This is a genomic window from Marinobacter fuscus, assembly GCF_003007675.1.
GTDB lineage: Bacteria > Pseudomonadota > Gammaproteobacteria > Pseudomonadales > Oleiphilaceae > Marinobacter > Marinobacter fuscus.
Genome location: NZ_PXNP01000110.1, coordinates 1 through 115,343, shown reverse-complemented (window position 1 = coordinate 115,343; position 115,343 = coordinate 1). Strand labels below are relative to the sequence as shown.

Genomic DNA, 115,343 nt, shown 5'->3' with positions numbered 1-115,343 from the left:
CCAGCTGTCGGCCTTCTGGGCGACCCTGTTCATGGTCTTTATTGTGATTACCCAGCGCCCGCTGAAAGGTTTCTTTCGCAAGCATCAGGGGTTGATGGCGGAGTTCACCGGAGGAATAACCGATTTGTTCCACTCTCTGGCCACCGGTGCCAGAAATATGGTGGGCATCGGTGTAGCCACGGCCACCGCCGGTATTGTGGTGGGCACCGTTACCCTGACCGGTATCGGCCTGGTGATGACCCAGTTCGTGGAGTTTCTGTCGGGTGGCAACTTGCTGTTGATGCTGATGTTCACCGCGGTCATCAGCCTGATTCTTGGCATGGGGCTGCCCACTACGGCCAACTACATTGTGGTATCAACCCTGATGGCCCCGGTGATTGTTACCCTGGGCGCCCAGAACGGGTTGTTGGTGCCGCTGATCGCCGTACACCTGTTTGTGTTCTACTTCGGGATACTGGCGGATGATACGCCGCCCGTTGGGTTGGCCGCCTATGCGGCGGCTGCTATCTCGGGGGCAGACCCTATAAGAACCGGTATCCAGGGTTTTACCTACGATATCCGTACTGCCATCCTGCCATTCATGTTCATCTTCAACACCCAGTTGTTGCTGATAGGGCTGACTGGCTGGTTCGACCTGCTGGTTACTGTGTTCAGTGCAGTAACCGCCATGCTGGTGTTCTCGGCCGCCACTCAGGGCTTCTGGTTCACCAAAAGTCGCTACTGGGAGACCGCAGCCTTGCTGCTGATCACCTTCACCATGTTCCGGCCAGGGTTCTGGTGGGACATGATCTACCCTCCCTACGAGGAGCGCCCGGGCGCGGCGGTGGTTGAGTATGTCGAGGATGTGCCAGCCGATGCGCCGGTGGTGCTGCGGGTATCCGGTATGTCCATAGATGGCAGTGATGTGACCACCTACGTGGAGCTCAACATGCCGGAAGGCGAGACCGCAACGGATCGGTTGGCTGCCGCTGGCCTGGAAGTCTCACCCCAGGATGACCAGTTGATGGTGGATTTCGTCAACTTCGGCAGCCCGGCGGAAGATGCGGGTATCCAGTTCGGCTGGGTTATCGAAGCGGTGCAGGTGCAGCTGGACCGGCCACCTCGGGAGCTGATGTTCATCCCTGCACTGATACTTCTTGGGCTGGTCGCTTTCGGTCAACTGAAACGCAAAGCCCGCGAGGACGCTCAGCCACAACTGGCGTGAGCCGTTCCTGCTCCGTAAAAACCCGGCGTTGCTGCCGGGTTTTTTTCTGTTAGACTCGCCTTCGATTCCGGCGCGCGTTTGTGTCGCGCAGTCCGGCAACCACGTGATCTTTGGTATAGATCACCGCTGAGCCAAATAACGAGGAGACCACTATGCCCGTCATTACCCTGCCGGATGGCAGTCATCGCAGTTTTGCAGAATCCGTAACCGTACACGACGTTGCCGCAGACATCGGCGCGGGCCTGGCCAAAGCCGCCCTGGCCGGCAAGGTGAACGGCAAGCTGGTGGATACCAGCCATCTGATCGAAAACGACGTCGAACTGGCGATCATTACGGAGCGTGATGAAGACGGCGTAGACGTCATCCGCCACTCCACCGCACACTTGATGGCCATGGCTGTGCAGGAACTGTTTCCGGAAGCTCAGGTGACCATCGGGCCCGTGATTGAAAACGGGTTCTACTACGACTTCAAATACGAGCGGCCGTTTACCAACGAAGATATGGCGCGCATCGAGAAGCGGATGGAAGAGCTGGCCAAACAGGATCTGCCGGTGTCCCGCTCTCTCATGTCCCGTGATGAAGCGGTCAAGCTGTTCGAGGATATGGGTGAAGAGTACAAGGTTCGCATCATTGAGGACATTCCCGGTGATGAAGACCTGTCGTTCTATCGTCAGGGCGATTTCATCGACCTGTGCCGGGGCCCCCACGTACCCAGTACCGGCAAGCTGAAAGCCTTCAAGCTGACCAAGGTGGCCGGTGCCTACTGGCGTGGCGATACCAGCAACGAGCAGTTGCAGCGCATCTACGGCACCGCCTGGGGCAACAAGAAAGAGCTCAAGGCTTACCTGCACCGCCTGGAAGAAGCGGAAAAGCGCGACCACCGCAAGATTGGCAAGAAACTGAACCTGTTCCACATGCAGGAAGAGGCGCCGGGCATGGTGTTCTGGCATCCGGACGGCTGGTCTCTGTATCAGGAAGTTGAGCAGTACATGCGTGCCCAGCAGCACAAGCATGGTTACAAAGAAATCAAGACGCCGCAGGTGGTGTCCCGTACGCTCTGGGAAAAGTCCGGGCACTGGGACAAATTCAAAGACGACATGTTCACCACCGAGTCTGAAAAGCACGATTACGCCATCAAGCCTATGAACTGCCCGTGCCACGTGCAGGTGTTCAACCAGGGGCTCAAGAGCTACAAGGATCTGCCGTTGCGCCTGGCCGAGTTCGGTTGTTGTCACCGTAACGAGGCCTCTGGTGCTCTGCACGGCCTGATGCGTGTGCGTGGCTTTACCCAGGACGACGCGCATATCTTCTGTGAGGAAGACGCCATCCAGAAGGAAGTGTCGGCGTTTATTGCCATGCTGCATGAAGTCTATGCCGACTTTGGCTTTGACCAGATTCTCTACAAGCTGTCGACACGCCCGGAAAAGCGGGTGGGTTCCGATGAGGTTTGGGACAAGTCCGAGGCCGCTCTGGAAGAAGCATTGAATCGGGAAGGAGTGGATTGGGAACTGTTGCCGGGCGAAGGCGCCTTCTACGGCCCGAAAATCGAGTTCTCCCTGAAGGATTGTCTGGGCCGGGTGTGGCAATGTGGTACTATCCAGGTCGACTTTTCCATGCCCGGGCGCTTGGGTGCCCAGTATGTGGCCGATAATTCCGAGCGCAAGACGCCGGTTATGCTGCACCGGGCCGTGCTCGGGTCGTTTGAGCGCTTCATCGGCATTCTGATTGAAGAATACGAAGGCGCCTTCCCGACCTGGTTGGCACCGACCCAGGTGGCGGTGTTGAATATCACCGATAAGCAGCAGGATTATTGTCAGAATCTGGCGAAAAAACTGGATTCTTTGGGCTATCGGGTAAATGCTGACTTGAGAAACGAGAAGATCGGCTTTAAAATCCGCGAGCATACTCTCAATAAGGTTCCCTATCTGGTCGTTGTTGGCGACAAAGAGGTTGAGAACAACGCCGTTGCCGTGAGGACACGCAAGGGTGAAGATCTGGGAACCATGTCGGTCGACGAATTCGAAAAGCTGTTGGCTGCGGACGTCGAGCGCAAAGGTAGAACCAAAACGGAGATCTAATTATTAAACAGCGAGCGAATCGGGGTGGGCGTTCACCCAAGGCGCCTATCAACGAGAATATTGACGCAACTGAAGTCCGCCTGATCGATGCCGAAGGCAATCAGGTGGGTGTGGTTTCGATTGAGGACGCACTCAAACAGGCAGAAGAAGCGTCTCTTGACCTGGTTCAGGTTACGGATTCCGATCCGATCGTCTGTAAGATAATGGACTACGGCAAGAAAATCTTCGATGAGAAGAAGGCCAAAGCGGCTGCCAAGAAAAAACAGAAGCAGACGCAGGTCAAAGAGCTGAAGTTCCGACCAGGAACGGACGAAGGGGATTATCAGGTAAAACTACGCAACCTGGTACGTTTCCTTGAGAACGGGGATCGCGGCAAGATCACAGTTCGCTTCCGTGGCCGTGAGATGGCACACCAGGAAATTGGTATGAAACTCATGCAGCGGATCGAAGAAGATGTGGCTGAGCTGGCCCAGGTCGAAATGCGGCCGAAAATGGAAGGCCGGCAGATGACCATGATCGTCGCACCCCGAAAGAAGAAGTGATCCTGCTCTTCTGACGGGTCCCCCGCATTGGCGGGGGATTTGTCGTTCAGGAACACAATTGTTTTATTGATAACAGAATGCGGAGTTTTAAAAATGCCGAAGATGAAAACCAAAAGCGGAGCCACCAAGCGGTTCAAGAAAACCGCCAACGGCTTCAAGCACAAGCAGTCCTTCACCAGCCACATCCTGACCAAGAAGAGCCCGAAGCGTAAGCGTCAGCTGCGCGGCACCAAGCTCATCGCCAAATCAGATGTTGCGTCTATCAAGCGCATGACCGCGTGCTGATTCAGCCCCGCGACTCATTCCCTGAAAAGTAAAGGTAGAAGGATTAAAGTATGGCTCGTGTAAAGCGTGGCGTGGTCGCACGTCGTCGTCACAAGAAGATTCTCAAGCAGGCCAAAGGTTACTACGGTGCCCGTAGCCGTGTATTCCGCGTTGCCAAGCAGGCGGTCATCAAGGCTGGCCAGTATGCCTACCGTGACCGTCGCAACCGCAAGCGTGCCTTCCGCGCCCTGTGGATTGCCCGTATCAACGCTGGTGCCCGTGCAAACGGTCTGTCTTACAGCCGTCTGATCGCTGGCCTGAAGAAGGCAAACGTTGAAATCGATCGTAAAGTTCTGGCTGATCTGGCTATGAACGAGCAGCAGGCATTCTCTGCTGTTGTTGAGAAGGCCAAAGCGTCCCTGTGATCGCTTAAGCTCTTTCATCGATTACTGATCGATTCGGGCGCCGCATAGCAGTATGCAGGCGCCCTCTGATAGGGGAAGGGCGCGCTCTTCCCCTATTTTTGTTTTTAACCTACCCAATTTCTGGTTTGGAGCAGGGTCAATGGAAAACCTGAAACAACTGGTTCAGGACGGTTTGAGTGCGGTTGAAGCCGCCGATAACCTGCAGGCGCTTGATCAAATTCGCGTGGAATACCTGGGCAAAAAAGGCGTAATTACCCAGCAGGCGAAAACCCTGGGCAAACTCTCCGCCGAGGAGCGCCCCGCTGCGGGCCAGAAAATCAACGAGGCCAAGGGCCAGGTAGAACAGGCCATCAATGCCCGCCGTAATAGCCTGGAAAAAGCCGCCATTGAGGTAAAGCTGGCAGCAGAATCCATTGACGTTACCTTGCCGGGCCGAGGCCAGGATTTGGGTGGCCTGCACCCGGTTACCCGTACCCTGCAGCGCATTGAAGACATTTTTGCCGGTGCCGGTTACAGCGTTGAGCAAGGCCCGGAAATCGAAGACGACTACCATAACTTCGAAGCCCTGAATATTCCGGGCCACCATCCGGCCCGTGCCATGCACGATACCTTCTATTTCAACCCCGGCACCTTGCTGCGTACCCATACTTCGCCGGTGCAGATTCGCACCATGGAAGCGGGTAAGCCGCCATTCCGCATGATCTGCCCGGGCCGGGTCTATCGTTGTGACTCCGATATGACCCACACCCCCATGTTCCATCAGGTGGAAGGCCTTCTGGTGGAAAAAGACGTCAGCTTTGCCGATCTCAAGAGCACCGTGGAGGAGTTTTTGCGGGTGTTCTTCGAGCGGGACTTGAAAGTGCGTTTCCGCCCCTCCTACTTCCCGTTTACCGAACCCTCGGCGGAAGTGGACATTGAGTGGGGCCGGGAGCCGGATGGCAGCATCAAGTGGCTGGAAGTGATGGGCTGCGGCATGGTGCATCCGAAAGTGTTTGAACATTGTGGCATTGATTCGGAAGAGTATCGCGGATTTGCTTTTGGTCTGGGCGTGGAGCGCCTGGCCATGCTCCGTTACGGGGTAAAGGATCTGCGGATGTTTTTTGAAAACGACCTGCGTTTCCTTCGTCAGTTCCGTTAATCCGGCGATTGGCAGGCTCAGAATCAACCGAATCAGAACAGGGTTATGACAATGAAATTCAGTGAACAGTGGCTGCGTGAATGGGTTAACCCGGACATTGGCTCCCAGGAGCTGATGGACCAGATCACCATGGCGGGGCTGGAAGTAGACGGCTTCGAAGCCGTGGCAGGCGAGTTCTCCGGTGTGGTGGTTGGTGAAGTGGTTTCGGTAGAGCCCCACCCGGACGCCGACAAGTTGCGGGTGTGCCAGGTCAGCAACGGTGCCACAACCGTACAGGTGGTCTGTGGTGCGCCCAACGTGCGCCAAGGCCTGAAAGTGCCTTTTGCCGAACTGGGCGCGGTGCTACCCGGTAATTTCAAGATCAAGAAGGCCAAGCTGCGTGGGCAACCCTCGGAGGGCATGCTGTGTTCCGAATCGGAGCTGGGCTTGTCTGAAGACCATGGCGGCCTGATGGAGTTGCCGGATGATGCACCGGTGGGCCAGCCTGTGGCGGACTACCTGAAGCTGAACGACGTGGCGATTGACGTTGATCTGACGCCAAACCGCAGCGATTGCCTGTCTATTAAAGGGTTGGCCCGGGAAGTGGGTGTGTTGAACAGCCTGGTGACTCAGGCGCCGGTTATCGAGCCTGTTGAAGCGGTGCACTCCGATGTGCCGGATATTCGCGTGGAAGCGCCCGAAGGCTGCCCCCGTTATCTGGGGCGCATTCTGCGCAACGTAAATTTGCAGGCCGAAACCCCACTGTGGATGCGGGAAAAGCTGCGCCGTTCCGGTATTCGCTCGATTGATGCGGCGGTAGACGTAACCAACTACGTATTGCTTGAGCTGGGCCAGCCCATGCACGCCTTCAACCGGGATGAAATTCAGGGCGGCATTGTCGTCCGTATGGCAGCGGCCAACGAAAAGCTGGTGCTGCTGGATGGTCAGGAAGTGGAGTTGACGGCCGACACGCTGGTGATTGCCGATCACGAGAAACCCGTGGCTATCGCCGGGGTGATGGGTGGTGAGCACTCAGGTGTGAGTGAAAAGACCCGCGACCTGGTGCTGGAATCCGCCTACTTTGACCCGATCACGCTAGCAGGCAAGGCCCGCCAGTATGGCCTGCATACCGATGCATCACACCGTTTCGAGCGGGGCGTGGACTACCTGCTGGCTCGCGATGCCATGGAGCGGGCAACCCGCCTGCTGATGGATATTGTCGGCGGTGAGCCGGGCGAGATTGTGGAAGTGGCAAGCCAGAGCCATCTGCCCGAGGCCCGCGAGATTGATCTGCGGGAAGCGCGGCTGGCGGCAGTGCTGGGGCTGCGCATCGATCGCACCAAAGTGGAAGAAATTCTGGTGCGCCTGGGGCTTGGCATCAGCAAATTGCTGAAAGACGGCTGGCGGGTAAAAGTGCCCAGCTTCCGCCCCGATATTTCCATTGAAGAAGATCTGATTGAAGAAGTAGGGCGGATCTTCGGATACAACAATTTGCCGGTGACTGAGCCCACAGCGTCGCTCGGCCTGCGTGCCCGGAAAGAGGCGGTGCGCCCGATGTCGGCCATTCGCAATTTCTTCGTGGCCCGGGGCTACCAGGAAGCGGTCACCTACAGTTTTGTCGACCCCAAGGTTCAGCAGTTGATCGATCCCGAGCGGCAGGGTATTGCATTGGCTAACCCGATCTCTGCCGATCTGTCGGTAATGCGTACCACCCTGTGGAGCGGCTTGCTGAAAACCGTCGCTTATAACCAGAACCGTCAGCAGCCGCGTATTCGCCTGTTCGAAACCGGTTTGCGGTTTGAACAGGGCAGTGAAGGGATTGATCAGCAACCAATGCTTGCGGGCGTGGTCGTTGGCAATCAGAATCCTGAAAATTGGGTAAACGGTCGCAGAACCACGGATTTCTTTGATGTAAAAGGGGATCTGGAAGGTTTGTTTGACGTGCTGGGAATAGACGTGAGCTTTACCGCCAGTGAACATCCGGCGTTGCACCCCGGTCAAACCGCAGAATTGTTGCGTGACGGCGAGCATGTCGGCTGGTTGGGCACCTTGCACCCACAAGTTCAGAAAAACCTTGAACTTAATGGCACGATTCTGATGTTTGAGCTATTCTTGAATTCGATCGTGACCGGATATGTGCCTAATTTCAAAGATGTTTCAAAATTCCCGGTAGTGAAACGGGATCTGGCCATCGTTATCGGAAGCGATGTGGCGTTCGCCCGGGTAGAACAGGTGGCCCGTAAACAGGCAGGCGAACACCTCACAGCGTTGCGTGTGTTCGATGTGTATGAAGGCGAAAGCCTGGGTGAGGGCAATCGTAGCCTGGCCCTGAGCCTGTTCTGGCAGCATCCGGAGCGCACGCTGAACGAAGATGAAGTGCATTCGCTCTTCAACGGGGTAATCGAAGCCTTGAAAGAAGAGTTGGGGGCAACACTGAGGAGTTAACAGATGGCGGCTTTGACGAAAGCGGACATGGCAGAGCGATTGTACGAAGAGCTTGGGCTCAACAAACGCGAAGCCAAAGAAATGGTGGAAGCTTTCTTCGATGAGATCCGGGGGGCGCTGAGCCACAACGAGCAGGTAAAGCTGTCCGGGTTCGGCAACTTCGATCTCAGAGACAAAAAACAGCGGCCGGGGCGTAACCCCAAAACCGGGGAAGAAATCCCCATCAGCGCGAGGCGGGTAGTTACTTTCCGGCCAGGGCAGAAACTCAAGCAGAAAGTAGAGGCTTATGCTGGAACCCAGTCATAACGACGAACTCCCGACCATACCGGGCAAACGCTACTTCACCATCGGTGAAGTAGCCGATCTGTGCGCGGTCAAGGCCCACGTGCTTCGGTATTGGGAGCAGGAGTTTCCGCAGTTATCACCGGTCAAGCGTCGTGGTAACCGGCGTTACTACCAGCGCGCCGATGTGATTACAATTCGACAGATACGCAGCCTGCTGTACGATCAGGGTTATACCATCGGTGGGGCCAAGCAGAAGCTCAGCAGCAGTGAGGCGAAAGACGATACCTCGCAATACAAGCAACTGATTCGCCAAATGATTACCGAGCTGGAAGAAGTGCTGGATGTATTGAACGCCCCGGTGCGTTGAGTGGTTGAGGCTTTATCTGTCTGAACAAAAAAGGCCGGAGGGTTTATCCTCTCCGGCCTTTTTTTGTCTGGGAGAAATGTTGTCTGCTACTTGGTCTTACAGGTCTTGATGCCCAGAATCGAATAGGCGGGGCAGTTACCCATCAGTGCGGTTGCCAGAGGCACAATGCCAATCCAGCCCCAGGCGGTCTTCGGCCCCACGAAAACCAGTGCCAGAAGAACAATGCCTGCAATGGCGCGAATGATGCGATCGGCAGAACCCATGTTAACCTTCATCTCGGAGTCTCCTTGGTGATGTATGGTTTCACTATAGGCCTGTGATTTGGCCGCTTCAGTGATAAAGTCACACAGACTTTGTGGATACAGAAGGTTTCGGTAATGGTTCGGCACGGTATTCTGGATACCCTGGATGACGTTTTGCGCAAGGCGACCCTGAAAGGTGCCGCAACCATGCGGTTCCCGACGGGGCAGGTGGTATTCGGTGCTGGCGAGCCCTGTCGCGGTTTGCCTCTGGTGCTTGAGGGCAGTATCAAGGTTCAGATGACCGGCGTATCCGGCCACAGTATTGTTCTTTACCGAATGGCGGCCGACGACATCTGTACCCTTTCCATCGGCTGCCTGATGACCGGGCGACAATACCGGGCCGAGGCGGTCGTCGAAGAAGAGGCCCAGGCCCTGTTGATCCCCCGTGGTCTGTTTGATCGCCTGATGGATCAGTCTGCGGACTTCCGGCTGGCGATTATGGAATCCTACGGCAAGCGCCTGGACGACCTGATGCTGCTGGTGGAGGAAGTCGCTTTTCATCGCATGGATGAGCGGCTGGAAGAGTGGCTGCAGGCGCGGGCCCTTGGTGGTCAGCGAACACTGGCGATTACCCATCAGGAACTGGCCGTTGAGCTGGGCACCGCCCGGGAGGTGGTCAGCCGCTTGCTCAAAGAGCTGGAGCGCAAAGGCAGGGTGGAGTTGTCCCGGGGCAAAATTGAACTGACCGGCCTGCTTGCTGCTAGTGCTACCGGTGCGACACCGCGCCACTCTGCCGGTTAATGCGCCCCGGCCGCCCCATTACAACCCCCGATCCTTCACGTTTTCCATCACCACAAACGTACTGGTTTGCAGCACATGGGGCAGGTTTGAAATCTGCTCCCCCAGCACCTGACGATATTCCGCCATGTTCCGGGTGCGGATTTTCAGCAAGTAGTCGAAATTGGCCGCCATCATATGGCATTGCTCTACCGCCGAAATCTGGCGTACCGCATTATTGAACGCCGCCAGGGCCTTGCTGCTGGTGTCGCTAAGCGTAACCTGGGCGAAGGCAATGTGCGACAGGCCAAGTTTGGTCTGATTCACCATGGCGCTGTAGCCGGTAATGTAACCCTGATCTTCCAGCCGTTTCATTCGTACCTGACAGGGAGTCTTGGATAAACCGACTTTTGAGGCCAGGTCGGTGACGGTGATACGGCCATTCTTTTGCAGTTCCCGGATGATGGAGTGGTCGATCCTGTCGAGATCGGACATGGCTGCTATCCTTTAAAAAGATCTCCGGTTTGGTGCCGGAAAACAGGGAATTGAGTCGAATCGGCTGATTCTATCCATTTTGAAGGCAAATAAATATTTTTTAATGGTAAAGAAAAGGAAATTTGTAGCGTAGAGTCGAGTTTAACAGGCCAATTGAATGTACCCGCTTCGCTAAAATGCCGTCAGTACGCAAACAATGAGGAGAGTACACCATGAGTCATCAGCAATCCGTCACGTCGGAGCTTACAGATCTTCGCCGTGCCATCCGCCAACAGTACCTCGCCGACGAATACGAGGTGATTCACCGGCTGATTGCTGAGGCCCAGCTCTCGGACGACACCCGCAAAGCCATCTCGGCTCGTGCGGCGGAATTGGTGCGCGATGTCCGCAACAGCGCCAAACCGACCATCATGGAGAAATTCCTGGCAGAGTACGGCCTGACCACCAAAGAAGGGGTGGCTCTGATGTGCCTGGCAGAGGCCTTGTTGCGGGTGCCCGATAACCTCACCATCCACGACCTCATTGAAGACAAGATTACCTCCGGTAACTGGGGCGCCCACGTGGGCAAAGCCAAATCCGGCATGATCAACTCGGCCACGCTGGCCCTGCTGATGACCAGCAACCTGTTGAAAGATTCCGAGCGCCAGAGCGTTGGCGATACCCTGAGAAAGCTGGTCAAGCGCATGGGCGAGCCGGTGGTTCGCACCGTGGCGGGCCAGGCCATGAAGGAAATGGGCCGCCAGTTTGTTCTGGGCCGCACCATTGAGGAAGCTCAGGAGCGGGGCAAGTCCCAGGAAGCCCGGGGCTACACCTATTCCTACGATATGCTGGGTGAGGCAGCCCGTACCGACACCGACGCCGAGCGTTACTACCAGTCTTACAGCGACGCCATCGACAGCATCAGCAAGCGTTGCGCCGGTGATGTCAGAACCAATCCTGGCATCTCCGTGAAATTGTCAGCCCTGCTGGCCCGTTACGAGTACGGCCACAAAGAACGGGTGATGAACGAGCTGGTGCCACGGGCATTGAAGCTCGCCCGCAAAGCCGCGGCCGCGAACATGGGCTTCAACATCGACGCCGAAGAGCAGGATCGACTGGATCTGTCGCTGGATGTGATTGAAGCCATTCTTTCCGATGCCGAACTGAAAAACTGGGACGGCTTTGGCGTTGTGGTTCAGGCCTTTGGCAAGCGCGCCTCGGAAACCCTCGACTGGCTGTATGCGTTGTCCGAAAAGCTGGACCGCCGGATTATGGTGCGCCTGGTGAAGGGTGCCTACTGGGATGCTGAAATCAAGCGCGCCCAGGTAATGGGGCTGGAAGGGTTCCCGGTGTTCACCCGCAAGGCCTGCAGTGACGTGGCCTACCTGGCCGGTGCCCGCAAACTGCTGAGCATGACCGACCGTATTTACCCGCAGTTCGCCACCCACAACGCGCATTCGGTCTCTGCGGTTCTGGAGTTGGCAAAAGATCTGGGCCGCGACAAATTCGAGTTCCAGCGCCTGCACGGCATGGGGGAATCCCTGCACGACCAGGTGCTGGAAGACAGCGGCGTGCCTTGCCGGATTTACGCGCCGGTGGGTGCCCACAAAGATCTGCTGGCCTATCTGGTGCGCCGACTGCTGGAAAACGGGGCCAACAGCTCCTTCGTGAACCAGATTGTCGACACCAGCATCACCCCGGAAGAAATCGCCAAAGACCCGATTGATCTGGTCAATAGCCTGGGTGAGGACCTGTCCAGCAAGGCCATTGTGCACCCGTCGAAGATCTTCGGCGACCAGCGCCGGAACTCCAAAGGCTGGGACATCACCGACCCGGTAACCGTTGCAGCCATCGAGGAGGGCCGCAACCGATACAAAACATTCCAGTGGCAGGGTGGCCCGGTAATGGCGGTGGAAGCCTCTGGTGGCGAGGTGGTGGAAGTGCGCAACCCGGCTAAGCCTGAGGATGTCGTCGGCCAGATCACCTACGCCTCAAGCGCGGACATTTCCGCTGCTCTGGATGCGGCTCAGGATGGCTTCCGGGAATGGTCGACCGTGTCGGCAGAAGACCGGGCCTCGCTGATTCGCAAAGTGGGCGACCTGTACGAAGAAAACGTTCACGAACTCTTTGCATTGACCACCCGCGAGGCGGGCAAGTCTCTGCTGGATGCCGTGGCTGAAATCCGCGAAGCCGTCGACTTCGCCCTGTTCTATGCCAATGAAGGTGTTCGTTACCAGAACGCCGGCGAGGCCCGTGGTGTCATGTGCTGCATTTCCCCGTGGAACTTCCCCTTGGCGATCTTTACCGGCCAGATTCTGGCCAACCTGGCGGCCGGTAACGCCGTGGTCGCCAAACCCGCGGAGCAGACCTCGTTGCTGGCTTACCGTGCGGTGGAGCTGATGCATCAGGCCGGTATTCCCAAAGCGGCTGTTCAGCTGCTGCCGGGTACCGGTGCGACGGTGGGTGAAGGCCTGACGTCTGACTCCCGGGTAGCCGGTGTGTGCTTCACCGGTTCCACCGCTACGGCTCAGCGCATCAACACCGCGATGACCGAGCACATGGCGCCAGACGCGCCGCTGGTGGCGGAAACCGGGGGTATGAACGCGATGATTGTCGACTCCACCGCACTGCCGGAGCAGGTGGTGCGTGATGTGCTGGCATCGTCGTTCCAGAGCGCGGGTCAGCGCTGTTCGGCCTTGCGCATGCTGTATGTGCAGAAGGATATCGCCGATAACCTGCTGGAAATGCTCTATGGCGCCATGGAAGAGCTGGGTATCGGCGACCCCTGGCTGCTGTCGACCGACGTCGGCCCGGTGATCGACGAAACCGCCCGCAAGAAAATCACCGACCACTGCCAGAAGTTCCAGCAGCAGGGCAAACTGCTCAAGAAGCTGGATGTGCCGGAAACCGGCCTGTTTGTGTCTCCGGCGGTGTTGCAGGTTAGTGGTATCGAAGAAATGGAAGAAGAAATCTTCGGCCCGGTACTGCACGTGGCCACCTTTGAGGCCAAAGACATCGACAAGGTGGTTGATGCCGTCAATGCCAAGGGCTACGGCCTGACGTTTGGCATTCATAGCCGGGTGGATCGTCGCATCGAGCACATTGCCAGCCGCATCAAGGTGGGCAACACCTACGTGAACCGTAACCAGATTGGGGCCATTGTGGGTTCCCAGCCGTTTGGTGGCGAGGGGCTCTCCGGTACCGGCCCGAAAGCCGGTGGCCCGCAGTACGTGCGCCGTTTCTTGAGGGGCGAGGTTGTCGAAGTGGCGGCTCCGGCTGATGCCAAGTCCATCGCGGCAGGCAAGGTGCAGAAGCTGATCGACAAGGTGGCGGCTCAGGCAGCCCCGGAGCCGGAAGGGCGCCAACAGGCACTCAAGCCGTTCTTTGGCCAGGTACCGGCACCGCTGGATGCAGGCTATGAGGAAATGCCCGGGCCCACCGGTGAGCAGAACCACTTGTCGTGCCATGCCCGGGGTGTTGTGCTTTGCCTGGGGCCGAACCTGGAATCGGCCTTGGCACAGGCAGGAACCGCTCTGTCTCAGGGCAACCAGGTGGTTGTGGTGGCGCCAGGCGCCGAAAAGGCCCTGGCCGACGCGGCGCGGGCCGGTTTGCCAGTGGTTGCCTGTGACGGGCTGCTGGAACCCGAGGCCCTGCTGGAGCTGAGCGGTTTCTCGGCGGTGGTCAGTGTGGCCGACCAGGCTCTGCTGAAAGCCTATCGGGGGGCTCTGGCCCGTCGTCAGGGAGCGCTGCTGCCGCTGATTACCGAACACACCCTGGATCAGCGTTTTGTCATCGAGCGGCACCTGTGTGTCGACACCACGGCGGCCGGTGGTAACGCCAGCCTGATCGCCTCCGCAGAGTAACAGGCGCCTTTCGGCCCCGCAGCTCTGGCCAAAGCCCTCTCCCGTTCCGGGGGAGGGCATTTCCGCTTGCCTTTTATTCACGCTAACATAGCCCGCCTGAGCCCCACTTACTGACCATCAGGCAGCTTCCTTGAATACGCACCACGCAGGTTCATCCGAACCGGTTTCCGAAAGCGAATCCGCCCGAAATTTCTTCGCCGTTTGTGCAGCCCTTACCCTGTGCTTCGTGGTCTACTCCATGCTGATTGTTGCCGTGCCGGTGTACGGCTTACAACTGGGCGCAACACCGCTGATGCTGGGTACGGTGCTCAGTGCCCAGTATGTACTGCCGCTGTTGCTGGCCATTCCCATGGGGGGAGTGGTCAGTCGTTACGGCGGGCGCGCCACACTCATCGCCGGTGCCGGTTTGATGGTGGCGGGCCTGTTGTTCATGCATTTGTGGTATGGCTACGGCGGCTTGCTGGTGGGGCAGCTGCTGGTGGGCCTGGCACACCTGCAGATGGTGCTGGCGGCACAAACTATTATTTCTAACCTTGGCACCGGGCCCCGGCTGGAGAAGTACTTTGGCTGGTACGCCACCTGGCTGTCTGGCGGGCAGGTATTAGGGCCTCTGATGGCCGGTGCATTGCTGGATCGCACGGAGTTCGAGTACATCTTTCTGGTGATGGCGGTTGTTGCGCTGGCATCGTTGCTGGTGGCCTGGCGCTTAACCGGTTCGGCCCGCGAGCGCATGGCGGTTACCCGGCAGCAGGCCGGGTTCCTGGCCCAGTGGCGGTTGCTGCAAACCAATACCGGGGTGCAGCTGTCGGTACTGGTAACCGTACTGGGGATGTTCGCCCTGGGCGTTTACGGCAGCTACCTGCCCGCGTTTCTGGAGAGCCTGGAAGTCAGCCCGGTGTTGATCGGGGCGCTGGTGAGCCTGCGGGCTGGCGTGTCTATGGTTATTCGCCCCTTTATGGCAAGGATGATTGCCATGGCGGGCGGCCGTGTAGAGGCGGTTAAGCTCTCTCTGGCGGCTCTGGCTATCGGCATTGCCTTGCTGGGAATGTCTGGCCAGATTGTCTTTCTGGGACTGCTCACCGTCCTGGTGGGCATTGGCTCGGGCCTTACCCAGCCCTTGTCCATGGTGATTCTGGCCGAAGCGGTCGACCGGCAAAAGCGGGCAGGGGCATTGGCCATGCGCCTGATGGCAAACCGGGCCATTCACTTTCTGGCGCCATTGCTGTTCGCGTTTGTGCTGCAGTTTGGGGGCTTCGGTTTGGCCTTCGGGGTGTCGGGGGTGCTGATTGCGATCACATTGGTGGTGGCCAGGCGGTTGTTCAGAAATACCTGAGCCCGGAGCGGCAATAAAGCAGCGACTCGCGGTGACTGTTATATCGTTAGAGTCAAATGTGATGTCAGGTTTATTACTGTGAAATAAGTGGTATCCTGCCATGGTTATCCGACAGTGACATGGAAGAAGTCTGCCTGATGCCCCCGCAAACCAAGCCACGCATTCTGCTAATTGATGACCAGCCCGAGGTATTGGTGCCTCTTGTCAGCTTGCTGGAAACCGAGCATTTCCGGGTTTCCCAGGCGATCACGGCCCGGTCGGGCTACCAGCGAGCGCTGGCGGCGCGGCCAGACCTGATCATTCTCGACTTACACATGCCCGATATGAGCGGTTTTTCGGTGTGCCGCTTACTGCGGGAATCGCCTGTTACGAAAGATGTTCCGGTACTGTTTTTGTCTGCCAGCACTTCGGTAGAAGAGCGGTTGGAAGGGTTTGAGCTGGGAGCCGTAGACTTCATTGCCAAGCCGTTCGAGCCTCGAGAGGTGTTGGCCAGAATACGGGTTGGTCTGCACATGGCACGCCTGCTTCAAGCCCGGGAACAGCAGGAGGCAGAAGAGCCGCAGGATCTAAGCCAGGAGGATGTTATTCTCAGGGCTGCCATCAGCCTTATCGAGGCGGATCTTGTATCGCCGCCAGCGTTGCCGGAATTGGCGCAAGCAGTGGGAACTTACGAGAAACGCCTGTCGAAGGTTTTCCGGGCTCGCCTGGGGACTACGGTGTTTGCCTACATTCGCACTGCCCGCATGCAGCAGGCTCGCAGGCTTCTGCGAAACGACCAGATCAGCATTGAAGAGGTAGCTGCACAAACCGGCTTCAGCAGCGCGTCCAATTTTTCCACTGCCTTTCGTGCTGTCGAAGGCATTTCTCCTCGAGAATACCGGCGCATCAATAACGCTTCTTTAAAGGATGCACCCCCCTCCAGTCAGTAATGCTTCTTTTCCCTCGGGCAAAGGTTTTCGCCGCTTTTTCAGAAGTGGCTTACAAGCGTTTGGTTAAAATTCAGTTATGCATATAGCGGCATTTATCAAGTGCCATCCAGGTTGCCTTGCAGTGTGCGCAGCGTTTGCCCGGCAACCTCATTTTTCAACTTTGCTGCAGGCCTGTGAAGGAGAGGCGATATATGTACGGGGTACACGCATGTTTTAAGCGGGGCTTTCTGGCCCGCTCGGTAGCCACGGGTTTGTTACTTCTGGCCGGATCTCAGGTATCTGCAAAAAGCCTGCAAGAGGTAGTCGCTGGTGCGATTGAGGACAACCCGGAAGTCCGTTTTGAAGCTGAGGCCCTGAGCGTGCTGCAGGCAGAAAAGCGGAAGGATGAAGGCGGCTTCCTTCCCAGCCTGGATCTCGACATGTCGCTTGGGCGGGCAAGTCGGGATTACGACAATCGTGGAAGCTACAATCGCAGTTACGCAGAGCTGTCGGTAACACAGCTGTTGTTCGACGGCTTCAGCGTGCGTGGCCGTGTAGACGAAGCCGAGTCGCAGGTTCAGGAGCAGTATTACCGCCTGCGCAGTGAAGCTGAAGACAAGGCGCTGGAAGTGGCCCGGGCGTACCTGGATGTTGTGCGTTATCGCCATCTCGTCGAGCTTGCCCAGGTGAATGTGGATGACCATTTGCTGGTGCGCAAACAGGTTGATGAGCGTTCTGAGCAGGGTGTCGGTAACCGCGCCGATCTGTATCAGGCCGAAGGTCGCCTGGCGCTGGCCCGCTCGAATTTGCGCACGGAAATCAGCAATCTGCAAAGCGTTACTGCCCGTTATCAGCGCCTGGTCGGCAGCGCTCCTCCGGCCAGGATGCAGCCGGTTCATGAGCTGACCATCAGCGTGCCGGGGCAGCTGGAACCGGTTCTGGAAACGGCGTTTGCAAATAACCCGTCCATTCATGCGGCTTTTGCCAATATCGACGCGGCCCGTTCCTCACTGACAGTCGCGAAATCAAACAACTATCCGACACTGGAACTGGGGCTGCGCCACGGCTTCTACCAAAACAACAACGGTTTTGACAAGCGCACAGATCGCGACAGCTTTGGCGACGAAAGCCTGGTTGAACTGCGGCTGCGCTACAACCTCTACAACGGTGGCAGTGATCGCGCGGCCCAGCGAGCCGCCCATCGCCGTATTGGCCAGGCCGAGAGCCTGCGAGATAAAGCCTGTGTCGACCTTCGCCAAACGGCGACCATTGCCTGGGCGGAGCAAGGCAACCTTGAACAGAAGCTCAGCCTGCTGGCAGACCATCGCTCTTCGTCGTTTCAGGTAGTGAAGGCCTATCGTAGCCAGTACAGTATTGGTCGCCGGTCGTTACTGGATGTTCTGGATTCCGAGAACGAAGCCTTCCAGGCCGATCGCAACTACATTCAGGCCGAGTATGACCTCTTGCTGAACCGCTTGCAGGTGCTTAACACCATGGGGCAGCTGCTCGACACCCTGGGCATGGCGCCTGCGCTGGAAGGCCTGACTGATCTCGCTCCCGGGCAGAGCGACCAGGCGTTACCTGCGCAGTACTGTGCGGCAGTATCAGACGCGCTGGTTCAGGTTGAAATGCGCTGAGTATGACAGCCGAAGCCGCTATCCTGCACGACGATCCGTTGAGCCAGTGCCTGTTGTGGCTGGCAGCGGATCACGGGCAGTCACGCACTCGCGATGCCCTGACTGAGGGCCTGCCGTTGCGGCAGGGCCAGCTTACCCCCGGGATGCTGCCACGGGCTGCCGAGCGGGCGGGTATGCGTGCGCGAATGCTGCGCCAACCCCTTGTCCGGATCAACAGCCGGTGGTTGCCGTGCATTCTGATACTCAAGGGAAACCGGGCCTGTGTGTTGACCCATCTGGACAGCGAGGCGGGTCTGGCCCGGGTTCGGGTACCCGAACTGGGCATGGAAGAGCAGTCCCTCACGTTCGCAGATTTGCAGGATGATTACGCAGGTGTGGTGGTTTATTGCAGGCCTTTGCTTCAGCTTGGCGACGTAGCGGCAGAAAACGCCGCCAGTGCTGACAGCGGCCACTGGTTCTGGTCTGTCATTCGTGGTAATCGCCGGATCTATCGGGATGTTCTGGTGGCGTCGCTGTGCATCAACCTGTTTGCACTGGCCATGCCGCTGTTTGTAATGAATGTATACGATCGGGTAGTGCCCAATCAGACGACAGCGACCCTGTGGGTGCTGGCGGCCGGGGTAGGCATTGTGGTTATCGCCGATCTGGTTTTGCGAATGCTGCGCAGCTGGTTTGTTGAACTGGCTGCCGGGCGGGCAGACAATCGCCTGTCGGCCAAAGTGATGGAGCGCGTGCTGGGTATGCGCCTTGAGCATGCGCCAGCTTCAGTTGGCACGCTCGCAGGCAGCATTCAGGGCTTTGAGAGCGTGCGCGCATTTTGCGGCAGCATGGTGGTTACCGCGCTGATCGACCTGCCGTTTTTCCTGTTGTTCCTCGTTATCATTGTGTTGATCGCACCGCTGATGGCGGTACCGGTTGGCCTTGGTGCTTTGTTGTTGCTGCTCTATGCCCTGTCGGTGCAGCAGCAAATGCGCCGACTGGCGGATGTGTCGGGACAGGTCAGTGCCCAGCGCAGCGCGGGCGTTATTGAAAGTCTTACCTGCCTGCCTGTGCTGAAAAGTCTGAACGCCACCGGGAGGATGCAGCGCCAATGGGAGCAGGCCACCCGTTTTCTGTCCGGCTCCAGTAGCCGTCAGCGCCTGTTGGGTGCCTCTGTGAGCACGGGGGCGGCCTGGGTTCAGCAAACCGTTGCGGTAACCATGATCATCATCGGTGTCTATCTGGTAATCGATGGCCAGATGAGCCAGGGAGGCCTGATTGCGGCGTATATGCTGAGCTCCCGGGCAATGGCGCCGGTATCTCAGACAGCTGCGCTGCTGACCCAATACCACCAGGCCGCTTCAGCCCTGAAAATGTTGGACGACGTGATGGCAACACCGCAGGAGCGTAGCGGGCATCAGCAGCCGGTGAGCGGCCAGCAGGTTCGTGGCGATATCGAGTTTTGTAATCTGAGCTTCACCTACCCGGGTGAGGCTCGCGCAGCGCTTAACGGTATTTCAATGCGTATTGCGGCCGGAGAAAAGGTAGGCGTTATCGGCGCAGCAGGATCTGGCAAGAGCACATTGGAAAAGCTGATTCTTGGCCTTTATCAGCCTACTGAAGGCAGTGTGCTGCTTGATGGTGTCAACACGGCCCAGCTGGATCCGGCCGAGCTGCGCCGTGGTATCGGATACCTGCCACAAGACCTTCAGCTGATAAATGGCAGCGTTTACGACAATGTAACCCTTGGCGTTGATAACGTTGATCCCCGGCACCTGCAGCAAGCGGTGCAGGTGTCCGGGCTGAGTACGCTTATTGGGCCGCAGGCGGATGGCTGGTCGCGCCAGGTGGGTGAGTTGGGCCGCTCACTGTCTGGCGGGCAGCAGCAAACCGTCGCACTGGCCCGGGCTTTGCTTTCAGATGCGCCCGTGCTGTTGCTGGATGAACCTGCCAGCGCCATGGACAGCATGATGGAACAGCATATTTGCCGTGAACTCAAAGTTTACGCCCAGGACAAAACCCTGATGCTGATTACCCACCGCACCAGTCTGCTGCAGCTGGTCGATCGACTGATTGTGCTGGATAAAGGGCGCCTGATTGCAGACGGCCCCAAACAGCAGATTCTGGAGGCGCTGGCCCAGGGCAAACTGAAGAGGGCCGCCGCATGAGCGGGGGTGCCGAGCAGATAGAGCAGAAGGGCTTTTCCGGCCTGGAGCGACTCACCTCATCCGGGGAGCGTTCTGGCCGTGTTGCCGGTGTGCTGATGAGCCCCTTGTTAAGTCGCCTGCCCCAGGAGCGGGGTGACTGGGCGCAGGAGGCTGAGTTCAGCATTATTGAATCCCGCGAGCCCGGTGCCCGCGGATTGCTCTATATCATTCTGGTGGTTTTCATCTCGCTGCTGGTTTGGGCATCGCTCGCGACCATCGAAGAGGTGGCCCGGGGTGAAGGCAAGGTGATCCCCGCCAGCCAGTTGCAGGTAGTACAGTCCACCGATGGCGGCGTGGTGCGGGAGCTTTACGTGCGCGAGGGTGACCGGGTATCTGCCGGTGATCTTCTGGTCAAGATCGACCCCACCCGGTTTGTGGCCAGTTTTCAGGAAACCGAGGTGCGTATATTCGCGCTTCAGGCCAAGGTTGATCGGCTGACGGCGTTGCTCACGGATGTTGACTGGCAACCTGGTGAGGCGAGCACACCGGCCCGGCAGGCCGTCATCCGCCGCGAAAAGGCGTTTTTTACCGAAAGCCTTAACGAATACGAGCAGCGCCTTACGGTGGCGCGGGAACAGTTGAGCCAGCAGCAGCGCGGCCTGCAGGAAGCCCAGGCAAAAACACGAGCAGCGAGTCGGGCTGTACAGTTGTCGCGACAGGAACTGAATGTTACCCGGCCATTACTGGCGTCCGGTGCAGTTTCCGAAGTCGAGCTGCTGCGGCTTGAGCGGGATCTGGCAGCGGCGCTGGGCGAATTGCGACGGGCAGAAGCAGAGACCGAGCGCCAACGGGCAGCCGTGGAAGAGGCCGAAGCGAAAATTGGCGAAGTCCGCCACGCGGCCCGTAACCGCTGGCGTACCGAGCTCAGTGATGCCTCGGCCGAGCTTGGCGGCCTGAAAGAGGGCGCAGTAGCCCTTGCAGACAGGGTTAAAGCGGCTGAACTGAGGGCGCCGGTATCAGGCACCGTGCAGCGGGTGCTTTATAACACCACGGGAGGGGTGATTGCCCAGGGTGATGCGGTTATCGAAATTGTTCCTGCAGATGACCGCTTGCTGATTGAGGCGAAAATTGCCCCGCGCGATATCGCGTTTCTGCGCCCGGGTTTACCCGCAATGATCAAGCTGCATGCCTACGATTTCTCGATTTACGGCGGCATTCCGGCTCAGGTGCAGCATATCAGTGCCGATACGATTACCGACCGTAACGAAAATACCTATTACCTGGTTCGGGCGATCACCGATGAAAAAGCATTGTCGGATCACCTGGAAGTGATGCCCGGGATGACCGCGCAACTGGACATTATCACCGGCGAGCGCAGTGTGCTCGCCTACCTGCTCAAACCTGTTTTACGTGCCAAAGCTAACGCTCTGGGTGAGCGCTGACCAAACGGAATCGGCGAAGCCCGTAATAGCGGTGCACCAAAAAGTAAAGAGGCGGATATGAATACTGTAGCGACTGTGATTTCTGTGAGTGGACTGGCATGGGTGCAAGATGCATCCGGTGAACAACGTTTGCTGGCATCAGGGGATCAGATGCAGCCGGGGGAGTCGCTTGTCACCACGGCAACCAGTCGCGTTGTGCTAAATTTTGGCGGACAGCGCACCATCGCCTTTGTGGGTGGCAAGCCGGAGTCGGAGTTGGCAGCAGAGCAGGGCGAAATTCCGGTTGTTCACTTGCCAGCCACTGCCGCTGGTGAAGAAGCCGAGGCGCAAAGCGGTGTTCGCGACAATCGCGCCGGTGGGCCGGTTGCAGAAGGGCACGGGTTTGTTCAGTTGGTAAAGATTGCCGAAATTGTTGAAGCCGACGGCATTACACCGCTGTCGGTCGCTGCTATTCGTGAACTTCTTACGCCATTGTCCATGGAGTGGCCGGATCAGACCGAAGTACTGGAAACAAGGCAAGACAACATTGAACCCGAGCCGAGAGAAAAAGCAGCAGACCTCCCGGGTTTAACACCAGAGCCCGAACCAGAACCAGAACCAGAACCAGAACCGGAGCCTGAGCCTGAGCCTGAGCCTGAGCCAGAACCGGAGCCGGAGCCAGAACCGGAGCCTGAGCCGGAGCCAGAACCGGAGCCAGAGCCAGAGCCCGAGCCCGAGCCAGAGCCCGAGCCAGACCCCGATCCGGTGCCTGGTCCCGGTCCGGGCCCTGTGCCCAAGCCAGGGACACCGCCAGACCAGAAGGATGTTGACAGTGACGATATTACGGTAGCTCTGGACCTTGATGATCTGTTCAGTGACCTGACCGGCACTCACAACTATGGGATTTCGGGCTTGCCACAGGGTCTGATATTTGACCCCAATACCGGAGCAATTACGGGTAAGCTGACTCCGTCCGCCAGTCAGGGGGGCATTAACGGTGTTTACCAGGTAACTGTAACGGCGACCAACGACAGTGGCGATTCCCGTACCAAAAGCTTTACCTGGACTGTGTCCAATCCGCCACCAGATGCCGTAGACGATGAGAACCGCACTGATGAAAACACGCCAATTGATGTTGCCGATACAAGCGGCCTGCTGCCCAATGACAGTGACCCAGACGGTGACAGTCTTCAGGTTTCGACAGTCCAGACGCCCGGCCAGAGCAACGAGAAGCCGGTAGATGCGGGCGGTGTAACGGTTCCCGGCAACAATGGAGGTACGTTTACCGTTTATCCGGATGGCAGCTACCGTTTTGAACCGAGCGGAGAGTTCGCTGGCCTGAATCCTGGAGAAGAGGCGACAACCAGTATCAGTTATACGGTCAGTGACGGCGAAGGTGGCACGGATACGGCTACGTTGACGGTTACGGTAACGGGGTTAAGTGACGGAGCTCCCAGTCTCTCTGTCACAGATCATAACGATGCCGAAGTAGGTCATCACACTATTGCTGAAGATGCCGATGTTCCGGTTACCGGCACGTTCAAGGTGACGACGCCGGACGGGTTGAAAGAGATTTCCGTTGGTGGTGCTGCGATTACAGCCGAGGAGTTGATGAACCTTTCGGGCCAACCCAAAGAAATTGCCGGCAGTGAGGGCAGGCTGACGCTGACAGGATTTGATCCTGCAACGGGCGTTGTAACCTATGACTACCGCCAGGACGGTATGAGGAAAGACCACAGTGGCGGAGATGCCAGTATTACTGATGCCTTTACCGTTACTGCGACTGACAACAACGGGCAGTCTACGGCCCCTCAGGATCTGACCATCCTGATCACAGACACTCAGCCGGAGGCGAAGGCCGACACCAACTCGATTTCCGAAGACAGTAGCCCGGGCACGGCCGTAGGCAACGTCATCAATAAGCAAGCTGATGGTGACGTTACAGATATTGCCAGCGCAGACGGTGATTTGGTGGTAACAGGGCTGCAGTCTGGTCCGGATGCTGCCAGTAACAATACGAACCTGGATGACGGAGCGTCGGTCGGTACAAGTGTTATCGGACAATATGGTACGTTGCTGATGACGGGTGATGGCAACTATACCTATACGCTCGATAATGCTAACGCCGATGTCAATGCCCTGAAGGACTCCGAGAGCCTGGTCGACACCTTCAGCTATACCGTCAAAGATGAAGACGGTGACTGGAGCACCACCACGCTCACGATTACCATCAATGGCAGAACCGACGGTGATCCGGGTCTCACCGTGGTGGACGAGAATGGCAATAGCGGCAGTTTTGAAGTAGACGGCGATATCACCGTCTACGAGTCGGAGTTGGCGCCAGGTGGCCCGGCCGGTGAGAGTAAGACGGCTGATGGGGTGATCCGTTTGGATACCCCGGATGGCCTTGGCAGCGTGACCATCGGTACGCAAACGTTCAGTCTGTCGCAATTGCTGCAGCTTGCCTCCACCGATCAGGTTATCGATACGCCCCAAGGGTCAATTACCCTGACCAATCTGGATGTAACCGAGTGGCTTGGTGGTGATTCCAGCATCGGTATGCCGCTCAAGGCGAATCTGGAATACACGTACGAGCTTCAGAAGCCCCTTGACAACGATACTGGCAGTTATGCGGATACCAACGGCTTCGAGGAAATCGCTGTCAGCGTCACAGACGCCAGCGCCGCCAGTGTCACGGCAAATGGTACCCTGAAGGTCAATATCGTTGATGACGAGCCCAGTGTTGGTAATCCGGCCGATACCGCTGTCTACGAAGCTGGCTTGCCCCTCGGTAGTAATCCGGGTGGTCAGCCCATCAGCGTCGACGGAGCGCTGGATGTCAGGGTGGGCGCGGATGCCGCCGCAACCGGTGGTGATGTGGCTGATGTCCGCTTCTCGAGCGACCAAACAGACCTGGAAAATCTTGGTATCAGCTCAGGCTATGCGCCCGACAGCTCGCCGATTGAGCTGGTGTACGTCGCGACCAATGATAGCCACACATTGACCGCGTACCGGAATGACGGTGCAGACAATCCGACGGGTGACCCGGTATTTACGGTTCAAATCAACAACCCTGGCAGTAGCGCAGCGGATTACACCTTTACGCTCCACCAACCTATCAACCATATTGATGGCAGCAACAATCCGATTGGCTTGGTGGATCTGCCATTTGCTTTCGATGTGGTCGATGGTGATGGCGACACTGCGCAGGGCACTTTCAATGTAGAGGTTCATGATGATGGGGATGCCGCCGGCGGTGAACGCAAGATTACGGTGGATGAAGATAGTTCGCTAACGTTCAACACCAGTGCCGATGCAACCAAAGAAAACACCGAAATACTTGCCGGTGGCCCAAGTTATGGCACGGTTGTTGTTGAGCCCGATGGTCGCATCACCTATACGCCTAATGCCGATTACAGCGGTAACGATTCCTTCACCTACAAAACCACCAATGGCGGTGATATCACCGAAGTAACGGTAACGGTGACGGTAAACCCGATTGCGGATTTGCCCACCATCTCTGCGGCGGATACCGTACTGACGACGCCAGAGGATAACCCGGTGGCGCTTGGGCTGAAGAATCCAGGCCGCAGCGGTGACCAGACCGACCAGAACGTGGCAGGTGCAGCGGATGGTGATAATCCGGAACTGCTGGGCCCTGTCATTCTGTCTGGCCTGACTGATGGCGCCCAGTTGCTGGATGCTTCCGGCGCCGTGTTGTTGACCTCCGATGGCTCAGAAATCTCCATCAACCTCAGCGACAGTGGCAATCAGATCAATGACATGTCCGCAACGGATCTGACCCTGACTGTCGCCGAGTATGAGGCCCTGCAGGTGCTGCCACCACCGGAATCCCATAAGGACATGGAGGTCACCGCCACTGTCAGCAGTTATGAAGTGGATGAAAACGGCAATCGGTTGTTCAAAAAGGACGAAGACGGCAATCCGTTGCCTGATCAATTGCCTGGAAAGGAAGCCTCGGTCACTGTGGCGGTCGAGGTGACGGCGGTGACCGACCCCATCGGGTTGAGCTTTACCGACGACAGCAAGGCATTCAGCCAGGAAATCAGCGAAGATACGCCCTTCAATCTGAGCTCCCTGCTCAAGGTGACCTATCCGCAGGATCACACAGCAGGCAACGAAGAGCAGGCGGCAACCGGCCAGACGGATATCGATGGCAGCGAGGAGCGCTGGTTTGAAATCAGCGGATTGCCGGTGGGTTCGACAATCAATGGCATTGAAGTAACTGCTGGCAGTCAGCCGATCCGGGTGGATGCGCCGGGGTTGAGCACCTCGAATACGGATCTTCCCGCAATCGATTTTGTAGTGCCCAAAGACTTCAGTGGCTCGATGGACAACATCACCATCACCCTGAAAGCGCAGGATCGAGACGACGACAGTTCTGTCACTACCGCAGTTGAAGTGGACAGCGTGATACTGAACCTCACGGCTCAGCCGACCGTGGACGACCTTGCCGTGGACGGCGTCGAAACCCCGGAAGACACGGCCGTGACATTCCTGGCAAATGTGAAGCCCGGAGATGAAGATGGCTCAGAGGCGATTACCGGCATTACGGTGAAGGACATTCCCGAAGGTTGGGGTGTGCAGGATCATGCCGGTAACGACGTCACGGTTACCGGAGGGGTGTTTACCGTACCTCCCGAAGACCTGAGTGGTAGTGCACCCAATTACTTGAACTACACCATCACACCGCCGGGACACAGTAGCCTGGACGCCACTCTTAAATTAGACGTGAGCGTGCAGGACGAGGGCAACGTCAGCGGCCTGACCACTGCCGAGAAGACCTTTAATGATGTTCCCCTGAAGGTGACGGTAACGCCGGTGGCGGAGACAGTGGATACCGACTCCAACGGCGCTGATGGCAACGACGTCACAATTGTCCCGAGCCACAAGTTCAGTGATTCTGGCGAGGAAGACCAGTGGCTGACGCTAGGCGTGGATGGCAGCTTCGAACTTGCCAGCAACTGGTCAAACGAAGATGGCAAGGCGCCGAACACAGCCGGCACAGGAGTCTCTGGAGGCACTGGCGGTGAGGATACTTATGCACTGCTGACGCCTTATCAGGTAAAAGACAACAACCTCGAGCTGAATGAAAACGGGGCAGCGCTGGAAGGCTCAATCTTCAGGTACTCCGATGGCGCCAATACTCACGATGTCGTGTTCAACGGCGAGCCGGTAAACATCCCGGTCGAATACCTGAATTCGGTTGAATTCAAAGGGCCAAAGAACTTTAGTGGCGTGGTGAAAATCAAGGTACAGGCGGGCACAGTCGACTACGACGAGGATACCGGTGAGCCTACTGATATGGCGTTATCTGGTGAATCCTGGCTGACTAACATGATTGTTAACCCGGTGGCTGATCAGGTAACACTCACCGTAAATGCTCGCGTGACAACCAGGGAAGACGAGGCAACGGCGCTGAATATCGTGCCGGTTAGCAGCGATGACAGTGAAACCTTCACGGTAACGATTGGAAGCATTCCGGATGGCGCCAGTATCACTTACACCCACAATGGCACTGAGTATGTGATTGGCAAGGATTTCGATACCTCCGGTATTGAAGGGCTTCAGCTGACCACCGGATCAGACGGTGCCTTTTCGCTGGAAATTGAAGACTTCAAAGTCAGCAACCAGCCCACGCTGACACCGCCGCAAGACAGCAATGAGCCGATCAACCTGAAGGTCAGGGCAGAAGCCGTCGATCAGTTTGAGTACATCGATGAAACGGGCGCTAAAGTTTCCAGCCCGGTCAGCAAGACAGCTTCTCAGGAGCTGGACATCAACATCACGGTACAAGGTGTGCCGGATGCGCCTCTTCTTGATCTTGCTCAGGACTATGATGCCAGTGGCAATGAACTGGCCGACGGCGCTCCGCGCAACTACCAAAACTATGATGAAGATGGTGGGGTTCAGGCAGGCGGTGCTCTTGACGTAAGCCTGAGTGATCTGATCAAAACCTTTGGATCTGGCGAAACAGGTGTTAACAGCGGCGGCTCTGATGGCTCTGAAACCGTTACCCTGCGCATCAACGGCCTGCCGGAAGGCTTTAATCTGGTGGGGGCCGGCAGTGCGCTTGGTGGTAGTGGCGAGGCACGCTTGTGGGTGATCAAGGAGAGCCAGCTGAACAGTGTAAAAATAACATTACCGCCTAACTACAGCGGCACAGTGAACTTTACTGCTCAGCCGGTGGTGACAGAAAACGATAACGACTCGGAAACCTTCTTTGACCCCCAGAATGTCAGTTTCACGGTAACGCCCGCACCAGAGGCAACCCTGAATATCCGTTCCGACCTGGTGGAAGACACTATCGGCAAGCTGGACTTGAGCGCTGTGCATCAAAATGGTGATGCTGACGAGTTTATCAGCGAAGTTAAAATCAAGGCCGTAGAAGGCTTTACTTTCTACAGCGATGCCGGTGGGAGTAACCCGATCACAGCCGACGAGCATGGTTTCTATGTCATCTCCGGTTCCGGTGTGAACAGCGTGTATGTGAAGGCCGGTGCCAACTTCAGCGGAACTCAACAGCTTGATATTGAATACTACAAGGTAACCGACCCGTCCAACGATGGCACTGTGGGTGAGGTAACTGTGCAAAAAGACCCGACAACCCATACTCTGATTGTCAGTGCCGTGACAGATGATATTGGCGCTGCCCTCGGCGACATCACTGGGGTAGTCGGTTCGGGCGACAGCTTCACTTATGAGGGCGACACAGCCACGATCAACGGCACCGGCACGATAACGGCAACAGTGGATATCACTCAGCAGGCTGATGTCAGTGCCAACAACCAGGCCGATACCGACGGCAGTGAGCAGCTGACACACATGGTGATAACGGGGGTACCCCAAGGTGTCAGTGTGGAAGGCGCGATACAAACAGGCCTCGGGCAGTGGCTGATTACCACCGATAACAGCTTCAGTAGCGATACACTGTCCAAGAATGTGATCTTCAATGTCAGCGGTTTTGCTGGCGATGTATCCGGTCAGTCCGTAACAATCACGGCATACAGCAAGGACGATGGCGCCGACAACCAGAAAAAAGCGGAAGTCAGCTTTAATCTTATGATCAATCAAGGGCCTGGAGACGCCATCGAGTTGCCGGATGTGTCGTTGAAAGATAAAGAGACCGGACAAACCGAGGATGTCAGTTTTTCTCTGGCAGATCAGGTGGGGGGTAGCGGCCCGAACGGTGAGATCATCAGCGGTGGCTCGCTTGATACGTATGATGTGACAGTAACTTTGCGTACCAGTCCCGATGATGAAACCGTATTTACCGATGCAGGAGGTAATGCGCTTACTCGCACTGAAGTCATCGAAAACGGGATCCCGGTGGTGCTTTGGACCAAGTCCGTGAGCGTTAACTCAGGTGATGATGCCAATGCCAAGCTGGATGGCCTGCTAAATGACATCAAAGTTCAGGCGCCCGAGCACGCCAACGACAACAATCTGGCCGGTGGCTTACCTCTGGATGTGACCGTGTCTGTGCATACCGATGGCGTAAGCAAACAGGATCAGCTTGACTCCAGCATTAGCCTTGCACCGGTAACCGACCCGACTACTGTAACAGTGGAAGCGGCTCCAGTGGGCGAAGGTGAAGATATCAGCCTGAAGATCAGCCTGAAGAATCAGCCTGATGGCATTTTTTCGAGCGTTGAAGGCGATACGTTATATGTGCAGCTGGGCGATACCGGGCTTGCAGGGGATCTGCTGGATGCCGATGGCAACACGCTCACATCGAATGGCGACGGCGTGTATGAAGTCCCGTTGAATGCCAGTGGCCAGCCGCCGGCCCTGACGTTCCGGCCGGATGCAGGCCAACCACATCAAACCGGCAGCCTGACCGTCAACGCCTGGGTGAATAACACTGAGACGGGTGCCAGCACCACCCTCAAGTCGGAAGGCACCGGCACTCTGACCATTGAGAAGAGCAACAGCGGCTTTGAGGCCACTATTACTGCCTCTGGTAATGAACAGACGCAGGATCTGGCAGCGCCTGAACCCATTGAGCTTGAGCTTAGTGGCAAGGGTCTGGTGGATACCGATGAAGTCATCGATGCTGCCTTTATCAATGGTCTGCCCCCGGGGTTTGTGGTGTATGTGGGTTCTGATGCCGCTACTGCTGGCCTTGCGAATAACGCCGGTAAAGATGCCAGCGGCAACAACATTTGGTCGCTGCCCATTGATTCGGCAGCAAACAGCTTGCCTGGCTATATGGCTGTGGTACCGCCCAAGAATTGGAGTGGCACCCTTGCCGGTTTGAAACTGACAGTCATGAGTGGGGAAAGCGGGCTTGAACCTACTGGTTCGAACATAGCTTTTGATCTGGTGGTCAACCCGGTCGCGGACGGCATCACCCTCAATCCGACTCTGAGCTTTGGGGAGGCGGGGGATGTAATCAAGCTGAACCTGAACGCTGCCATGAAGGATCCGGTCGCCAATGATTTTGGTGTTGCAACGGATGCTCATACCGAACGCACCACGCTGGAACTAAACGGATTTACCGATGGTGAAAAAACGCTGTTTTATGTGGGTGGTACAGAGCTGGATGCTGACCGGGTGACGTTTGCCGATGGCAAGCACATCATCACCGGGCTGACCCAGGCAGAGCTGGATACGTTGGGGGTTATGCACTCGCCCACAAACGGTGATATGAACATTACCGTAAACGCCAGTACCCAGGAGGTGGATGCCAGCGGCAACGCGGTGGGCGTGCCAACCGGTTCGGTGTCCGGCACGGTCAAGGTCAATGTGTCCGGCAAGCTCCCCACGTCTGGCGATGACAACCTGCTCTGGAGCGGAGAGGCGATAGATGGCTTTGGTGGTGAGGACACCATTCAGCTGCGCTTCGGTGAGAGCCTGGATGGTACACAGCTGTCAGACAAGCTTAGCAACATTGAGGTGCTCGATATGAGCAGCAATGGTGCCAGTAGCATCACCTCGCTCAGTGCCGGCGACGTGCTGAGTATGACGGACGCCGATAATATTTTGCGCATTGATGGTAATGCCAATGAAGATAGCCTGACCCTCGATATGGTGACTGATGGAGGATGGGCCAAAGGTGCCAGTGCGGATGGTTACACCACCTACACTGCCACGGTAGACAGCCAATCTATTCAGCTCGAGGTCTCGAACAGCCTGATCGTGGACTAGTCATGTATGGTGCACAAGGGCGTGTGTGAGAACGCGCCCGTGTGCACCAACGCCGCCACCTGCGCACAAGCCTGCAGGGCAGGCTGGTCAGGCTGTTCGCGCTCAGGTGTTTTCTTTTGCTACAGCCCGGACTAAACGTTGAATACAGCCAAGCAGCTGGTCACTGGTTGCCGGCTTTAGTAACTCTGCGCTGAATTTGCTTTCACTGGCAGGTTCAGCGCAGGGCTGCGCAGGCCGGGCGCTGTATAGCAATGCCGGGAGTGGGGCAGGTCGGGCCTGTAGCTCTGCCAGAAGGTCTTCTGCGCTGCCATCGGGCAGGGCCAGCTCGGTGATGATCAGGTCGATGGAGCCCGAGCCCAGTTGCTGCCGCGCGCTGGCAAGTGTGCCACAGCTATAAACATCGGCTCCGTAACCCATCAGCAGCTCGCCAAGGCGGTCTCTGGTGTGCCCGTCGGGATCCAGCAGGAGCAGGCTCAGCCCTTCGGCATCCCAGTCTTGCAGATGGCTCTCAACATAGGGATCGGGCATCAGCTCCGGGTAAGGCAGTTCCAGTTCAAAGCAGAACTCGGCGCCACCTTCCGGCGCACTCTGGTAGTCCAACTGGCTGTCCATCAGGCGCAAAAGATCGGCAACAATCATCAGCCCCAGACCATAGCCGCTGTTCGGATGCCGCCCGCGCTCTTCCGGCACCGGCATCCCGGGGCCAGTATCGCGAACGCAAAAGCGCAGGCGGTGCCGGTTAGCGGTGCAAGCAGGCACCGGTTCCACGCGCAGACATACCGCCCCCTGATGGGTGAATTTAGCGGCGTTACTCAACAGGTTGAGCAGCACCTGTTGCAGTTGCCGAAAGTCGGCCTGTATCACTTCAGGCAAGTCAGCAGTTATTTCTGCAACAAAGCGGTTGTCCCGGGACTCCGCCAGAAACCGGGCCTGGTTGCAAATATCCGACAAGAACCGGTAGGTGTATCCGGGCTCCGGATCACTAGCAAGTTCCCGGTTGTCGCTGGCTGAGTACGCCAGCAACTGATCAATCAGGTTAAGTTGATACCGCACGCTTTGTTCGATGGTATTTGCCGGTGTGACCCTGGCATTGTCGGTTCGGGCAAAATTCCGCACCTCATTGAGCAGATATTGCAGCGGAGCCCGCAGATCGTGACTTACCTGGGCCAGCAGCTTTTGTTGCCTGGCCTGGCGTTCGGTCAGTTGGTTGTTTTTTTTCAGGGCAAGTTTCAGTCGCTGTTTCTGGGTGAAGGACAACAGCAGGCTTTTGTAAATCACGTAAGTGACTGGCAGAGCGGCAGCCATCAACGCCAGCTTCAGTAGCAGAATCCAATTGATGGCTGGCGCAAAGGCCAGCCTCAGAAACCATTCATTGTTGGGCAGTGGTACCCGTACCCGAGCGTAACTCTCTGGCAGAGCGTCTGTATTGCCAATGATGGCCGGAGCTGCGACATCGTTTCTGAGCTGAAACAGCACATCCTCGTCCCGCATATCCTCGGTGGCCATGGCGACAATGAGCTGGGGGAATTCATACACAATGGAAACGAAGCCCCAGAATTGCCCGTTCTGCTGCAGGGGAAGGCGGGCAATCACACCCTGATTACCCTGTATCAGTTGATAGGGGCCGGTAACCGTCAGTTCTCCGCTTTCCTGCGCCAGTCTGGCATCGGCAATTCGAGCCGGATCCAGGAACATGTCGTGCCCCAGCGCTTTCTCGTTGCCCGCCAATGGCTCAATCTGTCGGACAACGCCCTCCGGAAGAATGGCGATATTCAGAATATTGGGGTTACTGGCGCGCATGCGGCTCACCAGCACTGCCAGCTCGGGGATATGACCATTGTGCTGGAGCGCCAGCTCGCCCAGGCCATACAGCAACAGTGTCGAGTTATGAATACTGGCCGACAGCCGGTCGGCAAACGAATGGGCAAGCCGTTGTTGGTGGGCCTGAATATCCTGCTGGCGTATGTGCTCGCTGGTGTACACCCACAGGCCTAGCAGTACGGCTGTTATTGATGTCAGGCATTTCACATAAAACTGTCGTCTCTGGATCATATCCGTATACACCCGAGTCGGAAGCGGTGAAGCACCACAGAGGAGTGCTTCGCCCTGGCGATTGATGACTGGTGTCTCGTCTCGCTGGCATTAACGCATGCAGCATGCAAACAGATCATCACAAAGGGCTGTACCCGGCAAAGTGAGCGTGCGATCCCTTGCCAATAATGGCACCCTGCTAATGCGCTTGCTAATTTTTTTGACGAAGAGTGAGATATTGAAAGGCAAAAAAATCCCATCGCCTTGCGGAGATAGGATTTTATAGGGAATTCTGGTCGGGACGGTAGGATTTGAGCCTACTAAGTCGATTCTGCAAAAGTAAAAACCTGAACAAAGGCAATGCGTTGGCCTGATTTCGGGGTGTAATATCCACCAGAAATCTCCCCGTTTCGCCCAAAAACCGGAAGAAAGCCCATGATCCCACGGGATAAGCGCCAGGCACCACAGCGAGATCTGCTGAAAACCTACCTTGAAGACATCCTCAACTCCCGGCACGAACTGGTGCAGATGGGTAATCGGATCAATTAGACCGCTTGCGAACAACATTTTGGTCAGTTGTACGCAGTGGAAGCCGGGCGTCCGGGGTTACCGATTCGGTTACACGTGGGCTTGCAGTTGCTCAAACACATGTACGCACTGTCGGATCGTGATGTGCTGGATCGCTGGGTAGAGAACCCCTACTGGCAACACTTCTGCGGCGAGGTGATCTTCCAGCACCGCCTGCCCATGGACGAAACGAGCATGATGCGGTTCCGGCATCGCATCGGCGAAAACGGTGCTTGTGAGCTTCTGAAAATGAGTATTGGCTATAGAGAATAATTGAGGTTGTCTTCCATTGATGCCAATTCCGGAATGCCCTCTTAAACAAAAGCGAACATTCGCCTCGCACTCATTCCAAGTCAGTGGTAGTGGTTCACTCCCTTCGGGAGCTAAAGGCCTGCGTTGTCACACAAGCCCCTAGGGAGATGACCTTTCGGAAAGAATTTGAACCTAGGGCATTGCCTCTAGAGGAAAGATAATGGCGCTCCTGAGCTTTTGTTCACCAAAAAGGCTTGTTCATTATTAATGAACAATGCTATTTTGTGAACATGATGCTTGGAGAGGCTATGGAACCATCAATTAAAGAGAGCGAATTTCTAAACCAGGCAATCCGCGCGTTACATCAAGAGACGGGGTTAGAGTTACACCCTACTGTCGCGAATGAAGTGATGCCCTACTCTGATGGCTTCATTCTTGAACTGGGCAATACGGGTATCCAGTACAGCGTCGAGCTGAAGCGCTGGGCTCAACAAGCGAACCTAGGCACTATCGTCGCTCAGCTACGACGAATGCCGCCGCCCGCACTGCTGGTCGCTGATTACGTCAACCCGAATATGGCGGACCGGCTTCGAGAGGCCGGCGCACAGTTCATTGATGCCGCCGGCAATGCCTATCTGAACGAAAAGGCCTTCTTCGTCTTTGTAAAAGGCAATCGCAAAACGTCGGTCCATGCATCACAAAGGAAAACTTCCCGAGCCTTTAACTCATCTGGTTTAAAGCTCGTTTTCAGTTTTCTAACGGACCCTCATCTGGTCGGTGAAACCTACCGAAGAATGGCAGAAGCCAGCGGTGTTTCCCTTGGTGCCATTGGCTGGGTTCTGAATGACCTGAAAGACAAGGGCTATGTCCGCGAACATGGAAAGAAGGGCGCAAGGTCACTTGAGAACGCTATGGGACTGCTTGATCGCTGGGCCGAGTCTTTTCCGGAAAAACTGCTACCCGAGTTGGGCATGGGGCATTTTCAGGCAACCTCTGCGATGCCATGGAAAGAAATTCGGCCGGAGCTTTTTGGTGGATGCTGGGGCGGGGAAGTTGCCGTCTCTCGGCTGGACAACTATCTGTCACCTGCCCAGGGAACTATTTATCTGCCCCGCGAAGAACTGAAAAACTTGGTGATGGAGTATAAGCTTCGCAAAAGCCCGGACAACTCACCCAATGCATCCGAGACATTGCAGATCAACGAGAAATTCTGGCTCGATGAATTAATCAACGTAAACCAAACTCCCGGGATTGCCCCAGATATTCTTGTCTATGCTGACCTCCTGATGACCGGCGACTCTCGTAACCTGGAAGCAGCGGAGCGGCTTTATGCCCAGATTAAAAATCGAATCCAAGAATATTGATCCTATTCAATTGGACACCTACGGAGCCATCAAGCGTATCGCCGTGGATCAGGATGTGCCATTCATCATTGTCGGCGCCTCCGCCCGTGATCTGGTAATGCATCACGCCTATGGAGCGCCAATTCAACGGGCAACCATGGATATTGATCTTGCCGTCCAGGTCCCGGATTGGGCTGATTTTGAACGCATCCGCGACAATTTGATTCGCGAAGGTTACACCAAAACTGATCTCCCCCATCGTTTACACGGTACGTATGGCGCACCCATCGATATTCTTCCTTTTGGCGCTGTTGAAAGTGACGATTCAACGATCAAATGGCCTCCGTCTGGCGATGTGCAGATGAGCGTGGTCGGCTTTCAGGATGCACTGGATAACGCCGACTGGTTGACTATAGCGACAGAGCCGGCACTGGAACTGCCGGTGGCCAGCCCGCAGGGGTTGGCCCTTCTGAAACTGGTTGCCTGGTCAGAGAGAGATGCGCAAACAAGACGTAAAGACGCGGCCGATATCGCCTACCTAGCATCCAACTATGAAAATATTCCGGGACAGATGGGCCGGATTTTCGATCAGCATGAAAGCATCCTTGAGGCCCACGGCTGGGATACGAGACTTGCGGGCGCTCAGTTGCTCGGTAAGGAAACGACACAGATTGCCTGTGAATCAACGATGATAGTCCTGCGGCGCTTGCTCAATCCCGACCTGGTTGCCAACTTGACCAGAGATTCGGGCAACGCATGCGGCGACGCCACCGAAGAAATCTTGTCAGCGTTTATTGGTGGACTTTTTGGCCCAGTGGTAACGAATGTACAGAATTGATTCAGAAGCCAATCGCATAACTCCGCTGGCGCTGCCTTAAATGCGAGAGAGGACTGGCTCCAATCACCGGCGAACTAAAATCCAAAGTCGATAAAATCTGGGACACCATGTGGTCCGGAGGAGGGTGTTCATAATTCTGTGTCAGCCAGGTCACAGGTCGATATGGGCATCCAGCCGTTGAGGAAAGTGGATCGACAACTGCGACAGGGTCAAGTTCCAGTTTTGAACTGGACATGTCTAGCGCTCTGACGCCTTCAACATACCGGCATATAACAGCTTCTGCCAAATATCGCGCGGCTCTAAACGAGTGCATACGAATCGCTCTGCAAATGGCCGCCAGCAAATAAAGGTTTTTGGATATATATTGGATTTGTTTTTGATGGTCCAGAAACGAAAGAAGCCAGACACCGTGTAGTTGTCTGGCTTCCCTAGGGAATTCTGGTCGGGACGGTAGGATTTGAACCTACGACCCCTTGCACCCCATGCAAGTGCGCTACCAAGCTGCGCCACGCCCCGATACGCTAGTCACTGAAAACGTAGGAGTTATCTCAGTGGCTTAGCGGGAGCGAAGTCTACACTAGCCAAATTTAAAAAGAAACACTCAAGCCAGAAATTTGTTCCGGATTATCGCAGTTTGGTCTCTCGCAGTTCCAGAATGAACTCTGGCGGCTCGAAGGTCTCGGCTCTGGCGCCTTCCCAGTACTTGTCAAACACCCGCAAACCGGTTTTGCCTTCCAGCAGGGCGCCCGGCTCCAGGAAGGGGAACAGATCCAGGTAACTGTGGACTTCGGTTTTCGATACCCTGCGCACAATGTGCTCCGGGCCCAGTTCCGATGGATGTTTCAGGCCAGAGGCTTCCAGCAGGTTCTGCAGGGCATCCAGTGTGTTCTTGTGGAAGTTGTATACCCGTTCGCTTTTCAGCGCGACATCCAGTTTGCTGCCCCGTCGCGGGTCCTGGGTGGCGATGCCGCTGGGGCAGCGGCCGGTGTGGCAGTTAAGGGCCTGAATGCAGCCAAGGGAGAACATATAGCCCCGAGCGGAGTTGCAGAAGTCAGCCCCCAGGGCCAGGGTGCGGGCAATGTTGAACGCCGAGGTAATCTTGCCTGCTGCCCCTATGGCGATATCTTCCCGCAGATTGGTGGCCACCAGGGTGTTGTGCACCAGCAACAGAGCCTCGGTCAGTGGCATGCCCAGCCGGTTGATGAATTCCAGCGGTGCGGCGCCGGTGCCGCCTTCGCCGCCATCCACCACAATAAAGTCTGGTGTCTTGCCGGTTTTCAGCATAGCTTTGACGATGGCAAACCATTCCCATACATGGCCGATGGCCAGTTTGATGCCCACCGGTTTGCCGCCGGACAACTCCCGCAACCGGGCCAGAAACTCCAGCATTTCGATGGGGGTGGAGAACGCCGAGTGGCTGGCGGGCGAAACGCAGTCTTCGCCCACCTGAACGCCCCGGGCTTCGGCGATTTCCGGGGTAACTTTGGCGCCGGGCAGAATGCCGCCATGGCCGGGTTTGGCACCCTGGGATAGTTTGACCTCTATCATTTTCACCTGATCCTGTGTGGCGTTCCTTTCGAACATCTCAGGATCAAACGTGCCGTCTCTGTGTCGGCAGCCAAAATAGCCGGAGCCGATTTCCCACACCAGGTCGCCCCCGGGCTGTTTGTGATAGCGGGAGATAGAGCCTTCGCCGGTGTCGTGATAGAACCCGCCTTTTCGGGCGCCTGCATTCAGGCTGAGGATGGCGTTGGCGGAAAGTGCGCCGAAACTCATGGCGGAAATGTTGAATACGCTGGCGCTGTAGGGTTTGTCGCAGTTCTTGCCGATCAGGATGCGGAAATCGCTGGAAGCCAGCCGTGTGGGTGTCAGCGAGTGATTCATCCACTCGAAACCCTCGTCGTACATACCTAACTGGGAGCCAAAGGGGCGCTTGTCGAGCACGTTTTTCGCGCGCTGATAGATGATGGTGCGCTGCTCCCGGGAGAAGGGGCGCTCTTCCGTGTCGGACTGGATAAAGTACTGGCGGATTTCCGGGCCAATGGATTCCAGCATGTAGCGGATGTTGGCCAGAACCGGGTAATTGCGGCTAACAGTGCGTTTTTTCTGCAGCACATCGTGGGTGCCCAGCGCGGCCAAAGCCCCGAAAATCAGGGGAATCCAGTAGCCGTAGCCGAGCCAGAGCGTCACGGGTAGAGAAAGGATGAATCCGGCGATACTCAGGGCGTAGGCTGAATAGCGCAGTGGAAAGGTGGTGCTTTTTTCCATGACATGTCCTTGCGGTCGGGTCGATCAAATAACCGTGCAGTATATCTTACGTGCAGATTCCCGGTAGCAGACCTGTGGGTAAGCTGGCTTTTTCGCAGCCGAAACTCGACTATGCTGAACAGATGCAGGTTGCATTTATCAATTTTTGATGTTTTGAGCTCAAAGTAATAGGATGGCGCGCTCGCGTGATGTCGGGCAAAACCGCGCATCGTTTTACACAGAATATTCAATAATCACACCAGACCAGGAGGCGCCAACGTGGGCGAGGTAGTGAAAGACGAATATCAGACGGATTACGTCGCCGGCCAGGATAATATCAATCCCTTTGGCCTCGATCTTCATAACTGGGTTTTCCCGGTAACCGCAGTGCTTGTGGTTCTGTTTGTGATCGGAACACTGATGTTCCCAACCGAGGCAAAAGAACTGCTGGATGGCGCCAAGCTGGACATCATTGCCAGCTTTGACTGGTTCTTCCTGCTCAGTGCCAACCTGTTTGTGGTGGTGAGCCTGGCGCTGATTTTTATGCCGGTGGGTAAAATCCGGCTGGGTGGACAGGATGCAAAACCGGAGTTTTCGACCATCTCCTGGTTTGCCATGTTGTTCGCCGCGGGCATGGGTATTGGCCTGATGTTCTGGGCGGTTGCCGAGCCGGTAGCCTACTACACCGGTTGGTTTGGCACACCGTTCAACGTGGAGGCCAATACGCCCGAGGCGCGGGGCCTCGCCATGGGGGCCACCATGTATCACTGGGGCCTGCATCCCTGGGCCATCTACGCGATTGTGGCCTTGTCGCTGGCGTTCTTCGCGTTCAACAAGAACATGCCGCTGACCATTCGTTCGGCGTTCTTCCCGTTGCTGAAAGACAAGGTCTGGGGCTGGCCGGGGCATATCATCGATGTGCTGGCAGTGGTTGCCACCATCTTTGGCCTCGCGACTTCGCTTGGTTTTGGCGCTCAGCAGGCGGCTTCGGGGCTTCACTATCTGTTTGATCTGGGCTCGGGCACCAATGTCCAGATGGCCATTATTGTCGGGGTAACCGCGGTGGCTCTGGTGTCGGTGCTGCGCGGCCTGGATGGTGGTGTGAAGGTGCTCAGTAATCTGAACATGATCACTGCAGGCGTGCTGCTGTTTTTTGTCATCTTTGCCGGCCCCACCATGGCGATTCTGGAAACCATTTGGGTAACCTCGTCCAATTACGTGGCGAATGTGGTACCGCTGAGTAATCCGTTCGGCCGTGAAGACGAAACCTGGTTCCAGGGCTGGACGGTGTTCTACTGGGCCTGGTGGATTTCCTGGTCACCGTTCGTTGGTATGTTTATCGCCCGGGTGTCCAAAGGGCGTACGGTTCGGGAGTTCGTGACTGCGGTGCTGATTATCCCAACGGTGATCACCACGGTATGGATGAGCAGCTTCGGTGGTTCGGCCCTGGAGCAAATCCAGCAGGGCATCGGAGTATTGGCTGAAAACGGGCTGACCGAAGTGCCGCTGGCGACGTTCCAGATGCTGGAGCAACTGCCGCTGACGGGCATAGCCTCTTTTATTGGTATCGTGCTGGTGCTGGTGTTCTTCGTTACCTCGTCGGATTCCGGCTCGCTGGTGATTGACAGCATCACCGCCGGTGGTAAAACCGACGCGCCCACCGCTCAGCGGGTGTTCTGGGTGGTCATGGAAGGTGCCATCGCAGCGGCGTTGATTTTCGGTGGCGGCGATGATGCCCTTGGCGCAATTCAGGCGGTAGCCGTGAGTGCCGGTTTACCGTTTACCGTCATCCTGCTGATCATGACCTGGGGGCTGTTGAAAGGCCTGACCCACGAGCGCAAGCTGCTGTTGCAGCGAGGCGAACTGGGATAAGCCCAAGCCATTCAGGTGTGAATGAAAACGGGGCCCTTGTGGCCCCGTTTTGTTTTTGTTTAAGCGCGCTGTTTACAACCTGCCGAAACTCTTCATGGAGTACGCGGCCCGCTCTTTCGGGCTGAAGTGCGGGCGCTTCAGGGCTTCGATATTCTTCAGCCGTGGCAGCAAGCCACAGCCGTTGGCCATTTGGATGGCCAGGCCGGGGCGGGCATTCAATTCCAGCAGCAGCGGCCCTTCCTGGGCATCCACCACCAGGTCTACCCCCATATAGCCCAGCCCGGTGGCTTCGTAGCAGCGGGCTGCCATTTCCAGCATGTCTGGCCAGGCGTCGATCTGGATATTCTCGAGGGGCAGGCCGGTGTCCGGGTGGAGGGTGATGGGCCGGTTGAATTGCACCGCGTTCAGGCTGCGGCCGGTGCCGATGTCCAGGCCCACACCCACCGCGCCCTGGTGAAGGTTGGCCTTGCCATCGGAATCGGTGGTGGCCAGCCGCAGCATGGCCATCACCGGGTAACCCTGAAACACCACAATGCGGATGTCCGGCACACCCTGAAACGAGTATTTGGCCAGGCTGGGTACGGACTGCACCAGATTCTCGATGATGGCCACATCGGGCGTGCCCGCCAGCGAGTACAGCCCCGCCAGAATGTTGGTGAGGTGGCGTTCCAGGTTGGCCACGGGAATGCGTGCGCCAGAGGCCTTGATAAAGTCGTCGCCGTCGCGCCCTGTAATCACGGTAATGCCTTTGCCGCCTGAGCCTTTGGCCGGTTTGATGGCAAAGCCGGTGAGGTCTTCGGCCATGGTGCGAAACCCGGAGATCTCGTGTTGTTGCCGAACCACCTGCAGCAGCCGGGGCGTTTTCACACCGTACTCGCTGACAGCCAGCTTGGTTTTAAGCTTGTTGTCCACCAGTGGGTAAGAGGAGCGTTCGTTGTACCGGGCAATGTAATCCACATTGCGCCGGTTCATGTTCAGCATACCCAGCCGTTTCAGCTGGCGGGGAGAGATCCAGTCCATATCAGTCGTAGACCTTCATTGGCGTGAATCTTCTCAGTTCGCTGAGCTTGTAGCCGGTGTACTGGCCCATTAGCAGAATCAGCCCCAGCACCACCAGGTGCAACTCGGGGAAGTTGAAGGTGAGATGGCCTGCCAGCGGTGTGCTCATGGCAAGGTAGGCACAGATGGCCACAAACAGGCTGCCGGAGCCTTGCACCAGCACTTCGTGGGCCCCTTCCTCCTCCCACAGAATCGACATCCGTTCGATGGTCCAGGCGATGATCACCATGGGGAAGAAGGTGACGGTCATGCCGGTATTGAAGCCCATCTGATAACCAATGATGCTCAGCCCGGCAGTGATAAAGATCACCAGAATAATCAGGGCAGAAATTCGCGACACCAGCAGCAGGTTCAGGCTGGAGAGATAACCCCGCAGCACCAGGCCAATGGCCACCACTGACAAAAATGCCACCAGGCCCGGCACCAAAGTGGTCTGAACGAAGGCAACGGCAATCAGTACCGGCATAAAGGTACCAGAGGTGCGAATGCCGATGACAATGCGCATAAACGCTACAATCAGTGCGCCGATGGGCAGCAACAGCAGCATCCGGAACATGCTCTGTTCTTCGATGGGCAACTGATAGAAGCCCAGCACACTCAGGCCGTTGGAGCTGGCCTGCAGGTTGGCCAGTTGCAGGGCGGGCACGGTTTGCCGGAGCATGGAAAAACTGACTTCGGAATTGTCGCCACCAACCACATCCAGCAGCGAATCCGAGCCCTGGCGCCAGAGCAGCAGGTGCTCGGGAATGCCCTGTTCGGCGGTGCGGGGGTCGAAGGTCAGCCAGCGTTCTCCGTTATAAATTTGCAGAAACGGCAGCAGTTGCTGGCGGCGGCGGGCATCTTCCAGGCGCAGGGCATCGGCGGTGCGGGCAGCAATGCCCGCATGGTTCAGCATTCGTACCAATAACTGCAGATAGTTGTCTTCGGAGACCAGTAGGGTGGTGTTCTGGGTGCGGTTGTCCGGCTGCATCAGCCGGATCAGTTCCCGGGTCATGCTTTCCGGTGTGCTGGAACGCTCCCGGGCCTGGCGCAGCAGTTCCCGCACAGCGGTGGCCTGGGGTTCTTCCCAGAACACCGTCTGGGGCTTGGGTGGTCGCGCCGGGGGTGCCTGGCCGACACTGTCGTCGGGTACAAACTGGCCTTTGAAATAGAGCGTTTGCGGGCCAGAGACTTCCCGCTTAGTCCATTCGGCCCGGCGGCCGGAGCCGCTGGCAAGAATAGAGAAGCCGTATCCGGGGGAGGCGGCCTGTTCACTCAGAATGCGAAATCCGGGCGGTTGTTCCGGAATGCGCAGGCTTACCTCGGCGGCATCGCCCTGGCCCTCAAAATCCACCCGGGCCTCAATCATCCAGACCGGGCGCTGCTCGCCGGTCATCCAGGGAATGCCCAGTTCAATATGGCGCCAGGTGCCAATGGAAATGCCGGCAACGATCAATAGAAACACAAAAACGTAAAACGGAACCCGGGAACGGACACTCATTCAGCGTCTCCCTTACTGGCGGGCTTCAGGTACTCTTGCGGCAGTTCGGTGGCAAATTCCTTGCCGACGTCGATCAGCATCACATCACGCAGTACGTTGCGGCCCACCAGCACCTGATAGGTGAGGTTCTGGCGATCGGCGAGGGTAAATTCGGCCACCTGTTCGTGATCGCCGATGGCAAAAGGCAGCTCCACCACCACCCGGCGCTCGGCTTCTTCGGCGCTGGACTGGATGATTTTTACTCGCCGTGAAATTTCTCGTTCAAGGGTAATCCAGTCTTTTTCTTCGGTGCCGGGTACTGGAACTTCGAAACGAACCCAGTTGCTGCCATCGCGCTCGAAGCGTTTGATGTTGCGGGCATGAATAGACGAGGTTTCCGCACCGCTGTCGATGCGGGCGGTATACACCAGGCCCGGTTCTGCCAGATAGAATTTTTCGACTTCCCCCACCACAACCTTGCCTTTCAGGCGGTCTGCCCGCCCGCTCTGCTTTGTTGGGGCTGGGCAAATGGTTTTTCGGGCGGGTGGCGGGCACTGGGGTTTTGTCACCTGGGTGGCGATGGCGTCCAGAATACTCTGAGTGGCATTCTGGCTTTGCTGAATCACCTGCTGGTGGCGCACGCTGGCGTTGGTTTCCATGGTTACCTGTGTGGCACGCTGAATATGAACCGAAGAGCGCAGATCTTCCATGTTGTCTTTCGGCACCATCAGATACTTGTCTCCGGCACAGCCGGTCAATGTCAGCGCGAGCCCTGCCAGAATAGTGGCGACGAGCGGACGTGTATGCAAAAAACGATACTCCATGAACTGCCCCTGAGCTGGCGGTGCCGGATGCTGGCGGTCATCCCGCAGCCATTGAATGTAGGTTTGATAAGGGTGCAAAGTATACTACAAGGTAACTGTGCAATGACTTTACAGATGGTTAAGGCGCGGGCTTAGCCGCCAAAGAAGGGGCCCTGGCCAAGGGGTGTTTTGGCCTTGAGGTATTCCTGAATAACCGGCGAGCAGTTGAGGTAGAACAACAGCAGTTCCCGCTGTACATCCTGATCCTGAATCCGGGCGGCAAAACCGATAAGCTCAATCAGGGCGCGATCATTCACGGCGACGTCGTCCGGCACGGCAAAAGCCTTGCCGTAGCGGCTGCGAAGCAGCCCGGCCAGGCGCTCGAGATGAAATTCACCGGTGTGGGTGATCTGCGGAACAACCCGGATATCGGCACTGGCCCATGGTCCCGCAGGCGCTGAAGGAATGTCGGCGCGCCCGCTGTCGGACTCCCACAATTCCGATCCGATTTTTTTCCAGAGTTCTTTTAACATGCATTTGCCTGACGGTTAGGGCCGATCTATCCGGGCCGCTGCAGACAAAGGATTTGCAATGGCCTGTTTTTCGTTTTAGATGAATTTACGGTTGTCGTCCATACCCGGTTCTGGCCAATGTTGATAAATGCCAAACAGTCGATACGTGGTTTGTCTATCGGGTTTGAAGCCACAGGAAAACGGCCGGGCGGATAGGGTAGACTGTCCGGTAAACGGTGCACGGCAGAGAGAGGGCGTACCTTGGTTGTTTTCGCAGGTGGTAACAGAAAACAGGGAGAGCGTGGGTGATTGCAGGGTTGGTAGAAGCGATGGCTGACAGCCCCGATAACTTGGCTGGCTGGTTCTTGGGCTTGATGGCCGTTGCGGCAATTCTGGCTTTGGGTATGGCCATGTTTTGGTGGCGCAATCGGACGATGGGCGCCCGGCTAGCCGTGGCGGAAGCAGACCTGGCGGAATTGACGCTGGCACTGAAAGACAGCGAACATCAGCAGGCGCTGTTGCAGCAGGAGAACAACCAACACCGGCAGGCGCTGGCAGACCAGGCGACTCGGGCTGAGGCGTCGGAGCGCAACGCAGAAGTCTGGCGGCAGAAATCGGCCAGCCTTGAAAGCCGCATAGCCGCTCTGGACGCGGAACTGGAGGCCCGCCGGGAGCAGGCCAATGCCCTGAGCCGGGAGCGGGAGCAGCACCGACAGCGCGCCGAGAGCCTGGCAGAGGAGCTAGGCCGGGCCAATGTCAGCCTGCGAGAGCAGCAGGTAACGCTTGATAAGGAGCGGCGTTCAGCGTCGGAAAAGCTGGAGTTACTGGAAAAGAACCGGGAAGCCCTGAAACAGGAATTTGAGAACCTGGCAAACCGCATTTTTGACCAGAAGAACGAGCATTTCAGCCAGCAAACCCGCACCAATCTGGACACCCTGCTGAACCCCTTCCGTGACCAGTTGCAGGACTTCCGCAAGCGGGTGGAAGACGTTTACACCACCGAAACCCGGGATAGGCAGGCGCTGCGCAGTGAGATCAAATCGCTGCAGGAACTGAACAAACAGATCACCGAAGAAGCCGCTAATCTGACCCGGGCCCTGAAAGGCGATAAAAAAATCCAGGGCAATTGGGGCGAGCTGATTCTGGAGCGGGTGTTGGAGCGCTCGGGTTTGCGCAAAGGCGTGGAGTATGAAACCCAGGGCAGCTACCGGGACAGTGACAACCAGTTGTTGCGCCCGGATGTGATTGTGCACCTGCCGGATCAGCGCAACCTGGTGGTGGATTCCAAAGTGTCGCTGGTGGCGTACCAGCAGTGGGTTACGGCGGAGCAGGAAACGGAACGGGCCGAGGCCTTGAAACAGCACGTGGAAGCGGTGCGCGCGCACATCCGTACGCTCAGTGAAAAAGACTACAGCCAGCTGAACGGTTTGCACTCACCGGATTTTGTGCTCTTGTTCATGCCCATTGAGCCCGCATTTGTGGCAGCATTCCAGCAGGATGAAAGCCTGTTCGCCGAAGCCTTCGAGCGCAAGATTATTGTGGTTACTCCCACTACGCTGCTGGCCACGCTGCGAACTATAGAGAACATCTGGCGATACGAGCGCCAGAGCCAGAATGCCCGCCGCATTGCCGACCGGGCGGGAGCCGTGTACGACAAGTTGCGCGTGTTTGTTGAAGCTATGGAGCGCCTGGGCAGTCAGCTCCATACCGCTCAGGGGACTTACGATACCGCAATGAACACGCTCACCCGAGGTCGTGGTAATCTGGTGTCTCAGGCCAACCGGTTTGTGGAGCTGGGGGTTCGGGTGAAAAAGGAGTTGCCCAGGTCGATTCTGGATCAGGCAGAGGTTGATGACCAGGAAGACGATATTCCGGAACTCTCCGGGCAGCAGAGCCAGCCGCCGACACCCCGGGAAACGGCCGGTGCGGACGATCAACAGGAGTAGCAGTATGTTGTTATCAATCAAACACGCCAGTGCCCGGGCACGTTCCGCTGCGGCTGGCACCTTGCTGGCATCTGCTCTGCTGGCTCAGGCGGGCGCAGCCCATGCGCTGGCCCCTGAACATGAAGTCCGCAGGCTGATGCTCGCGACCGAAGAAGCCGTGGTGGCCGGCAACTGGAGCGAGGCCGGCGACTATCTGAACCGGCTTCACGCCATGGAGGGTGAGAAGCCTGCCGACTATTTTTACTATCGCGGGCGCGCCATGTTGCAGGCCAGCCACCTGAATGAGGCGCGGGCAGCCTTTGAGCAGTACATTACCCGGGTGGGTGCCGAGGGTGCCCATTATCAGCAAAGCCTGAAACTGATCACTGACATCGAAAAAACCAGCCGGGCCAAAGTCCGCGCCCTGACCGAGGGCGCCACAGCCGCGGAGGAGCCGGTGGCCATGATCGAGCCTGCCGGTGGTAACGATGTGGCGACCTTGCGCCGCTTGTACCTGGCAGACACCGACCGCGATGCTCTGGTAATACATCTCAATGCGTTGCTTGATACCAGCGGCTGGCGCCGGGACAAAACGGTTGTCCGGCTCGATAAACCGGCGGATATGCAATACCGGGTATCTGTAGACAACCGGGAGCTGCGTATCCAGAACATCAGCCATAACATTGACGGAACCACGGTTCGCACCACCGAATCGCTGGCGGTGTTTGGTGTGAACCCCCAACTACGCTGGGATTGTGAGGCCGTTGTGGCAACGTGCTGGGTGTACGACCCGCGGGACGGCTCCCGGCTGTTCCAGCTGGCCGGTAATCGAGAGCAGGCCGGTGAAATCGCCCGCACCATGGGCAGGCTGATCCGTAACCTGCAGCACGTTGGCAACGGCAGTTAAACCGGGTGGCCGGGTTGTTTGCCCGGTCATTGCAACAGCGTGCGCGTAGTTATCCGCGTAGCTATCCGTGTTGTTTCCGGGTGCCTCACCGACCCTCCAGAACCTGAAACTCTGTTCAGTTTTTCTGAATTTTCATAGTGAGTCTGCTAGCTTAAAGGTGTCACCTCCCGGGTGAACCTCTAACTAATAATGACAAGGAAAACACTATGAAAATCAGGATAAAGCCAAACCTCTGGCGTACCTCCGGGCGCGTATTGGGGATGGCTCTGATAGTGGCTGGCGGTACGGTGTTGACGGGGTGTAACGACAACGACAATGACAGCTCCGATACCGGCAGCACGGAGCTGGACACCACGCTGTTTCCCAAGAACGGCCAGCTGGAAGCGACGATTCGTCGAACCACAGGCGGTGTGCCACACATCACAGCAGACAATCTTGCGTCTGCGGCTTTCGGGCATGGCTATGCCCAGGCGCAGGATAATCTTTGTTTGCTGGCCGAGGCGGTTATTAAGGCCCGCAGCGAACGGGCGAAATTTTTCGGCCCGGGCCCGGACAGCATCAATATTATCAACGACTTCAGCTACAAAGCGCAGCAGATACTCAGTGGTGCCGAGCGTGAGTACGGCGCACTGAGCGATGAAAGCAAGGCCCTGGTAGACGGCTTTACCACCGGTTATAACACCTATCTGGCGGATACCGATCCGGCCGACTATCCGGCAGAGTGCCGGAATCAGCCCTGGGTGCGGGACATATCTCCGGTTGATCTGCTGGCGCACTATCGCATTGTTGGCCAGTATGCCAGCGGTAACCTGTTTGCCACCGGCGCAGTCTTCCTGGCGATTCCGGGAGAAGATCCTGTGGCTGCTCAGCCTGCACCGGTGATGGCCCAGGCCGACGCGCCGGAACTGCAAAGTGTACCCACCCATGCCCGTGCACTGGCATCTGCCCGCACCAACTTTCAGGATACCGGCCTTGCCAGTAATGCCTGGGGCATCGGAAAAGACCTGTCGGCCCAGGGGCGGGGTGCTCTGCTGGCGAACCCGCATTTTCCCTATACCGGGCATCGACGCCTCTACCAGGCCCACATTACGGTACCGGGTTACCTGAACGTGAATGGCGCGGGGCTCCTGGGCACGGCGCTGCCGTTGATCAGCTTTAACGAGCATCTGGCCTGGTCGCATACGGTATCCACCAGCCGCCGCTTTACTCTCTATGAGTTAACGCTCAAAGACGGTGATAACCTCACCTACATCAAGGATGGAGAGGAAAAGCCAATCACCACGGAAACCTATCAGATTGAGGTCGCCACCGGTGCTCCCAATCCGATGGTCGTCGAGCGTACCTTCTATTTTTCCGAGTATGGTCCCATGCTGTCGGCAAACGCCATCACCGGCGGCGGGCTGCCTAAATGGGGGCAGGCCGGAACGGCCTATACCTACCGCGACGCCAATGCCAACACCGGCAACCTGCTGGACACCTGGCTGGGCATGAGCCGGGCCACCAGTCTGGAGGAGTTCCAGGATGTCTTCCGCAACTGCGGTACCACACTCTGGGTTAACTCCACCTATGCCGACGCGCAGGGCAATGCCTTCTATATCGACAGCAGTTCGGCACCAAACCTGTCGGAAAAGAGCATTGCTCTGATCAATTTCAAGCGCTCGGTAAGCCCGGCATACGCCCAGTTGTTTGATAATGGCGTTACCCTGCTTGATGGTTCCAAAGGCTTCGACGACTGGGTAGAAGGCGAGTGCGGTGGCCTGACCACCTACGAGCAGAAGCCCAAGCTGGTGCGTTCAGACTGGGTTCAGAATTCCAACAGCAGCTACTGGTCTGCCAACCCGGCGGAGTTCCTGACCGGCTACTCGCCCATGTACGGTGATGAGAACAGCCAGATTAACCCGCGCACCCGGCTGGGTATCAAAATGCTGCAAAACCCCATGGCCCCCGGTATGCCGGGTGTGATGCCGCCAGCCGGGCAGGACGGCAAGTTCAGCGCACAGGATCTGATCCGGGTGATCTGGAACAACCGCGCTTGGTACGCCGAAGAATTTCTGCCGGAGTTGCGCCAGCGGTGTGATTTGATCGGTTCAACCCCGGTTGAAGGCAAGAACCTGAGTGCGGCCTGTGGTGTTCTGGCCAACTGGGACGGCGTTTATAACCTTGATAGTGTGGGTGCTCACGTATTCAGAGTCTTCATTGCCAACTATGCGGACAGCTTTGAGTCAGACCTGACCATCGCGTTCAATCCCGATGACCCAGTCAATACGCCAGCGGGCCCCTCCACTGAAGGGCGAGGCACATCGGCAGATGCCATGCTGATTGCCCTGGCCAAAGGCGTGAAGGCGCTTGACGCCCAGTCTATCCCGGTGGACGCAACACTTGGCAGTGTTCAGTACATTCGCCCATCCGGTGATGTGCCACCGAACGGAACTCCGGTTTTCCAGAGCCCGGGCATTCCCTGGCATGGGGGAGATGGCACGGTGGATGGTGCCTTTAACGCCATCGGAGTGAAGACGGATGTCTATGCCGAGGACACCCGATTCCCGCGCATTGCGCCCAAGGTTGTGCCCAATACCGGCGGTTTGTCGGATGGAACGGTACCAGGAACCAACGGCTGGCTGATCGCCCGTGGAACCAGCTGGCACTTTGGCCTGGAGTTCACCGACAACGGCCCAGAGGCCTACGGCCTGGTGAGCTATAGCCAGTCGTCAGACAGCAAGTCTGACTTCTTCCTGGATCAGAGCCAAAACTACAGCGACAAGCAGTATCGGCAGTTGTGGTTTACCGAGCAGGATATTCAGCAGAATCTGCTGCCGGTAGGCGGTGAAGTGGTGGTGAAAGCCGGGCTGTGATGCCCTGGCTGCATTAAGCCCGTAAACAAAAAAGCCCCTGTCGGAAGACAGGGGCTTTTTTAATATTCCCGGCAGGGTGTGCCGGGGGGCAGGTTACTCGGCGTCCGGATCAGACAACGCTACATCCAGCGTCGGGCTGCTGCCCAAAGAGGCCTGAATCAGGGCTCCCAGGGTAGCGCCTGCTACCGGCGTGCCGTTATCGGTGCCCGGGATGCCCGCACCACGGATGGCTCCGACGGTTTGGCCGACCATGGAGATAAAGGCGGCTGTCGAGTTACAGGTGCCTTGCTTCTGGCGCGGAGAGACGATGGTGCCGTGGTTGGCGCCATTGCATGGGTCTGAACCGTCGAAGAAGCTGATCAGAGGTGTTGAGGCAGAGTTTGGCGAGCTGGTGTCCATTACGCCCACACCGTTACCGTCGGCAAGGGTGGTAGAGGCACCGGCAACGCCCAGGTCGATCAGCGCTGCCAGGGGCTCGGTGCCCGCCAGCGGTGCCGAGAAGGCCTGGCCCAGGGTGTTCACGTTCGCCTGGTTGGGGACAACACTATCGCCAACGACTTCCGTCAGCAGAATGTTGCTGGTGTTGGCGCCGAGCGATTTCGCAAAGGACACCGGGTCGCCACTGTCCACCACAGACTGGAACACGTAGAAGAAGCTCTCGAACGCTGCCGTGCCCTGGGTAACACCATTGGCTGCAAGGCCGCCCAACACCGGTGTTGAGAACGACGGCGAGTTTTCGATCAGGCGCGTAACCTGGGCACCGGCGTTGTGCAGGGTAACCGACTGCAGTGTCGGGTAGCCCAGTGCCGGGTTTACGGACTTCAACGTGCCATCAAGCGTGGCATTCAGCACCGGGTCATTGTTCAGAGCAGCGTAGGTGCTGCCAACAATACCGCCTAGGGAGTTGCCCACGAAGTGTACCGGCAGGCCCGCAAGATCCGGGGCCAGGTCGCCGTTGATGTCCATGGTCTGCAGGGTGGCGGTTACGTTCACCAGATCCACCACTGCCTGGCGCAGGTTGTCGGTGCTGCCCATCATGTTCAGCGGGTTGATGAACAGGCTGCCGGAAGACACATCGGTGAGTGCCTCGGCGGCCACAGGGTTGAGTGCGGCGTCTGCGGTGTAGTTAAAGTGGCGTTCCCCGGTGTAGCTGGCGTTCTTCATCAGGGTCAGCTGGCTGATCAGAGCCGCTGCGTTGGCATCACCGCCATTGGCGGCGGGCTGCAGAGCGTTGATGGTGCCATCGATTCTGGCACCAAGGGCGCTGGCATCCAGCGGAGACAGCCCGGGAATCTGCCCGACCGCACCGGGTGCGTCTTCATTGCCGCCCAGCCCGTGCAGGGGCAGGTCGATGGTAACCACCGCCTGACAGGCCTGGTTTGCCAGCAGGATCGACGGCAGCATCGCGGCACTGCGGTCTGTGGTGATGCCGTGCTGGAAAATGGTTGCGCCGACCGGAGCGGTGGAAGCGCCGCAGGCGGCAGGTTTATTTGCCGGATCCGGGAAGTAGATGGTGGTCGGAACCGTTACGAAGCCTTGCTGTTGCGGGAAGGGCATATAGCCATTCACGTTCAGCTGACCATCGAGATCCCGCAGCAGTTTGAACACTTCCTGGGAATCGGTGCCGGTGAGGCTCTTGTTGATGCTGGCTTCCATGGTGGTATTGCCGGTCCAGTAACCGTCTACCAGGCCACGGCCACCCTCACCCGGCAGGTGCTGGAAGTAGGGCAGGGTAATGGCGCCCTGCGACACTTTCACCTGCGTTGCAGCCTGGGCAATGGGGTTGGTTTCCAGATCCAGCGTTTGGATGGTTGCCAGCTCAGAGGCACTCTTGGTAGACAGAACGATGTTTGGCCGGGGTGACGGCAGGTGGATGGCGCCGGTTCTTACCGCATTGCCGATGGCCGCTTCAATGGCGTCGGGTTTGATCAGTGCCTGGGTCTGGCCAAGAGCGGTGATGGCTTTCAGTTCCTGGGCGCTGAGATCAGCCGGGTCAACCGTGGTGCCCAGGCCAGCGGCCAGTGCACTAAGCTCGGCCAGCTTGGCTGAGAGCTGAGAGAAGTTGAGTGTCGGGTAGTTGTCCCGAACCGCTTTGAGTGCGGCTGTAAAGCCAATCTTCTGGCCCAGATCTGTACCAAAGGCTGGCGGCGCCATCAGTGCTTTCAGCACGTTGGTATCGCGGTTGGTGGTGAAGGTATAGGCCAGTGCGGATTGCGGGGTTTTTTCCGGAATCAGCTGTGCCAGAGCGCCGTTGGCAAGGGCATTGGAGGTTTGCAGCAATCCTTGTACGCTCGCCAGAGCCGGGTTTGCCAGAACGCCGTTAGCCAGCGCCAAATCATCGGTGGAGCGGGCAATCGGCTTACCATTGGCGCCAACCACGTCGTTGGTGATCACCACCAGATACTTGCGACCTTCAGGCAGAGGCTCCAGAGGCACCACGCGGATTGCGTTGTTCGAGCCGCTGTCTACGCTCTCAACGTCTGCGCGGAACTTCAGCTGGCTGAAGGTAGCCAGATCGAACGGGCTGGCGGCATTGATGTTCGTCGGGTTGGTATTAGGCAGTGCACCGGGCGCGCCTTCAACCTGGTCTTTCACGTTCAGCGGCAGCAGGAAAACCGTTGCGTTGGCAGCCACAGATTGCGGGTTCAGTTCACCATCAAATTTGATAGTGAAGGCACCGGAGGTAGAAAAGCCCGACAGCCGGTTTACGGCATCGTCGGCAGGAGTTGTGCCACTACTCAGGCCGGTAAAGTCGTAGTTCGGGCCCTGGGTGGCACCCAGCAACAGAAGCAGGTCCGAGTTAATGGGGAACTCGGCGTTTTGCGAGATGGGGTTCGGGTTATAAATCGGGCGCACAATGGAGCGATCAACGGTGGTGTCGGTAATCGGATAATCCGGATTCGCATTGGCCCCGGTCGACCCACTGTCAAAACAGCCCGTCAACCCAAGGGAAGAAGCCACGGCAAGACTTATCAGAGTTTTCTTGAACATGGGTGGAACCTTTTCCTGTTGTTGTGTCGTTATATCCGGCGCTGGCGGAACCGGTCAGGCGCCGGCTTCCGCAAATTGCCTGGTCTGAATTATTGGTTGTCTGAAATTGTAGCCAGCACGGAAAGCCAATTTCCATAAATCTGACTATAGCGACAGACTGGCCAGTGTTGATCAGCCAAAAGTGTGATTCTGTCTTTCTGTTATACCCCTCGCAAGGCTGGAACAGCTGGCAGGCTGCACAAGCCCGTGTGCCTGTAAAATAGTTGTAGAAGAAGCATTTGTCGAGCATTGAGCCCCGGCTGTTGGCTGTGGTGAGGCACTCTATACGTCTGGCGTCCTGCCGGTTGACGTGTGGCAGCAAGGTGCGACCCCGAAGGTCGGTGCCTTTTGTCGCATCTCTCGTAGCGCGGATTTTCTGGTAAACTAGCGCCCCTTGAATGAACACCACACCCCATAATCAGAAACCTGATGAGGCGATAATGACCACCGTAATCCGCCAGGAAGACCTGATCGAAAGCGTAGCCGATGCGCTGCAGTTTATTTCCTACTACCACCCGAAGGATTTTATTCAGGCTGTTTACCAGGCCTATCAGCGGGAAGAGTCCCAGGCGGCCAAAGACGCCATGGCGCAGATTTTGATCAACTCGCGCATGTGTGCCCAGGGGCACCGGCCGATCTGTCAGGACACCGGCATTGTTACGGTATTCGTGAACATCGGGATGGATGTGAAGTTCGAATGCGATCAGCCGCTGGACGACGTGATCAACGAAGGTGTGCGCCGGGCCTACACCCATGCAGACAACGTGCTGCGGGCCTCGGTACTGGCCGACCCGGACGGTAAGCGCCAGAACACCAAGGACAACACACCCGCCATTATTCATTACAAGATGGTGCCGGGTAATACCGTGGAAGTTCACGTGGCGGCAAAAGGCGGCGGTTCCGAGGCCAAATCCAAGTTTGCCATGCTGAACCCGTCCGACTCTGTGGTGGACTGGGTGCTGAAGATGGTGCCGCAAATGGGCGCGGGCTGGTGCCCGCCGGGCATGCTGGGCATTGGTATTGGTGGTACCGCGGAGAAAGCGATGGAGCTGGCCAAGGAATCACTGCTCGATCCCATCGACATCCACGATCTGCAGGCCCGTGGTGCCTCTAACCGTGCGGAAGAGCTGCGCCTGGAGCTGTTCGAGAAGGTGAACGAACTGGGGATTGGTGCCCAGGGCCTGGGTGGCCTGACCACAGTGCTGGACGTGAAAGTGAAGGATTACCCCACCCACGCGGCCAACAAGCCGGTGGCGATTATTCCGAACTGCGCGGCTACCCGCCACGCACACTTCACGCTCGACGGCACTGGCCCGTCGCTGCAAACGCCGCCGAGCCTGGAAGACTGGCCGGAAATCACCTGGGAAGTGGGTGAGAACGTGCGCCGGGTAAACCTCGACACGGTCACGCCGGAAGACGTGAAAGACTGGCAGCCGGGCGAGACCGTTCTGCTGTCCGGCAAGATGCTGACCGGCCGTGATGCGGCCCACAAGAAGATGGTGGATATGATCGAGCGCGGCGAAGAGCTGCCGGTGGATCTGAAAGGCCGCTTCATTTATTACGTGGGCCCGGTGGATCCGGTAGGTGAAGAAGTGGTTGGCCCCGCTGGCCCCACTACCGCCACCCGTATGGACAAGTTCACCGACACCATGCTGGAAAAAACCGGTTTGACTGGCATGATCGGCAAAGCCGAGCGGGGCCAGGTGGCCATCGACGCCATCAAGAAGCACGGCGCGGTGTATCTGATGGCCGTGGGTGGCGCTGCTTATCTGGTGTCCAAGGCAATCAAAGGGGCGGAAGTCGTAGCCTTTGAAGAGCTGGGCATGGAAGCCATCTACGAGTTCGAGGTGGAAGACATGCCGGTAACCGTAGCGGTGGATTCCCGCGGCAGTTCCGTACACCAGACCGGCCCGGTTGAGTGGCACGACAAGATTATTGCGGCGAAAGCGGTGTAATCGGTCAGACTTGCAGTCTCAGTGCGGCCCCGGGCTTCCGGCTCAGGGCCGCCACTGAAAGACCTTCATGCTTACCCTTCCTTTATACACTTCCACCCCTTCCAGCCTCAGCTTCTCGGTTTGAAGCTGGCAGGTTTCGGTGCCTTCGGGAAAGGCAATCTGGCCGTTGCTCCGGATCACCCGGTGCCAGGGGATGTTGTGGCCGGATGGCAGCTTGCCCAGGGCCCGGCCAACAAAGCGCGCCTGGCGGCCAAGGCCAGCCATAGCGGCTACCTGGCCGTAGCTGGCCACCTTTCCCTCGGGAATGGCGGCCACTACCTGCCAGATTTTCTGCTCTTTTGTCGGTTCCTGTTCGAACTCGTCCATTCAGAGCTCCGGAATTGGCCGGATTACAGGCGCAGGGCGCCATCCACTTCGATCATGCGGCCAGAGAGGTAGTCGTTCTCGCAGATAAAGGCCACGGCTGAGGCAATTTCTTCCGGCTTGCCCATGCGCTTGAGCGGGATGCCTGCGGTCATCTTTTCCAGGGCTTCCGGTTTCATGGAAGCGGTCATTTCGGTTTCGATAAAGCCCGGGGCAATGCCCATGCAACGAATGCCATGCTTGGCCAGCTCTTTCGCCCACACCGGCACCAGGGCCGAAACGCCCGCTTTGGCTGCTGAGTAGTTGCTCTGGCCCATGTTGCCGGCACGGGAAATCGAGGCGATGTTGATGATCACGCCCTGGTCGCCGTTCTCGATCATGCGGGTGGCGGCTTCACGGCCGCACAGGAACACGCCGGTCAGGTTGACGTCGATCACCGACTGCCACTGGCTCAGCTCCATGCGTTTTTGCAGTTGTCCATCCTTGAACTTCACCATCAGGCCGTCACGCAGAATGCCCGCGTTGTTCACCAGGCCGTTCAGCTGGCCAAAATCCTGAATGATGCTCTTGAAGGTGGCCTCAACGTCTTCTTCTTTGGCCACGTTGCACACGTAAATGCCTGCGTCGCCACCCGCCTTTTTACAGGCTTCAGCGGTTTCCGCGAGCTTGTCTTCCATCAGGTCGATCAGAGCCAGGCGTGCGCCTTTGGCGGCCAGGTACTCGGCCATGGCGCGGCCAAGGCCCTGGCCGCCGCCGGTGATTGCAATCACAGAATCTTGAAGTTTCATGGTTTGCCCTTAATAACAACGTAGTGGCGTGAATGATGATCTGTGTGCCGTTCGCGCCGATGCTCGGTGTTGGCGCGGGGAACTGTCGGCAGTTCTCTCGGTGTTGTATTGAATCGGCGCGAAGTATACCGAGCTTGTTGAACATTCATCCACTTCTACGAGGCGTTCATGCCGGTTTTTTTCTTTCTTTTTATTGTGATGCCCATCGCTGAGCTGGCGGTGCTCATTCAGGTGGGCAGTGTGATCGGTGTGCTCAATACCGTTGCACTGGTGTTTCTGACAGCGGTCGTGGGTGCCTGGTTGTTGCGTCAACAAGGCCTGGCAACGCTGTTGCGGGCCAACGAGCGGCTGAACAGTGGTGAGCTGCCTGCGAAGGAAGTGGCGGAAGGCTTAATTCTGGCGGTAGGTGGTGCCATGTTGCTGACCCCCGGTTTTATCACCGACACCTTCGGTTTTCTGTGCCTGTTGCCGGGTACGCGCCACTGGCTGGCGGCGCAGGCCTTGAAGCGCATGACGGTGGCCGGCCAAAGCCGGAGTTTTTTCTTTCGGGCTGGCGGTTCAGGGCCGTTCGGGCCAGGTAACCCGGGGGCTCGTGGGCCCTTCGGTGCAGGCGGTGACGGTGACATCATCGAGGGTGAATATCAGGATCAGACTCGCCGCGACCGGGGCCAGATAGGTAACGCGAACCCTGATTCCGAAACGCACGAAAAAAAGTGAAAATTTTTCGTGGCTGGGTGTTGAAAAGATTTTCCTCAGCCCCATTAACGAATCACAGATTTGCTTCTGGCTGAAAATCGCTGTCTATCAGATGGTTGGATGCCGGGCAATTTGTCGGGCCCAGAGCGGGTCAGGCATTTTTTAACATGCAATTGTCATTGCCACATTAATCTGACTATTGGAGAAACCGAGCAATGAAAATTCGTCCGCTACACGATCGTGTTGTCGTACGCCGTAAGGAAGAAGAAGAGAAGACCGCTGGCGGTATCGTTCTGCCGGGCAACGCCAAAGAGAAGCCGTCTCAGGGCGAGGTTCTGGCGGTCGGTAACGGTCGCATTCTCGAGAATGGCGAAACCCGTGCGCTGGCCGTCAAGGTTGGTGACACCGTGGTTTTCGGCCAGTACGCCGGTAACACCGTAAAGATCGACGGTGAAGAGCTGCTCATCATGAGCGAAAGCGACATCTACGGCGTGCTCGAGTGATCCCAGGCGGTAAACACGAACGCTCATTAACCCGATGGATTCAATTTTCGGTTTAACGAACAGGAATAAAAGACATGGCAGCAAAAGACGTTAAATTTGGTGACAGCGCCCGCAAGCGCATGGTGACAGGCGTTAACATCCTGGCCGACGCAGTCAAGGTAACCCTGGGCCCGAAAGGTCGTAACGTGGTTCTGGAGAAGTCCTTCGGCGCTCCCACCGTAACCAAAGACGGTGTATCCGTGGCCAAGGAAATCGAGCTGAAAGACAAGTTCGAGAACATGGGCGCGCAGATGGTTAAGGAAGTTGCTTCCCAGGCCAACGAAACCGCCGGTGATGGTACCACCACCGCAACCGTTCTGGCTCAGTCCATCGTAAACGAGGGCATCAAGGCCGTTACTGCTGGCATGAACCCGATGGATCTGAAGCGCGGCATCGACAAGGCAACAGCCGAAGCCGTCAAGGCGATTCGTGAAATGGCCAAGCCCTGCGACGACAGCCGCAACATCGCTCAGGTTGGTACTATTTCTGCCAACGGCGACGAGACCATTGGCAAGCTGATTGCCGACGCCATGGAGCGTGTTGGTCAGGAAGGCGTGATCACCGTAGAGGAAGGTCGTGGCCTGGAAGACGAGCTGGAAGTGGTTGAAGGTATGCAGTTCGACCGCGGCTACCTGAGCCCGTACTTCATCAACAATCAAGACAACATGTCTGCAGAGTTGGACGATCCGTTCATCCTGCTGGTAGACAAGAAGATCTCCAACATCCGCGAACTGCTGCCGGTGCTGGAAGCCGTAGCGAAAGCCGGCAAGCCGCTGCAGATCATCGCTGAAGATATCGAAGGCGAAGCTCTGGCCACGCTGGTTGTGAACAACATGCGCGGCATCGTCAAGGTTAACGCTGTAAAAGCGCCTGGCTTTGGTGATCGTCGTAAGGAAATGCTGCAGGACATCGCCATTCTGACCGGCGGTACTGTGATTTCCGAAGAGGTTGGCCTGACTCTGGAGAACACCACTCTGGACGACCTGGGTACAGCCAAGCGTGTGAACGTAACCAAGGAAAACACCACCATTATTGATGGTGCCGGTGCGCAGGCGGATATCGAAGCCCGTGTTGAGCAGGTTCGCAAGCAGATCGAAGACAGCACGTCTGACTACGATAAAGAGAAGCTGCAGGAGCGTGTGGCCAAGCTGGCTGGCGGCGTTGCCGTTATCAAGGTTGGTGCCGGTTCTGAAGTGGAAATGAAAGAGAAGAAGGCCCGCGTTGAAGATGCGCTGCACTCTACCCGCGCCGCGGTTGAAGAGGGCATTGTACCGGGTGGCGGCGTTACTCTGATCCGCGCTCTAGCGGCCCTGGATAACGTAGATGCCATCAACGACGAGCAGGTAGCCGGTGTGAACATTCTGCGCCGCGCCATGGAAGCTCCGCTGCGTCAGATCGTGGCCAACGCCGGTGGCGAGTCCTCCGTTGTCGTTGCCAAGGTTCGCGAAGGCGAAGGTTCTTTCGGCTTCAACGCAGCCACTGAGCAGTACGGCGATATGCTGGAAATGGGTATCCTGGATCCTGCCAAGGTCACCCGTTCTTCCCTGCAGGCGGCCGCCTCTGTGGCGTCTCTGATCATCACCACCGAGGCGATGGTTGCAGACGAGCCGGACGACGAGAAAGCTGGCGGTATGCCAGACATGGGTGGAATGGGCGGTATGGGAGGCATGGGTGGCATGATGTAATGCCAACCTGATCTCCGCCAGAATCCGGTTGTCGGAATCTGGCCCGATCGACCCTTGAAAACCCCGCGCTGGTTCACACTGGCGCGGGGTTTTCTGTTTTTTTGTCATGAACTTGGCCCAAGGCTTTGTTAGACTCGGCTACCGGTTTTCTCAATGTGCCCTTCATAATGACTGAGTCTCGCAACAAACCTTTTTTCGGCCCAGGCAAAGTGATTTTGCTGTTGCTGCTTGGGCTACTGGTTTATGGCGTGACCCTGCTTGCCCTGGTGCCTGCGGGCTGGCTCTGGCAACAGGCCTCCGGGCATGTGCAGCTGCTACCGCAGGTGCGGATTCAACAGGTTTCTGGTCGGTTGTGGCGTGGTGCAGCGGGCGCCATGGTGGCGGGGTTTCCGGTTCGGCTGCAATGGCAGATGGGCTGGCCTTCGGTGTCGTCGCTGAATCTGCCGATTGAATTTTCGGTCACCTCGGCTGAATCCCGGGTTGATGGCCAGGCCTCGGTGGGCTGGCCGGATCGAGTTCGTCTGCAGGCGAAAGGGCTGGTCACCGTTGCAGAATTCGAGCCGCTGATTCGCCAGAGCGGTGGCGCCATGATCGAAGGCACCGTTGCTATTGATCGCATTGAGGTGGCGGTTGCCGATGGTCAGTTGCAGCAGGCCGATGGTTTTGGCCGCTGGGATGGTGGGCAGGTGAGCTGGCCTATGGGCAATCAGACCGGCCAGGCCCGGTTTCCGCCCATGCAGGCGAACCTTGAAACCACCGGTGGCGGCGTTGCCTTGTCGGTCTCCGAGCAGGGCGGCGATGGCCCCGCAGCCGATGCCAACATTCTGTGGAACGGCATGATGGAACTTCGGGTATACAAACGCATGGTGGATCTGGCCGGGCAACCCTGGTCGGATTCTGCGCAGCCCGGTGATGTTGTATTTCGGGTCCGGCAGCCGTTGCTGCCGGGAGGGCGCTGACTATGGCAGGGCTTTCAGTGGCCGCTCAAAGTCGCCTGTCAAAGGTATTGGCGAACCTCCTGCTGATCGCGCTGGTGCTTTATCTGGCGGCCGAGCTTGCCCGGATAACCTGGCTATTGGCCTGGGACGAGCGCCCGGTGCCCCGTATCTATCAGTCGGCGGCAGCCGATCCGGGCCGATCCGGTGCCGTGTCTGCTGCACCGATTGCCGGCTACGAGTTTTTTGGCAGGCCAGACACTCAGGGTGGTGTTGCCGAGGTGGTTCGCCGTTCAGCGCCGGAAACCGGCCTGCGTTTGAGGCTTGAGGGCGTATTGGTAGGACAGCGGCCGGAAGACTCTGGTGCTATAGTTGCCGGGAGTAACGGTGAAACCGAGTATTACCGGGTGGGAGACAGTCTGCCGGGGGATGCAGAGCTGGCAGAAGTGGAGGCCGGTCGGGTTTTGCTGCGAAGGGGCGGGCGTTACGAATCCCTCACGTTCGAAGAGGCGGCCAGCTTTGAGGGCGTGGTTGCGCAAGAGAGCATACCACCGGCTGGGTCACCGGATGCCTACCTTGAAAATGCCAGGCAACAGCTGGAAAACCAGGGAGCCGCTGCGCTTGCAGCGTATGGGCTAAAGCCGACTGACGATCAGAACGGTTATGTTTACGACGGCTCCAGCCCCATGCTGAACGCGGTGAATCTGCGCCCGGGAGACGTGATCACGGCACTGAACGGCCAGCGTCTGGGGAACCTGGAGCAGGACAAAGGCCTGCTGGACAGTTGGCGCAATCAGCCCCGGCTAGACATAGAAATTGAACGTGACGGAACTCTGCTGACCGTCAGTTATGCCATACCCGAGCAGTGGCGCTGACCGAGAGCTCAATAACAGGACGATATCGCCAGATGTATAATCACAAGATCAATCTTTACCGCGCCCTTCTGCTGGTACTGCTGTTGCCATTAATGTCTGCGGTGCAGGCTCAGGAGGAAACCTGGCGGCTGAACCTGAAGGATGCAGACATCCGGGCCTTTGTTACCCAGGTGGCCGACATTACCGGATACAGCTTTGTGGTGGATCCCAGGGTCAAGGGCAAGGTAACGGTGCTGTCCAGTGCGCCGATGAACAAGCACGAAATCTATGATCTGTTTCTGGCCGTGCTCAACGTGCATGGTTTTACCGCCATTCCCGGTGAAGAAGTCATCAAGATTGTGCAGCAGGTGGATGCCAAACAGTCGGCAGAAAGCCTCGACCGGTTTCCGACCACACCTTCTGAGCAGCTGATTACCCGCGTTATCCAGATCAACAACGCCAATGCTCTGGAGTTGGTGCCTATTCTACGGCCGCTGGTGGCCAAGTATGGCCACCTGGCGGGCGTGGCGGCGGCCAATGCCCTGATTGTCAGTGATCACGCATCCAACGTGGCCCGTATAGAGCAGATTGTCCGCGAACTGGACAGCCCCTCCAAATACGAGGTGGAAGTTATTCAGCTCGACGAGGCTTGGGTTGGCGACATGGTAACCCTGTTGCAGGAGTTGGCGCCGGAAGAGCTTGGTCGTGCAGGTGACAATAACGCGGCCCGCAAATACAGCGTTACCGCTGATGAGCGCAGTAACCGGCTGATTCTCCGGGGTGATCAGAGCTTCCGGGACAAGATGCGGGGCCTTATCCGCAAGCTGGATCAGCCCTCTGCCAGTGGCGGCACTACCAAAGTCATTCGTCTGAAGCATGCCGATGCCAAGTCCCTGTCGGAAATTCTCAAAGGGGTGATGGGCGAAGTTGTGAAGGAGAGCGGTGCAGGGGCCAAGGCTGGGGGCGGCGTTGCCGGTAACCCCAACAGTAATTTTTCAGTGTTTGCCGATGAGGGGCTTAATGCCCTGGTTGTCCGGGGCGATCCCTCGCTGATGCAGGAAGCCGAGCTGATTGTAAGCCAACTGGATGTTCGCCGTGCCCAGGTGATGATCGAGGCGGCCATTGTTGAAATCAGCGATGAGCTTGGTGACCAGCTTGGCGTGCAGGTTGCTGCCGGCGATGAGTCCTCCGGTTCATTCCCCGTGATTGGCACCAACCTGACCAGTGGCCAGGGCATGGTTGGCCTGAACTCGGTTATTTCAGCCCTGGTAGGGGATACCCTGCCGCAGCTGGCGGGCGGCATCACGGCCGGTGTGGGTGAGCGCAATGAGAACGGCGTTACCTGGGGCTTGTTGATTCAGGCGCTGTCGTCTTCGGCCGCGGCCAACCTGTTGTCGACTCCCAGCATTATTACTCTGGATAACCAGGAATCCGAGATTATCGTAGGCCAGAACGTACCGTTCCGCACCGGCCAGGCAACGGTGACCGGTGACGGCACCACCAACCCGTTCACCACCATCGAGCGCCGCGATGTGGGCCTGTCTTTGAAGGTAACGCCGACCATCAGTGCCGACGGACTGGTGCGCCTGGTGGTGGAGCAGACCACCGAAGACATTTCCACCACCGCCGTAGCCAATGCGTCGGACCTGATCACCAACAAGCGTGAGATCAAAACCACGGTTCTGGCCGATGATGGCGAAACCGTGGTACTGGGCGGCCTGATCAAAGACGACTACCAGGTAAGCAAGAGCAAAGTACCGCTGCTGGGCGACATACCCCTGCTCGGGCGCCTGTTTTCTTCAGAGTCTGAAACCCGCGTAAAACGGAACCTGCTGGTATTCCTGCGCCCCACCATCATGCTGGGCAAAGCCGACGCTGCGGTAGCAACCAAAGAGAAATTCAACCGCCTGTGGGAAGTAAACCTCAAAGTTCGTGAAAAGCTCGGCCTGCCAGCCGAAGAAACCAGCCCCAGCGTAGACATGCTATTCGAAGGCCGCCGCCAGTAACCCCCTTTGCAGCCAATGCCTGAGACGGGGTCTGGCGCTCGCTATCGACGGGGTCTGACACTTGCTGTCAGACCCCACAGCCCGACAGCGGCGGCATCGGGCAGTCCAGTTGGTCTGCCACCAGGCGCATCAGTTCGTACTCTTTGGTATCTACCTGGCCATCGTGGCTTACGCAATGGCCACAGGCGTCGATAATGGCGGGCTTGAGTAGCGGTGACAGGCGGCTCAGAAGCTGCAGCGCGCTTTTCAGTTTCTGCATGGAAACCTTGTGCGGCATCGAGGAGAGGTCGGCCTTGTTCGCAAAACCAGACATCGCTTCCTGATAAAGCTTTAATGCCTCCTGCGGGTCCCGGCTACCTGCCCGTGCGAACAAACTCAGCAACAGCTGAATGGCCGGGACAACCTGCCGGTAACTCCGGTATTTCACCGGCACATTCTGCCCGGCACCGGCACCCAGGTGGCGCCAGAGAAAGGTAGTGAGCGCCAGTTCAAACAGGCTGATTCGCCGGTCTGCGGCCGCAAGTTTCTCAACATTGTCGATCAACCCCTGGCGCTCTTCAGGATCCAGCTTCCTGAGCGCAGGCATAGCAAGCTCGAGAACCGGAAATCTTGCCGGCTCCCCCAGTTGCGACAGGGTAGGCAGCAGCTTATCAAGCAGATCGGCCTGGGCGCCAAGTACCGGGTGGCTGGCTACCAGCGCCAGGGTCTTTTCCTGCTCAGCGGCGGTGAGTTGATAGACCAGCAGACCATAGCAAAGCTGAATAGCGCCAGCCCGGGTATACAGTAGCCCCCGGAACGTAGCAGGCAATCGGCCCAGCAGGTCACTGGCAAACTGCTCGCCTTGTGCCGTCACCGTGCCCACGCGGCTGGACAGCGTTTCTGCTGTGACTCTCGGCTCGCTGGCCACAGAGCGGGCGATGGGCGAAGAACGCCCGCCTGCGGTACCTTTGGCAGGTTCTACAAACTGGTTGACCAGGTCTCCAAGGGGCATGGCCTTGTCCCCTGCAGGGGCCTGGCGAATGGTCGATGACGGCTGGGTATCACGAACCCGGCTGCGCAATCGTGCCAGTAGGCCCGGCTGTATCGCATTGATTCTTTCGTTAACCGGTGGGTGAGAGGCCAGCAGCGAACTGAACTTCATTCGCGCCGCCTCGCCAAAACACATATGGTTCATATCGCTGGCGTGGCCGGTGGTATCCAGATAGCCGCCCTTGAGCCCGATCTTGAACAGAGCGCCACCGATGCCCTCGGGGTTCCGGGTAAATTGCACCGATGACGCATCGGCCAGCATCTCCCGCTGCCGCGAAACCGCCGCCTGAATCAACCGCCCGAAAAACACGCCAACATAGCCGATAATCAGCAGCGCCAGCCCAACCAGCCCCAGTGCCACCTGCGCCCGGTCATCTTTGCTGCTGCGGTAGCGGCGACGGGAAAAACCGGACTGAAGTAGAAACTGGCCGACTTGGCCAATCATCAGAATACCCGCCAACAGAGCGATCAGGCGCACGTTAATGCGCATATCGCCATTGAGAATGTGGCTGAACTCATGGCCAACCACACCCTGAAGTTCATCGCGGGTGAGCTGGGTGAGAGCCCCGTGGGTAACAACCATCACCGCCTCGCCCGGTGTGTACCCGGCAACAAAGGCATTGATGCTGGATTCCTGCTCCATCACGTACAGGTCTGGAACAGGCACGCCGCTGGCAATGGCCATTTCCTCGACAATATTGCGCAGCTTGCGTTCCTCGGGGTCCCGGGTATCCGGGTCTATCGGGCGGGCACCCACCATTTTGGCAACCCGGGTGCCGCCTCGGGCAAGGTCTGCCCAGCGGACCAGAGAGCCTGTGCCAACCAGCGCCACAACCGCACCGGCGGTCATCAGCCCGTGGCTGGACAGTAGCCATTCGTGAAAGGGCAGGGCAGAGGTCTGGCTGCGGGTAACCAGGTAGCCCACCAGGCAAACCGCCAGGGTGATCAGCGACACCGCTGTCAGAAACAGAACGATCAGCAGGCCGGTATTGCGCCTGGCACTGGCCTGGCGCTGGAAGAAGCTACCGCTTGCCATGGGTCAGTCCTCAGAAGCTGACTTTCGGTGCCTGGCGGGCTTCCGGTGACTCAAGCTGGAGCTGGGCCGTTTCCTTGAAGGCAAACATACCGGCAATCACATTGTTGGGGAATTTCTCGCGGAAGATGTTGTAGTTCATCACGCCGTCGTTGTAGGCCTGGCGGGCAAAAGCGACGCGGTTTTCTGTGCTGGAGAGTTCTTCCATCACCTGCTGGATGGTCTCGTTCGCTTTCAGTTCCGGATAGTTTTCGGCTACGGCATAGAAGTTTGCGAGGGCTTTGGTCAGAAGATTCTCGGCGCTACCCAGCCGTTGGATTTTGGTGCTGTCACCAGGGTCCCGGGAGGCGTCTTTCTGGGCGCTGACAGCGTTGTTGCGGGCTTCCATTACCTGTGTCAGCGTGGATTTTTCGTGCTCCAGATAGGCTTTGGCAGATTCCACAAGGTTTGGGATCAGGTCGTGCCTGCGCTGCAGTTGCACATCAATCTGGGCAAAGCCGTTCTTGAACTGGTTTCTGAGGGAGACCAGCTGGTTATAGATAAACACCAGATACAGTACGACAACTGCAATGACTGCAAGACCGATGACCGTGGTTGTCATGATGACTCCTCAGGGCTGAACGTTAGCTGTTATTTTCCACGATCTGGGCGTGGAAGGTCTGTACGAATGTCTCAAAATCCCTTGGCAGCAGGGGTTTCGAGAACAGATAGCCCTGGGCTACCTTGCAGCCCCGCTGGCTCAAGTAATATTCCTGTTCAGGTGTCTCTACGCCTTCAGCCACGACGGTCAGGTTGAGGCTGCGGCCAAGATCAATAATGGTGTTGGCAATCCGGGTGTCTTCCTCATTAATCAGCAGGTCCTGGATGAACTGCTTGTCAATCTTGAGGTGCTGCACCGGCATCTTTTTGAGATAGGTCAGCGACGAATAGCCGGTACCAAAATCGTCTACCGCAATGCTGATGCCCGCCCGATGCAGGCGATGCAGCTTGCCAACGGCGTCTGTCAGGTTGGTCATGAAACTGGTTTCTGTTACTTCCAGCTCAAGACGGCCCGCCGGTATCTTGTGGCGTTTCAGCGTGTCGAGGACGTCATCGACAATGGATTCCTGGCGCAGCTGCACAGCTGAAAGGTTTACCGCTACTCGCAGAGGCATGCCTTCCCGTGCCCAAGTGGCGGCTTGCCAGCAGGCTTGCTCCAGTACCCATTGGCCAATGGGAACGATGGCACCACTGGCCTCGGCCACCGGAATGAAAATATCCGGTGGGATCAGCCCGTGTTCGGAATGCTGCCAGCGCAGCAGGGCCTCGGCTCCCACCACCCGCCGTGTCTCCAGGCTGATCTGGGGCTGGTATACCAGATGAAACTCATGCCGGGACAACGCCTGGCTCAGGTCTTTTTCCATTTGCCGGCGCTCACGGATCTGCCGGTCGATGCTCGCCACATAGAACTGGAAATGGTTCTGGCCAGACTGCTTGGCCAGAGCCATGGTTTGCTCGGCGCTCTGCAAAAAGCGGTCGGCCTGGTCGGCGTCGGATGGATAAAGCGCCACGCCCAGGGTAGCTGTCATCGAAACCCGGTGGTTGCCGGCGGAAATGGGCGTGTTCACTGTGGCCAGAATTTTTTCGGCGGTTTCGGCGGCCTGAAAGCCATCACGCACAGATTTTTCCAGAATAACGAACTGATCTCCGGCCAGCCTGGCGATCCGGAACCGGGCAGGCGACAGATTGGATGCAAGCCGGGCGGCTACCGTTTTCAGAAAGGTGTCGCCGGTACGGAAGCCGCATTGCTCGTTGACGGATTTGAAATCGTCGATTCCGCAGACAATCAGGGCCAGGGAGGTTTTTTGGCTCTGCGCCACCAGAATCGCCTCTTGCAACTCCTCCATAAAGGCGTCGCGGCCGGGCAGGCCGGTTAGCTGGTCGTAGCGGGCCAGGTGATGGGCTCTGTCTTCAGCTTCCCTGTGCTTCTGCTGGCTCTCGGCAATGGCTACCAGCAGATTGTTGGTGGCGTTCACCCAAAGCCCCAGTTCATCGTTGTGATGCCCTGCAGGCAGGCTGACCAAGCGGTCGTCCGGATGCTCCGGGTCGACTTTCTTGACCGACCGTACGATTTTTAACAAAGGCCGGGTCAGTAGCAGGTGAAACACGAAAAACAACACCGCGCCAAGAATCATCGCCAGCGCAATTCCCGAGCCAAACGTGACCATGGCGCGGGTCAGCCAGCTGCTGGCCAGCGAGGCGGTATCGTACTGAAGATAGAGGTGGCCGTAGACAATTTCCGGATTCAGACTGCTGTTAAGGCTTGCCTGAAAGCTTCTGGTCTCTTGAAAAATCAGATCGGTAACAGCCCTTAACGGTTGCCGGGTCAGTGGCCGGGATCTGCTGGCGAGTGCTTCGCCATCGGCGTGACTGATAACGGCTTCGTTGATGGGTTCCAGTGCGAACAGGCCATCCACTACCTGCTGGCCGAGAATGCTGTCCAGGCTGAAGACTGCCTGGGTGGCTGAGTCCTGCACCATGGCGATGGCTTGGGCCGCCTCACGCTCAAGATTATTCGATACCCGGCGGGCATCGAGCACAACCTGTACGGTGCTCACCAGTGTGCCGCTGATCAACGCAATCAGCAGTACCCACCGGAGAATCCGGTAACCGAGGCGATTATCTACATTGAAAGCATTAGGCATTCGTTGAAATCGGCTCATCGCGTTGACTGATACTGCGGCCCGCAGCGAAAAGGGCGCGTGCCTGGCATCCCGTAGTATGGGACAGATTGTTTACAGAGTCATTCAGTATGACTCAATCCTACACAGATTCATCGGTCGCTCTGTTTCGGTTTGTTGCAAGAGCCGGTTATTCAGATACAAAAACGCCCACGCGGCGGGCCGGGCGGGCGTTTTTTTTAATCATATGGCCTCAGGCCACATGCTCGGGTGCCGGATCAGGCCAGGTTTTCGTTCACGAAATCCCAGTTGACCAGGTTCCAGAAAGCCTCCAGGTAGTTCGGGCGGCTGTTCCGGTAGTCGATGTAGTAGGCATGCTCCCATACGTCGACGGTCAGAACCGGTTTGTCGGCGCCGGTCAGCGGCGTTTCTGCATTGCTGGTGTTGGCGATGGCAACCGTGCCGTCCGCTTTTTTCACCAGCCAGGTCCAGCCGGAACCGAAGTTGTTGGCGGCCTTGTCGTTGAATTCTTTTTTGAAGGCATCGAAAGAGCCGAAGGCCTTTTCAATGGCTTCTTTGGCTGCGCCGGTCGGCTCGCCACCGCCGTTCGGGCTCAGGCAGTGCCAGTAGAAGGTGTGGTTCCACACCTGGGCGGCGTTGTTGAACAGCGGGCCGCTGGCGCTCTTGATGATGTCTTCCAGAGACTTGCCGGCGTTATCGGTGCCGTCAACCAGGCCGTTCAGCTTGGTTACGTAGGTCTGGTGGTGTTTGCCGTAGTGATATTCCAGGGTTTCCTGGGAAATGTGCGGCTCCAGTGCGTTTTTTTCGTACGGCAGTGCGGGAAGTTCAAATGCCATGAGGTCGTTCTCCCTTTGTTCTCTCTGTTTATGTGGATTGATACTCTCGCAATATAAGGTCGCTTTGAGTTAAATCAACCCCTTGTCGTTAACGAGCTTGTAAACTCAGGGCTGCCGGGCAGGAATTGAACGCAGTTGCGCACCCGCCAGACCAGCTCTTCGTAGCTGTCTGCCAGGATATTGATATGCCCGAGTTTGCGGCCCCGGCGTTCGCCTTTGTTGTAAAGGTGAACATGAGCGTACGGCAGTTCCAGGATACGTTCAATGTCACCATGCTCGCCGATGATGTTAATCATGCAGCTGACGCCCCGGGCTTCCGTGCTGCCAAGCGCATGGCCACTGACCGCCCGGATGTGATTCTCGAACTGGCTGGTCATGGCACCTTCAATGCTCCAGTGCCCCGAATTATGCACCCGGGGCGCCATTTCATTGGCCACCAGGCTACCTTCGGTTTCAAACAGCTCAAGGGTAAGAACGCCGACATAATTCAGTTCGTTGAGCAGCGCCTTGATGTGTGTCTCGGCCTCCTTCTGAACATCGGGTGCAAGCCCTGGTGCAGGTGCAATGGAGTAGCGCAGAATGCCTTCATGATGGGTGTTTTCGGCCATCGGGTAGAAGGCAACATGGCCGTCTTCGCCTCGCACGGCGATAATCGAAACTTCCCGTTTGAAATTTACAAACTTCTCTACAATTAAACGGGGGTGGCCAATAGACGCCCAGGCCTGTTCTGCCTCGGCCGGGTCTTTCAATACCGCCTGGCCCTTGCCGTCGTAACCTTCGGTGTTGGACTTGGCCACAACCGGGCAGCCAAGCTCTTCGGCGGCTGCCTTCAGGCTTTTGGCGCTGTCGGCTATGCGCCACTCGGCGGTGGGAATGCCCAGCTGACCGAACAGGGTTTTTTCCGCTTCCCGGTTCTGGCAAACCTGCAGGGCTCTCGGGCAGGGGTGTACCGGCTTGTGCTGTGCCAGTTTTTCTGCCACTTCCACCGGAAGGTGTTCGAATTCATAAGTAACACGATCAACCCGCGACAGAAAGTCTTCAAGGTAGCTTCCGTCGCGATCCACAATCACTTCGCCCAGGCCCACGCTCGGGCTGCCGGAGAGGTCGTAGAAGACGAATTCTTTGGCGAGGGGGTAACCGGCGAGGGCGAGCATGCGCCCGAGTTGTCCGGCTCCGAGTACACCAATCCGCATTCGGGTTCTCCTGTGTCTGGCTTGGTTGTCCGGAGCAGCACGGCAAACGCTGCTCCCGTGTGGTTTGCGGGTTTACGGAACCCTGGGGTCAGGATTGTCCAGCACTGTCTGGGTCTGGCTTTGTCGGAACTCTTCCACGGCCTTGCGAACCTTGTCATCGAAAGTGCCGACAATCTGCGCCGCCAGCAAACCTGCGTTGGTGGCGCCCGCCTTGCCAATGGCCAGGGTGCCCACGGCGATACCGCCTGGCATCTGTGCGATAGACAGCAGGGAATCCAGGCCGTTCAGCGCTTTCGACTGCACCGGCACGCCTAGAACCGGCAGCGGTGTTTGAGAGGCCACCATTCCCGGCAGATGCGCAGCACCGCCAGCACCGCCGATGATCACCTTCAGGCCACGGTCGGCGGCTGATTTGGCGTAGTCGAAAAGCAAGTCTGGCGTGCGGTGGGCAGAGACAACCCGGGTTTCGTAGGGCACACCGAGTTTATCGAGCATATCGGCGGCGTGTTCCATGGTGGGCCAGTCAGATTTCGAGCCCATGATGAGTCCAACAAGCGGCTGCATAAGCAACAGTCCTGTGTTAATTGGAAAGCGCGCCATTGTAGGGTCTGGGCCGGTACCATGCAATACGGGCGGGCGCTGGCAGGGCTCCCCGCAACCCCGCAGAGCGGGCTTTGTTGAAAAGCGGTCATTTTAACCGTTCATTAACTGCAGGTATTATCCATAATTATCTGCTTGAACGTCCATTTTCAGGAGCTGTAATGGAACCTATCCGCCCGGATAACGATGAATTGAGAGCCGAGAGGCCTACCGGTGCTACCGGAGCAACCGGCCCGAAGCGCAATGCGGAACGGCCGAATACCGGCGGCGCGGCCCGGAAGTCAGCCGGCCAGGCCAGAGAAACCAGGCGCAGCGGCGGTGGCCGGGCGCTGATCTGGCTTGCCTTGATTGCGGTGGGTGGTGCGGCGGGAGCTGGCTGGTACGGGCAAAGCCAGCGCATTGCCGCGCTGGAGAGCCAGCTGGAAGAGGCGGATTACTGGGCCAGGCAAAGTAAGCTGGCGCTGGCGCGTTTTGAGGGCGAGCTTTCTGAAACCGGAGAGTCGCTGCAGGAACGTGGTGCAACGCTTGAGGAAAAAATTGCCGCTAACGCCAAAGAGGTAAGTGTTGCCAACAGTGAAATTCGTAAACTGTGGGTTGTGGCCAACGAACGAAACCGAAAGCAGCTGGAAGAGCAGGCGCAGGCATTGTCGGGCCTGGATGAACGGCTGGCGGCTGCTGGCAAGTCATTGGCGGATCTGACCACAAGTCTGGAACAGCTTCGCTCGTCGCTGTCTGCCGATATAGCGCAGCTTGATGAAAAGCTCGGAGCCTCGGTAGCAGCTCTGGAGCAGGCCAACCGCGAGGCCGTCGGCCAGATAACAACGCTAACCCGGCAAATCGGTGATGTAGATAAAGTGGTTGAAAACCGGATACGCCGTTTTGAGCAGGAGCAAAGGCTGGGGAGCCAGGGTTTGGAGGCGCGTTTGGCGGCGCTGGAAGGCAGCGCCCGGCAGGCGGCCGGAGCGGGCGAACTGGCTTCGTTGCGCAAGCGGGTAGGGGAGCTGGCGCGCACGGTTGAATCGATCGATGCATCCCGCGCTCAGCTGACATCCCGGTTAGTCCGGCTGTCGGAAGAGGTAAACCAGTTGCGATCCCGCAGCGCAGCGCAGTGATGTTTCAGGGGTGAATGTAACGGTTTGTATTCATCCCTTGCGGTAGCTCTCAGTTCTTGAGCAGGGCAATTGTTATGATCTTTGCGACTCGATAAGGGATGAAGAGTGAATAACAATGAAAATCCGCGTGCCTTTCGTTCGTTTTATGCGCTTTCCGGTGATGTTGGCCTGTGTTGCCCTGGTTTCCGGCTGTACGATCTATCAGTCGATAGGGAAGAGTGTTGGAGCCTTCCTGCATCCGGTCTCCGGCCATGATTTTGTTCACATCGGTGCCGATGAGTGGGATCAGCAAAACGCCCTGCTGTATTTTTACCGCACCCACTCACAATGGGCGGCCGACGAGATCGAGGCGCCCAGCGTTTACATCGACGACTCCCACTACTTCAATATCCGCAATAACAGCTTTACCTGGCTGGAAGTGAGCCCGGGCGAGCGCCATATTGCCATGCGGCGCCCGTTACTTGGGCTGGAAGGCCTGAACTCGTTCAGCCTGAGCCTGATTGCCGATGCCACGCTGACGGTGGAGCCCGGAAAAATCTATTACCTGCGGTACAACGAGCTGGCCGGGCCATCCCGTGAAAACCCGGAACTTGATCCCGGGCATCCGCTGGCGTCCGGAGATTTGCAGCTGGTGAGCCGTGCCTACGCGATGCAGGAGGGCGAAATTGTTTCGACCTTGTTCCTGAATAGCGACTTGCTGGCGCCCAACCACGCTGCCACCTCTATTGTGGAGGTGAATCAGGACGATGACTATGAGCGGCGCAGGGCGGCGCTGGAGCAGCAGCGTGAAACTGAGATTCTGGCGTTGAAAGAAGAAGGGCTCTATGAAGAGCCTTCCTGGTACTGGCCATTCGGTGGTGGGCCAACGGTGGCGCTGGAGACAGATCGCAAGCTGGAAGCGCTGGACATCGAGTATGCGCAGTTACAGGACGAACGCGCACGAAAAGAAGCGGCCGAGGGTGGTGGCTGGTGGATTTTCTGACGTTTACAAACCACCGGTTTGGCGGCTAACGTCTGATTTTGGTTATTAAATGTCCGCTTTTAGAGTTTTTGAAAAAAACTTTAAAAAAATCCCTGAAAACAATTGACACCGTGAGTGAAATCCTTAGAATGCGCGTCTCACTTGGTTGAGACAGCAACGCTGAATCAGCAGGCAACATACGCCAACAAGTGACTGCTTTAAGCCTGAAGAACAGTAAGGCGACGAAGTGGGTGGTTAGCTCAGCTGGGAGAGCATCGCCCTTACAAGGCGAGGGTCACTGGTTCGATCCCAGTACCACCCACCATTTTAAAGCAGCGTTAGATTCGGCAATGCCGGATTGATGCGGAGCGGTAGTTCAGTTGGTTAGAATACCGGCCTGTCACGCCGGGGGTCGCGGGTTCGAGTCCCGTCCGCTCCGCCAACTTTTCCCGGGTGGTTAGCTCAGCTGGGAGAGCATCGCCCTTACAAGGCGAGGGTCACTGGTTCGATCCCAGTACCACCCACCAGATCGCGAAAAAAAGCAGACTCACAAGGTCTGCTTTTTTTTCGTCTCCGATAAAGTGCCTGCCCGGCACGACACCATTAGCCCGGTTGCCAAACCATAGCCCGTTTGCCAAACGATAGATGGTGACGCGGAACGCCCTCTTTATTTGCCGAGCAACGACTGGCCACACACCCGAACAATGTTGCCGTTCACTCCGGCGGATGCCGGGTTACAGTACCAGGCAATAGCTTCGGCAACGTCTACAGGCAAGCCTCCCTGAGACAGGCTGTTCATGCGCCTGCCCGCCTCGCGAACGGTAAAGGGCATAGCCGCCGTCATATCGGTTTCAATAAAGCCCGGGGCAACGGCGTTGATGGTAATGCCGTTTTTCAGCTGCCGGGCCATGGCTTCAACATAGCCGATCACACCGCTTTTAGCGCAGGCGTAGTTGGTTTGTCCGAAGTTGCCGGCAATGCCGCTGATGGATGAGATGCAGACAATCCGCCCGTTATCCCGAATCAATTCCCGTTGCTTCAGTTCGTCGTCAATCAATTGCCCGGCCGTAAGATTCACGGCGATGGTCGTGTCCCAGAAATGTTCCGGCATCTTGCCCAGCGTTTTGTCGCGGGTAATGCCGGCGTTGTGAATCACCAGATCTACGCCACCGGATTCTTTCGCAATAAAGTCTGCAATCAGTTGTGGTGCCTTGGTGTCGCTGATGTCGCAGGCCAGCGCCTTGCCTTTGAGCGGGGCGGTCACCGCTTTCAGCTCCTGAAGTGCAGCGGGAAGATCCACGCCAATGATGCTGGCGCCATCTCTTGCCAGAGTTTGTACGATGGCGGCGCCAATGCCCCGGGACGCACCCGTAACCAGAGCGACCTTTCCGGCAAGAGGAGCGACCGGATTGGTGGCCGGGGCGTCGCCAGCCTTGCCAATACGAACGGCCTGCCCGGACACATAGGCCGAACGCGGAGACAGAAAAAACCGCACCGATGATTCCAGCTGGCTTTCGGCATTGGGAGCAATCCAAAGCAGGTTGGCGGTACTTCCTTTCTTGCCGGTTTCCTTGGCGACGGCGCGAACAAAGCCCTCAAGGGCACGCTGCGCCGCGGCCTGTGGTGCCTTTCGGCAGGTGTGCGGATCCTGGCCGATAACCACAACCCGGCCATTGGCCGTCAGTTTTCGGATGCTGGGGTGGAAAAAATCGTACACTGCCCGTAGCTGCTCCGGTTTTTGCAAACCGGAGGCGTCGAAGACCAGGGCGCTGAACCGTGTGTCACTGTTGCCGGCAAGATCAAAAGGGCGGGCTTTGTTGCCGCTGCCCGCCGACTCCGACAGGCTGTCCACACCGGTGGCGTGGTATAGCGCCGCCGGGCTGGCTCCGAGAATCCGCCCCAGCACCGCAGCGGCCCGGGCGTTGGCGCCTGCACCTATTAGCACATTGCCCTCAACAAACGGCTGATCAACCCGCTTCAGGCGCTTCAAAGGCGCGGGTGAGGGCAGGCCCAGAGACTGTGCGGCGGTTTTTCCCACCGGTGTGTTCACGAGCTTGAAGTAGACGTCAGACATGGGAGCTTCCTTGTCGGTGGGTTTGCTTGCAAATAATTCTAAAGGGTAAAGAAAGTTCCAGCCATTGTATTGACTGAACGCAGCCAGGAGTCTGCGTGGCAGAACGCCGCACCACGGTGAGCGCCCCACTTTGGCCTCAAATCATCGCTAAAATGGTTTCAAAATGAAACGCTCTCGCTTGGCAAGATTTCTACCACGCAGACTCCTGGTGTCAGCCCCGCCAGTTCGCTGGAAAGCCGGTCTATGGTCTATGGATGAAAAAGGCCGTCTTGCAGACCGGAATGGTATGCAACCCCGCCACCTGGCCTGAAAAGATTTAGGTAATATCCGAAAACGCCTTTGACAGCGGCCCCCCGGCCCTATAATATGCGCGCCACGTTGATCGAGACAGCCGGTCAACAGACAGTTTGATGCGGGATGGAGCAGTCTGGTAGCTCGTCGGGCTCATAACCCGAAGGTCGTAGGTTCGAATCCTGCTCCCGCTACCAAAAAAGAAAAAGGCAGATCAGGTTACTGATCTGCCTTTTTTCGTTTTAATCCGCTATCGACGGGGTCAGACCCCAGCTACCTACGGGGTCTGACACTCGCTGTCAGACCCCTTTTTGGAATGCTGTCACTGGCACAGCAGCAACAGACTCCTTTATCATGCCGCCTCTAAAACCGATTCAGGAGCCTTTCCATGCCTGCACGGCTACCGGGCCTTTTTCGCCCCTTGCTGCCGTTAAGCCTGATTTCACCGATTGCCACCGGCACAGCCGCAGGTATTCTGTTGGCTTTCACCGCAGCCGCCTGCCGCTCTGCGGAGGCAAGACAGCCATGAAGGGGCACAAAAACCTGGTATTTATCGGTATGCCCGGCAGTGGCAAAAGTACCGTTGGCGTGCTGGTGGCCAAGCGTCTTGGGCTCGGGTTCGTGGATACAGACCTGGAGATCCAGCAACAAACTGGCCGGACTCTGCAGGATATTGTCGATCAGGATGGCTATCTGGCACTTCGCAAAATTGAAGAAGCGGTGTTATGCGCTTTGAACCTGCAGAGCCAGGTGATCAGCACCGGCGGCAGCGCCGTCTACAGCGATGTTGCCATGCAGCACCTTAAGCACGGCGGTCTTGTGGTGTTCCTCGACATTCCCTTATCCGTGGTGCGTCAGCGAATCGGTGACTACAGCCTTAGAGGTATATCACGGCGCCCGGGCCAGTCGCTGGAGGACTTGTTTACAGAGCGCCTGGCACTTTACCGACGCTATGCCGATGTCACGGTGCAGGGGCAGGGCCTTAGCCAGGACGAAGTATGCCAGGCCGTGATTGACGGAGTCAGCCACCTGGTTTAACCGGGGCTTTGGCACTCGCTAACTACAGGGGGCTGACACTCGCTGTCAGACCCCACATCGCCAAGGTTAAACGCTGGTGCCTTGTGGGGTCAGACCGCAAGGGTCAGACCCCTTTGGGCCGCAAGGGTCAGCCACCATTCTCCCCACGCCGCTCCAGGTATGCAGAGCCAGTACCACCTTCACCCTCCATCTGCACACTGATCCTTGGCGCGGCAACATCTATATAGCGCTCTTCCATCTTGCGTTTCAGCAGCAGATTGAAGGCGCGAGAGACATCCCACTGGTATTCGGGCTTGGTGCGCATGCGCATTCTTAGCACCGGGCAACCCTCTTCAAAGGCGTGGATGCCCTGCATTTCCAGAGGCGACCAGATCAGCCAGCGCATATCCGGCTGCGTGCGTAGGTCGTCGGCGGTTTCGTTCATCAGCAGGATGGCATCATCAATCGGCAGTTCCCGGGGGATGCGGATTTTGATCAGGGCGATGCCGAACTGGCGCGACATATTGTGAATGGAACTGATCTTACTGAAGGTGATGTGGTGTACCACGCCTTCAAGGTCTCGCAGGCGCACGGTGCGAAGGTTGAAGCCTTCCACCGTACCCATGAAACCGTTGATTTGCACGAAGTCGCCCACCGACATGGAATCTTCCACCACAATGAACAGCCCGGTGATCAAATCCTGCACCAGGGTCTGGGCACCAAAACCCACCGCCAGGCCAATAATACCGGCACCGGCAAGCAGCGGGGTAACATCTACCCCCAGGGTGGACAAGCTCACCAGAGTGGCGATGATCAGAATGGTGATCAGCAGGGTGTTGCGGGCGATGGGCAGTATGGTCTGGGCCCGGGCGGCGTTGATGCGTTTGTTGCGGTCGCCGCGGCCCATGGCCCGTTCCAGCAGTTCATCCACGAAAATCCAGGTAAGTTTGGCCACCAGCAGAATCACCACCAGCCCCAGCACGCTACCCGCAACCCCTTTACTGACCGAGGGTTTGCCCGCCACACCAAACAGCGACAATCCCCAAACCTGCAGGGTGAGCTCAAAAAACAGCAGCCAGGCAGCTGTCTGGATCAGGTTGTAGCCAAAGCGCACCAGCCGGCGGCTGAAGGTGCTCAACCCCTGGTGTTTGGGCCGGTTTTCCTGAATGCCGATCAGGCCTTGCAGGGCCAGGGTCAAAGCCAGCAGCAGGGCGCAGACCATGGCTTTACCCAGTGCCGCATCGGCCTCGCCGCCATTGATAAACACCGCCACCACCGAGGCACTGATGGCCACCAGCATGGGAATATGCCAGAGCCGGGCCAGCAGGGCGACTACTTCGCGCCACACACCCTGGTCCTGGCGCTGGCTGTAGGGCCGGTTGCGAATCAGGTGGGTAACCGGGCGCCGGTTGCGCACAATCAGATAGAAGCTCAACAGTGCCGCAACCACACTGAATACCAGAGCCAGGGCGCTGGCCAGTTCTCCGCCCAGCTGATCCGTTAGTTCGGTGGTGCCCAGAGAATCTTCCAGGGCGAACAGAACGCCAATAATAAACAGCGGCATCAGCATCCGACGGCGCAGAATCAATACGGCGGTTAACCGGTGGCCGTTGGAAAAAGTGGAAATCATCACATCGAACAACGACGTTAACACCCGCGCACTGAGCCCGGTGTAGGCCAGAATCAGCACGGTGGTTTGCGCACCTTCAGACATCCCGAAGCCCGGCAGTCCCGCCAGCAGGCCAAAAAAGGTGAGCAGCCAGGGCAGGGTGCGGCGCAGAAAGTGCGCTGCCAGCAGCCAGGGGCGCGGGTTTCTGGGCATTTGCAGGGGCCAGTCGCGCCACACAAAATACATCCGTGCCACCCGGGTTAGCCCCCACAGGGCCGCCAGCCAGACCGCCAGCCCGGCAGCGGTTTCCGCCAGCACCCGCAAAGACGCACTGGCCAGCAACTGTTTGGCGGCAATGTAGGCATTCTGAAAATGGGTTTTCCAGATCGCCAGGTGGCCAGGGGGCGAGCCGTCCTGGCTTTCGGTGTCGTCGAAGAAAACCGCAAGGGCGCCCAGCAGCCCTTCGGCTTCTGACACCTGGCTGGTCTTTTCGGTGGCTTCGGCTTCCAGCCCCTGTTGAATTGCCCGAAGTTGTTGAACCAGAGCCTCGCGCTGCTGGTCATTCTCCAGAGCCTCTATAGTAACTTCCAGGGAGGCTTGCAGGTCTTCCGGTGAGGCTTGTTTTTCTTCGGCCTGTTTGTTGAAACCGGGAATGCCCGGGAGTGAAATGGGCTGCGCCAGCGCGGCCTGGCCGGAGAACAGGAAAAACAGGGCGAATAGGAGCGCCGTTAGCCTCAAGTGTTTACCTCATTGAACGGTTTTCGGTGTGTTGGGCCTTAACGTTTCGCCAGCCGACGCTCCACCCAGCTATGGTACATCTTCGCCAGCGCCGGCCGGATAACCGGCAGGCTGATCAGCCAGGCCAGAGGCTTCAGCAGTGGCACCCGGCCCATCAATAGAATATAGGCGTCCATCTCACGGTGGATAATGCCCTGGCTGTCCTTCACGTGCAGCTCCTGCAGAGCCTCCAGCGGATCCACGCCCTGTTGGCGAAGCTCTTCATCCCGGCCGGTAATATCGAGCCATTGCACCGAATCGCCGGTTTTGCCCGCCAGCTTTTCATACCAGCGGCGATCCTTGATACAGGTGGCGCAGTCTCCGTCGTAGAACACAATGAGTTCAGTGTGTGTTGTTGCCATGGCGAACCCTCGGTCTCACGAAAGCGATTTCCGTTACACTAGCATTTTTCTTCTGGTTTATCTTATGGATGGATTCGCTTCCGTAAGTTGGAGCTTACATGGTCAAGGCCTCGTTTAAACATCTGTACAAAAGAGAGTGGTTAGCCGGAAGGCGTTGGGCAGGCGCCTCATTGATGCTTGTTACCCTGGGTGCCAGCCCAGCGCTCGCCCAATGGCAAGCAAGTGCCGGAGCCACAGCGGCCTACTTCCACTATGAAGAGCGCGCCACGGGCGGGCGAACGCTGAATACAGAGCGGGGCACCTTGCCAGGCCTTCAGCTTTCGTTGGGTTATGAGTTGTCACGTGGCATCCGGGTTCGTTTAACAGGAACCCGCTATGCAGAAGACGTGCGCTACCGGGGCATGACTCAGAGCGGGCGGCCCTTGCAAACCCGCACAGATACAGTCTTGAGTTTTGTTGATGCGGAACTGGAGTTGCCCGCGCTCCGGCACAACCACTGGGATTTTACCCCGGTGCTGCAGGCAGGTTACCGGCAGTGGCAGCGCCACATTCTACCGACCGGCAATGTAAGAGGCCTGGAAGAGGTGTACCAGTGGTATCAGGTGGGTGCCGGGGTTTCGGCCTGTCATTCCCTGGGCTTTTGGGTTTTCGAACGCGGATGCGCCAGGGCGTTGGCCGGTTACAGTTTTGAGGGCAACGTTGTGGTTAACCTGAAGGAGCTTTCCGCAGGTGAGCCCTCTCTGCGGCTGGGTTCGAAGCCGGGTGGAGCACTGGAGGTTTCTGTGCAGGCTGCCGCGTTTGAAATATCGCTGTTCAGCCGGTACTGGCAGTTTGGCAGGAGTAATCCGTTAACCGTAAACCGGCCGGCAGGCCAGTTGTCAATCGAAGAACCGGCCAGCCAAAGCTGGCTGACCGGTATAAGTGCCCGATATCGGTTCTGATTCGGGTTAGTAGTTGTAGGTTTCCGATACACCGTTGTAGGTAACGGTGAACGAGTTACAGTCCGCGAAGTCCACCCGCAACACGTTGCCGCCGGAACTGTCTGTTACCACAATGCTGCCAGACTGGAAGCCATAGCCGCCTTCGCACAGCAACAGGTCCGTGGCCTGGTAGTCGATGTAGCCGCGGTCGCCGTCGTAAACCCGTGCGCTTACGTCGTAGCTGCCATCGAAGTTGTCATCAACATCAACGTTAGACGTGCGGTAGGTTCTGCCGTTGGTGCCAACGTAATCGCTGGTGTAGGTGCAGTTCAGGAAATCACCATTACAGCGGTAGGTGCCTTTTGTTGAGGTGGTTTCGCCTCTGTAGGTAACCGTGTAGTCGAAGGTGTAGCCCCACTCACCGCCGGATTCGACGTTGTCATAGCCGAAGAAATCGAACGTGCCATTGATGACAGAGCGGTACTCACCGGAACCCGTACAGTAGTTGTCGTAAACAACACTGTAGTTGTCGAACTGGTTATTGGTGTAGTTCACCCGCGCATTGCCACCACAATCCCCGGCGACATTCATAACAGCACCCGTAGGCGCCAGTGCGGAATCCACCAGTTCCAGCGAATGATTCACCAGCCACTCCTGTGGCTTCACCTGAATCGCCACCCCAAACGGTGAGTCTGGTGTAGCTTCCTCAGCAATCGCCTGCCGGGCCGACTGAGTAGCCGCCTCTGCACCCAGTTTGGCATCTTCATTGGAGCTAATGGTCGCCGCGCCTTCGTTAAAGCCAACGCTGCCACCACCGCCGCCCCCGGTATCGCCGCCGGTGTCACCGCCGCCGCCACCACCGCCGCCACCGCAGCCGGTCAGCCCCAGCAGAAGGGAAAAGGCAATAGCTGTGCCTGCTTTGGCGCACCATGCGCCGGATTGGTTGAATAACATGTTGCTCTCTCCTGTTTCTTCCATAAAAACAGCACCTGCTTCAGTGCTCGCCCGGGCTCTCCTTTTCGAACCCTGACAATATTGTAATGTGTCTTAGGTAAAAAGTCAGATTTGCATCAAGTTTGGGGGGCAGATGCAAGCATCGCCTTTCTGTTTCAGGCAAGCGGGTTCTCTATTCAGCCAGGCAGGTTTTTACCGTTCGCTCGAATGTCAGGGCCATGCGCTCGAACATCCCCTCAATAGTGGCGGTCTGGGCATCCGGTTCCCGGGCGGCATGAATGGCGGCCAAAAGTTCTGCGCTGGCCCTGCGGAACTCCGGGTTCATGATGCCCCGGGCGCTCATCAGGTAGGTATCTGCCAGCACCTGCTGCCAGTGCGCTAGTTTTTCGTTTACCAGCGGTGTGCGGTGATTCTTCAGGCGCTTACGCAGGCGAATGGACATATGGCCAATGTTCAGGCCGGTAAAGCCCAGGTCGGTCATAATCCGGCTGGGGCTGCCGGAGCCCTGATCGTAATTGGCCAGGCGCAGCAGGCGCTCGCCCATGCGGCCGTTTAGCCAGTTTTCCGGGCTGTGGTGTTCATCAATGTCGGTCAGGTCCCGGGCCGTGGCTTTCAGCAAACGCCACTGCAGCAGCTGGCTGTCGGGCGGCGTGATCAGCTTGAACACCCAGTAAAGAATGCTGATGCCCACCAGCAGGCCCAACGCATTGCTGGTGGCCATTTCCACGCTGAAGGTCATCTTGTTGCTGGGCTGCACAATCAGCGTGAAAGGAATGCAGAAGCCCAGGCCATAGGGCAGGGTGGGGCGATCCGCCAGGGCCAGCAGGCCAACGAAATAGGGACCGGCCAGCACCAGAATCAGCATCTCGAAGTCGCCACTGCTGCGGGACAACAGCCCAAGGCCGAAGAACAATGCCACCGGAATGGCCACCACCACACCCAGCAGCAGACGGCGCAGCATTACCGTAAGCACCGCCAGCGAAAACCGGGCAAACATAATCGAGAACACCACCGGCATGATCATCATCATAATCGCCGCCGGGCTGCTGGTGGTCAGCCACACCACGGCGCCGATCACGAACACCACCGCGGTACGAAAGCCGTTCACGGCGCCGATTAAAGGGTCCCGGTGGGTGCGGAATTTCGAGGCTTTCAACAGTGTCTGGTCGCTGTTCTCCAGGGCATTGTAAGCCCTGAGCACCATCACCAGGTCTGCCACCAACTCTGCCGCCGTTTGGGTGAGCCGCACCACAATCGCCGATTCGTTCTCGTAATTGGCGCGATGTTCCAGCAACGAGCGCCGCAGGGCCTGCGCCTGCAGGTAGGACTCCTCGTAATTGTCGGCATCGGCAATCTTACGAAAGTGGATGCGCATATCTGCCAGCAGCTTGCCAAATGCCGGGGAAACCAGATCCGCATGATTGCGGGGAAAGCGGCCCATAATCTGGGTAACCGCCAGCAGCGACATCACCTTGTTGCACAGCAAATGGGCGGCGCGGCTCCGGCCCGGGCCTTCGGGGCCTTCATAGGCCACGGCACTGGAATCGTCGTTCAGCACCACCAGGGTTTCCAGAATCTCATCGGCGTGCTTGTGCCGTTGCTCGTGGGTGCTATTCGGGTCCAGTTCCAGCGAGAGGTATTCCAGCGTGCGGTTGATGGCATCGCGGGCATGGTGGCGCAGGCTGGCCCGCACCGTCACCGGCCAGAACAACTGGCTTACCAGCATGGCGCAAAGCGCACCCACCGAGATTTCGCTGATGCGGGACTGGGCAATATCAAACACCGCCCGGCTGTCCACCGCATTGGGGTTGGCGATCACCAGTACCACCACCAGGCCGGCTGTCATGCCAGACATGGCATAGGCGTACATAAAATTGGTGTTATGAACCATGGAAGAGGCGGCAGAGTTCAGGCCGATCCACAAGGTAAGGCAGCCCAGGGCCACCAGCGGGTAGGGAATGAAAAACGCCAGAATCAGAATGCCCACGCCACCGCCCACCACTGAGCCGAAGATCTGGCACAGAGCCTTTTCGATCACCAGGCCGCTTTCCGGGCGGATTTGCAGAAACACCGCGGAAACCAGCGCCCAGTAGGGGCGATCAAGTTGCAGAACCATCGACACCGCCAGGGCCAGCGCCATGGAAATCACGCCCTTCACCGCAAAAATCACCGCCCGGCGATGGGGCAACAACAGCTGGTTTACAAGCGGATGGAGCGTTATCGACACGGGCCGGGCTCCGTCAGTTCGGGTGGTCGGTGGGTTCCAGATAAATCGACACGGTCATCCCCGCACTCAGGTTCAGGCCTTCGGGCACCGGGTCCAGGGCAATATCCACCGGAATCCGCTGCGCCAGCCGTACCCAGTTAAAGCCCTGTTGCACCTGGGGCAGCATCTGGCTGTTGCTGGCGGTGTTGGCGTCGGCAATGCCCCGGGCAATACTGGTTACCGTGCCAGTGAGTTGCTCCCGACCGGACAGCAGTTTGATGCTGGCACTCTGGCCTTCGTGCACCATCTGCAGCTTGGTTTCCTCAAAATACCCGGTTACGTAGAAGGAATCCTGTTTGATCAGCGACAGCACCGGCTGCCCGTGGGTAGCGTAATTGCCTTCCCGCAAAGAAAGATTGGTGATGGTGCCATTGTGGGGGGCGGTTACCCGGGTGCGTTCCAGGTCTATGCGGGCAGTGGCCAACTCGGCAGCGGCCAACTGGTAACTGGCCTCGGCCGACTCTGCCCGAATGCGGTAGCTTTCCAGGCTTTCTTCACTGATGGTTTTGCGGTCCGACATGGTCTGGCGCCGCTGGAACTGATGCTGAGCCAGGTCCCGGGCCGTTTGCGCCTGGGCCAGCCGGGCCTTCCGCTCGGCAAGCTCGGCCTGGTAGCGGGTGTCGTCGATGCGGAACAGCAGATCGCCCTTTTTCACCGGGGCGTTGTTCTCCACATTCACCGAGGTAACCCAGCCAGATACATCCGGCGCCAGGGTAACCACATCGGCACGAATACGGCCGTCCCGGGTCCAAGGGGAATACAGGTAGTGATCCCACAGCCAGGTGCCCGCAAATACCGCGCCCGCCACCACCAGCAGGGTCAGCCCGATTCGTGCCAGTTTTCCCATAGCCATCCTTCAGTTGTCGAGCAGATACACAATACCGGCCAGATAGCACACAAACATGGCCACATCGAACCAGGCTTCTTTCCAGATAAAGCGGCGCAGTTTCAGATGGTGCAGCGCCAGGCGAGTACCGGCAGACAGCAGAAACGCCACAGGTGCCAGCGCCAGCAGGGGGCTGAACAGCATTCCGCCAATACTCATTTCATGCAGCATAGTGGTTGATTATTGCCCCGTCATGTAGGCGGCCAGCGCTTTTATATCCTGCTCTGAAAGGCCGCTGGCAATTGCGGTCATCGGTGAACTGCTGGCCGCCGGGTTCATTTTCTTGAACCGCTTCAGGGCAGTTTCTGTGTACTCCGTGGGTTGCCCCGCCAAACGGGGCATATTCTGGAACCCCTGGCCATTCTCACCATGGCACGAGGAGCAGCGTTGGGCAAAGAGTTTTTCACCGGCACTGGCCAGGGCCGGAGCTTGTACCTCTCGCGCTTTGGCGGTTTGCTGGCTGTAATACACCGCAATATTGATGCGCTCTTCCAGCGACAGCGATTGCGCCAGTTTGGTCATCACATAGTCTTCACGGGTGCCGTCCCGAAACTGCTCGAATTGTTCGAACAGATAAAGCGGGTGCTGGCCCGCCAGGTTCGGAATGTAATCCCGCTTGCTGTTGCCGTCTTCACCGTGGCAGTAGCCGCAGAATTTGATGCGCTCGTGGCCCGCCTCGTAACTGGCCTGGCGCCGGGCGTCATCGGCCATGATGGCTTCAAGCCTGGCCATGGCATCGTCGGTGGAACTGGCGGTGGCCAGCGGGGCTGTAAAAACTCCAAGTGCTAACAACAGGCTTTTCACGCCAATTTTTGAAATCATAAGGCACCAATAGCAAAGGAAAATAAGAAGAGTAGAAGGCTATTCTGGGTTGGGTCTTGCTAAAGGTCAAAAAAAGCCGATTTATGTTTGTATTTCAGGTGATTGAGCTGTAAATGGCGATACATTCCCTACTGGCTTCAAAAAATTGCGTTAAGCTTGGAGTAACCACTGGCCGACAAGGATTCAGGTTTCATGAAACTGCGCTTTCTTGGCGGTGCCGGTACCGTAACCGGCTCCCGCTACCTGTTGTCAGACGAAAAGCATCGCGTACTCATCGACTGTGGCATGTACCAGGGGGTACGAACGCTTCGCCGCCGTAACTGGGCGCCCTTCCCGGTGGACCCGGCCACGGTGGAGGCCGTGGTGCTTACCCATGCCCATATCGACCATTCCGGGTATTTACCGGCCCTGGTGAAAAACGGCTTCAAAGGCAAAATCTACTGCACCAAAGCCACCCATGAACTGTGCAAGGTGCTGTTGCCAGATGCGGGCTATTTGCAGGAAGAAGATGCCAAGTACGCGCATCGGAAGAAGTTCTCGCGCCATGAAAACCCGGAGCCGCTGTTCACCGAAAAAGACGCCCGGGAATCCCTGAAACACTTTGAATCCCGGCATTTTCATGAAGCGTTCGAGCCGGTACCCGGCTTTGAAGTGAAATTCACCCCCGCCGGGCACATTTTAGGTTCCGCCTGCGTACACGTTACCCACAAAGGCTCGGCTCGCACCGTGGTATTCAGCGGCGATGTGGGCCGCCAGAACGACCTGATCATGCGCCCGCCCGAGCCCCTTCACCACGCCGACGTGCTGGTGTGCGAATCCACCTACGGCGACCGCACCCACGGCGAATCCGACCCGGAAACCGAGCTGGCGGATGTGATCACCCGCACCGCAGGCCGTGGCGGCATCGTGCTGGTTCCCGCCTTTGCCGTGGGCCGGGCCCAGATGTTGCTGTACGTGGTGCATAAACTGATGGGCGAGGGCCGCATTCCGCGCTTGCCGGTGTACCTGAACAGCCCCATGGCCATCAAAGCCACCGAAATCTTCTGCCGCCACCACAAAGAACACCGGCTGAACGCTGCCCAGTGCGAGTTGATCGACGACAAAACCCAGTTTGTACGCACCGTGGAAGAGTCCATCGAACTGGACGCCGCCCGTTACCCCTGCATCATCGTCTCTGCCAGCGGCATGGCCTCCGGTGGCCGGGTACTGCACCACCTGAAAACCCTGCTGCCCAACCCCAGAAACAGCGTGGTCTTCGCCGGCTTCCAGGCCCCCGGTACCCGTGGCGATGCTCTTGTAAAAGGCGCCGACTCGGTAAAAATCCACGGCGAATACTGGCCCGTGAAAGCCGAAATTCACAACCTCGACAGCATGAGCGCCCACGGCGACTACCAGGAAATCCTCGAATGGCTGAGCCAGGGCGAACTGCAGCCCCGGCAGGTATACATCACCCACGGCGAACCCGTCGCCAGCGACACCATGCGCAAACACATCCACGAAAAATTCGGCTGGCCCGCCGACGTCCCAGACCTCTTCGAAGAAGTCACCCTCTAACGGTAGGGTCAGACCCCGATACATTTGGCCATGCGAAATGTACCGGGGTCTGACCCCACATTTTTGTTAAGATGGGGGAAATACTTCGCAGGACGCAAGAATGCATTACAACTCAATACTTCCGGATGTTATTAAAGTAGCGGATGAAGCCAGCGAGAAGGTGCTGCACATCTATCAATCTGATTTCAAAGTGAACTACAAGGAAGATGATTCGCCGATTACGGCAGCGGATCTCGCCAGCCACGACATCATCATGCGCGGCCTGCGCAACATCAGCCGAGACATTCCGATTTTGTCGGAGGAGGGCGCAGATATCTCATGGGAGGAGCGTAAACACTGGCGGCGCTTCTGGCTGATCGACCCGATTGATGGCACCAAGGATTTCACCCAGCGCACCGGCGAATTCACGGTGAATATCGCGTTGATTGAAGACGGCGTGCCGGTTCTGGGCGTAGTTACCGCGCCAGCCTTGAAAGAAGCATTCTGGGGGATCAAGGGCGAAGGCGCCTTCAAGCGCGACCGCACCGGCCATGTGCACCGCATTCGCACCAGCGAGCCGAGAGACCCGCTGCGGATAGTGGCCAGCAAGAACCACCTTAATGACGAAACCCGCGCCTTCATTGACGGCCTCGGCGCTCACGAAACGCTCCAGGCAGGCAGTTCGCTGAAATTCTGCCGCATCGCCGAAGGCCATGCCGACATCTATCCCCGTATGGGGCCCACCAGCGAATGGGACACAGGTGCCGCCCACGCCGTGCTACTGGCCGCTGGCGGCAATGTGAAAACCTTTGAGGGGGATGCTCTGGCCTATGGCAAAGAGCAGATTCTGAACCCGAACTTTATTGCGGCGGGTAACTGGTACTTCTAGCGGCTAGCGATGGGGGCAGACCCCGATACATTTGACAGGGTGAAATGTACCGGGGTCAGACCCTAATAAATTCAGGTTGTTCTACACTTGTGGCATGGCACTCGTGCCCCTCTTGTCTTCAGGAAAGGAATCGTGAAATTGAGCAACATTGTCTGGCATAACCACAAGGTCACCCGCGCCGACCGCGCTGCAAATAAACACCAGAAACCCTGCCTGCTCTGGTTCACCGGCTTAAGCGGCTCTGGCAAATCCACCATCGCCAACGCTCTGGATGTGGCACTGCACCAGCGGGGGTATCACACCTTCCTTCTGGACGGCGACAACGTGAGGCACGGGCTTTGCCAGGATCTTGGGTTTTCCGACCACGACCGGGTAGAAAACATTCGCCGCATTGGCGAGGTGAGCAAACTCTTTACAGATGCAGGCCTGATTGTACTCAGCGCCTTCATCAGCCCCTTCACCAGCGACCGACGAATGGTAAGAAGGCTCTTTCCTGCGGGCGAGTTTATTGAAGTCTTTATGGACACGCCGCTGGACACCTGTGAAGCGCGGGACCCCAAAGGCCTGTACGAAAAAGCCCGAGCCGGTGAGATCAAGCACTTCACTGGCATAGACTCGCCTTATGAATCCCCAGAAAGGCCCGAAGTGCGCATAGACACCTCTGTTATGGACGTAGACAGTTGCGTGGAATCACTCATTACCTTCCTCACCAACCGAGAACTCATCAAATAATGGGGTCAGACCCCGATACATTTGATGGGGTGAAATGTACCGGGGTCTGACCCCAGCCGGGGCGTTAGACTGAATGGAATGGCAAGCGATTTTTACCTTGGTTACCCTGGCTGGTGTGCTTGGCACGCTGATGTTTTCACGGGTGTCTGCGGATCTTGTGCTGATGGCGGCGCTGGCCTTGCTGTTGTTTACAGGCGTGCTTAACCCCGCTCAGGCCTTGGCCGGTTTTGCCAATCCGGGTGTGATTACGATTGCAACGCTTTATGTGGTGGCGGCAGGCCTGAAAGAGACAGGCGCTGTACAGTGGATTGCCCGGCTTCTGCTGGGGCACCCGACAAGCGAGCGAGCCGCTCAGTTGCGCATGGTCATACCAACCGGTGTGCTTAGCGGGTTCATGAACAATACGGCCGTGGTGGCCATGTTTATTCCAGCCATTCAAAACTGGGCGCAGCGATTGGGCATCCCGGCATCCCGGCTGCTGCTGCCCCTGAGTTATGCTGCCATTTTGGGCGGCACCTGCACGTTGATTGGAACCAGCACAAACCTGGTTGTAGACGGCCTGCTACAGAGCACCGCAGGGGTTCACCTGGGTATTTTCGAACTCGCTTGGGTGGGCGTGCCTTTGCTAGCGACAGGCACGGTCTTTCTGGTGCTATTCAGCCACCGATTACTGCCTGACAGGGGCGGCCTGAAAGAAGAGCTGGATCAGGTGCGTGAATACGGCGTGGAAATGGAAGTGGCCGAGGGCGGGCTGGTTGGCAAAACCATAACGGAGGCCGGGCTGCGCTCACTCAACTACGGCTATCTTGCTGAAATAGACCGCGCAGGCCGTCTTATTACTGTGGTTGAGCCCAGCCGCACCCTGCAAGCCGGAGACAAATTGTACTTCGTAGGCGCACCCGAATGCGCCAGCGAACTGCGCCGCATTCATGGCTTGAAGCCCGCGAACGGCAGTGTGCACAAACTGGACGTGCGCAATCACCAGCGCTGCCTGGTGGAAGTGGTGCTTGGCCCAGAGTTTCCCGCGCTGAACAAAACCATCCGCGACAGCCGTTTCCGCACCCGCTTTAACGCCGTCATACTGTCGGTTTCCCGCGAAGGGCGCCGGGTGCCGGGGAAGTTGGGCGACATTGTTTTTCGCATGGGCGATACGCTGTTGCTCGAAGCCAGCGAACAGTTTGTGGAGCAGTACCGCTTTCGGCGCGACTTCCTGCTGGTGAGCGCCCTGAACGACTCCACGCCACCGGATTTCCGAAAGGCCCCCCGGGCTCTGGGAATTTTGTCTGTGATGGTGCTACTCAGTGCCTCCGGTGCCTTATCCATTCTCGAAGCGGCGTTTCTGGCCGCTGCCGGTATGATTGTCACCGGCTGCCTGACTGCAAGCCGCGCCCGGCGAAGTGTGGATCTGCCGGTACTGGTGGTGATTGCCGCCTCATTCGCGCTGGGCAATGCAATGACCGCCACGGGCGCGGCCACCTGGGTTGCCAACAGCCTGCTGGGCTTTGGCGATCTAACTCCCTGGCTGGCGCTCGCTCTGGTCTATGTGCTGACGGCCCTCTTCACCGAAATGATCACCAACAACGCGGCGGCCGTGCTTATGTTCCCGATTGCCGTGGCCATCTCGGAACAACTCGGCGTTAGCGTACTGCCCTTCGCCATAGCCGTTATGTTCGCGGCCTCGGCCTCCTTCATCACACCGCTGGGCTACCAAACCAACCTGATGGTCTACGGCCCCGGCCGGTACCGCTTCACCGACTACGTAAGAATCGGCACGCCCCTGGCGCTGCTGGTGGCCGCCGTAGCCATCGGCTTGATTCCGATGGTGTGGGCCTTCTGAAAACAAAACTTCCCCCTCTCCCTGACCCTCTCCCGCAAGGGGAGAGGGAATGGCTAGTGAGTGCTTTGTATCTCCCCCTCTCCCTTAAGGGAGAGGGAATGGCTGCTGGATGCTTCTTGCCGCCCCTCTCCCTGGCCCAGCGGCAGTTAGCCCCTCTCCCTTAAGGGAGAGGGAATGGCTGCTGGATGCTTCTTGCCGCCCCTCTCCCTGGCCCAGCGGCAGTTAGCCCCTCTCCCCTGGAGGGAGAGGGGTTGGGGAGAGGGGGAAGAGGACAACGCCGGGGTCTGACCCAAATTACGTGGTCAAAAAATTGGCTAAAAAAGCGCCAAAAAGCGGACAAATTTAACGTTAATTGACAATTGCGCCGGTTACCATAGCACCGTGCGAAATACGGGAGGTGCTATGAACAATCAACAAATCCGGCCATGGCCAATGCGGCTTGGTGCCCTTGCACTGGCGGTTGTGCTGGCGGGTTGTGGTGGCGGTGAGTCTTCGTCATCCGATACAGCAGGCTCCTCCCAGAGCAACGCGCCTTCAGAACAACCAACAACACCCCCCGCAAAGGCTCTGAGTGTAGAAGGCTATGCCATTAAAGGGGTGATAGATGGTGGCGTTGTCTCCCTGCGTTTTCGGGAGCAGGGCCTGGTAGACTGGCAGCCTGTTGGGGCACCGGTGCGCACCGACGAAAACGGGCATTTTCAGATTTCCGTTGCCGCAGAATATGCGGGCCAGGCGCTTCGGCTTAGCCTGACCACAGACTCCCAAACCGTGATGCGGTGTGATGTTGCGCCGCAATGTAAAAGCCCATCCGGCGTTATGATTCCCTTTGGCGACTGGTTCTGGCCCGGAAACGACCTGCAACTGGAAACCCTGGTTGTGCCCGGCTCCCGGGTTGCGCCGGTTGCGCTCACCCCACTATCCACCCTCGCGTATCAGCAGGCTGCCGTTTCCGGCCCGGTTACTTACGCCGCGTTTTCCCAGTCTCTGGCCACGGTTGAGCAGGAATGGCGCCTGGCACCCGGTGCGTTATCTGACAAACCTCTGGATTTTGCCGGTATTGCCAGTTCGGGCGTTACCAGTGCCAGCTTGCAGGCCGCAGCACTCAACACGGCGTTTATGGCCCTGGTAGACGGGCGCCGGTACCAGACACTGGGCGCTGTGCTTGCCGCAGCCCGATCCGCAGTAACGCCTAACGATTACCTGCCGGAAAGTGGTGGAAATAGCGGCGCGATCAACCGGGACACCCTTGGCCTTGCCGCCCTGTTGCTGCTGGAAAACCTGGAGGCCCGCTGGCAGCCGGGCAGTTACCGGCAGGCGGCCGCACAGGCTGTGGGCGAATTGGAGCAAACCCTGGTTGACCGCGAGCCCCAGAACCCCGGGCAAAACCAGCCAGTGGGAACACCGGGCACCGGCCCGGAAACGAACCCCGGGCTCGAATCACAACCTGAACAAACCCCTGAAACAACGCCTGAACAAACGCCGGAAGGCGACCAGCCGGTAAACCCCGCGCCCGAAACAGACCCGCTGCCGAATGAAGACTCAAACCAGGCCACTCCGGCTAACGAAAGCGCCCGGCTGTTCTGGCAGGCACCGCTTACCCGAACCAATGGCGAGTCTTTGGCCATGGGCGAAATCGACCACTACCTGCTGCGCTACGGCAAAGAACACACCATTGAAAACATGAGCAACGAAGTCCGCATGGCCGACGGCCAAACCATGGAATACGAAATTGCCAGCCTTACCGAAGGCACCTGGTACTTCGCCATCCGCACGGTGGATGTAAACGGCCTTGAAAGTGCCTGGTCCAATGTGGTGAGCAAAACCGTTAGCCGCTATCAGTAACCACTAACGGCCCCACCAGCACAACCTCTGCCATTACGCACAACACCCACCTGACACCCGCTGGCGTGGGTGCTAGTATCAGGGCTTCTTTTTGCCCAGACAAACCGGTTTATGACACGGCCATTCCAAGACACATTCCAACCCGGCAGCCGCTGGCGGGTTGCCTGCTTTTCTGCTGCCTCAGATCAGCCGCGCTGCGCCGTGGCAACGCCATGAAGGTACTGGTAACCGGTGCCTCCGGTTTTGTCGGGCGGGCGGTGGTAGAAAAGCTTGCCGCCTGTAACGGCGTTGAAATCGTCGCGGCAAGCCGCCGCCCCGGGCAAGATTCCCGGCCCTGTGTAAACTGGGTGGTGGTCGGCGAGCTGGGGCCAGGCACACACTGGCAGCAGGCGCTGGAGGGCGTGGAGTGTGTGGTGCATTGCGCGGGTATCAGCGCGGCACCCCGCAACGCAGTTTCGGAGTTGGACCAACTGAACGCGCAAGGCACGGCCAACCTGGCAAGACAGGCCGGGCAGGCGGGCGTTCGCCGGTTTGTGTTCATCAGCACCCTGAAAGTACACGGCGAACGCGGTGGCCCGTTCAGCGAAAGCCAGCCGGCAAACCCGCAAACGCCTTATTCCCGCAGCAAGCTAAAAGCAGAGCAGGAGTTAATACACGCCTGCCAGAGCACCGGCATGGAATACGTGGTTGTGCGGCCGCCGCTGGTTTACGGGCCGGGCGCGGGAGGCAACTTCCGCCTGCTGCAGCGGTGGGCGGCCAGTGCCATGCCGCTGTTGCCGGACCAGCCTGGCAACAAACGCAGTATGATCTACCTGGGCAACCTGGCCGCCTTTATCCGGCTGGCCCTTACGCACGCGGCGGCCGCCAACCAGATTTTTCTGGTGGCAGATGCCGAGGCCGTATCAACAGCCCGGTTATTGAAAGAACTCCGGGTATTACAGCGGGGTAACGCCTCGGGCCCGGCCATCCCCGCAACGGTTCTTCGCCTGGCCGGTGCGCTGCCTGTTATTAAGCCGATGGTGGCGCGGCTGACAGAATCCCTCTACGCCAGCGATGCCAGGGCCCGCACACGGTTGGGCTGGGCTGCGCCCCATACCATGCTGGAAGGAATTCGCAACACCGCTATGATTGACAAAAACGTAATCAGGCCGGAGCCATGACTACTGCTAAGCTAAAAAGCAGATGGCAAGCCCGCCCTGCAGGGAAGACCGGTTAATGAACGCACAGTTAGCAAACATTCTGAAAAAACTGTTTGAACTCTCTCGCCCGAAAAAACGCCTGATTTCTGTGGCTGCCGACGCCGTATTCATCTTCGTCGCCTTCTGGGCCGCCTACGCACTGCGCCTGGAAGACTGGCTCTGGCGGCCGAATCTGGGCCAGGGTGTGGTGTTTGCGGTAACCGCCATGGTCACCATTATGGTGTTCATACGGCTTGGCCTGTACCGCGCCATCATCCGTTACATCAGTGAAAAAGCCCTGATGGTGGTATTGCTGGGCGTGCTGGCCTCCGGGCTCGCTCTCATTTTGTCCGGCTACCTGCTCCAGACCATGGTGCCCCGCTCGGTGCCGGTTATGTACTGCGCCTTCCTGTTTATTATGGTAGCGGGCACCCGCCTGGGCTTCCGGGCGCTTATCAACCGCCCGCGGGAAAAAGTAAAGGGCAGGGTGCTTATCGTCGGCACCGGCCCCAGAGCGCTCGAACTCCACCATTCCCTGCTGCAGGGCATGGAATACCGGCCCATGGGCTTCGTTACCTTTGACCACCGCAAACACAGAAGCCTGATTGCCGGTTTTCAGGTGTATGGCATTGCGGACCTCAAACGCGCGGTGAACGAACAGGGCGTGCAGCGAGTGTTTCTTGCTCTGGAAGACAGCGTGTCGGTGGACCGCAGGCACCTTATCCATATTCTTGAAGAACTCCAGGTGCCGGTACAAACCATCCCGGCCCTGTCGGAGCTGGTGGCAGGCACCGCCCGCATCAACGACATCCGCGATCTGGACCCGGCCGAACTGCTCGGCCGTGAACCGGTAGAGCCGCACCAGGGCCCCATAGACGACAGCGTGGCAGGCCGCGTGGTTATGGTCACCGGTGCCGGTGGTTCCATTGGCTCGGAATTGTGCAGGCAGCTGGTGCAGCTGCGCCCGGCCCGAATTATCCTGATGGAACAGTCCGAATACGCCCTGTACCAGATTGAAAAAGAACTGCGCTCGGTGATTGCCATTCGCGGGCTGGGCGTGAGCGTGCACGCACTGCTGGGCTCGGTGGGCCACCGCCGCCGCTGTGAAACCACCATGCGCGCCTTTCGGGTAGACACCGTCTACCACGCCGCCGCCTACAAACACGTGCCGCTGGTAGAAGTGAACGTAATAGAAGGCATACAGAACAACGTTATGGGCACCTGGCATTGCGCGCAAGCTGCGGTTGCCGCTGGGGTTCGTCGCTTTGTGCTGATCTCCACCGACAAAGCCGTGCGCCCCACCAACGTAATGGGTGCCTCCAAGCGCATGGCCGAACTGGTGTTGCAGGCACTGGCGGCTAGCCAACGGCGTACCATCTTCTCTATTGTCCGGTTTGGCAATGTACTGGGCTCTTCCGGCTCTGTGGTGCCCCTGTTCCGCGATCAGATCCGCAGCGGCGGGCCGGTTACAGTTACCCACCCGGATGTCATCCGCTACTTCATGACCATCCCCGAAGCCACCCAGCTGGTGCTGCAGGCCGCCGCCATGGGCAAAGGTGGCGAAGTGTTTGTGCTCGACATGGGCGAGCCGGTAAGAATCGCAGACCTGGCCCGTAAAATGATCCGCCTGATGGGCTTGTCGGAACGCACAGAACTGAACCCGGACGGCGACATTGAAGTGGTTTACACCGGTCTTCGCCCGGGCGAAAAACTCTTTGAAGAACTGCTGGTTGGCAGCAACCCGATTGAAACCAGTCATCCCCGGATCATGATGGCAAGGGAAGCCTGCCTGCCACTGGCAGCCATTACCGAACTAGTGGAATCGTTAACCGAAGCCAGCCGACAGTTCGATTGCGAACGGGTGATTGAAGTGCTTGCCTCTGCGCCCACCGCTTATGCATCGGAATCCGGGCTGAAAGACGAACTGTGGCTGCGCAGCCGCCCGCCGGAGCTGGCCAGGGCCGAGGGTGCCTACGGGCAGGGCAAGGTTTATCCGTTCCCCGGATGACGCGGCCATGAAGCAAAACAGGAGTCGCCTGAGCGGCACAGCAGGAAAGGGCGGGGCACACAAACAGCAGATACAAAAAAGCCGACTGCGTGCAGTCGGCTGAACAAACCCGTCCGGTCGCCCGGAAAATTGATCAATTCGTGTAGAAGATTACCCGTAGGTTAACTTTGAGTCAAATTAACCGTCACTTTTTGACTCATAGTGACAATCTATTACACGCTGCTTACTGCAGGGTTGTGTTCATGGTGTCCAGCTCGCCTTGCAGTGCCTCGGCGTAGCTGCTGCGGGCCGTGCGGGCAACCGCCAGTTCCAGTTCCAGTTCTTCAATCAGCCGGTCTGTGGCGCGCAGGTTGTTAATTTGTGCCTTGGCGTTATCGCTCAGGGCGTCCAGCGGGTAGGTTTTGTCGTTAATGGTCACCTGCTGGCCTTCGCTTGCCTTGGCTGCGGCCTTTTTCGGGGCAGCGGCTTTCTTGGCGGGTGCCTTTTTGGCGGGTGCTTTGGTCTTGGCTGCGGCGGTTTTTTTGGTGTCGGCCGCTTTTTTGGTGTCTGTCATAACAGCTCCTGAAATGAAAAAGGGTGGAGTAGGTTACTTTTTGCTTTTTGCCGCCGGCGCTTTACCAAGGCTGGCCTTAAGGTGGTCCACGTAGCGCACTTGTGCCGTGCGGGCAATGGCGGCACGTGCCTCCAGCTTTTCGATCAGCTCTGTGGTCAGCGCCGCCTGCCGTGCCAGCCGTTGTGCGTCTTCTGGCAGCTCATCGATGTTGTAACGCTTGCCGTCTAGAGTGAAAGTTTCCATAAAAATCGTCGTCCGCTCATCAGTTTTGAATAGAGTAGCGCTTGAAAGGGCGCAGATTATACCGGAGGGGCCATTGTGTTTCATCCGCCTTAACAAAAAATAAACTGATCTGGCGGGGTTGCAAAACCACAACCTGTAACCACATAGAGGTTTTCGGAGGAAACAGGTTCATGGCGCGCAAGGTACTTCACCGCCTCTGGCACTGGGTGCACGAGACGGACAAGTTACAACACATTCTGGCCAGCCTTGCGCTGGTGCAGGTGGGCGTGCTCTGGATGGACGGCTGGCTGGCTGCCCTGGTTGCCTTCGCAGTAGGTTGGATAAAAGAAACAGGCGATTACCTGTTCCGGAACGGATTCAGCTGGGGAGATATTCTGGCCAACGCGGTAGGCGTAGCCATGGGGCTTTTACTGGTCTCGCCGTGGCTGTAAACCGCCACACCCTTAATGCCTGTGTTACCAAGTGTCAAGGTGCGTTGACACCCCTTTTAGCCCTACCTAAAATGCCACCGCTCTGGCGGGGGCGTACAAGGCAACACAGTATCTCTGCTCTTTTCACTCTTTAACCGATTGGTAACGCTTTCCATGTTCAAAAAATCCGAAGCCCGGCAGGCTGCGCTTACAGAGCTGGAGGAATCCCTCAAAGCCTGTAAAGACGGCTTTATCTCTGCGGGCCTGTTCAGCTTTTTTCTGAATCTTCTGATGCTTGTACCTGCTATTTACATGCTGCAGGTATACGATCGGGCACTTGGCAGCCGCAGTGTCGAAACCCTGGTTATGCTTACCATCATTCTGGTGGTCCTGTTTGTAACCATGGCGTTGTTGCAGATGGTACGCTCGGCAATCCTGGTTCGGATCGGCAACAAGATAGACCAGAGCATGAACCAGAAAATATTCTCTGCGATGTTCCGGCAAGCCATCGACAAGCCCGAGCGCCAGAGCGCGCAACCCCTTAACGATCTCACCTCGTTGCGCCAGTTCCTTACCGGGCAGGGCCCCATCGCCTTTTTCGACGGCCCCTGGCTGCCCATCTACATCGCCGTTATGTTTGTCTTCCACTTCTGGTTTGGCGTGGCCACCATTGTGGCGGCGCTGATTCTGGTCGCCCTGGCCTATGCCAACGAAAAGTGGACCGGCAAGATGCTCACCACCGCTGGCCAGGCCAATATCCAGTCCACCCAGTATGCCGGCTCCTGTTTGCGCAACGCCGAAGTTGTTCATGCCATGGGCATGGAAAACAACCTCCGTGGCCGCTGGCTGAACCGCCACATGGAGTTTTTGTCTAACCAGGCCGATGCCTCGGACCGTGCCGGTATTCTGAGCAACACCTCTAAAACCCTCCGCATGCTGTTCCAGTCTTTAATGCTGGGCCTGGGTGCCTATCTGGCTATTGAGCAGGAAATTACCCCGGGTATGGTGATTGCGGGCTCCATTCTTATGGGCCGGGCGCTGGCGCCTCTGGACCTGTTGATTGCATCCTGGAAAGGCTTCAGCGGTGCTCGCTCTGCCTACGAACGGTTGAACAAACTGTTCGACGACTACCGGGCAGAACGCCCCGGCATGCCCCTGCCTGCGCCGGAAGGCCATCTTGGCGTGCAATCCATGGTGGTGGTGCCGCCGGGCAGCCAGTCTACCGCGCTGAACGGTGTGGGTTTTGTGCTGGCCAAAGGCGAAATGCTGGCGGTGGTAGGTCCAAGTGCGGCCGGTAAATCTACCCTTGCCCGTGCCGTGCTGGGTATCTGGCCGCTGGCCAATGGCACCGTGCGCCTGGATGGCGCCGATATTCACCAGTGGGATAAAGCCCAGCTTGGCCCCTACATTGGCTATCTGCCGCAAGACATCGAGCTGTTCGAAGGCACCATCAGCGACAACATCTCGCGCTTTGGCAAGCCCGAACCCGGCAAGGTGGTGGCAGCGGCCAAGCTGGCGGGCGTGCACGAACTGATTCTGGGCCTGCCCAAAGGCTACGACACCCCCATTGCCCAGGTGGGTGGCGTGCTTTCCGGCGGCCAGCGCCAGCGTATTGGCCTGGCGCGGGCGGTATACGGCAACCCTAGCCTGATCGTGCTGGATGAGCCCAACTCCAACCTGGACGACCAGGGCGAACAGGCGTTGCTGGTGGCCCTGCAGGAGCTGCGAAAACAGGGCACCACCGTGATTCTGATTTCCCACCGCAAACCCATCCTGCGGCTGGTCGACAAAATGCTGGTGCTGGCCGATGGCCGCGCCGTGGCGTTCGGCTCCCGGGATGACGTAATGAAAGGCCTGCAAGACGGCACCATAGCACTGGGGAACAAAGGCAGTAATCGCCCGGCGATTCAGGGTGGGGGAGCATAATCATGGCGAACAACGAACACAAAGACCCACGCAACAACCCTCAGCCTGAAGACGAGCAGGCCAAAGGTACCGCCGGTGAGCAGCCGGAAAGCCGGCAGGAAAGCGAAAGCGAGTGGGAAGAGGTGGAAGAAAAAGGCGACCTGCCCGCAGAGTACACCCACGTTTCCAGTAACGATGTCGACGAAAAGGCCATGGCGTCTATCCCCACGGGCTGGGGAGCCCGGGTGCGCTTTGGCTTTATCGTACTGCTGGTAACCGTGGTTGGTTTTGGCGGCTGGGCCTACTTTGCGCCCCTGGATGGCGCCGCCATTGCCGACGGCAAAGTGGTGGTGGAATCCCAAAACCGGGTGGTTCAGCACCTTGAAGGCGGCATTGTCGCCGAGATACTGGTAAACGACGGCGACCGCGTAGAAGGCGGCGACCCGCTGGTGGTTCTGTCGGATACCCGCTCCCGGGCCGACTTGTCGATTGTGGAGTCTGAGCTCAAAGAAGTGCTGGGCCGCGAGGCGCGATTGCTGGCAGAGCGCGTGGGTGCCGGTAGCATTGATTTTCCGGAGGAACTTACCCGGGCAAAGGACACAGACCAGAGCGTTAAAAACATCATCGCAGGCCAGAAAGAACTGTTCCGTGCCCGCAAGGAAGCCTTTGATGGCCGCATGGCGATCTACCAGCAGCGGATGGACGCGCTGAAGCAACAGATGCGCGGCCTGGAATCCATGAACGTAAATCTGCAAAGCCGGATCGACAGCTACCAGAAAGAACTGGAAAACTGGCAGGCGTTGTTCGAGGAAGAACTGACAGACCTCACCCGCATTAACGAAATGCAGCGCGAACTGTTTCGCCTGCAGGGCGAGAAAGACGCCAACGAAGCCCAGATTGCCGAACTCAAGGTTCGGGTAGGGGAAACCCGCAGCGAAATGCTGGTGAACCGCCAGGAATTTGCCGAGCGTGTGGCCACCGAGCTGCGCGAAGTGCAGCAATCCCGGGCGGACCTGATGGCCCGGCGCACGGCACTTCAGGACACACTGCAGCGCACCACCCTGCACGCGCCGGCATCCGGCACTGTGGTGGGTAAGCAGGTGTACACCGTAGGCGGTATTGTGCGCCCCGGCGACACCCTGATGGAAATCGTTCCGGAAGACCAGGAATACATCATCACCGCCCGCGTGCAGCCGCAGGATATCGACCGCATTGCTGTAGGCCAGCTGGCAGATTTGCAACTGGCGGCGTTCAACCTGCAAATGGCTCATGTTATCGAGGGCGAAGTGGTGGGTATCTCAGCCGACGCCTTCGAAAACGAACAGAACGGCGAACGCTATTACGAAGCCCGGGTGAAGCTTACCGAAGCCGGTATGAACCGCATGAACGAGCAGGGTATGTTCCTGGTGTCTGGCATGCCCGCCACGGTACTGATCAAAACCGGCGAGCGCACCCTGTTCCAGTATTTACTTGAACCCATCACTCGCATGTTCAGCCGCGCCTTCCGCGAGGCCTGAGAGAGGTATTCATGAAAGCAACCGTAACCGGCAGCCTTCTGGCTTTGATGATGGCATCCGTGCCCCTGGCGGCCCAGGAAAAAACAGTGGTAGATCTGGAGCAGGCCTACCGCAGTGCGCTGCAGAACAACTTCGGTTTGCGCAGCGAACAGGCCGCCCTGAAAGGTGAAGAAGCCGCCACCCGCGAAGCCTGGTCCGGTGTACTGCCGCAGCTGGATGCCACGGCCAGCTATGGCCACTCGCGCTTTACCCGGGATTTCGGGGTAAACAGCTCCATTACCGATACCGACGAACACACCAGCTATAACGTCAACCTTAGCCAGGTGGTGTACTCGGCCAAAACCTTCCGCACCATTGGCCGCGCCAATGCGGGGGAAGAACGGGCCCGGCAACAGCTGCGCAACCGCAGCCTTGAAACCGGCTATTCGGCCATCGAGGCCTACCTGGCGGCCCAGGCGCTGGCCCGGGAAATCGAAGTGCTGGAAAACGAACGGGCCAGCCACAGCCGCAGGCTGGAACAGATGGAGCGTATGCTCAGCCGCAAACTGGCCTCCCGGGCCGATGTGCTGGAAGCACAAGCCACCGTGGACCAAACCGAAGCCGACCTGACCGGGTTGCGTACCCGTTACCGGGCCGCGCGCCAGAACTTCACTGCGGTAACCGGCTTGCCGCTAACCGAAGTACAACTGGCACCGCTGGATGAAGAGCAGTGGCGCAAAACCCCGGAGATCCTGCAGCGGGAGTGGTCCGCCATTGCGCTGGAGAACTCCGGCCGCTTGGGTATTGCCGCAGCCGACCTGGATTTCGCCCGGGCCACCCGCAAGTTTGAGCGCGCCGGCCACCAACCGGAGATCTACCTGAACGCCCGCTACAGCGAGAACGACACCTTTGCCACCAACCTGCGGGAAGAGACCCGGGTAGAGGTGCAGCTTCGCTTGCCGCTGTATAAAGGCGGTGCCACCAGTGCCCGCACCCGGCAGGCCGCTTACCGCGAAGAGGCCAGCAAACTGGAGTTGCAGCACCGTGAACAGTTGGTAAAGGTGGAAGTGGCCCGCCTGGTGGAAGGCCTGGAAGGCAGTTATGAAACCATTCGCGCCCTGGAAACCGCGCGCCAGTCTGGCCTGGCCTCCCTGGAAGCCGCCGAGCGCGGGTTTGCCAGCGGTGTGCGCAGCCTGACCAACCTGCTGGATGCCCGTTCCCGGCTGGCCAGTGTAGAGCGCGACAAAGTGCGGGAAATTTACGGAAACCTGCAAATGCAATACGAGTTGCAGCAGGTGGCAGGCGTGTTGGGGCAGCAGTGGCTGCCTTAACGCGAAAGCAATGAAAAAAAGCGCGCCAGCCAGTTACATGCCCTTACAAATTAACTTGCCGCATGAATTGCCGTGGGTAGGTTGTAGATTGCATGGGCAGTATGTATTATTCCAGCGCTAAGTAAGGTTTTTGCCGTGCTTGCAACCCCGGTTGCACACCGGTAAACCAAACTCTGGCTTGTTGCGGCTGACATGCGCGGCAAGCTGTGACGCTGTTCTCATTCTGGTGTCCGTGCCGGCCAGAGCAGCGTATACCGGTTTCTGTATAGTCCGGCGGGCTTTACAGAGCGAAAGTGTACGGATTAGAATCCGTTCCTGCGTAGTAGGAAACTGCGTAAAGTAGTGAAGTGGCTAAAATGGCACAGCGCTGGCGTGTCGTTAGCTAAGTGTTATTTTACCCGCTATAAATTGATCAATTTATTAGCGTTACATAAAGATGGAGAAAGCACATGGCTTTTAACGGTAACGAGCTTGGTGTTATCCGCACCTACGTTGCAATTACTGGCGAAGCGCCCACGCAAGCTGAACTGCAGGCGGCATTCGACAAAACTGGTCTGAACGCACTGGCCACAGACCTGATCAACTCCCGTCCGGCTCAGGGTAACACTGCTTTTGTAACCGACCTGTACGAGAACCTGCTCGGCCGTGCTCCGGATGCAGCGGGCCTGGAATACTGGACTTCACTGCTGAGCACTTCTGCCGAAGTTCAGCTGAGCAAGGCACGCCTGGCGGTTGAGTTCCAGAACGTTGCAGCTCTGAACGCAGATTCTGAAGAAGGTCTGGTAGACGGCACTGCTGGCCTGACTCCGGTCAACGGCGAATTCGCAGAGCCGACCAATCCGCCGGTAGATCCGGAAGAGCCGATAGAAGACATCACCTTCGATTTTGACTTCGACACCACCAAAGGTGAGTCGGATGTTGCTGGCTGGGATCATAAGAAGTACGACGATGCCACCGGCGAAGACCAGTACATGTCCAACACCAACAAGATCTTCAACGTTGGTATGGAAGCAATCGACCGGGGCGTAGGCACTATTTCCCGTGACTACACCTTCCGCACCGAGAACCAGCTGGGCGAAATGGGCCACTACGATGCCTACTTCCTGTCTCCGGTACTGGACAACGTAACCACCAACCTGGGTTCTGTGCTGACGGTTGAAGTTATCGACCGTATGGCCGAAGCCAACAACAAAGACGCCGCTCTGAGCCTGGTAGCTATCGAATCTTTTAGCTTCCGTCTGAACGGTGAGCAGGTTGTGGTTGGTTCTCAGGACATCCTGAACGCCGAAAGCTATGAAGATCTGGTTGCTGCTATCGAAGCACGCATCAACGAGCTGGCCGAAACTAACACGGCTCTGGCCAACGTGACTGTATCTCTGGGTGCAGACTTCACCCGTCAGCAGGTAGACGCTGACACTCTGGAAACCACCGGTGCCAACGTTCTGGGTACCCAGATCCTGCTTACTGCCACTGGCAACAACCTGATCGAGCGTGGCGGTTTTGCGTTCGGTGAGCGTGAAGGCGGCGACCGTAACGTTGACCCCTCTGGTCGTCAGGACACCAACGTACTGGGTTCCGCAACCGACCTGATCACCACCAACCTGGAATTCAAAAACGTTGGTTACGGTTCTCAGGGCGGTAGCGTGAACGTGTCTGGTCAGTCTCAGTCTGACAAAGGCGTTCAGCAGTTCGACATCGTTGCCGAGAAGCACAACCTGGATCTGGGTGTATGGCTGACCGAGCTGTCCTCCAACCCTCTGCGTGCTCGCGACACCATCAACTTCCTGGAAGTGATCAACCTGACCGGTGATGCAGCTTACTTCCACGTTGGCGCTGAGCAGACTGCTGCCCTGAGCGCAAACGGCGGTGCGGTTCTGGATGGCAAAGCAAATGCTGGCTTGACTGACGTACGCGTATTCAACGCATCCCAGTTCAACCAGAACGTTCGCATCAACGCGGAAGTGACCAAAGCTGTTGTTGAGCGCGACCTGAACCTGGTTGACGAAGCTGGCAACCCCAGCAGTGATAACGTTGTTTACACCTACAACCTGGGTGGCGGTGACAACGCTCTGTACCTGTCCTTCAGCCAGGAAGTTATTGCCCACGAAGATGCCGTACTGAGCATTTCTTCAGGCTCTGGTAATGACGACATCCACCTGGTGCTGGACAACGATGGTGTTGGTCCGACAGGCTGGCAGGAAAACCAGAAAGATCTGGGTAACATCTCCATCAACACCGGTGCTGGTAACGACGTTATCTGGACCGAAGGTAAAGGCGATGCGCTGATTCTGACTGGCTCTGGTAACGATACCGTTTACACTGACAACGATGGTATCCGTACTGAAGCAGCGACCTGGGTATTCAACACGTACAACACGAACGTTGATGAACTGTTGGGTGGCGATAACGCGTCTAACGATCCGACAAGCACTATTGGCGATAGCCAGACTGGCCCGTACTTCCTGCACAAGTCCACTATCACTGTGACTCTTGCCGGTGCGCAGAACGCACTGAACGGCCACCTGACTACAGCTGACGCTGATGCGTTCGATAACGGTTTCGAGTCAACAGTAACTCTGGAAACTCCGCTGCTGAACGGTTACGGTGCTGACGAGCGTCACATCAACCAGGCGATCAAGAAGGCCATCAACAGTGATCCGGTGCTGAACAAGCTTCTGCTTGCTGAAGACGGCCCGAACAACACTTTGGTTGTCACGTCCAAGATCGACGGTCAGTTCAACGCAGAAGACCTGCGTGTTGACATCAACGCGGCGGACGTAACTGGCTGGACGCCTGCAGAAATCAGCAGCGCCCAGAACGCTTGGGTTAATTTCCCGGGTAACGACTCTTCCAATGCGAGCGATGCCATTGCTGGTATCGTAAGTGGTGGGGTAACCGGTATCGTTGGTGCGCATCAGGGTCTGACCGAAAACGGCGCTCTGACTAGCAACAGTCAGTTGGGTACTGTTGGTGGCGTAGCTGCGATTCCGGGTAACGCGGCGACTGCTACTCTGGATCTTACAGGGTTTACCTTTAATGGCACCGCCGAGCATGATATCTCCGGTGGTCTGACTTTGCCTGGTGCGGTTTACGCCAACGAGGCAGATTTGATTGCCGCGCTGACGGCTCTGCCGGAAATTGCTTCTGTGGTTAGCACAGGTCCTTCGCAGTACGATGTAACGTACACCGTTGCTGCAAACGGTGGTGCAAACCCGGGTACAGGCTTTACTGTAGGCGAGGACACAACTGGCGGTGGTGGTCCCTTCACTGATCAGACAGCGGCGGCAGTCGTAACTGGTGGTACTGCTGGTACACCTAGCGTAGCTGGTACTCCAGTAGATGGTGAAAACAGTGCTGTAGAATCCAACAACATCATCAACCTGGGCACAGGTCAGGATGTATTGGTTCTGAGCACTAATGAGCTGAGCAACGAAGTTCTGGTGATGACGGGTTACAACAACGGTGAAAACACCATTGTTAACTTCTCTGAAGCCGGTTCTTCAATCGACTTCATCGACTTCACCAGCTACCTGACCACTGAGTTCAGTGCATCTGGTAGCACGGAGTCCGAAGCTCGTGTTGCAACCAACTACGTTGCTGAAACCGGCACTGTGGGTGCTAACAGCGTGTCTATCATCAACATGTCTGCGGGCACCGGCGCAAACGCGAACGAAACCTGGGAAAACCTCACGGCTTCGGCTCTGGTTGCGGCTCTGAACGGTACCAAAGACTACGGTGTTGGTGGTACCAACGCGATCGTTGATGGCGACCTGAACGCTGACAACCTTGGCGCTAACATGACCACTGCCCAGATCGTTGGCAACACACTCAACCACATCGTGATGGTTGAGAACGATGCGAACGAAGGTGAGTACAAGGTATTCCACCTGACTTCCACTCGTGTGGACACCAACAGCGGCGACTTCGACACCAACGCTCAGTTGGTAGGTGTAGTCGACTTCGGTGAGAGCCTCGACGAAAACAACGGCGGTGCTATGGACAACGTGCTTGTTGCCTAAGCTCTGCGAGTGATGACACCGTTGGCAATTGAACCTTTGGTTTGATTGCTGGCAAGTCAGAAAAACCCCGGCCTTGGCCGGGGTTTTTTTATGGCATTTTATTGGTGATGCTCGCGAGCAAAAAACCAAAGATTTGCCCCAACCCGGGGTTTGACCCTTGTGGTCTGGGGTCTGACCCTTGCGGTCTTAACCCAACACCAGCTAAAGGGGTCTGACACTAGCTGTCAGACCCCACATCGCCAACCTTTAGCCCAGGGGTCTGACCCTCGTGGTCAGACCCCATATCTCCAACCTCCCCACACCGTCAACTCACCGCCAAGCCGTATTCACTGAACCGATAGCGACCGGATCCCAAAACCCAGTCTTCTTGGGTCACCTCCCATACCCAGCTCCGCCGGGCTCACGGCATCAGGCAATAGAAAAACGACCGATAGCGTTTGTAGATTGCTTTGTGCCTCCCGTGTAGCCCTGGGAATCGGGATATCAATGTCGGAGCTGTGTGTCGGGTCAAAAACGATCGTGCCTGTGTCTATACCGTTCAGTTGTACATGAACCCGTTGTTGCGGGTGTTGCGCATTCACAAAGCCATGGCCGCTTATTCTCAGGCTTCGCGCAGTGCCCGGGCGGATGGGTAACGTAATGGTCGCTTTTCTGCCACTGCTCCAGGTACCCCAGTCTTCTGCGTGCGACCATCCCCCCGTGAGGTACAGCTGGCCGTTGCCGTGTTTGGAAAAGTCGATCGGTACCCCCGGTACGATGGGGCTGTTATATACGGGCACTTCCGGCTTGCAGGCAAGGCAGTCTCGGTAGATTGCTAGAACTCGTTGCTCAAACGCCGGGTACAGCACGCGGTTGCCATGGGCGCTCAGATGGTCGCCATCAAAGAAAAGGGGTTTTCCGCCGGTATCGTAGGCCGGGCAACGATGGGCATTACACAACTGGGGCGCGGGATCCCACAGGTGAACATGGGCGTTTTCGCTTGCCAGCCGCTGTAAGGAGTGAACCACCGGAGCGCGAAGTTCGTTCAGAAAACTCCGTTCAATGCCCGGTATGTCTGCGCAGATGGGGTTGTGGCGATTAAACCAGTCGGCACAGCGGTATACGGGGGCTTTCATAACGGGCTTGGGTAAATCAATTAACACGATCAGCCCCAGTTGTTCCAAACGGCGGATCAGTGTGCTGGTTTCAGCGTAGGCGGCGCTGATGTGATTAAGCGCCTTCTGGCTCTGGCTATAGGCCAGCACTTCTTCAGGCGGATTCCGCTCCCACTGGTCAGCCAGCCGGTGAGTACGCAGCGAGGCCAGAAACACCATGTCGCCGGGCTTTGCCTGTGCTTCTAGCAGGCTAAGGTAGTCGTCAATGGTGCTCTCGCAGCCTTCCAGATCGCCAATGGGGTAGAGCAGATTTCCCAGCGCGCAATGGCCGGTTTGCAGTAGGTGAGTCTGAATGCCGTGGCGTTGTTGCAGCATGTTTAACATGGTGGCGTAGGCACCGGTGTGGGAGTTGCCAATTACAAAGAGCTGTCGCCCATCCAGGGTGTAGCGTTGGTTTTCGGCGTCTGCTTCCCGGTAGGCGTATGGGTACCAGGTTTCGGTGTCTCGGGTAACGCTCAGGGTAAGGTCGGATCTGCGTTCAAAGAGGTTTTCGGCCGTGGTCCAAAAAAGGCCTACGCAAAGCAGGCCGGCAACCACTGCCCGGTACGCTGGCTGGGCAAAGTAGCGCGCCTGGCGGGCGGGTGTTTCAATCAGATAGTAGGAAACTGAAGCCAGCACAAAGGTGGTGCTAACGGCGATGGCCATCTGTGCAGGGCTTTCGAGCCCGACTGTCCATCTCATTAGTGTGTATACCGGCCAATGCCAAAGGTACAGTGAATAGGACATCTTGCCGATATAGACAACAGGCTTTGCGGTAAGGCTAACCACAAACCATCCCCGGGTATTCAGGTTTTCCGAGACACCCCACAGCGCGAGTACGGTTCCGGCAACGGGCAGTATAGCCCAGGGATAAGGAAAGGCTTCAACATCAGACCAGGCATAGCCCGCTGCAATTAGCAGCAGGCCTGCAAGTAGCATCCGTGGCGCTGCTGCTCCGTTAAGAACGGGTAGTTTTCGTCGCATTTGTAGTTGGAACAGCAAGACACCGGCTGCCAGCTCCCAAAACCGGGCGGGCAGCAGGTAATAGGCCCAATCCGGTTGGTGTTTGCCAAGATAGTACGCGGTGTAGAGAGACGCCCCCGCCAGTACCGGTATCAATGCATTTACGGTGGTACGGAACGGGGCGCGCTTTCCGCTCACGCGGAACCACAGGAAGATGAGTAGTGGAAACAAAAAGTAGAATTGTTCTTCCACACCCAGTGACCAGGTGTGAACAAATGGGTTGAACTCTGCCCTGGGAGAGAAGTAGTCATCCTGAAACCACACCAGCGCAAAATTGCTGAGCCCGAAGAAAGCATACAGGCCGACCTGGCTGGTGGTGGAACTGAGCCAGGAGTCGGGGATAAAGAGTATGGTTAAAACGGTGGTGGCCAGAAGACACACCAGTAAAGCTGGCACGATGCGGCGGATTCGGCGGGAATAGAAACCCAGCAGAAAGCGCCCGAAGGGTTCTTCACCGCGCCCGGCAAGCGAGCGCGCCACCACGTAGCCGGAGATAACAAAAAACACATCAACACCCGCAAACCCGCCTGGCAGCCAAGCTGCATTCAGGTGATACACCATAACGGCCAGAACGGCGATTGCTCTTATGCCATCAATCGCTGGCACATACGGATAGCTTTTGTTCATATCAATCTGCTCATCTTGTTATCTGCCAGACTGGCCACACACTATGGCGCAATCCGCTTAACCCGGTAACCCTAACCCGGGGTCTGACACCATCTAAAGGGGGCTGACCCTAGCGGTCAGACCCCACATCTCCATCCCCAGACCCCACATCCCCACCCCCGGAAGGCACCCAAACCTCCCCGCCAACCCGCGCGCTCAACAGCTTCGCCAGCGCCGCCTTGGCTTCTGGATCGCCGTGCACAATCCGGACTTCCTTTGGCGCCTCTGGTATCTGGTCCACAAACGCCAGCAAATCCCGCTGCCCCGCGTGGGCGGAATAGCCGCCTACCTGGTGTACCTGGGCGTTGATGGTATACCGGGTGCCTTCCAGCTCTACCCACCCGTTGTGCGGGCCATGCGCCAGTATGCTACGCCCCGGGGTGCCGGCGGCCTGGTAGCCAACAAACAGGATATCGTTACGGGCATCGCCCAGCAGGGCTTTCAGGTAATTCACCACGCGCCCGCCGGTACACATGCCCGAGCCCGCCAGTACCACGCAGGGGCGGTGGGAGCGTGCCAGGTAGTCTACAGCGTGCAGGTGGTCGTCGTGGGAGTTGATCACCGTCAGCTGCTCGAATGACAACGGGTGGCGGCCCTGTTGCAGCAGTTCGCGGGCTTCGTCGTCCCAGTAGGGTTTCAGTTGCCGGTACAGGTCGGTGAAGGTGGCGGCGAGGGGTGAGTCCACCACAATTTCCAGTTTGTCCCAGGTGAGGGGGCGCTGGCCTGTTGTGGTTGTGCTGGTGTTGACGATGGCCTGCTGGCGGAACTCGTTGATGAGGCTGTCGATTTCATACAGCAAATCCTGGGTTCGGCCAATGCTGAAGGCAGGAATCAACACGGTGCCGCCGTCTTGAAGGGCGTGTTCAAGCACCTGTTTCAGGCGGTACCGGCGGTCTTCGCGGCTTTCGTGGTCTTTGTCGCCGTAGGTGGCCTCGATTACCAACCGGTCTGCCCGCTCCGGTGGTTTCGGCGAAGGCAGCAAGGGCGCGTGGGGTGCGCCCAGATCGCCGCTGAAGACAATGCGTTCGCTTAGGGTTTTGCAAGTAGCCTGGCATTCCACGTAGGCCGAACCCAGTATATGGCCTGCGGGCTGCAGGCGGATTGCCAGGGCTGCCTCTTGGGTTTGGTGTTGGAGGTGTGGTGTCTGACAGCGGGTGTCAGCCCCCACATCTCCAGGGCCAAACACCGAATGCCACCGCCCATAAGGCAACGCCACAATCCGGCCACGAATCACCTCCAGCACCCCTTCAATCATCCGGCGGTTGCGGGTAAAGCCGATTTTCAGCGCATCTTCCAGCATGGCAGGCAGCAGCAGGGCAGAGGGCTCGGAGCATAGAATCGGGCCACTGAAGCCCGCAGCGAGCAGGTAAGGAATGCGGCCGATGTGGTCCAGATGTACGTGGGTAACAACCAAGGCGCGAATGTGTTCTATGGGGAAGTCCAGGCCCGGGTTGTCGGCATTGCTGCTGTCTTTGGCTTCACTGCCCTGAAACAGCCCGCAATCCACCAGAATACCCGCCCGGTCGCCGCCGGGAGCTTCAAGGGTAAGTTCATGGCAAGAGCCGGTTACCCCGGCAACCGCGCCGTGGTGTTTGATGGTAATCATGGCAAGTTCCTTTTGGTTGGTTTGGAGCGTCCTGCTCTGGGGTTAAGTTGTGCATAATATCAGATGGTTGGGGGAGGTGTTGGTCGCGGCTGCGGGGAGAGGAATATGTTTCCTTTCGCGACGTTTAATAGCTGCCCTACTTTAAGTAATCTTGCTGCGCAGATTGGCGCGATCATTCATTCCTGTGGAGGATCATTGCCAGACACGGACGATACTGCAAAAACAGTGTAAGGATACCGCTATGCCCTCTTTAGTTTATTATCCAAGAACTGCCATCTCATCGAGAGAAATCGCTAGAAGCGCCTGCCCCGTGGGCATGGAACTCAGCCAGTTCGAGCAAGAGTTTCTGGCTTCCAATGCGCAAATCTTTGGCAATCAATCTATTTTCCCGCCCAGTAAGCCTGTCGCTATACCGTCTTCTGCTCGCGGTGGTTCCGTCTGTATTGCACCACTAATGGCCTGTAAGGCCGAAGAGCAACAGACTTTGGCCCATTTGAGCCACTACGCTGGTGGTGCGGCAACAATGGGGCTTGCAAGGCTGCTTTGGGACACAAAAATTCCTGATATTGTTGCAGATCTGAATACGTTTGGCGGAAATGGCATGGGGGCCGCCGTTGCCCAATCCAGTAGGGTGTTGAGCGCCATTAATGAGTACGACTTGGCGAATAAGCACTACGAGGATTTAAAGAATCACCGGGCTTCTCCAGCCGTGATTAACGCTGCAAAAGTGAAAGCAGAAGCGGCGTTTAAAAAAATGAACAGGATTTTTAATGAGAAGTCACTAAGCTATCTGAATGACAATACCTTCGGTATGCGCCAGGCAACCAATGCGGCCGGCCGAACCGTTTGGGAGTCTATCCCGGTAAACGATATTGCGGATGTGCAAAAGCTCTCCAGGTTGGCGAAGGTAGGTCGAGCCGCGGGGCCGGGTTTTGTTGTACTGGATGGATACCTCCGAGTAAACAGTGTTCACCACAGCTGGAAGAGCAATGCCCCAGACTGGCAGAGGAAAGCCGTTGTTGAGAGCGTTTCCTTTGGAGCAGGCATTGCGGCAGGGGCGGTAATTGGCACCGTGATAGCGTTGACGCCCGTAGGCCTGTTTGTTGGGATTGTTGCCGGAGGAGCGGCGGCAGTTGGGGCGGATTATTTGGTCAAGGATTTTACGGGGTGGCTGTATGACCAATGGTGAGCATGACTAATAATTCACTAGCTACGTTGTTTGCTTTTATCGGGCTTAGTGGCGTGATCAGCATGTTGCTTGGCCTTTTGGTTCTCAGGCTTTCACTAACTCGGCGCTTGAAGAAAAAGCTGCAGGAAAACGGAGATTACTGGGATAGTGGAGCCATTGATTTCGGCTTTATCAATACCGTGATATTTGCCTGGGCCTGCACAATACGCAGGGTACAGCAGCTTGAGAGGTTTCAGCTGATTTATCCGGGCCTGGACGTTAGGTCTTTTGCGAACAAGTTCGAGAGGGCTGCTGCCTATGGTGCAATCTATGGAACAATGGTGCTTTTTCTGAGCGCTCCGTTCTTCTATCTTTTTAAACCATAGCGTTCAGGAAGCTGGCACAATTTTGAAACCCCCAATGACAACATTCCCATCGTCTCGGAGCCATACGGAAAATTAGAGGCAAAATAAGAATGAAAGCCCGATTTACCATTTCACTCCCCGGCTTGCAGCCTCTCCGGTTCGGCTGGCTCCCGATAGTTCTTGGAAGTTTACTGTGTTCATTCGTATCGGCGGATGAGCCGGAAGTGCCCTATGACGAGCGACTGGTTCCGGTGGCCATTACATTTCTGGACCTACTCCTATGTTCCGGTTTTGCGGACGAATTTGAAGGAAATGACGTGCTGGCTAAGCGCTATAGGGTGGCGGCATCGACTTTATATGAGTCAGCTATTGATCGGGGATGGAACGAGGACTTGTTTGCGTCGGCGATGGTAGTTGCCCACGAGGGGAAGTCCTTGAACCATCGGAAACAGGAAGGAAATGGATGTCCAGCAATCACCACGATACCGGTTATAAAGAGTTATTCAGTCACCCGGAGTTTGTCCAGCAGCTAATAGAGGGCTTTGCACCGAATGACATCGCAGGCCTTATGAACTTTGCAACGCTCAAACAGCACAGCGGCAACTACATTACGCCGTTGTTTGAGGAAAAGTTCGAAGATGTGGTGTGGTCTGTCGAGGTTACGTGGAACGGGATCACGCAGGACGTGTTTCTGTACATTCTCCTGGAGTTTCAGTCAGCAGTAGATCGCGCCATTCCGATCCGCCTGATGCACTATGTAGCGTGTTTCTACAGCGAATTGTTAAAGCAGCGCGTGATCACACCAGGGCAGGGGTTACCGCCAGTGTTTCCGGTGGTGCTGTATAATGGTTCCCAGAAGTGGGCAGCGAAGGCCGATATCTATGACATGATCGCGCCGGAACCTCCGGAGTTTTTGCGGGTCTATCAGCCGCATCTCCGCTATTACCTGGTGGATGAAAGCCGGTATACTGCCGAAGAATTAAACAGTAAAGCTACGGCACTCAGCGGCGTGTTCGGTGTTGAGAATGCGGGCGAAAGCTGGGAAAGCCTGCAGGCAGCGGTGGATCGGGTTGTAGCGATTATTCAGGCTGACCCTGACAAAGAGAGAATTGATCGGGTAATCACCCGCTGGATTAAACGCCATCTTCAACGGCTTGGAGCGGATGTAAGTCTGGATCGGCTGAGTAGCTTAGTGGAGGACAGAGATATGCTGGCAGAGAACCTCGAAAACCTGGTGAAGAAAGAGCGCTTGGAAGGCTTGCAGGAAGGGCGCCAGGAAGGCCGCCGAGAGGCTGAACTGCGGGCGTTGGCAGAGAAGCGCGAGACAGTCCGTAATTTGTTGTCATTTGGTGTGCTGAGCGATGAGCAGATTGCGGAAGCGACGGGCATGGCCCTGGATGAGGTCGCCAGGCTTCGCCTGGAAGATAAGCACTAATCGAGCGTGCCCGTAGAGGCTGGCCTTTGATACCCAATGAGGGGTCTGACACCCACTGTCAGACTCCACGCGGCCCGCGAGGCCATCGGCTACTATGTCGGAAACAAACTGCAGAAGCCAAAAGAGAGCTGGCAGCTCGAGGGCTCCTTGTTTACGGCGATCTATAGCATGCTTGTAGTTCTTTTGGTTAGCGGTTTTGGTGGCGCTTTCTTCTACTACGCGATGTTAAGGGGGATTCAGATGGGGACTCTTTCAAAGGGCCCGATGCTCTGGTCCCGATGTGTTGCTGCGTGCGCTTTGATGTTCGCCGCATGCGCCAGCGTCATCGTCCAGTACTTTTTTGATGACGTTTCATACCTCCTGATATTGGCGCTCTGGCCGGTATTCATTCTCGCGCTTGAACCCGCCTACCATCTTGCCGGTCGCGGCGTTGGTAAGGAAAAATTAGAGGCGAAACAAGAATGAATGCCAGATTTAGCATTTCACTCCCCTGGAACTGGCATCGGTAGGGTAGGCGAGTTCTGACCATGCGTCGTATTCGAATACTCATCCTTATCAGTGGCGTGATTGCCTTGGTACTGTGGCGCGTCCTCTCCCAAGCCAGCGAATTCAGGTTGGTTGACACAGGCAAAGAGCGGCTTTGTCTGCCAGTGGATCAGAAGGGCATGTTCAGTACCCCGCCACTTTTTATGCGTCTGATTAAAGATGGCGATACTCCCGGGGGGAACGCTTCGTTCCTTGTTACATTCGAGCCGGAACAGGTTGGTTCCAGGATACCTGAGTACGCCACCAATGACTCCGGAGAGCTTGCCTTTCTTCATGCAAGAATCACCAATGTCGGGGGAGAAGGTGCCATGGACGCTGCTCTGCGAGGTGGCCCTTTCGCCGAAGGTCTTCAATTGAGGGGCGACTACATTTACGCAGAAAAATTCCCTCAGCGTGACGCCTGGCGAGTAAGCCAGCTACCCTTTCCAGATGTCCTCACATGGACCGTTTATACGGTTAAGCCTTCAGTGGATCGGGATATCCCCGCCAATATCGAGGACTATTTTCTGGGCCAGTGTATCGTACAGACCCGCGAGCAGCGCCAGTGTTATCAGGTAACTCAGGTGGATGGTTACCACGTACGTTTCGAACTCAATGAAGTCAATCTGTTCCTGAAAGACAAGCTGAGAGCCTTTCTGTCAGATCAGTTTCTGGCCTGGAGAGAAAACTGCCGGGGCAGCTGAGCTCAGCTCACAAGTCTGAGAGTTAGATCGCGGAGATATGGGGTCTGACAGCAAGTGTCAGACCCCACCCACTAACCTCCGTCCCCGGGGTCTGACACTCGCTGTCAGACCCCACATCGCCCAATCAGCCACCCCCTAAAATGCCTGAAAAGCGGTTAAGTGGTACACTGAATCACTGGAAACAGGAAGGAACAGGAAGGAAATGGATGTCCAGCAACCACCACGATACCGGTTATAAAGAGTTATTCAGTCACCCGGAGTTTGTCCAGCAGTTGATCGAGGGCTTTGCGCCGAATGAGATCGCAAGCCTTATGAATTTTGCCACGCTCAAACAGCACAGCGGCAACTACATCACGCCGTTGTTTGAGGAGAAGTTCGAAGATGTGGTGTGGTCGGTAGAGGTTACCTGGAACGGGATCACGCAGGATGTGTTTCTTTACATTTTGCTGGAATTTCAATCGAAAGTAGATAACACCATGCCGCTGCGCCTGATGCACTATGTAGCGTGTTTCTACAGCGAATTGCTAAAACAGCGCGTGATCACACCAGGGCAGGGGTTACCGCCAGTGTTTCCTGTGGTGCTGTATAATGGTTCCCAGAAGTGGACAGCGAAGGCGGATATGTACGACATGATCGCGCCGGAACCTCCGGAGTTTTTAAGGGTCTATCAGCCGCACCTCCGTTATTACCTGGTGGATGAAAGCCGGTATACTGCCGAAGAGTTGAACAGTAAAGCCACGGCACTCAGCGGCGTGTTCGGTGTTGAGAATGCGGGCGACAGCTGGGAAAGCCTGCAGGCAGCGGTGGATCGGGTTGTAGCGATTATTCAGGCTGACCCTGACAAAGAGAGAATTGATCGGGTAATCACCCGCTGGATTAAACGCCATCTTCAACGGCTTGGAGCGGATGTCAGTCTGGATCGGCTGAGCAGCTTAGTGGAGGACAGAGATATGCTGGCAGAGAACCTCGAAAATCTGGTGAAGAAAGAGCGCTTGGAAGGCTTGCAGGAAGGGCGTCGTGAGGCAAAGCGGGATATGGCGAGAAATCTTATCAGTCGCACAGAAATGGACGATCAGTTGATTGCGGAGATCGCCGGGCTAACGGTGAGCGAGGTGAGTGTACTTCGTTCTCAAGTAAGGCACTGAGTCCGATCCCGGGATCGAGTTGATATACCGAATGCCGGGGCTGACTCTCAATGCCCAGTGTGGAGTCTGCCCCCCACCCCATAAGGCTACACCACGTTAAACCTCGAGATATGGGGTCTGACACTCGCTGTCAGACCCCATATCACCAACCACGCCCCCCGGGTCTGGCACCCGCTGTCAGCCCCCACATCTCCAAGCAACCGAACCAAGTACCTTGTGCCCCGGAGGCCGTTCTCTTAGAATCTCTTGGCGTTAACCCGCCTTATTCACGAGGGCGCTGATTGAGCGGTCTGAAGGTACTGGCTGTTGGCATTGCTTATCAGGATTCGCATCTTCAGCGCGAGTGGCTGTTGAGTAATGCCAGAACGCAGCCCTTTTCCTACTTACTTATAGCTCTTTGGAATCAATTGCGACCGTCCAAGCAGCCGTGATCGCCGACCGCCGCTCCGGTCGCTCGCTTTCTGATGCTGTGGTGGTCTCGCAGGAGCGTCAGCTCAGTGCGGTCAGCTTCGGCAGCCCCTTCAGCAGCGTCGGCCACCACTTGTCGGCGGCGGCCCCCAGATGAACGGTGATTCGCCGAGCGTGCAGCCTCAGCGTGGCGGCGACCTTCAGCACCTGCTCGCGCATCCGGCTGAGGCTCCAGCCTTGCCGGGTCTGCCGCTCCAGCAGGCAGCGCAGGCCATGCAGGACCTGGTAGGCGTAGAGACTCAGTAGCAGACTCACTTCGTTGCGGGCCATCACCTCTTGAACGGTGGAAGCGCCGCGGTCGGTCGAGGAGAGATGCACGTCGAGTGCTGATTTCACCTCGCCCATGTGCGCCTCGGCGCTGCCGCGCTTGCGATAGAGTGCTAGGACCTTCTCTGGCGGCCAGTCGAACTTGCTGAGGTTGGTGACCAGGAAGAAGGCATGCAGCAGCAGGTCATCGGGGCGTTCCTGCACCACCAGCACTACGCGCCGCGGTGCCGACCAGGAGCCGGCTTGGTACTCCAGATCGTGGCACCACTCGCGAGGCTGCTCGGGTGGCCGGCCGGGTGGCCGCTTCAGGAGCGGTGCTGCCAGCTTCTGTAGACCGGTGTGACTGCGCAACCGGCCCAGGTATTCGATCTCCCGATCCTCCAGGGCCTCCAGCGTCGCGTTATCGGTAAAACCGGCGTCGATGCGCACACGAACCTGTGCCCCGGTGCTCTCGTTGAGTCGTCGTACCAGATGCGGGATCCAGGTGTCGGCGTTCTCTGCCGGGCCGGCGTTGCCCTCGCGCAGCAGGCCGCCCACCATGTCGCCGGTCTCCGCCAACGATGCGACCAGCGGCGAGTAGATGCGGGCCCCGTAAAGGCCATGATAGGCCGACCCGCCCTGATGGCCATGCACCTCGATCGGCAGGCCATCGATGTCCAGCGTCAGCTGTTTGGGACGTTCACCGTTCTGCAGCGAGGTCAGGCGCCAGACCACCAGCCGCAACAGGCCTTCGTGCACGGCATCGATATTGTCGTTACGACCGAGGCAGCTCAGCAGCCGCGACAGCGTGGCTTGAGACGGCCGGTCCTGGACCAGGGGTGTCATGCCGCGTGCATCGCTGCAGGCCAACTGCCAAAGCGGGTCACGGCGCAGCGTGTCGGTATCGCTGAGATCGATCCAGCCCATCGCACGCTGCAGCACCAAGGTACGCAACTGGCTGGCCAGCGAATGACGGATGCGCAGCGGGTGGCGTCGATCGACCAGATTGTCTTCCAGCGCCTCGATCACGCCGCTGTTGTCGAGGGCTTCACGCAGCAGCAGGGCGCCGCTGTCGCTGGTGGTGCGCTGGCCGCTCAGCTCAACACGGACAGAGCCGTTGCATGAGGGCGTCCAGGTGGATAGGCTTTCACCCATGGCGAGTGGTCCTCTTGAATCGTGTTCTGGCAGGAACATCCTGATTCTACAAGAGAAAACCTCTCGCCATCTTCGTTTTCAGGTCGGCCTCATGAATAAGCCGGG

82 protein-coding genes, 5 tRNA genes and 2 pseudogenes (1 of these 89 running past the window's edge) are annotated in these 115,343 nt (G+C 57.5%); 57 read left to right on the top strand and 32 right to left on the bottom strand.

Annotated features, from left to right (window positions below; all coding sequences use genetic code 11):
- The 9 genes from C7H09_RS18925 to C7H09_RS18885 all read left to right on the top strand — a co-directional run.
- On the top strand, positions 1-1,204 hold the end of the coding sequence (locus C7H09_RS18925) for a TRAP transporter permease (RefSeq protein WP_106765608.1). 1,397 nt of this gene lie to the left of the window's left edge; 1,204 of the gene's 2,601 nt are visible here — the last part of the coding sequence; the start codon falls outside the window, past its left edge; its stop codon occupies positions 1,202-1,204.
- Positions 1,205-1,356: 152 nt separating this feature from the next.
- Entirely contained in the window at positions 1,357-3,282 is a 1,926-nt protein-coding gene (gene thrS / locus C7H09_RS18920) for a threonine--tRNA ligase (protein WP_106765607.1), read from the top strand.
- A gap of 2 nt (positions 3,283-3,284) precedes the next feature.
- Positions 3,285-3,824 (top strand): translation initiation factor IF-3, encoded by a 540-nt coding sequence (gene infC / locus C7H09_RS18915; RefSeq protein ID WP_106765606.1) that lies wholly within the window; start codon positions 3,285-3,287, stop codon positions 3,822-3,824.
- Positions 3,825-3,917: 93 nt separating this feature from the next.
- On the top strand, positions 3,918-4,109 hold the full coding sequence (gene rpmI / locus C7H09_RS18910) for a 50S ribosomal protein L35 (protein WP_029652233.1): 192 nt from the start codon (positions 3,918-3,920) through the stop codon (positions 4,107-4,109).
- 50 nt (positions 4,110-4,159) lie between these two features.
- Positions 4,160-4,513: a 50S ribosomal protein L20 gene (gene rplT, locus C7H09_RS18905; RefSeq protein WP_106765605.1), complete on the top strand. Its 354-nt coding sequence runs from the start codon at positions 4,160-4,162 to the stop codon at positions 4,511-4,513.
- Between the two features lie 139 nt (positions 4,514-4,652).
- Positions 4,653-5,651, top strand: coding sequence for a phenylalanine--tRNA ligase subunit alpha (gene pheS / locus C7H09_RS18900; protein ID WP_106765604.1), 999 nt, complete (start codon positions 4,653-4,655; stop codon positions 5,649-5,651).
- A gap of 51 nt (positions 5,652-5,702) precedes the next feature.
- On the top strand, positions 5,703-8,075 hold the full coding sequence (gene pheT / locus C7H09_RS18895; RefSeq protein WP_106765603.1) for a phenylalanine--tRNA ligase subunit beta: 2,373 nt from the start codon (positions 5,703-5,705) through the stop codon (positions 8,073-8,075).
- 3 nt (positions 8,076-8,078) lie between these two features.
- The gene (ihfA, locus tag C7H09_RS18890; RefSeq protein WP_011785529.1) at positions 8,079-8,381 is read left to right on the top strand and encodes an integration host factor subunit alpha; all 303 of its coding nucleotides are present in this window, start codon (positions 8,079-8,081) and stop codon (positions 8,379-8,381) included.
- Positions 8,362-8,727 (top strand): MerR family transcriptional regulator, encoded by a 366-nt coding sequence (locus tag C7H09_RS18885; RefSeq protein WP_106765602.1) that lies wholly within the window; start codon positions 8,362-8,364, stop codon positions 8,725-8,727. Before ihfA ends, C7H09_RS18885 begins: the two co-directional genes overlap by 20 nt.
- An 86-nt stretch (positions 8,728-8,813) precedes the next feature.
- Here C7H09_RS18885 and C7H09_RS18880 read toward each other — a convergent pair whose 3' ends face one another.
- Positions 8,814-9,002 (bottom strand): YgaP family membrane protein, encoded by a 189-nt coding sequence (locus tag C7H09_RS18880; protein ID WP_106765601.1) that lies wholly within the window; start codon positions 9,000-9,002, stop codon positions 8,814-8,816.
- Between the two features lie 102 nt (positions 9,003-9,104).
- Between C7H09_RS18880 and C7H09_RS18875 the strand changes: the two genes are divergently transcribed.
- Positions 9,105-9,770: a Crp/Fnr family transcriptional regulator gene (locus C7H09_RS18875; RefSeq protein WP_106765600.1), complete on the top strand. Its 666-nt coding sequence runs from the start codon at positions 9,105-9,107 to the stop codon at positions 9,768-9,770.
- Between the two features lie 18 nt (positions 9,771-9,788).
- Here C7H09_RS18875 and C7H09_RS18870 read toward each other — a convergent pair whose 3' ends face one another.
- Positions 9,789-10,241 carry a winged helix-turn-helix transcriptional regulator gene (locus tag C7H09_RS18870; protein ID WP_106765599.1) on the bottom strand — a complete coding sequence of 151 codons (453 nt, stop codon included), beginning with the start codon at positions 10,239-10,241 and terminating at the stop codon, positions 9,789-9,791.
- Positions 10,242-10,453: 212 nt separating this feature from the next.
- Here C7H09_RS18870 and putA point away from each other — a divergent pair, with 212 nt between their 5' ends.
- The 7 genes from putA (at position 10,454) to C7H09_RS18835 (ending at position 30,679) form a co-directional block, all read left to right on the top strand.
- Positions 10,454-14,083, top strand: coding sequence for a bifunctional proline dehydrogenase/L-glutamate gamma-semialdehyde dehydrogenase PutA (gene putA / locus C7H09_RS18865; RefSeq protein WP_106765598.1), 3,630 nt, complete (start codon positions 10,454-10,456; stop codon positions 14,081-14,083).
- Positions 14,084-14,213: 130 nt separating this feature from the next.
- On the top strand, positions 14,214-15,416 hold the full coding sequence (locus C7H09_RS18860; RefSeq protein ID WP_240616663.1) for an MFS transporter: 1,203 nt from the start codon (positions 14,214-14,216) through the stop codon (positions 15,414-15,416).
- Positions 15,417-15,553: 137 nt separating this feature from the next.
- Positions 15,554-16,345: a response regulator transcription factor gene (locus C7H09_RS18855; RefSeq protein ID WP_106765682.1), complete on the top strand. Its 792-nt coding sequence runs from the start codon at positions 15,554-15,556 to the stop codon at positions 16,343-16,345.
- Between the two features lie 191 nt (positions 16,346-16,536).
- The gene (locus tag C7H09_RS18850; RefSeq protein ID WP_106765597.1) at positions 16,537-17,961 is read left to right on the top strand and encodes a TolC family outer membrane protein; all 1,425 of its coding nucleotides are present in this window, start codon (positions 16,537-16,539) and stop codon (positions 17,959-17,961) included.
- 2 nt (positions 17,962-17,963) lie between these two features.
- Positions 17,964-20,108: a type I secretion system permease/ATPase gene (locus C7H09_RS18845; protein WP_106765596.1), complete on the top strand. Its 2,145-nt coding sequence runs from the start codon at positions 17,964-17,966 to the stop codon at positions 20,106-20,108.
- Positions 20,105-21,529: an HlyD family type I secretion periplasmic adaptor subunit gene (locus tag C7H09_RS18840; RefSeq protein ID WP_106765595.1), complete on the top strand. Its 1,425-nt coding sequence runs from the start codon at positions 20,105-20,107 to the stop codon at positions 21,527-21,529. The genes C7H09_RS18845 and C7H09_RS18840 overlap by 4 nt, the downstream gene beginning before the upstream one ends.
- Before the next feature lie 57 nt (positions 21,530-21,586).
- Complete coding sequence (locus C7H09_RS18835; protein ID WP_106765594.1) at positions 21,587-30,679, top strand: Ig-like domain-containing protein; 9,093 nt, start codon at positions 21,587-21,589, stop codon at positions 30,677-30,679.
- A gap of 102 nt (positions 30,680-30,781) precedes the next feature.
- On the opposite strand, the gene C7H09_RS18830 is transcribed toward C7H09_RS18835, so the two are convergent.
- Entirely contained in the window at positions 30,782-32,731 is a 1,950-nt protein-coding gene (locus C7H09_RS18830) for an ATP-binding protein (protein WP_106765593.1), read from the bottom strand.
- Positions 32,732-33,145: 414 nt separating this feature from the next.
- Between C7H09_RS18830 and C7H09_RS18825 the strand changes: the two are divergent.
- The 3 genes and pseudogenes from C7H09_RS18825 to C7H09_RS18815 form a co-directional block, all read left to right on the top strand.
- Positions 33,146-33,535 (top strand): annotated as a pseudogene (locus C7H09_RS18825) (transposase); the annotation flags it as partial.
- A 302-nt stretch (positions 33,536-33,837) separates the two neighbouring features.
- Positions 33,838-34,893, top strand: coding sequence for a type IV toxin-antitoxin system AbiEi family antitoxin (locus tag C7H09_RS18820; RefSeq protein ID WP_240616662.1), 1,056 nt, complete (start codon positions 33,838-33,840; stop codon positions 34,891-34,893).
- A complete protein-coding gene (locus tag C7H09_RS18815) occupies positions 34,859-35,710 on the top strand; it encodes a nucleotidyl transferase AbiEii/AbiGii toxin family protein (RefSeq protein WP_106765591.1) in 852 nt (283 codons plus the stop codon). The genes C7H09_RS18820 and C7H09_RS18815 overlap by 35 nt, the downstream gene beginning before the upstream one ends.
- 150 nt (positions 35,711-35,860) lie before the next feature.
- On the opposite strand, the pseudogene C7H09_RS18810 reads toward C7H09_RS18815, so the two are convergent.
- The 3 genes and pseudogenes from C7H09_RS18810 to C7H09_RS18800 all read right to left on the bottom strand — a co-directional run.
- A pseudogene (locus C7H09_RS18810) lies at positions 35,861-35,989 on the bottom strand (IS256 family transposase); the annotation flags it as partial.
- A gap of 160 nt (positions 35,990-36,149) precedes the next feature.
- Positions 36,150-36,226 (bottom strand) — tRNA-Pro (locus C7H09_RS18805).
- Positions 36,227-36,334: 108 nt separating this feature from the next.
- Positions 36,335-37,978, bottom strand: a complete 1,644-nt coding sequence (locus C7H09_RS18800; RefSeq protein WP_106765590.1) for an FMN-binding glutamate synthase family protein — start codon at positions 37,976-37,978, stop codon at positions 36,335-36,337.
- 258 nt (positions 37,979-38,236) lie between these two features.
- On the opposite strand from C7H09_RS18800, the gene C7H09_RS18795 reads away from it, so the two are divergent.
- Positions 38,237-39,829, top strand: a complete 1,593-nt coding sequence (locus C7H09_RS18795; protein WP_106765589.1) for a BCCT family transporter — start codon at positions 38,237-38,239, stop codon at positions 39,827-39,829.
- Positions 39,830-39,901: 72 nt separating this feature from the next.
- Here the strand turns inward: C7H09_RS18795 and C7H09_RS18790 are convergent, their stop codons facing one another.
- From C7H09_RS18790 to C7H09_RS18775, 4 genes are read right to left on the bottom strand one after another with little or no spacing between them, the layout of a single operon-like run.
- Positions 39,902-40,849 (bottom strand): alpha-L-glutamate ligase-like protein, encoded by a 948-nt coding sequence (locus C7H09_RS18790; RefSeq protein ID WP_106765588.1) that lies wholly within the window; start codon positions 40,847-40,849, stop codon positions 39,902-39,904.
- Between the two features lies 1 nt (position 40,850).
- Entirely contained in the window at positions 40,851-42,368 is a 1,518-nt protein-coding gene (locus C7H09_RS18785) for an inactive transglutaminase family protein (protein WP_106765587.1), read from the bottom strand.
- Entirely contained in the window at positions 42,365-43,249 is an 885-nt protein-coding gene (locus C7H09_RS18780) for an ATP-dependent zinc protease family protein (protein ID WP_476738592.1), read from the bottom strand. The genes C7H09_RS18785 and C7H09_RS18780 overlap by 4 nt, the downstream gene beginning before the upstream one ends.
- A gap of 53 nt (positions 43,250-43,302) precedes the next feature.
- The gene (locus C7H09_RS18775) at positions 43,303-43,683 is read right to left on the bottom strand and encodes a hypothetical protein (RefSeq protein WP_106765586.1); all 381 of its coding nucleotides are present in this window, start codon (positions 43,681-43,683) and stop codon (positions 43,303-43,305) included.
- Between the two features lie 413 nt (positions 43,684-44,096).
- Here C7H09_RS18775 and C7H09_RS18770 point away from each other — a divergent pair, with 413 nt between their 5' ends.
- From C7H09_RS18770 to C7H09_RS18760, 3 genes are all read left to right on the top strand, one after another.
- The gene (locus tag C7H09_RS18770) at positions 44,097-45,608 is read left to right on the top strand and encodes a DNA recombination protein RmuC (RefSeq protein ID WP_420844204.1); all 1,512 of its coding nucleotides are present in this window, start codon (positions 44,097-44,099) and stop codon (positions 45,606-45,608) included.
- A gap of 4 nt (positions 45,609-45,612) precedes the next feature.
- Positions 45,613-46,494 carry a hypothetical protein gene (locus C7H09_RS18765; RefSeq protein WP_106765585.1) on the top strand — a complete coding sequence of 294 codons (882 nt, stop codon included), beginning with the start codon at positions 45,613-45,615 and terminating at the stop codon, positions 46,492-46,494.
- Positions 46,495-46,700: 206 nt separating this feature from the next.
- Positions 46,701-49,346 (top strand): penicillin acylase family protein, encoded by a 2,646-nt coding sequence (locus C7H09_RS18760; protein ID WP_106765584.1) that lies wholly within the window; start codon positions 46,701-46,703, stop codon positions 49,344-49,346.
- 93 nt (positions 49,347-49,439) lie between these two features.
- Here C7H09_RS18760 and C7H09_RS18755 read toward each other — a convergent pair whose 3' ends face one another.
- Complete coding sequence (locus C7H09_RS18755; RefSeq protein ID WP_106765583.1) at positions 49,440-52,337, bottom strand: MECDP-synthase; 2,898 nt, start codon at positions 52,335-52,337, stop codon at positions 49,440-49,442.
- Positions 52,338-52,816: 479 nt separating this feature from the next.
- Here C7H09_RS18755 and C7H09_RS18750 point away from each other — a divergent pair, with 479 nt between their 5' ends.
- Positions 52,817-54,331: a fumarate hydratase gene (locus tag C7H09_RS18750; RefSeq protein WP_106765582.1), complete on the top strand. Its 1,515-nt coding sequence runs from the start codon at positions 52,817-52,819 to the stop codon at positions 54,329-54,331.
- A 42-nt stretch (positions 54,332-54,373) separates the two neighbouring features.
- Here the strand turns inward: C7H09_RS18750 and C7H09_RS18745 are convergent, their stop codons facing one another.
- Together C7H09_RS18745 and C7H09_RS18740 are read right to left on the bottom strand one after the other, a co-directional pair.
- Positions 54,374-54,697, bottom strand: coding sequence for an MGMT family protein (locus tag C7H09_RS18745; RefSeq protein WP_106765581.1), 324 nt, complete (start codon positions 54,695-54,697; stop codon positions 54,374-54,376).
- Positions 54,698-54,720: 23 nt separating this feature from the next.
- Positions 54,721-55,482, bottom strand: coding sequence for an SDR family oxidoreductase (locus C7H09_RS18740; RefSeq protein WP_106765580.1), 762 nt, complete (start codon positions 55,480-55,482; stop codon positions 54,721-54,723).
- Between the two features lie 168 nt (positions 55,483-55,650).
- Here C7H09_RS18740 and C7H09_RS18735 point away from each other — a divergent pair, with 168 nt between their 5' ends.
- From C7H09_RS18735 to gspD, 6 genes are all read left to right on the top strand, one after another.
- Positions 55,651-56,199 carry an FxsA family protein gene (locus C7H09_RS18735; RefSeq protein WP_106765579.1) on the top strand — a complete coding sequence of 183 codons (549 nt, stop codon included), beginning with the start codon at positions 55,651-55,653 and terminating at the stop codon, positions 56,197-56,199.
- Between the two features lie 194 nt (positions 56,200-56,393).
- Positions 56,394-56,681 (top strand): co-chaperone GroES, encoded by a 288-nt coding sequence (gene groES, locus C7H09_RS18730; protein WP_106765578.1) that lies wholly within the window; start codon positions 56,394-56,396, stop codon positions 56,679-56,681.
- 74 nt (positions 56,682-56,755) lie between these two features.
- On the top strand, positions 56,756-58,405 hold the full coding sequence (gene groL / locus C7H09_RS18725) for a chaperonin GroEL (protein WP_106765577.1): 1,650 nt from the start codon (positions 56,756-56,758) through the stop codon (positions 58,403-58,405).
- A 167-nt stretch (positions 58,406-58,572) separates the two neighbouring features.
- Positions 58,573-59,364: a type II secretion system protein N gene (gene gspN / locus C7H09_RS18720; protein ID WP_106765576.1), complete on the top strand. Its 792-nt coding sequence runs from the start codon at positions 58,573-58,575 to the stop codon at positions 59,362-59,364.
- 2 nt (positions 59,365-59,366) lie between these two features.
- Entirely contained in the window at positions 59,367-60,215 is an 849-nt protein-coding gene (locus C7H09_RS18715) for a type II secretion system protein N (RefSeq protein ID WP_106765575.1), read from the top strand.
- 32 nt (positions 60,216-60,247) lie between these two features.
- Positions 60,248-62,200, top strand: coding sequence for a type II secretion system secretin GspD (gene gspD / locus C7H09_RS18710; RefSeq protein WP_106765574.1), 1,953 nt, complete (start codon positions 60,248-60,250; stop codon positions 62,198-62,200).
- A 67-nt stretch (positions 62,201-62,267) separates the two neighbouring features.
- Here gspD and C7H09_RS18705 read toward each other — a convergent pair whose 3' ends face one another.
- From C7H09_RS18705 to purE, 6 genes are all read right to left on the bottom strand, one after another.
- A complete protein-coding gene (locus C7H09_RS18705) occupies positions 62,268-64,265 on the bottom strand; it encodes a M48 family metallopeptidase (RefSeq protein WP_106765573.1) in 1,998 nt (665 codons plus the stop codon).
- 10 nt (positions 64,266-64,275) lie between these two features.
- Positions 64,276-64,863, bottom strand: a complete 588-nt coding sequence (locus tag C7H09_RS18700; RefSeq protein ID WP_106765572.1) for a LemA family protein — start codon at positions 64,861-64,863, stop codon at positions 64,276-64,278.
- A 22-nt stretch (positions 64,864-64,885) separates the two neighbouring features.
- Positions 64,886-66,946, bottom strand: a complete 2,061-nt coding sequence (locus C7H09_RS18695; protein WP_106765571.1) for a putative bifunctional diguanylate cyclase/phosphodiesterase — start codon at positions 66,944-66,946, stop codon at positions 64,886-64,888.
- Between the two features lie 254 nt (positions 66,947-67,200).
- A complete protein-coding gene (gene sodB, locus C7H09_RS18690) occupies positions 67,201-67,779 on the bottom strand; it encodes a superoxide dismutase [Fe] (protein ID WP_106765570.1) in 579 nt (192 codons plus the stop codon).
- A 74-nt stretch (positions 67,780-67,853) separates the two neighbouring features.
- A complete protein-coding gene (locus tag C7H09_RS18685; RefSeq protein WP_106765569.1) occupies positions 67,854-68,972 on the bottom strand; it encodes a 5-(carboxyamino)imidazole ribonucleotide synthase in 1,119 nt (372 codons plus the stop codon).
- 72 nt (positions 68,973-69,044) lie between these two features.
- Entirely contained in the window at positions 69,045-69,536 is a 492-nt protein-coding gene (gene purE, locus C7H09_RS18680) for a 5-(carboxyamino)imidazole ribonucleotide mutase (protein WP_106765568.1), read from the bottom strand.
- A 197-nt stretch (positions 69,537-69,733) separates the two neighbouring features.
- On the opposite strand from purE, the gene C7H09_RS18675 reads away from it, so the two are divergent.
- The 5 genes from C7H09_RS18675 (at position 69,734) to C7H09_RS18655 (ending at position 72,172) form a co-directional block, all read left to right on the top strand.
- Positions 69,734-70,684, top strand: a complete 951-nt coding sequence (locus C7H09_RS18675) for a coiled-coil domain-containing protein (RefSeq protein WP_106765567.1) — start codon at positions 69,734-69,736, stop codon at positions 70,682-70,684.
- Between the two features lie 115 nt (positions 70,685-70,799).
- Entirely contained in the window at positions 70,800-71,666 is an 867-nt protein-coding gene (locus C7H09_RS18670; RefSeq protein WP_106765566.1) for a DUF2846 domain-containing protein, read from the top strand.
- 228 nt (positions 71,667-71,894) lie between these two features.
- Positions 71,895-71,970: transfer RNA gene (locus C7H09_RS18665), tRNA-Val, on the top strand.
- Positions 71,971-72,010: 40 nt separating this feature from the next.
- A tRNA-Asp gene (locus C7H09_RS18660) sits at positions 72,011-72,087 on the top strand.
- Between the two features lie 9 nt (positions 72,088-72,096).
- A tRNA-Val gene (locus C7H09_RS18655) sits at positions 72,097-72,172 on the top strand.
- Between the two features lie 140 nt (positions 72,173-72,312).
- Here the strand turns inward: C7H09_RS18655 and C7H09_RS18650 are convergent.
- On the bottom strand, positions 72,313-73,719 hold the full coding sequence (locus C7H09_RS18650) for a 3-oxoacyl-ACP reductase (RefSeq protein ID WP_106765565.1): 1,407 nt from the start codon (positions 73,717-73,719) through the stop codon (positions 72,313-72,315).
- 411 nt (positions 73,720-74,130) lie between these two features.
- Here C7H09_RS18650 and C7H09_RS18645 point away from each other — a divergent pair.
- Both C7H09_RS18645 and C7H09_RS18640 read left to right on the top strand, forming a co-directional pair.
- Positions 74,131-74,207, top strand: a tRNA-Met gene (locus C7H09_RS18645).
- 328 nt (positions 74,208-74,535) lie between these two features.
- Positions 74,536-75,048, top strand: coding sequence for a shikimate kinase (locus C7H09_RS18640; RefSeq protein WP_106765564.1), 513 nt, complete (start codon positions 74,536-74,538; stop codon positions 75,046-75,048).
- 127 nt (positions 75,049-75,175) lie between these two features.
- Here the strand turns inward: C7H09_RS18640 and C7H09_RS18635 are convergent, their stop codons facing one another.
- Together C7H09_RS18635 and C7H09_RS18630 are read right to left on the bottom strand one after the other, a co-directional pair.
- Positions 75,176-77,374 (bottom strand): mechanosensitive ion channel domain-containing protein, encoded by a 2,199-nt coding sequence (locus C7H09_RS18635; protein WP_106765563.1) that lies wholly within the window; start codon positions 77,372-77,374, stop codon positions 75,176-75,178.
- A 38-nt stretch (positions 77,375-77,412) separates the two neighbouring features.
- Positions 77,413-77,775 (bottom strand): thiol-disulfide oxidoreductase DCC family protein, encoded by a 363-nt coding sequence (locus tag C7H09_RS18630; RefSeq protein WP_106765562.1) that lies wholly within the window; start codon positions 77,773-77,775, stop codon positions 77,413-77,415.
- A gap of 173 nt (positions 77,776-77,948) precedes the next feature.
- Here C7H09_RS18630 and C7H09_RS18625 point away from each other — a divergent pair, with 173 nt between their 5' ends.
- Positions 77,949-78,716, top strand: a complete 768-nt coding sequence (locus C7H09_RS18625) for a hypothetical protein (protein WP_106765561.1) — start codon at positions 77,949-77,951, stop codon at positions 78,714-78,716.
- A 6-nt stretch (positions 78,717-78,722) separates the two neighbouring features.
- On the opposite strand, the gene C7H09_RS20050 is transcribed toward C7H09_RS18625, so the two are convergent.
- The 5 genes from C7H09_RS20050 to C7H09_RS18600 form a co-directional block, all read right to left on the bottom strand.
- Positions 78,723-79,649: a hypothetical protein gene (locus tag C7H09_RS20050; RefSeq protein ID WP_206074362.1), complete on the bottom strand. Its 927-nt coding sequence runs from the start codon at positions 79,647-79,649 to the stop codon at positions 78,723-78,725.
- A 172-nt stretch (positions 79,650-79,821) separates the two neighbouring features.
- Positions 79,822-81,876, bottom strand: coding sequence for an FUSC family protein (locus C7H09_RS18615; protein ID WP_240616661.1), 2,055 nt, complete (start codon positions 81,874-81,876; stop codon positions 79,822-79,824).
- Positions 81,877-81,889: 13 nt separating this feature from the next.
- Complete coding sequence (locus tag C7H09_RS18610) at positions 81,890-82,762, bottom strand: efflux RND transporter periplasmic adaptor subunit (RefSeq protein WP_106765560.1); 873 nt, start codon at positions 82,760-82,762, stop codon at positions 81,890-81,892.
- A gap of 9 nt (positions 82,763-82,771) precedes the next feature.
- Complete coding sequence (locus C7H09_RS18605; RefSeq protein WP_276309332.1) at positions 82,772-82,960, bottom strand: DUF1656 domain-containing protein; 189 nt, start codon at positions 82,958-82,960, stop codon at positions 82,772-82,774.
- 21 nt (positions 82,961-82,981) lie between these two features.
- On the bottom strand, positions 82,982-83,623 hold the full coding sequence (locus C7H09_RS18600; RefSeq protein ID WP_106765558.1) for a c-type cytochrome: 642 nt from the start codon (positions 83,621-83,623) through the stop codon (positions 82,982-82,984).
- A 192-nt stretch (positions 83,624-83,815) separates the two neighbouring features.
- Between C7H09_RS18600 and C7H09_RS18595 the strand changes: the two genes are divergently transcribed.
- From C7H09_RS18595 to C7H09_RS18565, 7 genes are all read left to right on the top strand, one after another.
- A complete protein-coding gene (locus C7H09_RS18595; RefSeq protein WP_106765557.1) occupies positions 83,816-85,177 on the top strand; it encodes an MBL fold metallo-hydrolase RNA specificity domain-containing protein in 1,362 nt (453 codons plus the stop codon).
- Positions 85,178-85,277: 100 nt separating this feature from the next.
- The gene (gene cysQ, locus C7H09_RS18590; protein ID WP_106765556.1) at positions 85,278-86,045 is read left to right on the top strand and encodes a 3'(2'),5'-bisphosphate nucleotidase CysQ; all 768 of its coding nucleotides are present in this window, start codon (positions 85,278-85,280) and stop codon (positions 86,043-86,045) included.
- Positions 86,046-86,183: 138 nt separating this feature from the next.
- Entirely contained in the window at positions 86,184-86,777 is a 594-nt protein-coding gene (gene cysC / locus C7H09_RS18585; protein WP_106765678.1) for an adenylyl-sulfate kinase, read from the top strand.
- Between the two features lie 73 nt (positions 86,778-86,850).
- A complete protein-coding gene (locus tag C7H09_RS18580; RefSeq protein ID WP_106765555.1) occupies positions 86,851-88,614 on the top strand; it encodes an SLC13 family permease in 1,764 nt (587 codons plus the stop codon).
- Positions 88,615-89,016: 402 nt separating this feature from the next.
- Positions 89,017-90,456, top strand: coding sequence for a hypothetical protein (locus C7H09_RS20370; RefSeq protein ID WP_240616659.1), 1,440 nt, complete (start codon positions 89,017-89,019; stop codon positions 90,454-90,456).
- A 212-nt stretch (positions 90,457-90,668) separates the two neighbouring features.
- The gene (locus tag C7H09_RS18570) at positions 90,669-91,616 is read left to right on the top strand and encodes an NAD-dependent epimerase/dehydratase family protein (RefSeq protein ID WP_106765554.1); all 948 of its coding nucleotides are present in this window, start codon (positions 90,669-90,671) and stop codon (positions 91,614-91,616) included.
- Positions 91,617-91,671: 55 nt separating this feature from the next.
- Positions 91,672-93,642, top strand: coding sequence for a nucleoside-diphosphate sugar epimerase/dehydratase (locus C7H09_RS18565; protein ID WP_106765553.1), 1,971 nt, complete (start codon positions 91,672-91,674; stop codon positions 93,640-93,642).
- A 223-nt stretch (positions 93,643-93,865) separates the two neighbouring features.
- Here the strand turns inward: C7H09_RS18565 and C7H09_RS20045 are convergent, their stop codons facing one another.
- Both C7H09_RS20045 and C7H09_RS18555 read right to left on the bottom strand, forming a co-directional pair.
- Positions 93,866-94,195, bottom strand: a complete 330-nt coding sequence (locus C7H09_RS20045; protein WP_206074361.1) for a DUF6447 family protein — start codon at positions 94,193-94,195, stop codon at positions 93,866-93,868.
- Positions 94,196-94,228: 33 nt separating this feature from the next.
- Complete coding sequence (locus C7H09_RS18555) at positions 94,229-94,438, bottom strand: DUF6447 family protein (protein ID WP_106765552.1); 210 nt, start codon at positions 94,436-94,438, stop codon at positions 94,229-94,231.
- 170 nt (positions 94,439-94,608) lie between these two features.
- On the opposite strand from C7H09_RS18555, the gene C7H09_RS18550 reads away from it, so the two are divergent.
- The 5 genes from C7H09_RS18550 (at position 94,609) to C7H09_RS18530 (ending at position 103,599) form a co-directional block, all read left to right on the top strand.
- Positions 94,609-94,869 (top strand): hypothetical protein, encoded by a 261-nt coding sequence (locus C7H09_RS18550; protein ID WP_106765551.1) that lies wholly within the window; start codon positions 94,609-94,611, stop codon positions 94,867-94,869.
- A gap of 153 nt (positions 94,870-95,022) precedes the next feature.
- Entirely contained in the window at positions 95,023-96,774 is a 1,752-nt protein-coding gene (locus C7H09_RS18545) for a type I secretion system permease/ATPase (protein ID WP_106765550.1), read from the top strand.
- Positions 96,775-96,776: 2 nt separating this feature from the next.
- Positions 96,777-98,270: an HlyD family type I secretion periplasmic adaptor subunit gene (locus C7H09_RS18540; protein ID WP_106765549.1), complete on the top strand. Its 1,494-nt coding sequence runs from the start codon at positions 96,777-96,779 to the stop codon at positions 98,268-98,270.
- A gap of 11 nt (positions 98,271-98,281) precedes the next feature.
- A complete protein-coding gene (locus C7H09_RS18535) occupies positions 98,282-99,580 on the top strand; it encodes a TolC family protein (protein WP_106765548.1) in 1,299 nt (432 codons plus the stop codon).
- A gap of 449 nt (positions 99,581-100,029) precedes the next feature.
- On the top strand, positions 100,030-103,599 hold the full coding sequence (locus C7H09_RS18530) for a DUF4214 domain-containing protein (RefSeq protein ID WP_106765547.1): 3,570 nt from the start codon (positions 100,030-100,032) through the stop codon (positions 103,597-103,599).
- Between the two features lie 326 nt (positions 103,600-103,925).
- On the opposite strand, the gene C7H09_RS18525 is transcribed toward C7H09_RS18530, so the two are convergent.
- Positions 103,926-106,382 carry an acyltransferase family protein gene (locus tag C7H09_RS18525; RefSeq protein WP_106765546.1) on the bottom strand — a complete coding sequence of 819 codons (2,457 nt, stop codon included), beginning with the start codon at positions 106,380-106,382 and terminating at the stop codon, positions 103,926-103,928.
- 109 nt (positions 106,383-106,491) lie between these two features.
- Entirely contained in the window at positions 106,492-108,027 is a 1,536-nt protein-coding gene (locus C7H09_RS18520; protein WP_106765545.1) for an MBL fold metallo-hydrolase RNA specificity domain-containing protein, read from the bottom strand.
- A 241-nt stretch (positions 108,028-108,268) separates the two neighbouring features.
- Between C7H09_RS18520 and C7H09_RS18515 the strand changes: the two genes are divergently transcribed.
- The 6 genes from C7H09_RS18515 (at position 108,269) to C7H09_RS18490 (ending at position 113,369) form a co-directional block, all read left to right on the top strand.
- Complete coding sequence (locus C7H09_RS18515) at positions 108,269-109,216, top strand: hypothetical protein (protein WP_106765544.1); 948 nt, start codon at positions 108,269-108,271, stop codon at positions 109,214-109,216.
- Between the two features lie 2 nt (positions 109,217-109,218).
- Positions 109,219-109,581, top strand: coding sequence for a hypothetical protein (locus tag C7H09_RS18510; RefSeq protein ID WP_133166252.1), 363 nt, complete (start codon positions 109,219-109,221; stop codon positions 109,579-109,581).
- 442 nt (positions 109,582-110,023) lie between these two features.
- Positions 110,024-110,995, top strand: coding sequence for an Rpn family recombination-promoting nuclease/putative transposase (locus C7H09_RS18505; protein WP_106765542.1), 972 nt, complete (start codon positions 110,024-110,026; stop codon positions 110,993-110,995).
- Positions 110,996-111,031: 36 nt separating this feature from the next.
- The gene (locus C7H09_RS18500) at positions 111,032-111,460 is read left to right on the top strand and encodes a hypothetical protein (RefSeq protein WP_106765541.1); all 429 of its coding nucleotides are present in this window, start codon (positions 111,032-111,034) and stop codon (positions 111,458-111,460) included.
- A gap of 62 nt (positions 111,461-111,522) precedes the next feature.
- Entirely contained in the window at positions 111,523-112,224 is a 702-nt protein-coding gene (locus tag C7H09_RS18495) for a hypothetical protein (protein ID WP_106765540.1), read from the top strand.
- Positions 112,225-112,430: 206 nt separating this feature from the next.
- Positions 112,431-113,369: an Rpn family recombination-promoting nuclease/putative transposase gene (locus tag C7H09_RS18490; RefSeq protein ID WP_106765539.1), complete on the top strand. Its 939-nt coding sequence runs from the start codon at positions 112,431-112,433 to the stop codon at positions 113,367-113,369.
- 489 nt (positions 113,370-113,858) lie between these two features.
- On the opposite strand, the gene C7H09_RS18485 is transcribed toward C7H09_RS18490, so the two are convergent.
- On the bottom strand, positions 113,859-115,277 hold the full coding sequence (locus tag C7H09_RS18485) for an IS1380-like element ISPsp9 family transposase (protein WP_076611315.1): 1,419 nt from the start codon (positions 115,275-115,277) through the stop codon (positions 113,859-113,861).
- Positions 115,278-115,343 lie beyond the last annotated feature (66 nt).

What these genes read in the sequence shown, in the direction of transcription:
- thrS (WP_106765607.1), top strand. Translation starts at nt 1,357, where the DNA reads ATGCCCGTCATTACCCTGCCGGATGGCAGTCATCGCAGTTTTGCAGAA.
- rpmI (WP_029652233.1), top strand. Translation starts at nt 3,918, where the DNA reads ATGCCGAAGATGAAAACCAAAAGCGGAGCCACCAAGCGGTTCAAGAAA.
- rplT (WP_106765605.1), top strand. Translation starts at nt 4,160, where the DNA reads ATGGCTCGTGTAAAGCGTGGCGTGGTCGCACGTCGTCGTCACAAGAAG.
- pheS (WP_106765604.1), top strand. Translation starts at nt 4,653, where the DNA reads ATGGAAAACCTGAAACAACTGGTTCAGGACGGTTTGAGTGCGGTTGAA.
- pheT (WP_106765603.1), top strand. Translation starts at nt 5,703, where the DNA reads ATGAAATTCAGTGAACAGTGGCTGCGTGAATGGGTTAACCCGGACATT.
- ihfA (WP_011785529.1), top strand. Translation starts at nt 8,079, where the DNA reads ATGGCGGCTTTGACGAAAGCGGACATGGCAGAGCGATTGTACGAAGAG.
- C7H09_RS18885 (WP_106765602.1), top strand. Translation starts at nt 8,362, where the DNA reads ATGCTGGAACCCAGTCATAACGACGAACTCCCGACCATACCGGGCAAA.
- C7H09_RS18880 (WP_106765601.1), bottom strand. Translation starts at nt 9,002, where the DNA reads ATGAAGGTTAACATGGGTTCTGCCGATCGCATCATTCGCGCCATTGCA.
- C7H09_RS18875 (WP_106765600.1), top strand. Translation starts at nt 9,105, where the DNA reads ATGGTTCGGCACGGTATTCTGGATACCCTGGATGACGTTTTGCGCAAG.
- C7H09_RS18870 (WP_106765599.1), bottom strand. Translation starts at nt 10,241, where the DNA reads ATGTCCGATCTCGACAGGATCGACCACTCCATCATCCGGGAACTGCAA.
- putA (WP_106765598.1), top strand. Translation starts at nt 10,454, where the DNA reads ATGAGTCATCAGCAATCCGTCACGTCGGAGCTTACAGATCTTCGCCGT.
- C7H09_RS18855 (WP_106765682.1), top strand. Translation starts at nt 15,554, where the DNA reads ATGCCCCCGCAAACCAAGCCACGCATTCTGCTAATTGATGACCAGCCC.
- C7H09_RS18850 (WP_106765597.1), top strand. Translation starts at nt 16,537, where the DNA reads ATGTACGGGGTACACGCATGTTTTAAGCGGGGCTTTCTGGCCCGCTCG.
- C7H09_RS18845 (WP_106765596.1), top strand. Translation starts at nt 17,964, where the DNA reads ATGACAGCCGAAGCCGCTATCCTGCACGACGATCCGTTGAGCCAGTGC.
- C7H09_RS18840 (WP_106765595.1), top strand. Translation starts at nt 20,105, where the DNA reads ATGAGCGGGGGTGCCGAGCAGATAGAGCAGAAGGGCTTTTCCGGCCTG.
- C7H09_RS18835 (WP_106765594.1), top strand. Translation starts at nt 21,587, where the DNA reads ATGAATACTGTAGCGACTGTGATTTCTGTGAGTGGACTGGCATGGGTG.
- C7H09_RS18830 (WP_106765593.1), bottom strand. Translation starts at nt 32,731, where the DNA reads ATGATCCAGAGACGACAGTTTTATGTGAAATGCCTGACATCAATAACA.
- C7H09_RS18820 (WP_240616662.1), top strand. Translation starts at nt 33,838, where the DNA reads ATGGAACCATCAATTAAAGAGAGCGAATTTCTAAACCAGGCAATCCGC.
- C7H09_RS18815 (WP_106765591.1), top strand. Translation starts at nt 34,859, where the DNA reads ATGCCCAGATTAAAAATCGAATCCAAGAATATTGATCCTATTCAATTG.
- C7H09_RS18800 (WP_106765590.1), bottom strand. Translation starts at nt 37,978, where the DNA reads ATGGAAAAAAGCACCACCTTTCCACTGCGCTATTCAGCCTACGCCCTG.
- C7H09_RS18790 (WP_106765588.1), bottom strand. Translation starts at nt 40,849, where the DNA reads ATGGACTGGATCTCTCCCCGCCAGCTGAAACGGCTGGGTATGCTGAAC.
- C7H09_RS18785 (WP_106765587.1), bottom strand. Translation starts at nt 42,368, where the DNA reads ATGAGTGTCCGTTCCCGGGTTCCGTTTTACGTTTTTGTGTTTCTATTG.
- C7H09_RS18775 (WP_106765586.1), bottom strand. Translation starts at nt 43,683, where the DNA reads ATGTTAAAAGAACTCTGGAAAAAAATCGGATCGGAATTGTGGGAGTCC.
- C7H09_RS18770 (WP_420844204.1), top strand. Translation starts at nt 44,097, where the DNA reads ATGGGCGCCCGGCTAGCCGTGGCGGAAGCAGACCTGGCGGAATTGACG.
- C7H09_RS18765 (WP_106765585.1), top strand. Translation starts at nt 45,613, where the DNA reads ATGTTGTTATCAATCAAACACGCCAGTGCCCGGGCACGTTCCGCTGCG.
- C7H09_RS18760 (WP_106765584.1), top strand. Translation starts at nt 46,701, where the DNA reads ATGAAAATCAGGATAAAGCCAAACCTCTGGCGTACCTCCGGGCGCGTA.
- C7H09_RS18755 (WP_106765583.1), bottom strand. Translation starts at nt 52,337, where the DNA reads ATGTTCAAGAAAACTCTGATAAGTCTTGCCGTGGCTTCTTCCCTTGGG.
- C7H09_RS18750 (WP_106765582.1), top strand. Translation starts at nt 52,817, where the DNA reads ATGACCACCGTAATCCGCCAGGAAGACCTGATCGAAAGCGTAGCCGAT.
- C7H09_RS18745 (WP_106765581.1), bottom strand. Translation starts at nt 54,697, where the DNA reads ATGGACGAGTTCGAACAGGAACCGACAAAAGAGCAGAAAATCTGGCAG.
- C7H09_RS18740 (WP_106765580.1), bottom strand. Translation starts at nt 55,482, where the DNA reads ATGAAACTTCAAGATTCTGTGATTGCAATCACCGGCGGCGGCCAGGGC.
- C7H09_RS18735 (WP_106765579.1), top strand. Translation starts at nt 55,651, where the DNA reads ATGCCGGTTTTTTTCTTTCTTTTTATTGTGATGCCCATCGCTGAGCTG.
- groES (WP_106765578.1), top strand. Translation starts at nt 56,394, where the DNA reads ATGAAAATTCGTCCGCTACACGATCGTGTTGTCGTACGCCGTAAGGAA.
- groL (WP_106765577.1), top strand. Translation starts at nt 56,756, where the DNA reads ATGGCAGCAAAAGACGTTAAATTTGGTGACAGCGCCCGCAAGCGCATG.
- gspN (WP_106765576.1), top strand. Translation starts at nt 58,573, where the DNA reads ATGACTGAGTCTCGCAACAAACCTTTTTTCGGCCCAGGCAAAGTGATT.
- C7H09_RS18715 (WP_106765575.1), top strand. Translation starts at nt 59,367, where the DNA reads ATGGCAGGGCTTTCAGTGGCCGCTCAAAGTCGCCTGTCAAAGGTATTG.
- gspD (WP_106765574.1), top strand. Translation starts at nt 60,248, where the DNA reads ATGTATAATCACAAGATCAATCTTTACCGCGCCCTTCTGCTGGTACTG.
- C7H09_RS18705 (WP_106765573.1), bottom strand. Translation starts at nt 64,265, where the DNA reads ATGGCAAGCGGTAGCTTCTTCCAGCGCCAGGCCAGTGCCAGGCGCAAT.
- C7H09_RS18700 (WP_106765572.1), bottom strand. Translation starts at nt 64,863, where the DNA reads ATGACAACCACGGTCATCGGTCTTGCAGTCATTGCAGTTGTCGTACTG.
- C7H09_RS18695 (WP_106765571.1), bottom strand. Translation starts at nt 66,946, where the DNA reads ATGCCTAATGCTTTCAATGTAGATAATCGCCTCGGTTACCGGATTCTC.
- sodB (WP_106765570.1), bottom strand. Translation starts at nt 67,779, where the DNA reads ATGGCATTTGAACTTCCCGCACTGCCGTACGAAAAAAACGCACTGGAG.
- C7H09_RS18685 (WP_106765569.1), bottom strand. Translation starts at nt 68,972, where the DNA reads ATGCGGATTGGTGTACTCGGAGCCGGACAACTCGGGCGCATGCTCGCC.
- purE (WP_106765568.1), bottom strand. Translation starts at nt 69,536, where the DNA reads ATGCAGCCGCTTGTTGGACTCATCATGGGCTCGAAATCTGACTGGCCC.
- C7H09_RS18675 (WP_106765567.1), top strand. Translation starts at nt 69,734, where the DNA reads ATGGAACCTATCCGCCCGGATAACGATGAATTGAGAGCCGAGAGGCCT.
- C7H09_RS18670 (WP_106765566.1), top strand. Translation starts at nt 70,800, where the DNA reads ATGAAAATCCGCGTGCCTTTCGTTCGTTTTATGCGCTTTCCGGTGATG.
- C7H09_RS18650 (WP_106765565.1), bottom strand. Translation starts at nt 73,719, where the DNA reads ATGTCTGACGTCTACTTCAAGCTCGTGAACACACCGGTGGGAAAAACC.
- C7H09_RS18640 (WP_106765564.1), top strand. Translation starts at nt 74,536, where the DNA reads ATGAAGGGGCACAAAAACCTGGTATTTATCGGTATGCCCGGCAGTGGC.
- C7H09_RS18630 (WP_106765562.1), bottom strand. Translation starts at nt 77,775, where the DNA reads ATGGCAACAACACACACTGAACTCATTGTGTTCTACGACGGAGACTGC.
- C7H09_RS18625 (WP_106765561.1), top strand. Translation starts at nt 77,949, where the DNA reads ATGCTTGTTACCCTGGGTGCCAGCCCAGCGCTCGCCCAATGGCAAGCA.
- C7H09_RS20050 (WP_206074362.1), bottom strand. Translation starts at nt 79,649, where the DNA reads ATGTTATTCAACCAATCCGGCGCATGGTGCGCCAAAGCAGGCACAGCT.
- C7H09_RS18610 (WP_106765560.1), bottom strand. Translation starts at nt 82,762, where the DNA reads ATGGGAAAACTGGCACGAATCGGGCTGACCCTGCTGGTGGTGGCGGGC.
- C7H09_RS18605 (WP_276309332.1), bottom strand. Translation starts at nt 82,960, where the DNA reads ATGAGTATTGGCGGAATGCTGTTCAGCCCCCTGCTGGCGCTGGCACCT.
- C7H09_RS18600 (WP_106765558.1), bottom strand. Translation starts at nt 83,623, where the DNA reads ATGATTTCAAAAATTGGCGTGAAAAGCCTGTTGTTAGCACTTGGAGTT.
- C7H09_RS18595 (WP_106765557.1), top strand. Translation starts at nt 83,816, where the DNA reads ATGAAACTGCGCTTTCTTGGCGGTGCCGGTACCGTAACCGGCTCCCGC.
- cysQ (WP_106765556.1), top strand. Translation starts at nt 85,278, where the DNA reads ATGCATTACAACTCAATACTTCCGGATGTTATTAAAGTAGCGGATGAA.
- C7H09_RS18580 (WP_106765555.1), top strand. Translation starts at nt 86,851, where the DNA reads ATGGAATGGCAAGCGATTTTTACCTTGGTTACCCTGGCTGGTGTGCTT.
- C7H09_RS20370 (WP_240616659.1), top strand. Translation starts at nt 89,017, where the DNA reads ATGAACAATCAACAAATCCGGCCATGGCCAATGCGGCTTGGTGCCCTT.
- C7H09_RS18570 (WP_106765554.1), top strand. Translation starts at nt 90,669, where the DNA reads ATGAAGGTACTGGTAACCGGTGCCTCCGGTTTTGTCGGGCGGGCGGTG.
- C7H09_RS18565 (WP_106765553.1), top strand. Translation starts at nt 91,672, where the DNA reads ATGAACGCACAGTTAGCAAACATTCTGAAAAAACTGTTTGAACTCTCT.
- C7H09_RS20045 (WP_206074361.1), bottom strand. Translation starts at nt 94,195, where the DNA reads ATGACAGACACCAAAAAAGCGGCCGACACCAAAAAAACCGCCGCAGCC.
- C7H09_RS18555 (WP_106765552.1), bottom strand. Translation starts at nt 94,438, where the DNA reads ATGGAAACTTTCACTCTAGACGGCAAGCGTTACAACATCGATGAGCTG.
- C7H09_RS18550 (WP_106765551.1), top strand. Translation starts at nt 94,609, where the DNA reads ATGGCGCGCAAGGTACTTCACCGCCTCTGGCACTGGGTGCACGAGACG.
- C7H09_RS18545 (WP_106765550.1), top strand. Translation starts at nt 95,023, where the DNA reads ATGTTCAAAAAATCCGAAGCCCGGCAGGCTGCGCTTACAGAGCTGGAG.
- C7H09_RS18540 (WP_106765549.1), top strand. Translation starts at nt 96,777, where the DNA reads ATGGCGAACAACGAACACAAAGACCCACGCAACAACCCTCAGCCTGAA.
- C7H09_RS18535 (WP_106765548.1), top strand. Translation starts at nt 98,282, where the DNA reads ATGAAAGCAACCGTAACCGGCAGCCTTCTGGCTTTGATGATGGCATCC.
- C7H09_RS18530 (WP_106765547.1), top strand. Translation starts at nt 100,030, where the DNA reads ATGGCTTTTAACGGTAACGAGCTTGGTGTTATCCGCACCTACGTTGCA.
- C7H09_RS18525 (WP_106765546.1), bottom strand. Translation starts at nt 106,382, where the DNA reads ATGAACAAAAGCTATCCGTATGTGCCAGCGATTGATGGCATAAGAGCA.
- C7H09_RS18520 (WP_106765545.1), bottom strand. Translation starts at nt 108,027, where the DNA reads ATGATTACCATCAAACACCACGGCGCGGTTGCCGGGGTAACCGGCTCT.
- C7H09_RS18515 (WP_106765544.1), top strand. Translation starts at nt 108,269, where the DNA reads ATGCCCTCTTTAGTTTATTATCCAAGAACTGCCATCTCATCGAGAGAA.
- C7H09_RS18510 (WP_133166252.1), top strand. Translation starts at nt 109,219, where the DNA reads ATGACTAATAATTCACTAGCTACGTTGTTTGCTTTTATCGGGCTTAGT.
- C7H09_RS18505 (WP_106765542.1), top strand. Translation starts at nt 110,024, where the DNA reads ATGTCCAGCAATCACCACGATACCGGTTATAAAGAGTTATTCAGTCAC.
- C7H09_RS18500 (WP_106765541.1), top strand. Translation starts at nt 111,032, where the DNA reads ATGAGGGGTCTGACACCCACTGTCAGACTCCACGCGGCCCGCGAGGCC.
- C7H09_RS18495 (WP_106765540.1), top strand. Translation starts at nt 111,523, where the DNA reads ATGCGTCGTATTCGAATACTCATCCTTATCAGTGGCGTGATTGCCTTG.
- C7H09_RS18490 (WP_106765539.1), top strand. Translation starts at nt 112,431, where the DNA reads ATGTCCAGCAACCACCACGATACCGGTTATAAAGAGTTATTCAGTCAC.
- C7H09_RS18485 (WP_076611315.1), bottom strand. Translation starts at nt 115,277, where the DNA reads ATGTTCCTGCCAGAACACGATTCAAGAGGACCACTCGCCATGGGTGAA.